Source organism: Comamonas composti DSM 21721, assembly GCF_000429845.1.
Classification (GTDB): domain Bacteria; phylum Pseudomonadota; class Gammaproteobacteria; order Burkholderiales; family Burkholderiaceae_C; genus Comamonas; species Comamonas composti.
Window position 1 is genome coordinate 57,672 of sequence record NZ_AUCQ01000014.1, and the last position, 110,560, is coordinate 168,231.

Sequence of the window (110,560 nt, forward strand, 5' to 3'; positions counted from 1 at the left end):
GCAACTGGCAGGGGATGCCGAGCAACTCGGCCTCGGCGAAGTTCAGAAACCAGTCCGGATATCCGCGTACGGAGCGGCCCTGGCTCACGCCTTCGGCTATGCCCCGGTACAGCATGAGGGTGGCCAGTGTCGCAATCAACGGCGGTACCGAAAAGCGCGTGATCAGCAATCCATTGAACAAGCCTGCGAGCATGCCGATGACGACAGCCAGCACGATGGCGACAGGCAGAGGCAGCTGTGCGCTCTGCCAGAGAACCCCCATGCAGACTGCTGCAAGACCGAAGATCGAGCCTACCGAGAGATCAATGCCTCCGGTCACGATCACAAAGGTCATGGCCAGAGCGATCAGGCTGACCTCGGTCATTAGACGGCCTTGATTGAGCAGATTGTCCAGTGTGAAGAAGTGCTCGGAGCGGGACGAGAGAATGGCCAGGGCTGCAAGCAGCAGCAAGGCGAGTACGCTCTCGTGGCGCAGCAGGCCGCCGAGGGTGCTCGTGGGCAGTTGCCTGTTGCTGTCGGCAGCGGTCATCGCTTGGGTGTTCATGCGAGCCTCCTGCGGCTGTAGATGTCGGCCAGTACTGTTGCGAGAATCATCAGGCCCTGTACGGCGCGTAGCCAGTAGGCGGACACATTAAGAAAGACCAGGGCCGAGGTAATGACGGCGAACAGTAGCGCGGCAAGCATGGGGCCCAGCACATTGCCGCGGCCGCCGAGTATGCTGATGCCACCAACGACGGCGGCGGCGATGATGGTGAGCTCCAGGTTGGCGGGCACGGTGGACTGTATGACCTGCAACTGTGTCGCGTACAGAACGGCCGCCACCCCGGCAAAGCCGCCGTGGATTGCGAAGGCCAGAACGACGGTCGGCTGTGTACGTATTCCCGTGATGCGTGCGGCATCTGCATTTGATCCGAGTGCGTAGAAGCGGCGTGCCAGCACGGAGCTATGCATCCACCAGGCGGTCAGCATGCTCAGGGCCAGCATGAGCCAGATGCTGGCGGGCAAACCCAGCAAGCGATGTTGAGCGATCAAAAAGGCGGGGGGGAGATTGGTGAGCCAGACGCCACTGGTCAAGCCGATCAGTCCCCCCTTGAGAATGGACATCACACCTAGCGTGGCCACGATGGATGGAATGCGCCCCCAGGCCACAAGAGCACCAACACAGGCGTTGAACAGCGCGCCCAGCAGTACGGGCGCGAGCCATGCAAGCCAGGCAGGAAATCCGTTGACGGCCAGGTAGCCCGAGACCATTGCGAGCACACCGATGAGCGCGCCGACCGAGACGTCGATGTGCCCGCTGATGATGACGACAGCCATGCCGATGGCTGCCACCGCAATGTAGGCATTGCTGGAGAAAAGACTGATGAGGTTGCGGCTCTCGGTAAAGCCGGGGTTGACCATGCTGACGCACAGCAGCAGAAAGGCGATTGCTGCAAGCAAAATCAGTTGCTGACGCCATGCCGCCAGGCACTTGCCCAGCAACGCGCTTGGCGGTGCTGCTGGGCTGCTGACTCTGGCTGGCGTGGCGTTGGCAAGACCTGTGACGCTGTTCATGCGGCCTCCGGCATACCAAGGTGGATCATGGCTTCGCCAACGAGCTCAGCCGTGGCTTGCTGGCGATCGAAGCTTGCCGTTATGCGCCCGGCGCTCATGACGAGGATGCGGTCACTCATGCCCAGCACTTCTGGCAAATCGCTGGAGATCAGAACAATGGCAAGCCCTTCTTGTGCCAGGCGCCTGATGTGTGCATAGATTTCGGCCTTGGCTCCCACGTCGATGCCGCGAGTGGGCTCGTCGAGGATGACGATGCCGGGTCGGGTCGCCAGCCACTTGGCAAGCACGAGCTTTTGCTGATTGCCGCCAGAGAGATGGCGTACCGGCTGTTCAAGGCCTCTGGTGCGGATGCCGAAACGCTCGATTGCCTGCTGCGCAGCCTTGGCTTCGGCCACTGTGCTCACAAAGCCTGCATTGGCAAATTGCTGCAGGCATGCGAGTGAAAAGTTCTCGCGAACACCTTGGGAGCGAATCAGGCCTTGCTGGCCGCGATCCTCGGGCACATAGGCGATGCCAAGATCTCGTGCCTGGGCCGGGGTGCGAATGCTCACCGGCTGGCCGTCGACGAGGAGCTGACCCGAGGTGGCTGGCGTAATGCCGAAAATCGTGAGAGCTAGCTCGGTGCGGCCTGCGCCTATCAGGCCTGCGATGCCGATGACCTCCCCCGCATGCAGCGTGAACGTTAGATCGCGTACCCTGTGGCCACAACAGAGGCCGCGCAGTTCGAGCCGCGGTACCTGCGGCAGGCGCGAGCTGTCGTGTGCCTGGGGATACAACTGCTCGACAGGGCGGCCAACCATCAGTGCAACCAGCTTGTTCGGCTGTACGCCTATGGCGGTCAGCGTTGCCACTTGACGGCCGTCACGCAGTACCGTGATGCGATCGGCCAGTGCATAGACCTCGGGCATGCGATGGCTGACGTAGATGATGGCGACGCCCCGGGCGCGCAGACGCTGGACCACGTCCAGCAGGCGCTGGGCATCGGCATCGGAGAGCGCAGCCGTAGGTTCGTCCATGATCAGGACGCGCGGCTCTTGAGCCAGCGCACGCGCGATCTCCACGCGTTGCCGGTTGGCCACCGAGAGTGCGCGTACCGGCACATCCACGTCGAGATCGCTGCACTGCAGATCCTCGAGCAGGCTGCGTGCCCGCTGGCGTATGAAAGGCCAGTCTATGGTGCCTAGAAAGCTGCGACGCAAAGGTGAGCCCATCGCAATGTTCTCTGCCACTGAAAGGTCGGGAAAAAGCAGCAGCTCCTGGTGCACGGTTGCAATGCCATTGCGCGCAGCATCGCCTGGCGAGCTGAAATGCACAGGCCGGCCCGACATCCACAACTCCCCGGCGTCGGGTTGGTGCACACCTGACATGATCTTGATCAGCGTGGACTTGCCCGCACCGTTCTCTCCCATGAGCGCATGCACCTCACCCGGGCGTACATCGAAGCACACGTCATCCAATGCGCTCACTCCCGAAAAGCGCTTGCTGATATGACGCAGTTCAAGCGTGCTTCTCATGCTTTTGCCACAAAAGTGATTTTATTCAGCTTGTGCTTGCTATTCGTTCCCATGGATTCCTCCGTTTGATTTTAAAAAATCAATAATGATTTTATTTAATCAAAAAATGACTGATCTAGGGCATCCACCTAGAGCAGAGCCGGAATGCATCAATCGTGAACGGTAATTCGCTGGTGGTCTGCCACAACACGCAGCTTCATGTGCCTGTTTCGCCGGAACTGCGGGAGCGCATGGACGCAAGCATTTCTCTGTGTTTTCAAGGCAGTGGAGAGACAGGATCTCTATTTCCGATATGAAGACACGCATGCAGCGCATGCATGTTTTGTGCTGGTGATCTAAAGCCGGAAGGCAGGTTTGAAGTTACGACTCTTACTAAAACTGCATCTCTGAAAGCTTTTGAATTGAATTCAACTTCAATTGAGGCTGACGGCTTTGAATCCTAAATTCGCACCATGTCTGGAGACGGAGTGTGAAAAATTCAATGGATAGCAAAATTGATAGCGTGAACCCTATGTCGGTGAAGCATTGCGTAAAGGATTTGCCATGAGCGTGGTGGCGGCGATGGCGTTGGATGGCGTCAAGGTTCTGGATCTTTCGCGCATTCTTGCCGGTCCCAGCGCTGCTCAACTGCTGGGTGATCTGGGAGCCGATGTGGTCAAGGTCGAAAAGCCCGGAGAGGGCGATGACACCCGTAAATGGGGGCCGCCCTATATACGCGATGCCGAAGGCCGGTCCACAAGCGAGAGCGCCTACTATCTTTGTGCCAACCGCAACAAGCGCTCCATTGCCATCGACATCAGCACCGAGAAGGGCCAGGCTCTGGTGCATCAGCTCATTGCCAAGGCCGATGTGCTTGTGGAGAACTACAAGCAGGGTGGTCTGGCGAAATATGGCTTGGCCTATGAACAGATCCGCGACAAATATCCAGGCTTGGTGTATTGCTCGGTCACGGGCTTTGGCCAGACCGGGCCTTATGCAAGCCGGCCCGGCTATGACTTTCTGATTCAGGGCATGGGCGGCATCATGAGTCTGACCGGCGAGCCTGAGGGCCAGCCCATGAAGGTCGGTGTGGGCATTGCCGATGTGATGACGGGCATGTACGCTGCCGTGGGCATCCTGGCAGCGCTCAGGCACAAAGCCGCTACGGGCCTGGGCCAGCAAATCGATATCTCACTGCTGGATACCCAGATTGCCTGGCTGGTCAATGCAGGCACCAATTACCTGGCCGATAGAAAGCTGCCGACCCGGCTCGGCAACGGACATCCGAACATCGTGCCTTATCAGGTGTTCTCCACGGCCGATGCGCCCATGATTTTGGCTGTCGGCAATGATGGGCAGTTCCGGCGCTTTTGCGAAGTCGCAGGCGAGGCCGCACTGGCGGACGATGCGCACTATGCAAGCAATGTGCTGCGTATAGAAAATCGCGTCGAGCTTTGCGCCCGGATCGGGACCTTGCTCCAGACCCGCCCGCGCGCCCAGTGGCTGCAGGTCCTGGAAGCGGCAGGCGTGCCCTGTGGTCCCGTGAACAACCTCGAAGACGTGTTTTCCGACCCGCATGTGAAGGCGCGCGGAGCTGAGTTGCGCATGGCCTGTGATTGGGCCGAAGGTGGCGAGCTGGGCCTGCTGGCCAACCCTTTGAGGATGTCGCTCACGCCGCCTAGCTATCGCCATGTGCCGCCGCGCATGGGGGAGCACCAAACCGAAGTCCTGAACGACTGGCTGGGCCAGGCCTGAGCCGGAACAGAGCCCGAACAATTCCAAGGAGATCCATCCATGTACCAACTGACTGCAGAACAACAGGCGCTCAAAGTGCGCGCCCGCGAGCTTGCGCAAGGCGAGTTCGCCGCAACGGCGGCCGAGACCGACAGAACCGAGGCCTATCCCTGGCACAACATCGCCAAGCTGCGCGATGCGGGGTTCATGGGCATGACCTTGCCCAAGAGCGCGGGTGGCCAGGGCCTGTCGTATCTGGACACGGTCATCGTCATCGAGGAAATGGCCAAGGCCTGTGCCACCATGGGGCGCATTACCGTCGAGGCCAACATGGGCGCGATTGGCGCCATCGCCAGGTATGGCTCGGCAGAGCAGCTCAAGCTGGCTGCAGGTCTGGTGCTGGCCGGGGACAAGCCCGCGATCTGCATCTCCGAGCCGAATGCGGGCAGCGCGGCCAGCGAGATGACGACGTTTGCGGTCAAAAAAGGTGATGACTACATTCTGAATGGCGAAAAGTACTGGATCACGGGCGGCGGCGTCTCGCGCCTGCACCTGATCTTTGCACGCGTGTTCGAGGACGGCGTGGAACAAGGCATTGGCGCCTTCATCTGCGTGCGCGAAGACAGCGGCACCGAAGGCCTGGTGGTGGGCCGCAGACTGTATGCCATGGGTGTGCGCGGTATTCCCGAAACCCACATGGAGTTCCGCGATCTCAAGGTCCACAAGTCCATGATGGTCGTGCCTCCCGGTGGTCTCAAGCGCGGATTCGCGGGGCTGATGACGGCTTATAACGCCCAGCGCGTGGGTGCGGGAACAGTGTCCCTGGGGATTGCCCAGGGCGCGTTCGAGGAAGGTCTTGCCTATCTCAAGGATCGTCGCCAGTTCGGCCGTCCCATTGCCGAATTCCAGGGCCTGCAGTGGATGCTGGCCGACATGTCCACCCAGCTTGAGGCCGCACGCCTGCTGCTGCACCATGCGGCGGCCAGCGGTGCCGAGTTTCCGGATATTGACAAGGCTGCACGTGCCAAGATTTTTGCGGCCGAGACCGCCAACAAGGTCACCAATGATGCGCTGCAGTTCTACGGCTCCTCGGGCTATGGCCGCCACAACCCCATGGAGCGTCATGTACGTGATGCGCGCATGTTCACGATTGCGGGAGGAACGGCCCAGATTCTGCGTACCCAGGTCGCAGCTTCGCTGCTGGGCATGAAGCTGCCGCAAACACGCGATGGCTACCAGAAGCTCGCTGAGAAACAGGGGTGATCCAGCGGTGTTCCTGGCATCTTGAAGTCTGGATTCTGTTTTGTGAGAGCATCCCGTCGAGTCTGTTGGGCCATCCCTGCCTGCGGAAGATGCTCTCTTTTGCTTGAATTCAATTTCAATTGATGCTGAGGCTCTGCGATCAAACAATGGACTCATAGAAAAAATTTGGCCTTTGTATGATTTTTCGGAGCCAGATTAAAAACATCTAAATGGAGACATCAATGAACAACAGCCCCGCATGCTTTGATCACTTCGTTCGTGAGTTCACGCGTGTTGTGGACGAGGCCACCGGTGACGAGGCGCAGGTCCTCGCCAAGGGCGGCGCTCTTTTGGCCGATCTCGTGAGCAAGGACGAATGGCTGCCTGAACAGTATGCCCAGCCCCATCCCCAGTATTACCAGCAATATCTGCTGCATGCGGATCCCGACAACCGCTTCTCTGTGGTCAGTTTCGTCTGGGGCCCCGGGCAGAAGACGCCTGTGCACAACCACACGGTCTGGGCCTTGATAGGCATGCTGCGCGGCGGTGAGCGCGCCGAGAACTTTGCCCTGGGCGAGCCTGGCCAGCCCATGCGTGCGTTGGGCGTGGACGTGCTCTCGCCGGGCATGGTGGAGAGCCTCTCGCCCACGACCGGCGACATCCACCGCGTCTCCAATCTGTATGAAGACCAGGTCTCGATCAGCATCCATGTCTATGGCGGCAACATAGGCCGCATTTCCAGGCATGTGTTCGATGCCCAGAGCAGTGCACTCAAGCCCTTCATCTCGGGCTACTCCAACGAGAGCGAGTTGTAGGAGCCGTCATGCCCGCAATACAAGACCTCTACGCCAGCGAATTTGCCCACTGCTACGGCTGTGGCGCCAGAAACAGTCAGGGCCATCAGCTCAAAAGCTATTTGAGGGGTGGTGAAACCGAGGCCGTCTTCACGCCGGATGCCAAATACAGCGGTGGCGTGCCTGACCATGTCTATGGCGGCATGGTGGCTTCGCTCATGGACTGCCATGGCACGGCCTCGGCCGCAGGCTTTGCGGCCAGCGAGCAAGGGCAGGCGCTGGAGCCTGGCATGGATTTGCCACGCTTTGTGACGGCCTCGCTGAAAGTCGATTTCAAGGCGCCCACGCCGCTGGGAACGCCGCTCACGGTCAAGGGACGGTTGCGCTCCATCTCAGGGCGCAAGGTCTGGGTGGACTTGAGCCTGCTGGCCGAAGACCAGATCTGCGCCACGGGGGAGATGTTGGCAATACAACTGAAGACCCCCTGAGCGGCTTTGTGGCCGGCTTCCCCCTGAAAGGGCCCTGAGTTGGGGTGCGCCGTTTTTTGGCGCTGGGCCCTGGTTTTACTCCCTCGCTCCTTTGGGGAAGAGGGCTGGGGTGAGGGGCTGCCCGGCATGGCACATGTCGTAGATTGATCACAAGGCGGCTGCCAAGTGGAGAGACAGGCTGCAGCTGCCAAAAAACAAAGGAGACGAAATGCCGCAAAACATGTGGCTGATGAGCGTGGAGCAAATTGCCGCGCAGATCGGCGATGGCTGCAGGCTGGCCATGCCCGTGGATTATGCAGGCGTGCCCATGGCCATGGTGGGGCCGCTGCTCAAGCGCGCGCCGCGGCGCCTGGCCCTGGTGGGTGTGCCCACGGCAGGGCTGTCGTTTGACATCCTCATAGGCGCGGGCTTGGTGCAAAGCGTGGAGACCAGCGCCGTGAGCCTGGGCGAGGCCGGCGGCGCTCCCTGCTTCATGCGGGCGATTGCAGAAGGCCGCATCCAGATGAAGGACAGCACCTGCCCTGCCATTCATGCAGGCCTCATGGCTGCGCAAAAAGGCTCGCCCTTCACCACGCTGCGCGGGCTCATAGGCACGGATGTGCTGTTGCATCGCAAGGACTGGCGGGTCATGCAAAACCCGTTTGCCGACGAGCCCGATCCCGTGGTCGCGATCCCAGCCCTGAATCCTGACATCTGCATTTTTCATGCGCCTGTGGCCGACAGGGAGGGCAATGTCTGGATTGGCAGGCGGCGCGAGCTCGCAGCCATGGCCTATGCGAGCCGCAAGACTTTTGTGACCGTGGAACGCATCGTGGAGCACAGGCTGCTCGACGATGAGCAGACCGCAGCCGGCGTGCTGCCAGCCTTGTATGTGGACGGTGTGGCCCGGGCCGAGAAAGGCGCCTGGCCTTATGGGCTCTGGGGCGAGTACGCGCCCGATACCGCCGAGCTGCTGCGTTATGCGCAGATGGCGCGCACCCCACAGGGCTTTGAACAATGGATAGCGCAGGTGTACCCATGAGTGCCGTTATTGCAGCCAGCGCACGTGAGCGCTTGATCGTCACTATCGCTTCCCTGCTGGACGGTGTTCGGCATGTGGCTGTAGGCGCCTCCTCGCCGATTCCTGCAGCTGCCGCCATGCTGCTGCGGGCGCAGAAAGAGCTGGCCCGGCAGCAGCCCGTCAAGCTGTCGATTCTGGGCTCGGTGCAGCACAATTTCTTCACCAACGGCTCGGCCGAGCTATTCGACTGTGCCGGACAAGGCCGCATCGATGCCTTTTTCCTCGGCGGCGGCCAGATCGATGGTCGGGGCAACATCAATCTCGTGGGTGTGGGCGACTATCCCCAGACCAAGGTGCGTTGGCCGGGCTCCTTCGGCTCTGCCTATCTGTACTTCACGGTACCGCGCGTGATTCTGTTCCGTGAAGAGCATTCGCGCCGCGTGTTGGTCGACAAGGTGGACTTCATCAGTGCCCCGGGTACCAGCGATCCCGGTGTCTATCGCAAGGGCGGCCCCCATGCCTTGCTCACGGGCCTGGGTCTGTTCATGTTCGATGCACAGCGTGCGCGCTTCCGTCTGGTTCATGTGCATCCGGGTCACAGCCTTGACGAGATCAGGGAGGCCACAGGCTTTGACTTCGATGTGGACCCCGCCTTGAGCGCCACGCCCGAGCCCGATGCCGCGACTTTGAGCCTGCTCAGAGGGCGTGTGCTCGATGAGCTCAAGGAAACCTATCCCGACTTTGCCTCGCAGTTAGCCAAGGAGCTTGAAACCCATGTCGAATAACAACAATACCGTTCCCGGGTCCCTGGCCGGAATCCGTGTCATTGATGCCAGTCGCGTGCTGGGAGGCCCGTTCTGCGGACAGATCCTCGCCGACCACGGTGCCGACGTGATCAAGATCGAGCCTCCCATGGGTGACGAGACGCGCGGCTGGGGCCCTCCCTTTGTCGGTGACGCAGCCAGCTACTTCATAGGCGTGAACCGTAACAAGCGCGATGTCTGTGTGGACATGACCCAGGCTGCAGGCCAGGAGCTCCTGCTGCGCATGCTGGAGGATGCCGATGTCTTCATCGAGAACTTCAAGATAGGCACGCTGGAGAAGTGGGGCCTGGGCGCCGAGGTACTGCGTGAGAGGTTCCCTCGCCTGGTGCATTGCCGCATCTCGGGCTTTGGTGCCGACGGCCCTTATGGCAGCCAGCCTGGCTATGACGCCGCCGTGCAGGCCATGAGCGGTCTCATGAGCGTGAATGGCGAAGAAGGCGGCAAGCCGCTTCGAATGGGTGTTCCCATCATTGACCTGGTCACGGGCATGAACGGCGTCATCGGCATTTTGCTGGCTTTGCAAGAGCGCAACAAAAGCGGCCTGGGCCAGTTCGTGGAGGCCACGCTTTATGACTCGGGCGTGTCCATGCTTCACCCTCAACTGCCCAACTTCTATCTGAGTGGCCAGGTGCCTCAGCGTTCGGGCAACAGGCATCCCAACATCTGTCCCTACGATGCTTTCGAGACGCGCACCACGGAGCTGTTCCTGGCAGTTGGCAACAATCGCCAGTTTGCGACCCTGTGCAAGGTCCTGGGCAGAGCAGAGATCGCCAGCGACCCGCGCTACACCACGAATGCGCTGCGCAACCAGCATCGCGACGAGCTGCGTGACACTCTGGTCGCGCTGCTGGCCGACAAGGATGGCTTGCAGCTCTCGCAGCAACTGGTGGCTGCGGGCGTGCCCTGCGGGCCGGTGCGCACCATAGACCAAGTGGTGGACGATCCGCACACCCATCATCGCGGCATGATCGTGGATCTGGATGGTTATCGGGGCACGGGCAGTCCGGTCAAGCTATCGCGCACGCCTGCAAGCTATCGCAGCAAACCGCCCGCTTTTGCCCAGCACACGGACGAGGTTCTGGCCGAGCTCGGCATAGATGCCGAGGCGTATGCCCATGTGCTGCCAAGAAAGCCGGTCCTTTAGAGCGTGTTCACGATCTCTACGCAGGCGCGTTGGAGCGCAATCGGGATGAGTTCGAGTCGTTGGCCCTTGCTTGCACCGGGGTGCAAGCAAGGGCCAACGCCAAGAAATCGCCCGATTTCGCTCCAACCCTTCGGGACAGTGCCTTTGCGGGCGGTCTACAGCGTTGTGAATCCTCGCAATAGCACGGCTATTGCTGCGGTGTCGCGCCTTGTATCCCATCCCGCAAAGACACTGGCACGGCACCGAGGAGATCGTGAACACGCTCTTAGAGCGTGTACCGGTGCCCTCAGGCCATGTTGGCCTGAGGTGGATGCATTTCATGGAGTGATTCCATGCTGATCAGATCATTGCGTTCGTTTCTCGCCCTGCATCGCTACGGCACCATCGTGGCTGCGGCCGAGAAGGTCCATCTGTCCCAGGCAGCGGTCAGCGTACAGCTCAAGAACATGGAGGACGAGCTAGGGCTGCCTCTGTTTCGCAGGACCAAGCGTTCGCTGGAATTCACGGCTGCGGGCAGCCAGATGGTGCCGCTGGCTGAAAAAATGGTTTCCCTCTACGAGGAGATGAAGGCCCTCAAGGGCGGCTGTCCCATAGGCGGAGTGCTGTCGCTGGGGGTCATCAACAGCGCGCTCAGCGGCGTGCTGCCCAGACTGCTCAAGGGCATGACGGAAAAGAATCCCTGCCTGGAGGTGAAGATCATTGCGGGCATCTCGGGTGATCTGCTGGCCCAGGTCGATCGTGGCACGCTGGACATGGCCATAGTCACCCAGCCGCCCAAGCGCTTTCCGACCAATCTGAGCGTGCATTATCTGTACAGCGAGCCATTTGCGCTGATCACGCCGGCAGGAGCTGGTTATGCGGATATAGGTGCGGCCCTCAAGTCATCCATGCCTTATATCGCCTTTGACCGCAGTACCTGGGCCGGCCAGCTCATAGACGAGTTCCTGCTCAGGCGTGGCGTACTCACCAAACCTTCGATGGAGCTCAACTCCCTGGATGCGATTGCAGCCCTGGTCAGGCAGGGGCTGGGTATCTCCATCGTGCCCTTGATTCATGGCGCAGCCTGGCACCAGGGGCCGGAGCTCAATATCGTGCGCCTGGCGAATTTCGAGAGGCCCGTGTCCCTGATCACCAAGACCTCGAATGAAAGAGATGTTCTGACTGCCCAGTTGCTGTCTTCGTTCGGAGAGGTGGACATGGCTCCTGCCGAGTTGCCCTCAGCGCTGTCTCCCTGAGATCGTCAACACGTTCCGAGGGGCGACAGCAGTCTTGCCGATGGGGCTGCGCGTGCGGCTCAACCGTGACGGCGGGCAGGCTCGCGCATGAGCACGAACTCTTCGGCCGATGTGGGGTGCAGGGCCATGGTGTTGTCGAAATCGCTCTTGGTTGCGCCCGCCGTGATGGCAATGGCCAGGCTTTGCATGATTTCTGGTGCATCGCCGCCGAGCATATGGATGCCCACCACGCGGTCGCTTCCGCGATCGACGATGAGCTTCATGAAGCTGCGCTCCTGGCTGCCCACAAAGGCCTTCTTCATAGGCCGGAACTGGCTGGTATAGACATCGACAGGGCCTTGTTCCATGGCCTGGGCTTCGGTCAGTCCGACACTGGCCATGGGCGGAGAGCAGAACACGGCGCTTGCAATATTGCGGTGTTCGATCTGCCTGGGCCTGGAGCCGAACTCGGTGTCCGCGAAGGCGCGGCCTTCTGCAATTGCCACCGGGGTCAGGTTGACGCGGTTGGTCACATCGCCAATCGCCCAGACCCCGGCCGCCTTGGTGCGGCTTTGAGCATCCACGGGAATGGCGCCTGCTGCATCCAGCTCTATATCCCGGCTCTCCAGCCCCAGTCCGCTCACATTGGGATGGCGGCCCGTGGCATTGAGGGCCGCCTTGGCTTGCAGGCTGGCGGCACCGCTTCTCTGCAGGGAAAAGCCCTGGCCGGTCTGCTGCAATTCCTGCATCTGTGATTCGGGCTCGAGCTTCACACCCTGGCGTTGCAGGGACTCGGCAGCCAGAAGGCGCAGGTCCTCATCAAAGCCGCGCAAGGGCAGCTTGCCCCGATAAGCCATAGTGACCTGGGAGCCCAGGCCCGCAAGAATGCTCGCAAATTCAACGGCGATATAGCCTGCGCCCAGCACCAGGATGGACTCGGGCAATTGATCGAGATCGAGTATTTCGTTCGAGGTCCAGGCCTTTTCTATGCCCGTAAAGGCTGTGCTTGTGGGTGCGCCGCCGCTGGCAATCAGAATGCGATCCGCTTCAAGGCCCTGCCCGTTGACTTCGACACGGCGTGGGCCTGCAAGACGTGCATGGCCCATGAGGACCTGGACGCCGGCGCTGGACAGCATTTGTGCATAGATCTGCTCCAGCCGCGCCAGCTCCTTGTTCTTGGCCTCGGTCCAGCGTCCCATCTCGAAGTGCGCTGCGCCGGTAGACCAGCCAAAGGATGCAGCCTCGTCCCAGATGCCGGAGAACTCGGAGGCATACATCATGAGCTTTTTGGGGATGCAGCCGCGCAGCACGCAGGTGCCGCCTATGCGGCTGGCTTCCACGAGCAGCACCTTGGCCCCATAGGATGCGGCGCGGCGCGCTGCTGCAATACCACCGGAGCCGGCGCCTATGACGATGAGATCGAATCGAGACTGCATGTTCTTTTGATGAAATTGAAAGATTTATATTCTATGGAAGCCTGAAAATCTCTGCTGATGCATGTCAATTCCTGCTGGTTTATGATTTTCAGGTTTGATATTTTGAAAAATCCGCCATTTATAAATGGCGGATTTTTTATTTACTGATTGCTGAAGTCGAGATTGGCTTTCTTGGCTGCGGAAACGTATTTGTTCAAATCCTCCACAATCTTCTGACTCATCTTTTCGGGGCTGCTGGGAGTGACCTCGATGTCAAAGCCCTCTATGCGGGATTTGACATCTGGCATGGCCAGAATCTTGTTCAAGGTGGCATTTGTCTTGTTGACGATCTCTGCAGGCGTGCCTGCAGGAAAAACCAGCCCATACCAGACCCCGACCTCGAAGTCACCGGGTACGCCGGCCTCGCCCAGATGCGGCACATCGGGGAAAGAGGGCGAACGCTTGCGTCCCGTGACCATGAGCGGGCGCAGCTTGCCCGAGGTGATGAAGGGCTTGGTGGCCGTGGTCGTGTCGATGATGTATTCGACCTCCTTGGACAGCATGGCATTGAGCGCGGGAGAGCTTCCCTTGTAAGGCACATGCACGCCCTGCAGGTTGGTGGCGGTCTTGATCATTTCGGCCGCGAAGTAGGTGCCGAAGCAGCAGGACGCATAGCTGAACTTGTTCTTGTTGTCCCGAGCTGCCGCTTCCAGCTCCTTGAAGCTCTTGTAGGGGGAGCTGTTGTCCACCGCCAGCACATAGGCGGATTGGCCGACCATGCCTATGGAGGCCAGGTCATTGATGGGGTCCATGGGAAAGTTCTTCTTGACCACTTTGTTCAAGGCAAAGCTGCTGGTCGTCAAACCCATGGTGTAGCCATCTTTTTCCGCGCGCGCGACGGTTTGCATGGCAATCACCATATCGCCCCCGGGCTTGTTTTGCACCACGACCGGCGTCTCCCACTGCTCGCCGAGCTTCTGACCTATCAGGCGTACAAGCAGGTCCGATGCTCCGCCGGGTGCAAACGGAACAATCATGGTGAGGGGCTTGCCTTTTTGTGGATAGTCCTGGGCCGTTGCAAGACCACCAGCGAACATCATGGAAATCGCGGTCAATGCCGTGAATACGCTTTTCATATTATGTCTCCGTTAATTTTTGATTAATTCTGTGAAATCTCGGAAAATCGATAATCAAGATTAAGTCAAGATTATTGAGTCCTGAGAGTGACAATATATGCGAGCCCCATGAATTTGTGATTAGCGATTGTCAATGCTCAATATCGGTTATTTTTGATCTCGGCAGGCTCCGCCGGGGCCGAGAGCAGGCTTGCGTTGAAGCTGCGGCAGGGCAACATGGCGAGACGGCTGCGAGTCAGGCGGCCCGCAGCTTTAGAACGTGTTTACGATCTCCTCGGTGCCGCGCCAGTGTCTGTGCGGGATGGGATGCAAGGCGCGACACCGCAGCAATAGCCGTGCTATTGCGAGGATTCTCAACGCTGTAGACCGCCCGCAAAGGCACTGTCCCGAAGGGTTGGAGCGAAATCGGGCTATTTTCTAGCGCTAAAGCTTGCTTGCACCCCGGTGCAAGCTGCGCCCCATCGCTTTGAACTCATCCCGATTGCGCTCCAACGCGGCAGCGTAGAGATCGTAAACACGTTCTTGGAGCCATCAGTTTCTGGTGGTGCTGTGCTTGCGCACGTCTTCCCAGAAAGCGCGTGCGACAGGCGAGAGCCTGGCCTGGTTCAGACAGGCCAGGCCTATGTAGCGCGAGGCCCCTGGATTGATGGGCTTGAACACCACGCCCGGATAGTGCTCAGGCAAGGCCAGCTTGGCAAGAATGGACACGCCACGGGATGCGGCCACGAGCTCGAGTATGGACATCAGCTGGAGCAGCTCGTAGGCCACTTTGGGTGCCATGCCGTTTTTTGCAAACAGCTTGAGCACCAGGGCCTGGGAGCCCGCACGCGTGAGGATGAAGGGCTGCTGCATCAGATCGGCAAGCTCGATCGTGTCCTGCGTGCTGAGCTCGTGGTCCTGCGGCAGCACGGCCACGAGCTCGTCCACGGCCAGGGTCAGTGTGTCGAACTCGTGGCTGGGCTTGGGCAGGGTCACCATGGCGAGCTCCACCCGGCGCTCTATGAGGTCACGCGTGGTCTCTTCGTCGGGCTTTTCGGTGACCATGACCTCGATGCCCGGGTAGCGCTGCTGAAAGCGCTGCAGCAGCGCAGGCAGGACTCTGACCGTGGCGCTGGCCCCGAAGGAGCCCAGGCGCAGCAGGCCGGTCTTGAGCTCGGCTCCGGCCTGGGCCGTGGCCTGAACGAGCTGCAGCGACTCGAAGACGTCGCGTATGTGTGGCAGAACCTGTTCGCCGGTATAGGTGAGCTTGATGCCTGTTCCATTGCGGTCCACGAGCTCGGCGCCCAGACCTTCCTCCAGTGCCCGCAGCGCATGGCTGGTGGCTGAGGGCGACATGCCGATCTTGGCACCGGCGCTGGCAATGCCTTCCGAGGAGACGAGGGACAGAAACAGCTCCAGCTGGCGCAAGGTGGGAAAATTCACGGGGGCAGGATGCTTCATTGTTGTTCTTGGGTGGGCGCCATCTTCGATCAGGACTTGCGCGGGCGATTTCTTCGGTGCTGTGCACTGCCCCAGGGGTTGGCTCCGGCCGGGGTGGTTCGTATCAGTTGGCCTCGGCGTGCCTTCCTATTTCCGGCCAGCGATGATGCAGATAAATCCATGAGGCCAAGCCGATGAGCATGAGGCTGATCGAGCCCAGGGCCAGCAGCAGGGCGGAGTGCATCACAAGGGGTGCGAGCACACCCGCCACAATGCCGTTGGCCGTGGAGCCCACGACGGCCTGCAGCGAGGAAGCCAGGCCGCGGCGCTCCGGGTGTATGTCCAGCACCAGCAGCGTGACCACGGGCACCATCATGGCCCAGCCGAAGGAGAACACACCAATGGGAATCATGGCCCAGCTGGCATGGGGAGGCCACAGCAGATTGGCTGCCAGATTCACCAGGGACACTGCCAGCATAATCACAAAACCGTGGCGTATCTGGCGCTTGGGGGGAATGCGTCCGGCCAGCCGCCCGCTGACCCAGGCGCCGGCCATGATGCCGGCGATGGAGATCATGAAGAACCAGAAGAACTGCGTGGGCTCAAGCTGCAAAAGCTCGCCCAGAAAGGCGGGGGCGCACAGAACATACAGGAACATGCCGTTGAATGGCACGCCGCTGGCCAGGGCCAGCAGCAGAAAGCGCGGATCGCTGCACAGGGTCCGATAGCCCTGCATCAAGGGCTTGATGCGAAACGGCTGGCGCATCTCCTGAGGTAGAGACTCGGGCAGGTAACGCCAGTTGATGCTCCACAGCAGAACACCGACCAGGGTCAGAAACCAGAACACCGCAGCCCAGCCCAGATGCACGAACAGCCAGCCGCCGACCATGGGTGCCAGTGCGGGGGCAATGCCGAAGAAAATGGTGATCTGGGCCATGACGCGCTGGGCCTGGGCCGGTGCAAACAGATCACGCACCACGGCGCGCGAAACCACGATGCCGGCGCCGGTGGAGAGGCCTTGCAGCGCACGGAAGAAAATCAGCTGTCCAATGCTCTCCGACAGTGCGCAACCTGCCGAGGCCAGTGTGAACATGGCCAGACCCGTGAGCACGACGGGGCGGCGCCCGAAGCTGTCGGCCAGCGCACCATGGAACAGGTTCATGAACGCGAAGCCGAACAAATAGGCGGAAAGGGTTTGCTGCATTTGCAGCGGCGTGGCGTCCAGTGCCAGGGCAATGCCGGAGAAGGCCGGAATATAGGTGTCTATGGAGAACGGCCCCAGCATGCCGAGGACGGCAAGCAGAACGGCCAGGGCCCAGAGAGGGCCTTGCCAGAGTGGATGCATAAGAGTGATGAACTTGAGTCGGCCCGCTGCTGACGGCACCCAAGCATGCCACAGTCTTCAGGGTTTGCCATGCCCGAGTGTGCAGGCCATGCCAGGCCTGGCTGTGCGGCAAGCAGGGCCTTGGCCTCTCCTGCGCAAGGGAATTCATGCTGGCTGCGGGCCTCGGATGGCGCAAGCGTCATGAGGGCTCTGTCATCCCTGTCTGTGTGCAGGCATGGGTCTTAGAACGTGTTTACGATCTCCTCGGTGCCGCGCCAGTGTCTTTGCGGGATGGGATACGAGGCGCGACACCGCAGCAATAGCCGTGCTATTGCGAGGATTCGCAACGCTGTAGACCGCCCGCAAAGGCACTGGCCCCAAGGGTTGGAGCGAAATCGGGCGATTTCTTCGCGCTGTGGCTTGCTTGCACCCCGGTGCAAACTGCGCCCCATCGCTTTGAACTCATCCCGATTGCGCTCCAACGCGGCAGCGTAGAGATCGTAAACACGTTCTTATAAGATATCCAGCGCCCCCACCGGTTTTGCTTTCAGGCATCCATCAGCTTTTGATGAAAGGTGTGGCGCATATGGTGCAGTTGCTTTCTCCTCATGGCAGGGCATCCACGCATGGGCTTGCCGTGTGCGACCGGATCGCCTACTGGGAGGCGCAGAACGCTTCGCGTCTGGTTGGTCTTAAATGCTCCACCCATGCCGAGCAGGGGCTGCTGGTGAGCAAGCTGCATTACGACCTGGGACTTGTGCAGCTGACCGAGATTCGCGGCAACCAGCATGTGATCGAGCGTCCCAGGGACATGCTCAAGACCCATCCCAAGGATTCGATCTTTGCCTGTCTGCTGTTGCAGGGCCGTGCATTTTTTCTTCAGGGCGAGGAGTGCATGGCGCTCAATGCGGGCGATGTCATCGTCTATTCCACGGACCGTTGCTATCTCTACGGCTTTGCGACGGACATGCATCAGGTGGTGGTCGAATGCGATGCCACGGACTTGCTTGGTGAGGCCTGCAGCCGGCGGCCTGCCACGGCCATCAGAGTCGACCGCTTCGAGGCCGGGTCGGTGCAGATGGCCGTGGAGCTCAAGTCGGCCGTGCTCGGCTTTTTGCAGCATCCGTCCGTGGACGAGGTGGATTCGGTATCGCTGCGCTGCCGCGCTGCCTTGCACATGCTGGTGGAAAAGCGTCCGCTCGAGGTCGAAGGCAACGAGGCCTGGCGCTGGCGCCTGCAACAGGCCGAGATCTATATTCGCGACAACCTTGACAGAAGCGACCTCGATGCGAGCGAGGTGGCGCAGGCCCTGGGTATCTCGGTCAGGCATCTGAACCGCATCTTTGCGCGCAATGAATCGAGTACGAGCGGCTGGATCTGGCGCCAGCGCGTGCTGCGCGCCGAGCAGGAAATGCAGCGCCATCTGGGACGCTCGCTGTCCCTGGGGGATTTGTCGCTGAGCCTGGGCTTTGCGAGTCAGTCGCACTTCTCACGGGTCTTCAGACGCCATTTCCATATGAGCCCCGGTGAGTACCGGCAAAAGCTGCTCTCGGGAAAGTCCGCATGAGATCGGGGCGGCAATGTCCGTTTTGGGGCAACACGGTGTCCGTTTCGGGCAAGGGAATGCGGCCCTGAATTCCTAGAATTCCTCCATTGCCGATGCATGGCGCAGCCGCCCGGATCCTTGTTCCACCGCAGGAGTTGCAATGATCGTCAAAGGTGCAGGTCAGGAGTTCTGGAGAGGCATTCCCGCCATCTCGCAGGTGTTCAAGCCGGACACCCAGCCCGAGTCCTATGTGCCGGATGCGGCCACACACGATATGCGCATGTACGCGCCATTTACCGAGACCGTGGCATCGCGGCCGCTCTGGATCTCGCCGCAGCGCAATATGTGGTGCGACATTCTTCTGGCTACCAGTGCCGGCCTGGTGAACCGCCACTACCACCCGCATGAAGTGTTCGCCTACACGATATCGGGCCAGTGGAGCTATCTCGAGCATGACTGGGTTGCGACCCGGGGGGACTTTGTCTATGAATCTCCAGGAGAAGGGCACACCCTGGTGGCCCATGAACACGAAGAGGCCATGCGCGTGCTGTTCATCGTCAAGGGCCCCCTGATCTGGCTGGACAGGAACGGCCATGCCGATGGCTATTTCGATGTGCACGACTACATCGCCATGTGTCGCACGCATTACGAAGCCGTGGGGCTTGGCGCCGCGTATGTGGATGGGCTGTTCCGGTAGCCGGTGCAGTCCTCGGTGCTTGAGAAACCGCAAGGAGGCAAGATGAGAAAGACCTATGTCAAGGCCTGCAGTCTGGCCGGGCTCATGGTGGCTGCGATGGCGATGGCGATGGCTGGTCCGGGCCAGGCACAGGAGCTGCCCAGCGAAATCCGCATAGGCTGGGCGATCTCCAAGACCGGGCCTTATGCAGGCGGTGCGAGCACGACGGTGACCCCGAACTACGAGATGTGGAAGGCGGAGCTGGAGAAGGCTGGCGGCATGGAGGTCGCGGGCAAGAAGATTCCGGTCAGGTTTTTCGAGTACGACGATCGCAGCAGTTCCGAAGAGGCCGTACGGGCCGTGGAGCGCCTGATCAACCACGACAAGGTGGATTTTGTGCTGCCGCCCTGGGGCACGGCCATGAATCTGGCCGTGGGGCCGATTCTCGACCGCCATGGCTATCCGCACCTGGCCACGACCATGATCTCGGACCGGATTCCCGAGTTGCGTGAGCGCTGGCCGAACATGTTTTTCTTCACCCTGACCTCCAGCGACTACGCGAGAGGTGTGGTGGCCCTGCTCGGCAAGATGCGCGCCGCAGGCCAGATCCAGGGCCGGGTGGCCGTGGTCAATGTGGCCGACCAGTTCGGCATAGAGCTGGGAAAGGCCGGGCGCGAGGCCTTGGACAAGGCCGGCTTCGAGCGGGTCTATGACCAGAGCTATCCCATGGGAACCCAGGAGTTCCAGCCGCTTCTCAGCGAGATCAAGCGCCGCCAGCCCGAGGTTCTGCTGGCCTTCAGCTACCCGCCCGATACCCTGGCGCTGAGCGACCAGTCGCGTGCCGTGGGCTTCAATCCCAAGGTGCTCTACACGGCCATAGGCACGGCGTTCCCGGTCTTCAGGGAGCGGCTGGGCGCAAATGCCCAGGGGGTGCTGGGTCTTGGCGGAGTCAGCGCCGAACTGCCCGTGACGCGAGCCTACCGGGAGCGCCATCTGCAGATGTTCCACAAGGAGGCCGACTACAACGGCAGTGCGGTGACCTATGCCACGCTGCAGGTGCTGCAGCAGGCGATTGCCCGCACCCGGTCGGTGGACAGAAAGACCGTCTCCGCCGATATCCGCAACGGAGTCTTTGATACCGTGGTCGGCCGGTTCAAGCTGCAAAACCGAGTGTGGAGCGAAGCCTCGCTCGTAGGCCAGTGGCAGGGCGGCGTCTTCCAGCCCGTGGCACCCGATCAGGCGATTGGCTTCAAACCCATACAGGCGCCCAAGCCGGCCTGGAAGCCGTGAGCAGCCCCCCCTGGGTCGCTTTGCGCTTTCCCCTCTCTCTGCGGAGGGGGCGATGCCGGAGCGCAAGTGGCGGCTCTTGGCTTGCATCCCTGGCCTGGCTTCCTCGGCCCGTCCGTTTTTTGAAGGATGACCCATGCCCTTGCTGGATGCGCTGCTCAACGGACTGACCCTGGGGGGCATGTATGCCCTGATCGCCATGGGCCTGAGCCTGCAGTACGGCGTGGCGCGCATCATGAATCTGGCCTATGGGCAGCTTCTGGTCGCATCGGCGTTTGCGGCCTTCTGGCTGTTTTCCAGTCATGGCCTCAGCCCCTTGCTGAGTCTGTGGCTGCTGCCGCCCCTGGGCTTTGCCTGCAACTGGCTGATCTACCGGCTCCTGTTCATGCCCCTGGTGCGTAGGGCCCGAAGCCGCAGTGCGCTGGAGGTGGACAGCATTCTGGCCAGCTTCGGCCTGTTGTTCGTGATCGAGGGTCTGGTGCTGGCGATCTTTGGCGGCAATTATTTCAACTATGCCTACCTGAGCCAGGTGCTTGTGGTACTGGGCACGCCGCTGGCCTTGAACCGCCTGCTGGCCCTGGGTTTTGCACTGCTGCTCGGCGGCTTGCTGTACGTGTTCCTGCATCGCAGTCGCCATGGCACGGCCTTGCGCGCAGTATCCGTCTCTCCGGCGTCGGCCCGGCTCGTGGCCATCGATGTGCATGCGGCCTCGGCCCTGGCGTTTGCGCTGGGTGGAGCCATGGTGTGCGCCAGCGGCGTGCTGGTTAGCATGTTTCTGACCTTTAACGTGGCCATGGGCGCGGTCTTTACCATGAAGGCCTTGATCGTGGTCATCATGGGCGGCGTGGGCAGCCTGGCTGGCTGCCTGGTCGCGGGGCTGGTGCTGGGGGTGGCCGAGAGTCTGGTGGCGACTTTCGTGGCCCCGGGACTGACCCTGGCTGCCAGCTTTGCGCTGTTCCTGGGCCTGCTGGTGCTGCGGCCCAGGGGCTTGTTCAGGGGAGCAGCTGCATGAGTCGGGGTCTGGCATGGGGCCTGGTCCTGGGCTTGCCTGCCCTGGGCGCTCTGGCAGCGCTGCCGCTGCTGCCTTGGGAGGACAGCGGCTATGCAGTGTCCATGGCCATCAATCTGCTCATGTATGTGGTGCTGGCCACGGCCTGGGCCATATTCTCGGGAACGGGCGGCTATGTGTCCCTGGCCACGGCGGCCTTCTTCGGCCTGGGCGCCTATGCGGTGGCCGTACTGGGCGGGCACCTGGCCTGGCCCTGGGTGCTGGCCTGTGCGGCCGGGGTCAGTGCCCTGGTGGCGGTCTTTGTGGGCCTTGCGACCTTGCGCCTGAGCGGTGTCTACTTCGTGATCTTCAGCTTTGGGCTGGCCGAGCTCATACGCCAGTTCGTGATCTGGTATGAGGCCAATGTTTCGGGCACCGTAGGGCGCTATGTGTTCCTCGACATCAGCCAGGCCCAGATTCTGTGGCAGCTGTGCGCGCTGACTCTGGCCCTGTTCTTTCTGGGCTGGCTGCTCGGGCGCTCCAGGCTGGGCCTGGCCATGCGCATGATTGGCGACGACGAACTGGTGGCGCGTCACTGCGGTGTGAACACGGCGCGCACCAAGCTGCTGGTGTTCGCTCTCAGCGCGGTCTTCATGGGGCTTGCAGGCGCGGTGATGGCGCCGCGCTGGACCTATATAGATCCCCAGATCGCCTTCAACCCCATGGTCTCGTTCCAGACCTTGATCATGGCCTTGCTCGGAGGCGCAGCGAAGCTGCATGGGCCGCTGCTGGGTGTGATTCCCATGGTCTTGCTGTTCGAGTATCTCTGGACCAGCTTTCCCAACTACTACAGCATTTTGCTGGGGCTGAGCTTTGTGCTCATCGTGTATCTGCTGCCCAGGGGGGTGCTGGGCCTGCTGGAAAAGTCAGCCAAGGGGGGAGGCGCATGAGTGCCTTGCTGTTGGTCGAGGCGCTGAGCTGCCGCTTCGGCGGCCTGGTGGCCGTGGATGGGCTGAGCCTGGAGCTGCATGGCGGCGAAATCCTGGGGCTGATAGGGCCCAATGGCTCGGGCAAGACCACGGTCATGAATCTGATCTCGGGCGCCTTGCGGCCGCACTCGGGCAGGGTCTGGCTGGGGGGGCGGAGCATTGGCGGTCTGCCGGCCCATGCGATTGCGCGCCTGGGAGTTGCGCGCACCTTTCAGCTGGTGCGTGTACTGGGCTCCATGAGCTGTCTGCAGAACGTGCAGGCCGCGCTGGCCTTCGGCGCCAGGCCGCTGTGGGGGCGCGAGGCTGAATCGAGCGCACACCGGTTGCTGGAGCGCGTGGGCCTGGGTGCTTTCAGCCAGGTGCGGGCTGGCGAGCTGACCTATATCGACCAAAAGAGGCTGGAGCTGGCCCGTGCCCTGGGCCTGGCGCCCAGGTTGTTGCTACTGGACGAGTGGCTGGCCGGGCTCAACCCCACGGAGTTGCAGCAGGGCATGGGCCTGCTGGCCTCGCTGCGCGATGAAGGCATGGCCATGCTCATGGTCGAGCATGTGATGCACGCGATACGCGGGCTGTGCAGTCGTGTGGTGGTCATGAGCGCCGGTGCCAGGATTGCCGAAGGTCTTCCCGAGCAGGTGCTGGCCCAGCCCGAGGTCGTGATCGCCTATCTGGGGCAGGAGCATGCTTGAGCTGAATGCTGTCGCCGTGCGCTACGGCCACCACCGGGCGCTTGAGGATGTGGGCCTGCAACTGGGCCAGGGCGAGCTGGTGGCCGTGCTGGGGGCCAATGGTGCGGGCAAGTCCAGCCTGCTCCAATGCATTGCGCGGCTCGTGGATCCCGAGCCTGGCTCCCGCCTGCGCTTCGATGGCTGCGATCTTTTGCGCCTGCAGCCGCATGAGGTGGTCGAGGCCGGCATTGCCCTGGTGCCCGAGGGGCGGGGCGTGTTCGGCGAGCTCAGCGTGCAGGAAAACCTCAGGCTGGGCGCCTATGCGAGGCGGGCCCGGGCCAGCCAGGCACAAAGCCTGGCCCGGGTGCTGGCCCTGTTTCCGCGCCTGGGCCAGCGCATGGCGCAGAGCGTGGCCACCATGAGCGGGGGTGAGCAGCAGATGGTGGCCCTGGGCCGGGCCCTGATGTCCTGCCCGCGCCTGCTGCTGCTGGATGAGCCTTCGCTGGGGCTGTCCCCCCTGATGAGCGGGGAGCTGTTCAAGGCCATCGTGCGCATCAAGGCCCTGGGCGTGGGCGTGCTCATGGTCGAGCAAAACGCGCGCAAAAGCCTGGCCATTGCCGAGCGCGCCTATCTGCTGGGCAACGGCCGTGTGCTGGGCAGCGGTGCAGCGCGCGAACTGGCGCTCGACCCTGCGGTCCAGGCTGCCTATCTGGGAGGAGGTGTATGAGCATGCTGCACCATCTGAAATGCGGGCCGCAGACCGTGGTCCGGGGCTGCCTGACGCCGCATGCCCGCCCTGTGCTGTGCATTCCCAGCGGTGACAGGGTCAGCGTGGACACCGTCAATGCTGCGGGCCTGCCCGAGCACGAGACTGAGCAATGGCTGCGCTCGCAGGGCATCGAATCCGAAGGCGCGGTGCTGGAGTTGCTGGCCATCTTGCGTGCCCATGAACCCGGGCCGGGCCCGCATGTGCTCACGGGGCCGGTGGCGGTCGAGGGCGCGATGCCCGGAGATGTCCTGTCCGTGGAGGTGCTGTCGGTCACGCCCAGGCCACCTTTCTTCGGGCTCAATTTCAGCCGACCGGGAGCCGGCAGCCTGCCCCAGTTGCTGAATGCACCCTGGCGCAAGCTCATGGCCATCGATGCCGCGCGGCTGAGCGCCTTCTTCAAGCCCGGTCTGGAGCTGGCGCTGGCCCCCTTCATGGGCATCATGGGCGTGGCACCGCGGGAAGCCGTTTCGTCGACGGCGCCCGGCCTGTTCGGCGGCAACCTGGATCTGCGCGACCTGCGGCCCGGCGCCAGGCTCTATCTGCCGGTGCAGGTGCCGGGTGCCTTGTTCTATACGGGTGATGGCCATGGGCTGCAAGGGCATGGCGAGGTCAACCTCACGGCGCTGGAATGCTCCATGAACTGCGAGCTGAGATTCGTGCTGCACAAAGGGCGCACCCTGGCCGGGCCGCTGGCCGAAACCGTGGACGACTATCTGGTGCTGGGCCTGGATGCGGATCTGGAGCGGGCCATGACCCAGGCGGTGGCCCGCAGCGTGGCCTTGCTGCAATGGGTTCTGGGAGGCCCGGCAGCCGAGGCCTATGCACTGTGCAGCCTGGTTGCGGACTACCAGGTCACGCAGTTCGTGAACGGGGTCAAGGGCGTGCACGCGCGCATCTCCAAGAGCCGGCTGCCCAGCCCCGGCAGGCGCAGGCAGTGGTATTGGGGCCTGCCCCCCATGGCGATATGAGGGGGGCAGGCATGCAGCAACTGAAAGACAAGGTGTGCATCATCACCGGCGGCGCCGGCAGCCTCGGCCTTGCAGGTGCGCGCAAGCTGCTGGCCCATGGTGGTCGCGTGCTGCTGGTGGACAGCGAGCCCGCACGGCTGGATGCGGCCATGAAGAGCCTGGATGCAGCGCACGGGCATCTGGCCGCGCACTGCGCGGATGTGGGGGACTCGGGCCAGAGCCGGGCCTATGTGCAGAGCGCCCTGAACCGCTGGGGCCGGCTTGACGTGCTCATCTGCTGCGCAGGCATCAGCGGAGCGGTTGCACCCATCACGGAGTACGACGAGGCCGTGTTCGAGCGCGTCATGCGCATCAATCTGCTGGGCTGTTTTCTGGCCTGCAAGCACGGCCTGCCGTTCATGAAGGAGGGAGGCAGCGTGATCCTGGTCTCGAGCGTGGTCGGCGTCACCGCCGATGCGGGCATTTGCGCCTATGCAAGCTCCAAGCACGGCCTCATGGGCCTGATGCGCGTGGCGGCCAAGGAGGCCGGAGCGCGCGGCATACGCGTCAATGCCCTGGCGCCCGGGCCGGTGGACAACGGCTTTCAGCTCGACATAGAGCAGCGCCTGAGCCTGGTCGTGGGGCGCGATGCGTCGCGCATGCTGGAGAGCTCGATCGCCCTGGGCCGCCATGGACGGGCCGAGGAAGTGGCCGAGCTCATGCTGTTCCTGGCCAGCGATGCAGGCAGCTTTTGCACGGGCGGCATTTACATGGCCGACGGGGGGATGAGCATATGAGGCAGAAAAGACAAAAGGCCAGTCGCAAGACTGGCCTTTTGATATGGATGGTGGGCCCTGAGTGACTCGAACACTCGACCAACGGATTAAGAGTCCGCTGCTCTACCAACTGAGCTAAGAGCCCCCGTTTTGATCCGGGGTGCGCCCGCACATGAATGCATGCGAGGCAGAAATTTCTGGTGGGCCCTGAGTGACTCGAACACTCGACCAACGGATTAAGAGTCCGCTGCTCTACCAACTGAGCTAAGAGCCCGCTTAAGCAAAATTAAGCAAGACCGCAATTATGCGTCAATTTTTTCCTCTTCAAGGAAAAATGCCCTTTTTTTGTCAGAAATTTTTCAGCACATGCGGTTGCGCCGGGCCAGCTCCATGAACAGGCCGCTGTGGTCGAGCTGCTCCAGCCCATGCTCCACGCCCTGGGCATAGAGCTGCTCGAACAGCGCCGTGATGGGCGCATCAAAGCCCAGCTCGCCGGCCGTGGCCAGTGCATTGCGCAGGTCCTTGAGCTGCACCGTCATGTTGGCGCGCGCCGCGAAGTCGCGCTCCAGCATGCGCTGGCCGTGAACCTGGAGGATGCGGCTTTCGGCAAAGCCGCCGCCAATCGCCTCGCGCACCCTGGCCGGGCGCGCTCGAAGTCAGCAGCCTCGCAGCCGGCCATGGGCAGGTCCATTTTTCCCGTGCCGAGCACGGCAATCTTCAGATGCGAGTTGGAGTCCATGGCTTGCCTTGAAAATAAAGAGAGCTGCCAGCGCTTGCTGCTCAACGATTTCAGGTACTTTTGTAGCTGAAACCTATTGATGGCAAGCGCTGGCAGCTCTTGTATTTGCTGAGGTGCCGATTACAGCAGCAGATGCTCGCCCGCGTTGTCGCCGCCCAGGATCACGTAGTTGACCTTGCGGATGTCCATGAGCTGGGTGCCGCCCGAGTAGCTGATCGAGCTCTGGATGTCCTGTTCCATCTCGATCAGGGTGTCGGCCAACTGGCCCTTGATGGGCTCGAGGATGCGCTTGCCCTCCACATGCTTGTACTCGCCCTTGTTGAAGTCCGAGGCCGAGCCGTAGTACTCCTTGAAGCGCTGGCCGTCCTCTTCCACGGTCTGGCCGGGCGACTCTTCATGGCCGGCGAACAGCGAGCCGATCATGACCATGGAGGCGCCGAAGCGAATGCTCTTGGCGATATCGCCATGGCTGCGAATGCCCCCGTCGGCAATGATGGGCTTGGTGGCCACGCGCGCGCACCACTTGAGCGCCGACAGCTGCCAGCCGCCCGTGCCAAAGCCGGTCTTGAGCTTGGTGATGCAGACCTTGCCAGGACCAATGCCCACCTTGGTCGCGTCCGCGCCCCAGCTCTCCAGGTCGATCACGGCTTCGGGCGTGCCCACATTGCCTGCAATCACGAACGCCTGGGGCAGCTTTTGCTTGAGGTAGGCCAGCATGTTCTTCACGCTGTCCGCATGGCCGTGGGCGATGTCGATGGTGATGTACTCGGGGCACAGGCCCTGGGCCACGAACTGGTCCACGGTCTCGTAGTCGGCCTGCTTCACGCCCAGGGAGATGGAGGCAAAGCAGCCCTTGGCCTGCATCTCGCGCACGAACTGGAGGTTGTCCAGATCGAAGCGGTGCATGACGTAGAAATAGCCGTTTTGCGCCAGCCAGGTGCAGATCTTCTCGTCCACCACGGTCTTCATGTTTGCGGGCACGGCCGGAATGCGAAAGCTGTGCTTGCCCAGTTGCACGCTGGCATTGCACTCCGAGCGGCTTTCCACGCGGCACTTGCGCGGCAGCAGCAAAATATTGTCGTAGTCGAAGATTTCCATTGAACTCCAAGCTCCTGAATGAGTGCGGCAGTCTCGCCCGCCGCAGGGATTGTCGAGAAAGGCGCTTGGCTTGGAGGCCGGTTTTGGGCCCAGTCAGAAAACAATGGGCAAAAAAAACCGGACCCCAAGAATCTTGGGCCCGGTGATTGATTCTACCCGGCAGCCTGGGGGCTGGTGACAATCTGGTACGTCATGGTGGGTATATGGAAAAACATGGAGCCGGGCTTGCCCCTGTCATCCGCCTCTCGTCGCAGCGTCACGAATTGGCGCCTGCGTAGAGATCGTGAACACGCTCTGAGCCGCCTGCCAGTCCTGCTCGAACCGCATCGGGCTCACGTATGCCTGCATTGACGGTGCAGCCGCTCCTGGTCCGGGTCTTCGCAAGGCCGGCCGTCGCTTTTCTCAAGATGTCATGCTCCATCTGCACTTGCATCCGCACCAGATCCGCTCACAGCCGGCTGATCGCCATCTGCCCAGCATTCACAAACTTGCTGTCAGCACCTGTGAGCCGGCCCTGACAGTCAGCGCTGATCCAGTTGAACAAGGCCTGCTCGATCACGCCCTGTGTCCTGGCCGCCGCGAAACGCTGTCCGTCGTGCGTCGACAGCCCTGCCTTTTCATTTTTCCTTGCGTGTATTGAAAAAACCAGCAAGGGATATGTCTTTCAGGGGCTAGGTCACTTTGCAGTTAGGTGAATTTTTTTTCGAGTATGTAGATAAAAATAACCCTGATGCAATAAATATTGCCCCGATAAAATCAGTCTTTATTAATGGATGATTCAAAAAGGCATAAGAAAGCAATGATCCGAAAAATGGATTTAGCAGATGATAGGAAGAAGCGTTTGTGGCGCCACTTTTACGAATTAAAAGAAGCCATAAACTCATCCCACCAATAGTGACGAAAAATATCAAATATGCAATGGAAATAATGGATTCCATAGATGGAATGACATTCTTCTGTCTAAGAACAATCGCAAAGGGCGCCAATGTTATAGCCCCTGCGATGGATTGCCAGAAATTAACTTGAAGAACGGGGAATTTCAATCCTTTCCCTCTGAAAATTACGGTGCCACATGAAAATGCAAGCATTCCGGCGGTTGCTAGAAAAATGCCGAATGAATTGGCTTGATTTGTGGTTGAAATACCTGTGATGATTATTACGCCAAATAATCCTAAAATGCAGCCAAGGAATTTTTTGATTGAAAATAATTCAATACCTGTCGAAGCAGAAAGAATTGATGTGAAAATGGGCGCGCAGCTGATAATGACTATGACGACTTGAGGCCTTACAAACTCTAGGGCGGAAAAGCTTAGGCCTAGATATAGTGCATTATTTAATAGGCCAATTAATATTCCATGATAGGCTGCTTCTTTTTTAAAAAATTTTATTTTTAAAAAAAGAAAAAATGGCAACATGACGAATGCGCTTAAAGAGAATCTTATAGTTAGTAAGGTAAATGGATCAAAGTCTTTTAGAGCAATGGATCCTGCTATAAATGCAGAGCTCCAAACAATACTGAAAACAACTATCAAAAGAATGGGATAGAGTTTTTTCATAATTATCCCTGAGTTTAAATAAAATATTTGATTGAATGATTTTTGGGTGTGTCAATATTTATTGCGCAGGAAAATTAGTTGTTAACTAATAAGTATTAAACCGTCTAATGATGGATAAGCCATCTTATGGAGTCTAAAACAAAGATTTTTTCTATTTGATTAGAATAGTATCTTTCTATTTATCAAAGATATTGTGGTTAACCCTGTCTCGGTTTGGTATTAACGTATCTTCTTTATTTCTGTATTGCTTCAGTCTTGCTGTATTAATTAATTTGCTTTCATTAATAGCTACATTTGAGAAAAATTTTTGCTGATTTTCAAGACCCGGATGATTATGTGAGCCCCTAAAAAATCACTGCGGGTGGCGTTGTTGAACTTCAGATGTGAGACCGCTCCCGAGAGAGGACGTCCGGATAGGCAAAGGCGTTGGCCTTGCACACCGCAATGCAGCTATCGCCGCATGTAGGCGACGGGTTGCAAGAAATGGAGTCGATTCACAGAGCCGGGCCGCTCGCAGACGGTAGCGGTGGCATGGCCAGGCCTGGAGCCCGGGGAGGGTCTGGCCTCACGCTGATTGGTGCAACAGCGCTGCAGTGCGGCTGAATTCACGCCATCTTTAAACGGGCGAATAGATGCTCCGGGGGCTTGGGTATTTCTACAATGCCGCTATGTTTCCGTTTGATCTGCTCGACGGCGCCGAAGGCTCTTCCGCGCCCACCCACAATTCCCCCCTGCTGGCCAACCTCAACGAGGAGCAACTGGCTGCCGTCACACTGCCGGCCGGCCATGCGCTGATTCTGGCCGGTGCCGGCTCGGGCAAGACGCGGGTGCTGACCACGCGCATTGCCTGGCTGCTGCAGACCGGCCAGGTCACGCCCGGCGGCATCATGGCCGTCACCTTCACCAACAAGGCCGCCAAGGAAATGGTGGCGCGGCTGACGGCCATGCTGCCGGTGAATGTGCGCGGCATGTGGATTGGCACCTTCCACGGCCTGTGCAACCGCCTGCTGCGCGCCCACCACGTGGCGGCCGGCCTGCCCGCTACCTTCCAGATTCTGGACACGCAAGACCAGCTCTCGGCCATCAAGCGCCTGTGCAAGCAATACCAAGTGGACGAGGAGCGCTTTCCGCCCAAGCAGCTGTCCTGGTTTATCGCCGGCTGCAAGGAAGAGGGCATGCGCCCCAAGGACGTGGTGGCGGCCGACCCCGACACCAAGAAAAAGGTGGAGCTGTACCAGCTGTACGAAGACCAATGCCAGCGCGAAGGCGTGGTGGACTTTGGCGAGCTGATGCTGCGCAGCTTCGAGTTGCTGCGGGACGACGCCCATTTGCGGGCCCATTACCAGCGCCGCTTTCGCTTTATTTTGGTGGACGAGTTTCAGGACACCAACAAGCTGCAATACGCCTGGCTCAAGCAGCTGGCGGGCGAGGTCGTGGCCGGCCACATGCAGTCCACCAGCAGCGTGCTGGCCGTGGGTGATGACGACCAGAGCATCTACGCCTTCCGCGGTGCGCGCGTGGGCAATATGACTGACTTTGTGCGCGAGTTCGATGTGCAGCACCAGATCAAGCTGGAGCAGAACTACCGCTCCTTCAGCAACATCCTGGACTGCGCCAACGAACTCATCAGCCGCAACAGCCAGCGCCTGGGCAAAAACCTGCGCACCAACCAGGGTGCGGGCGAGCCGGTGCGCGTCTACGAGGCGCCCACCGATCTGGACGAAGCCAGCTGGATGGTGGAGGAAATCCGCAATCTGGTGCGGCAAGACGATGTGCCGCGCCAGGAAATCGCCGTGCTCTACCGCAGCAACGCGCAAAGCCGGGTGATCGAGTCCAAGCTGTTCAACGCCGGCGTGCCCTACCGCGTGTATGGCGGCCTGCGCTTTTTCGAGCGGGCCGAAATCAAACACGCCCTGGCCTATCTGCGCCTGCTGGAGAACCCGCACGACGACACCAGCTTTTTGCGCGTGGTGAATTTCCCCGCGCGTGGCATTGGCGCGCGCAGTGCCGAGGTGCTGCAGGAAACCGCGCGCGCCGCGGGCTGCTCGCTCAGCGACGCCGTCACCGCCGTGGGCGGTGCTGCTGGAGCCAAGCTCCAGGGCTTTGTGGCCAAGATCGATGTGCTGCGCGAAGAAACCCAGGGCAAAAGCCTGCGCCAGACCATTGAGCGCATGCTGGAAGTCAGCGGCCTGATCGATCACTATCTGAACGAAAAAGAAGGCCAGGACCGCATAGAGAACTTGAAGGAGCTGGTGAACGCGGCCGAGAGTTTTGTGACCCAGGAAGGCTTTGGCAAGGATGCCGTGGCCCTGCCGATCGACGAAACCGGTGCGCCCTTGACGCAAAGCCCGGCCAGCCAGGGCCTGGACGCTTCGCGCCCGCTGCTGGATTTGCCCCTGGGCGGAACGAATACAGAAACCGGTGAAACCCTGTCGCCGCTGGCGGCCTTCCTGGTCCATGCCGCGCTGGAAGCCGGTGACAACCAGGCCCAGGCCGGCCAAGAGGCCGTGCAGCTGATGACGGTGCACGCCAGCAAGGGCCTGGAGTTTGACGTGGTCTTTATCGGCGGGCTGGAAGAAGGCCTGTTCCCGCATGAGAACGCCATGAGCGATCGCAGCGGTCTGGAGGAAGAACGCCGCCTGATGTATGTGGCCATCACCCGCGCGCGCAAGCGCCTGTACCTGAGCCATGCGCAAAGCCGCATGCTGCATGGGCAGACACGCTTCAACCTGCCCAGCCGCTTTCTGGACGAGCTGCCCGAGGCCTGCCTCAAATGGCTGACGGCCAAGGGCGGCTTTGGCAGTTTCGCTCCCAAGTCGGGAACTGCTCCCGCATGGGGGACGGGCGCTAGAGGCTCATTCGGTTCCAAGTCTGCCGAGGTGTTTGCCAACCCCCAGGTGCCGCCGCAAAAAGCCGTGCCCGGGCATGGCATCGTCAAAGGCATCACGGTGTTCCACGCCAAGTTTGGCGAGGGCAAGGTGCTGGCAGTGGAAGGCTCGGGCGACGATGCCCGTGCCCAGGTCAACTTCCCGCGCCACGGCACCAAGTGGCTGGCGCTGGCGATTGCCAAGCTGACCATTGTGGATTGAGGCCGTGTCCTTGAGAGCTGAGAGATGAACGGAAAAGCACTGGCCACGGCCGGTCTGGTTGTGGTCTGTGGGCGCAAGCTGCTGCTCGCCTATTCCAACAACAAGCAGGCCTGGTATCTGCCGGGCGGCAAGCTCGATGCGGGCGAGAGTGCCGAGCAGGCGCTGCGCCGCGAAGTCGCCGAGGAGCTGTGCCTGGAGCTGGCAGCCGAGCGCCTGCGCTACTGGTGCCATATCGCCTCGCCCGCCTATGGCGAGCAGCCACCGAGGCAGATGGAGCAGGATTGCTTTCTCTATACGCTGGCCACGCACGAAGAATTGCGGCCCAGCCGGGAGATAGGCGGTGTGCGCTTTTTCGATGCGGGCGACTATGCGCGCGAGCCGGCCCAGGTCAGCGGCGTGCTGCTGGTCATGCAAAGACTGGCTGCCGAAGGCCTGATGTAGGCAAGGCCTGCGGCAGGGGGTTGGAGTTATTCCGGCAAGTCCGGTGCGGGCGCCGCCGGGGCCTGTGCGCCGGCCTCGTTGGCCCCATCGTCTGCATCCGGCGGTGCAAAGCAGTCGCGAAAGCTGAAGACGACCGAGGTGAAGAACACCGTGGCCAGGCCCAGGGCCACGGTCACCATCACGCCGCTGGCCACGGCCGTGTTGGTCAATGGCACGAGCAGGCCCATGAGCAGGGTCAGGGCCAGGCCGGCCAGCAGGAAGGCGCCCATCCAGCCCAGGCCGAACACCGTAAACGCGCCGATATTGCGCACGCAGGCCACGAGGCTGAAGAAGCAGGCCTTGACGGGCGGCACCTGATGCCAGTGCACAAGACCGGGCGCGTGCCAGAACAGCAGCGAAAAACACAGGTACAAGCCCATGCTCAGCCACATGGCGGCCTGCAGGTCGGGCGAGGTGGCAAGGTCTTCGGTGAGCCGCAGATTGCCCATGTAGACATTCGCGAACTGGCCGCCGTCGACCAGGGCCGAGGCCAGCATGATGAGCACAATGCCCACGGTATACATGGCGCACAGCGTGAGCATGGACTGCATGCGCTCGCGCCCCGAGCGGAATGCGACCAGCAGCAGTGCCGGCGTCGGGCGGCGGCCATGGGCGGCCTCGGAGGCTGCGACCATCATGGCCAGCGACAGGGCGGGCGGCAGGCTCAGCGCCAGAATCAATCCGACCACGGGTATGGCGCCCAGCAGCGAGATCGCCATGACATAGAGAAAGAACAGGCTGGTCAGTGCCAGCGGCTGCCTGCGGAATGTGGCAAAGCCCAGCTTGACCCATTGCAGGCCGGTGCTGGCAGGAACGATGAGGAGTTTCATGGATGGCAAACACGATGCGCCCGCAAAGCGAGGCTTCTCACAAGCCGCTGCGCCGGGACGAGCAGGGCCCACTGTACCCGAGCAGGAGCGGCCGGGCGCAAACATGGCCTCATAAGCGACGGCTTTGCGCTCCTGATGCCCAGGTTTGCGCATTTACCCAACAGTCGGCGTGCTTGGGCACGCGCTTTCCAGTCCGGGGTGCGTTAGCAAGGCACGGCTTGCCGGTCGGCGAGGGCCACGGGGTGGGCCAGGCGCTGGCGCAGCACGCGCTCGAAGTGCGTGGGGTCGTGGGGCGTGAGCAGGGCGGCTTCGCGCGGCAGGTAGAAGTCCCACAGGCGCGAGATCCAGAAGCGCAGAGCGCCTGCGCGCAGCATGGCGTTGAACAGCTCGCGCTCGGCGCCCGTGAGCTCACGCACTGCCTGGTAGGCATCGATCATGGCCTGCGCGCAGGGCGCATCATGGGCACCGGTCGCATGGTCTATGCACCAGTCGTTGAGGCATACGGCCAGGTCGAACAGCCACGTGTCCACGCCTGCGAAATAGAAGTCGAAGAAGCCCGTGAGCTGCTCGCCCTCGAACATCACGTTGTCGCGGAACAGGTCGGCATGCACGGGCCCGCGCGGCAGCGCCGCATGGCTGCTGGAGGCCGCGACATGGTTCTGGTAGGCCAGTTCGGCGCGCAGCAGCTCGCGCGTGGCTTCGTCCAGATGCGGCAGCACCGTGGGCACGGTGGCATTCCACCAGGGCAGACCGCGTAGATTGGGCTGCTGGCGTGCATAGTCGCGCCCGGCCAGGTGCATGCGTGCCAGCATATCGCCCACGGCCGCGCAGTGCACGGGCGCGGGCTGCAGCTGGCTCTTGCCGGCCAGGCGGTTGACGATGGCTGCAGGCTTGCCGCAGACATGCAGCAGGATGTCGCCGCTGCGGGTCTCGGCCTGCGGGTCGGGCACGGGAATGCCGGCCTGGGCCAGGTGCTTCATCAAATGCAGGTAAAAGGGCAGTTGCTCGTCGCTCAGGCGCTCGAAGAGCGTAAGCACCCATTCACCCTGGTCGGTTGTCAGAAAGTAATTCGTGTTCTCTATGCCGCCCTGGATTCCGCGCAGCTCCTTGAGGGAGCCCAGGGACATGCGGCGCAGCAGTTCGCGCGCGTCTTTCTCGGAAACTTGGGTGAAAACAGCCATCTTGTTCTACCGGCCTTGCCGGATCTGCTCATCGCTCAAACATGTAAAAAGGGCAGCGCCAAAAGACACTGCCCGGAGGGCGGCTGCGGCGCCAGGGGCCGCAGGGCCGGGGAGGGGTCAGAACTTCTTGAGGTTCCAGACGCGCGTGCCATTGGTGCCGTCGCCATCGCCGCGGCTGCGCGAGGCGCGTGCGCCGTCGTTCGACTGCACCTCGTAGGACGGCATGTCGCCGACCTTGGGCTGGACCGTGATGTTGCGGGTCTGTCCGCCCACGCGCAGCTCGTCAACACTGCTGCCCTCATCCTCGACATGGATATGCTCCACGCGCTGGTTGGTGCGGTCGCGGCGCTCGCCCACGGCGGGCTTGGCCGCCGGGTCTGCGTTCGCGGGTGCGGCTTCGGCCGCAGGGGCCGGTGCCGGCGTTGCATTCTGGGCCAGCAAGCTGCCGGAGGCCAGGCCAAGGAGGATGAGAAGAGGGAGGGCGCGCATGACAGCGATTGTAGGGGGAGACGCCGCTGGTGTGCGATTGTTCCCCCGGCTCCTGCCGTGTCCCGCGCGCGTGCACAATCCGGGGCATGAGCAATTCCAAGACCCTGGTGCTGATCGACGGCTCCAGCTACCTCTACCGCGCCTACCATGCCATGCCCGATCTGCGCGCCGAGCCCGGCAATCCGGCGAGTGCGGCCACGGGCGCCATACGCGGCATGATCAATATGCTGGCCGCGCTGAAGAAAGAAGTGCCGGCCGACTATGTGGCCTGTGTCTTCGACACCAGCGGACCGACCTTTCGCGACCACCTGTACACCGAGTACAAGGCCAATCGCTCGCCCATGCCCGACGACTTGCGCAGCCAGATAGAGCCCATTCACGAGGTCGTGCGCCTGCTGGGCTGGCCCGTGGTCGCGGTCCAGGGCGTGGAGGCGGATGACGTCATCGCCACCCTGGCCCGGGTGGCAGCAGCCCAGGACGTGAACGTGGTCATCTCCAGCGGCGACAAGGATTTGTCCCAGCTCGTGGATGCGCACATCACGGTCATGGACACCATGAGCGGCAAGAGGCGCGATGTGGCCGGCGTCACGGCCGAGTTCGGCGTGCCGCCCGCGCTGATGATCGACTACCAGGCCCTGGTGGGCGATGCCGTGGACAACGTGCCCGGCGTGACCAAGGTCGGTCCCAAGACGGCGGCCAAGTGGCTGGACGAGCATGGCTCGCTGGACGGCCTGATTGCGGCCGCCGACTCCATCAAGGGCGTGGCCGGCCAGAACCTGCGCGATGCGATTGCCTCGGGCCAGTTGGCCCTGAGCCGCGAGCTCGTGACCATGAAGACCGATTGCGATCTGGACGAACATGTGGCCGGACTGCCCCGGCTCGACGGCCTGACCCCGGCCGAGCCCCAGGCCGAGGCGCTGCGCGAGTTCTACGAGCGCTATGGCTTCAAGGGCCTGGCGCGCGCGCTGGGCGGCGCCGTCGCCGAGCAGCCCGATGCGCTGGCGGCCGTGCAGGCCGGGCGCAAGAGCGTGGCCAAGCCGCGTGCCGATCAGGCCACGGGCGACATGTTTGCCGAGCAGGCACAGGAGTCGCATGCGGCCACGGACGAGGCCGAGGCGGCCCAGCAGCGCGCGCTGGAGTATGAGGTGGTGCTGACCTGGGAGGCTTTCGATGCCTGGCTGGCGAAGATCTCTGCAGCCGAGCTCACGGCCCTGGATACGGAAACCACCTCGCTGGATGAGATGCGTGCCGAGATCGTCGGCCTGTCGCTGAGCGTGGAGCCCGGCAAGGCCGCCTACATACCGCTGCGCCACGAAGGACCGGACGCGCCCGCGCAACTGCCTGTGGACGAGGTGCTGGCCAAGCTCAAGCCCTGGCTGGAAGATGCTTCCCGGAAAAAGCTGGGCCAGCATGTGAAGTACGACCGCCATGTGTTCGCCAACGCCGGCATAGCGGTCGCAGGCTATGCGCACGACACCATGCTGCAGTCCTATGTGCTGGAAGTGCACCGCCCCCACAGCCTGACCAGCCTGGCTCTGCGCCATGTGAACCGCACCGGCCTGAGCTACGAAGACCTGTGCGGCAAGGGCGCGCACCAGATACCGTTTGCCCAGGTGGCCGTGGACAAGGCTGCGGCCTATGCCTGCGAGGATGCGGATCAGACGCTGGACGTGCACCGCGTGCTCTGGCCCCAGTTGCAGGCCAACGACGGCCTGCGCGGCATCTATGCGCTGGAGATGGACACCAGCGAAGCCCTGTTCCGCATCGAGCGCAATGGCGTGCTCATCGACGGCCCCACGCTGGCCAGGCAGAGCAACGACCTGGGCCAGCGCATCGTGCAGCTCGAAAACGAGGCCTACGAGATCGCGGGCCAGCCCTTCAACCTTGCCAGCCCCAAGCAACTGGGCGAGATCTTCTTCGACAAGCTGGGCATGCCCGTGGTGAAGAAGACCGCCACCGGCGCGCGCAGCACCGACGAAGAGGTGCTGGAAAAACTGGCCGAGAACTATCCGCTGCCCGCCAAGCTGCTCGAGCACCGCAGCCTGTCCAAACTCAAGGGCACGTATACCGACAAGCTGGCCCAGCTTGCCCATCCGCGCACGGGGCGCGTGCACACCCACTATGCGCAGGCCGTGGCCGTCACGGGGCGGCTGTCGAGCAACGACCCGAACCTGCAGAACATTCCGATCCGCACGCCCGAGGGCCGGCGCGTGCGCGAGGCCTTCATCGCCGCGCCCGGCCATGTGATCGCCAGCGCCGACTATTCGCAGATCGAGCTGCGCATCATGGCCCACCTGTCGGGCGACGAGGCCTTGCTGCGCGCCTTCCACCAGGGGCTGGACGTGCACCGCGCCACCGCCGCCGAGGTCTTTGGCGTGGCGCTGGACCAGGTCAGCAGCGAGCAGCGCCGCTATGCCAAGGTCATCAACTTCGGTCTGATTTACGGCATGAGCAGCTTTGGTCTGGCCAAGAACCTGGGCATAGAGACCAAGGCCGCGGCCGCCTATATCGACAAGTACTTCCAGCGCTACCCGGGCGTGAAGCGCTACATGGACGAGACCGTGGAATTCGCCCATGAGCACGGCTATGTGCAGACCGTGTTCGGGCGGCGCCTCTACCTAGCCGATATCAACGGCGGCAGCGGCCCGCGCAAAAAGGCCGCCGAGCGCCAGGCCATCAACGCGCCCATGCAGGGCACGGCGGCCGACCTCATCAAAAAGGCCATGGTCGCGGTGCAGGCCGAGCTCGATGCGAACAAGCCCGGCATCCTGGTCATCATGCAGGTGCACGACGAGCTGGTGTTCGAGCTGCCCGCGTCCGAAGTGGACTGGCTGCGCGCCGAGATTCCGCGCCTCATGGCCGGCGTGGCCGAGCTCAAGGTGCCGCTGCTGGCCGAGGTGGGCGTGGGCGAGAACTGGGACAAGGCACATTGACCCCTGAGCAGCCTTGCCGCTTCCCGCGCTCTTGGGACGGGGGCGACATCTTCGCTGCGGGGCAGCCTATGAAGCGCGGCACATAGCATATTTGATAGCTGATAGCGCTTGTCTTGTTTGGATTTGAGATTGATTTCCCTATGAATACCGCTGGAGGCAAGCGCAAGGCGCTCACTTTTTCACTGAGCCCAGGTTGGCGCGACAGCGCGGCCGTGCGCATGGGGATCTCCATCTCGGTGGCCACGGGGCTTTACGGCATCTCCTATGGCGCGCTGGGCGTGGCGGCGGGCCTGTCCCTGGCCCAGACCCAGGTGCTGAGTCTGCTGATGTTCACGGGCGGATCGCAGTTCGCCTTCGTGGGCGTGATCGCGGGCGGCGGCTCCGGGCCTGCGGCCCTGGGTGCGGCCAGCTTGCTGGGCGTGCGCAATGCCATCTACGGCATGCAGATGAGCCATATGCTGGGCCCGCGTGGCTGGCGGCGCTGGCTGGCCGCGCACTGGACCATAGACGAATCGGCGGCCACGGCCTCGGCCCAGAGCGATGCCGGCGAGCGCAGGCTGGGCTTCTGGGTTGCGGGGGCCGGCGTATTCCTGCTCTGGAACCTGTTCACGCTGCTGGGCGCCCTGCTCGGTGATGCGCTGGGCGATACGCGGCGCTTCGGGCTCGACGGTGCGGCCGTCGCCGCCTTTCTGGGTCTGCTGTGGCCGCGCCTGAGCGCGCGTGAACCCCGGGCCCTGGCCCTGGTCTGCGGCCTGGTCACGGCCCTGGCCATACCCTGGGTTGCGCCGGGCGTGCCGATACTGCTGGCGGCGGCCGTGGGCGCAGCCTGGGGCTGGGTCAGCAGTGCGCGCCATGCGGCCCGTGCCCGGGCCTTGCAGGAGCCGCGCTCATGAATCTCTGGACCTGGATCGTGCTGGCCTGCGCGCTGGCCTTTGCGACCAAGCTGCTGGGCTACAGCCTGCCCGAGCGCTGGCTCAAAAATCCGCGCATGAACGGCGTGGCCGCCTGCCTCACGGTAGGCCTGCTGGCCTCGCTCACGGTCATGAACACCCTGGCCTCGGGCACGCAACTGGTCTGGGATGCGCGCCTGGGCTCGCTGGCCGTGGCCGCGCTCGCGCTGTGGCTGCGCCTGCCGTTTCTGGCCGTGGTCGTGCTCGGCGCGCTGGCGGCGGCCCTGCTGCGCTGGGCGGCCATGCTTTGAGGCGCATGGCCCTGGGCTAGACTGATCCTCGGACATTCAACAACGAGGAGACAAGCATGCGCAGCCATGAACAACAGGACTTGATGGCCTTGCTGCCGGGGCAGGTGAGCCCGGCCGGCCCTACGCGGCGCCTGGCGCTGCAAACCGCCATGGGCCTGGGCTATGCGGCGGCCGCCGCCCCCCTGATGGCCCAGACCGCGATTTCCACGCCTGCCGACGGGCTGGAGGTCGGCGAAGTCGGCTTCACCGTCGACGGCTTTCAGGTCCCGGCCTACCGCGCCGCGCCCGCAGGCAAAACCGGGCTGCCCGTGGTGCTGGTGATCTCGGAGATCTTCGGCGTGCACGAATACATTGCCGATACCTGCAGGCGGCTTGCGCGTGCCGGCTACATGGCGCTGGCGCCCGATCTGTTCGCGCGCCAGGGTGATCCCATGATGTATGGCGAACTGGCCAAGCTCATGAGCGAGCTGGTCTCCAAAGTGCCCGACGCCCAGGTCATGGCCGATCTCGACGGCGCCGTGCACTGGGCCGCAGCCAACGGCGGCGATGCGCAGCGTGTGGCCATTACCGGCTTTTGCTGGGGCGGGCGCATCACCTGGCTGTATGCCGCCCATGGGCCGGTCAAGGCCGGCGTGGCCTGGTATGGGCGGCTCGAGGGCGAGAAGAGCGCGCTGCAGCCCGCCCATCCGCTGGAGCGCGCGGCGGCGCTCAAGGCCCCGGTGCTCGGGCTGTATGGCGGCAAGGACACGGGCATTCCCCTGGAGTCAGTGGAGCGCATGCGCTCCGCGCTCGGCCAGGGCTCGCCTGCAGCCAGGGCGTCGGAGTTCGTGATCTATCCCGATGCGCCGCATGCCTTTCATGCCGATTACCGGCCCAGTTACCGCGAGCACGATGCGCGCAATGGCTGGGAGCGCATGCTGGCCTGGCTGCACCGCCACGGCCTGGGCTGAGAGCGTAAACACGTTCTGAGAGCGTGCTGGCCAGCGCCTCGGCACGGTAAACATCGCAAATACCTGCCGGGGGGGCTTGACAGCTTCTGTAGGCTTGTTCGAAAGCCCTGGTCGCGAGTTCGGCCGGGGCTTTGGTTTCTGCGAAAATTCGCAGGTTTCGCCTGTTGCAGGCATTCGAATAAGCAAGAATTTTTATGACGTTGGGCGCAATCATTTTGGCCACCCTGGCCGCCGGTATTGGCAGTGTGTGGGTGGCTGCCTTGTTGATGGGCTTGGGCAAGGGGCAGGGTGCGGGCATCATGCCCCAGCGTCTGCTCAGCCTGGCGGCCGGGGCCCTGCTGGCCACGGCCTTCATGCACTTGCTGCCCGAGGCCTTCGAGAGCCATGCCGACGCCCATGACCTGTTCATCGTCCTGCTCGTGGGGCTGGTGTTCTTCTTTTTGCTGTCCAAGGCCGAGCTCTGGCACCACGGCCATGAGCATGGCACGCCCCAGGTGCATCATGGGCACCACCACGCGCATGGACATGAACATGCGCATGACGGCGATCACTCCCACCACCATGGCAGCGGCTGGGCCGTGCTCACGGGCGATAGCGTGCACTGCTTTGGCGACGGCGTGCTGATCGCATCGGCCTTTCTGGCCGACATGCGTCTGGGCCTGATCGCGGCCATCTCCGTGCTGGCCCATGAGGTGCCGCACCACATGGGCGACATCGTGGTGCTGCGCCAGTCGAGCTCCAACCGCCGCACGGCGCTGATCAAGGTCTCCATGGCCGGTGCCGTGACCACGCTGGGCGGCGTGGTCGGCTACTTCCTCGTAGGCCAGCTCCATGAGCTGCTGCCGTATTTTCTGGTCGTGGCCTCCAGCAGCTTCATCTATGTGGCCCTCGCAGATCTGATTCCCCAGCTGCAAAGGCGCCTGAGCGCAGGCGAGACCGCGGCCCAGGTCGGCTGGCTGCTGCTGGGCATCACCATGGTGACCCTGGTGGGGCGGATGGCGCACCATGCGCATTGAAGGCCAGACATGGGCTCAGACCTTGCGCCTGGAATCCTTTCCCCATGGCGCAGGAGTCGCGCGCTGGCTTGCTTGACCTGAGCCGCAGGCCATCGGCAGTCTTTCACCATATGAAGGGCTTCGGCTTGGCGTTGCTCTCCAGCGTCTTGGTGATCACTGCATCGACAAGGTGCGCAAGGAGGTTGCCGATTGGCAGCATCGGCACCAGCGGGGTCGGTGCAAGGCGACGGTCGATTGGCAGTTCACTTGCGCCGAGACACGCCCCAGGCTCAAGCGTTCATCTCGGCAGGCTCTGGTGACGAGAGACTAGGCCTCTTGCATTGCGCTGCGCAAGGCTGCGCGCACCAGGGGCAACTGGCGGCGCGAGACCGTGAGCAGTTCGGGGATGCCGTGCAGGCTCAGGCCCCAGGCGTCGCCTTCCTCCCGGCCTTCCATGTTTTCCTGGCGCTCCAGGCTGCGCATGGCCGTGCGTGCGACCAGGGCATTGCGGTGCACGCGCAGCAACTGGTCGGCATGACGGGATTCGAGCTCGGCCAGGGCGCCGTCAAGCACATAGTTGCGGTTCAGCGTGCGAACGGTCACGTATTTCTGTTCAGCCTTGAGGTAGAGCACTTCCGTCAGCGGCAGACGCACCGTGGTGTGGCGTTCCTGGATCAGCAGGGTCGGGCCGCTGTCCAGCGCCGCCGCCGGCCGCAGGGCCAGGGCACGCAAGGCCTTGGCCAGGGCCTGCTGCAGCCGCTCGCGGCGCACGGGCTTGGTCAGGTAGTCGGCCGCATCGAGCTCGAAGGCCTGCAGCGCATGACTGGGATGGGCGGTGACGAAGACCACCACGGGCGGCAGGTTCAGCCGGCGCAGCGCATGGGCCAGGGCCAGGCCGTCGCGTCCGGGCATGTGGATGTCCAGCAGCACCAGGTCCACGGGGCGCGGGCCGGGGCTCTGCAGCAAGGCCATGGCCTGGTCGGCATTCTGGGCCTCGCAGACATGATGGGGCAGGCCGTCGGGGCCCGGCGGGCAGTCGGCCAGCAGGCTGCGCAAGCGCGTGCGGGCCAGGGCTTCGTCGTCAACGATGAGGATATGCATGGCGGCCTTGGGAAGGGGGCGGGAGTTGGCTGTCCGTGGGCAGAGGCAGGGCGATGCGCACCACGAAATGCGCGTGCTGCACCTTGGTGCTGAAGCTGGACTGCATGTCGTGCAGCAGGGACAGGCGTGCACGAACATTGGCCAGGGCAATGCCGTGGCCCTGATTGGGCGGGCTGTTCTTGTCGGGCAAGGTGTTCACGATGCGCACCACGGCCTGGGAGCCGCGCTTTTCCGTGCGCACCTGCAGCTTGCCGCCGCGCGCGCCGGGCTCCACGCCATGGCGCACGGCGTTTTCCACCAGGGGCTGCAGCAGCAGGGGCGGCAGCAGCGCATGGCCTACGTCGGGGTCCAGCTGCCACTGCACCTGCAGGCGCTCGCCAAAGCGTACCTGTTCTATGGCCAGGTAGCGCCTGGCCAGCTCGATCTCCTCGGCCAGCGTGGCCGTGCTGTGCGGTTCGGCCAGGGCGCCGCGAAACAGGTCGCACAGGTCTTCGAGAATGGCTTCGGCCTTGGCTGGCTCTTCGCGCACGAGTGCAATCGCGCTGTTGAGGGTGTTGAACAGAAAGTGCGGGCGTATGCGCGATTGCAGCTCGGACAACTGGGCCCGCGTGTCGGCAGGCGCGCGCCCGCGTGCGCGCAGCACCAGGGCCGTGACCAGCAAGGCCGCAAGCAGGGCCCCTGTGGAGGTCGTGGCCAGCCAGGGCGCGGGGCCGATCTCGGTGAGGCGCAGCAGGGCGCAGGCAAACAAGCCGGCCAGAGCGCCAAGCAGCACGCCGGCGGCGTACTGGCCGCTCAGGCTCATGCGTTGCAGCGCATGCTTGAGGCCGCAGGCCGCCATCAGCCAGGCCAGGGTGCCGGGCAGGCTGGCACTGGTCAGCCAGGCCGTGAGAAGCAGCCACTGGGGCGGTGACTCGGCGCCGAACATGGCAGCCGTGCTGACCACGGCCTGCACGAAGAGCACGGCACGCAGCACCACGCCGGCGTTGCAGGCGTCGAACACCAGGGGCGGCGTGCGGCTGTGTGAAGGCATGGGCATGGCGGGGATTATGGCCAGCACGAAGCCGGACGGCGATATGGCCAAAGAGCGGAAGTGTCGGCCTTGACGGGCATTGTCTGCAGCTTTCAGGCGGCGGCTGCCTGCAAAAGCCAGGCCCTGTGATCTGCATCAGAGTCAGGACGGCCGGGTGCGGCTTGCGGCGGCCCGAGTGCTTGCCGGAGCGGGCTGGATAAAATCCTGGCTTTCTGTCTTGAACCGGCGCTGTATCGCGCCCGCTGCTTTTCGACGAAAGTCGCTTCTACATGTCTGCCAATCAAACCACGTCTGCTTCGCACAACCAGCTCGAAACCAAGGCCGAGGCCTGGTCCGCCCTTTTCGAAGAACCCATGAGCGATCTGGTCAAGCGCTACACCTCCAGCGTGTTCTTCGACCAGCGCATGTGGAAGGCCGACATCACCGGCAGCCTGGCCCATGCCGAAATGCTGGCCGCTCAGGGCGTGATTGGCCAGGACGACTACGCAGCCATCCAGAAAGGCATGGCGCAGATCCAGTCGGAAATCGAAGCCGGCCAGTTCGAATGGAAGCTGGACCTGGAAGACGTGCACCTGAACATCGAGGCGCGCCTGACGGCCCTGGTGGGCGATGCCGGCAAGCGCCTGCACACCGGCCGCAGCCGCAACGACCAGGTGGCCACCGATGTGCGCCTGTGGTTGCGCGACGAGATCGACTTGATCGCCGGCCTGCTCAAGGAATTGCAGCTGTCCCTGGTGGACGTGGCGGGCAAGAATGTGGATGTGATCCTGCCCGGCTTCACCCATTTGCAAGTGGCCCAGCCGGTGAGCTTTGGCCACCACATGCTGGCCTATGTGGAAATGTTCAAGCGCGATGCCGAGCGCATGCTGGATGTGCGCCGCCGCGTCAACGTGCTGCCCCTGGGCTCGGCGGCCCTGGCCGGCACCACCTACCCGCTGGACCGCGAGCGCGTGGCCCGGACCCTGGGCATGGATGGCGTGTGTCAGAACAGCCTGGATGGCGTGAGCGACCGTGACTTCGCCATCGAATTCACCGCCGCCGCCAGCCTGTGCATGGTGCATGTCTCGCGCCTGTCCGAAGAGCTCATCATCTGGATGAGCCAGAACTTCGGCTTCATCAAGATTGCGGACCGCTTCACCACCGGCTCGTCCATCATGCCGCAGAAGAAGAACCCCGACGTGCCCGAGCTGGCCCGGGGCAAGACCGGCCGCGTCGTCGGCCATCTGATGGGCCTGATCACCTTGATGAAGGGCCAGCCCCTGGCCTATAACAAGGACAACCAGGAAGACAAGGAGCCGCTGTTCGATACCGTGGACACCTTGAAGGACACGCTGCGCATTTTTGCCGAGATGATTGGCGGCCAGGTGAACCCCGCCACCGGCGCCAAGGAAGGCGGCATCACCGTGAACGCCGAAGCCATGCGCGCTGCAGCCCTCAAGGGCTATGCCACGGCCACCGACCTGGCCGACTACCTGGTCAAGAAGGGCCTGCCCTTCCGCGACGCCCATGAAACCGTGGCCCATGCCGTGAAGCTGGCCACATTGAAGGGCGTGGACCTGACCGAGCTGCCCCTGGCCGAGCTGCAGGCCTTCAACCCGCATATCGAAGCCGATGTGTTCGAGGCTCTGAGCCTGGAGGGCTCGCTCAATGCCCGCAACACCCTGGGCGGCACGGCACCGGCCCAGGTGCGGGCACAGCTGGCAGCACATCTGAAGCGTCTGGCGGACTGAACATCGATGCTGGGCGCAGGCTGGATGTCAGCCTGTAGCAAATAAAAAGAGGAGCTGGTAGCGCTTGCCCCTTTTAGGTTTCAAACTAAAAACAGTCTGAAACCCAAGAGTGACAGGTGCTACCAGCTCCTTTTTTTAAAGCTGCTCCCAGGCCCTGGGCCTGGGAGCCTTGTGGCTCAGGGCGTGACGATGGGAAAGCGTGGGTTGAAGGTATCGAGGTTGCCGAGGATGGCGGCCAGCGCCTGGGGCTTGCCCTCCATCCTGGCCTCGCCGGCTTCCACGAGCTGGGTCAGTGGCACCCTGGCCAGCAGCATCTTGAAGAATGCCGCGCGCGTCAGCGACAGCGTGGCGTCCGGGCTCTGCAGCTTGCGGCCCCTGGTGTGGTTGAGCACGGCGTTCGACAGCTCCAGCGCATAGGTTTCGTGGGTGTCGGTGAAATGGATCTGCGTGCCCAGGTTCAGGCCGTCCACTTTTTCGTGGTTCAGGCGCACGGCCAGATAGTCGAAGACCATCTCCAGCGGCATGCTGCGCACCAGTTCCGAGCCCTGGGCATTGGGGGACGCGGGCTTGAGGCCTTGGCGCAGCTCCTGGGCGCCCATCAGATAGGCATTGCGCCACACGCCCGACTCCGCCTGGTAGCCCAGTTGCTCCAGTGTCGCGGCCTGCTGCAGGCGGGCCGCCTGCCTGTCCGGCTCGGCCATGACGGCATGGTTGCCCAGCACGGCGGCCCAGCGGTAGTCGCCGGCGTCGAAGGCGGCTTTGGCCTGGCGCAGCACGGCGTCCATACCGCCCATGGCCTTGACGTAGCGCTGCGAGGCCTCGGCCACGGGCAGAGGGTCGAGCGTGGCCGGGTTGCCGTCGTAATAGCCGAGGTAGAAGTTGTAGACGGCGCGCAGATTGTGGCTCAGGGTGCCGTAGTAGCCATGGGTGGAGAAGTCGTTCTTCAGCCCCTTGGGGAAATACGTGGCGTTGGCGATGTCGTCCATCTTGCGACCCTGGTTGAGCAGGCCCACGGCCTGGTCATGGATGAAGCGGTAGACGTCGCGCTGGTTGGCCAGATGGCGCTGTATGCGCTCGCCACCCCATACCGGCCAGTGGTGGCTGCGAAAGGCGACCTCGGCCTCGGGGAAGGCATCGATCATCTGGTTGATGTATTTGCTCCAGCCCAGCGCATCGCGCATCTGCGCGCCACGGATCGTGTAGATGTTGTGCATGTTCGCCGTGACCACCTCGGACAGGCACAGCGCCTTGAGGTCGGGAAAGTAGAAGGCGAACTCCGACGGTGCCTCCGAGCCGTTGGCCATCATGAACTGGATGCGCACGCCATCCACCACGCGCTCCTCGCCGGTCTTGCGCACGATGTCGGTGGGCTCGATCAGACCAATGCTGCCTGCGGAGACCGCCTTCCCCAGGCCCGAGCCCACGCCTGCGCGTGGGTCGTGGGCCAGGTCGGCGCCGAACTGGTAGCGCCCCCGGCGCGTCATGGCATTGCCTGCGAGCACATTCTCGGAGATGGCGTGCTCCATGAATCCATCGGGCGCAATGATGGGAATCTTGCCGGCCCGCACATCGGCCTCGTCGACCACACCGCGCACGCCGCCGAAATGGTCTACATGGCTGTGCGTGTAGATCACGGCCACCACGGGCCTGGGGCCGAGCTGCTGCTGCGCAAAGGCCAGCGTGGCCCGCGCGGTTTCGGCCGTGGTCAGCGGGTCGATCACGATCCAGCCGGTCTTGCCCTGGACCAGGGTCATGTTCGCAAGGTCATAGCCGCGCAGCTGCCAGATGCCCTCGCTCACCTTGAACAGTCCGGCCTGGTTGTTGAGCTGCTCCTGGCGCCAGAGGCTGGGGTTGACGCTGTCCGGCGCAGGGCCCTTGATGAACGCGTATCGCTCGCTGTTCCAGGCCACGTCGCCCTTGGCGTTGCGGATGATGGGCTCGGGCATGCGGGCCACCAGACCGCGCGCTGCATCCTCAAAGTCCTGGGGCTGGGCCAGATCGTAGGCGGCGGCCACGGCCCGGTTGGCCTGTGTGGTGATGGCGGTGGCGCTCTGCGGCTCCTGGGCCTGTGCCAGGGTGGCGCCCAGGGCGCCGAGTGCGATAGCGTAGCGAATCTTCATGTTTTGCTCTCCCGGTTGAGGAAATGGATGCGCAAGCTCGGCATCCAGGCATCGGGCTGACCGTCGCGAGCGTGGCGACCCTCGTGTCGACAATCTTCTGGGCAAGCATCATATGAAGCTTGTCGCGGGATTGCATGCTCAAGGGGCCGGATCTGGTCGCGCATTTGTCACCGCCGCCTGCGCGTGCCGGGCTGCGGCTTGCAGCTCCAGGCTCGTAATACACTGAGCGGCGCCAGCGCCGGTGCACGCATGTATGCATGCATGCAGCTCGAACGCCATGAGCAGCGGCCGGGCTGGAAATCACGACAACAGGGAGACATTCATGAGCCTATCTCGCCGCCAGTTGCTGGCCCATGCCCTGGCCGCATCGGCCGGAGCATCGATTGCGCCTCAGGCGATTGCACAGCCCTCTCAGCCGATACGGCTGCTCGTGGGCTTTCCGCCGGGCGGCGGCTCGGATGCGATTGCCCGCCTGCTGGCCGACAGGCTCAGGCATGAGCTGGGCACAAGCGTCGTCGTGGACAACCGTCCGGGCGCAGGCGGCCAGATCGCGGCGCAGGTGCTCAAGAGCGCTGCGCCCGACGGCCATACGCTGTTTCTCTCGCACGATCACACCATCTCCATCCTGCCCCAGGTGGTCAGAAAGCCGGGCTTCGATCCCGTGCATGATTTCGCGCCGGTCGCCGGCATCGCGACCTTCGTGAACGCACTGGCCGTCTCCAGCAGCACGCCGGCACGCAACCTGGCCGAATACGTGCAGTGGATAGGCGAGGAGGCGAAGCGGGGAACCGTGGGCATTCCGGCCCCGGCCTCCACACCCGAATTCCTGGTCAAGCTGCTGGGCCAGCATTACCAGTTGGACCTGGTCGCCGCCCCCTACAAGGGCAGCGCCCCCATGCTGGCCGACATGCTGGGCAACCAGATACCGGCAGGCATCGGCTCGGTGCAGGACTTCATGGAAAACCACCGGGCGGGCAAGCTGCGCGTCATCGGCGTGCTCGGAAGCCGGCGCCAGGCCGCCATGCCCGAGGTGCCGACGCTGGCCGAGCAGGGCGTGGGCGGCTTCGAAGACCTGCCCTACTACGGCATCTATGCGCCCAGGGCCACGCCCAAGGCCTTTGTGGAGCGCTTCTCCGCCGCCGTGGCCCAGGTGCTCAGGCAGCCCGATGTGCATGAGCAGCTCACGGCCCTGGGCCTGAGCGTGCTCTATATGACGCCGGCCCAGCTTGCCGAGCGCGAGCAGGCCTATACCCAGGTCTGGAAGCGCATCATCCAGACCAGCGGCTTTAAGCCTCAGTAGGCAAGCCCGGCTCCGCATGTTCTATGCCATTCCTCTGGAGGACAGGCCCAGCTGGCGCAATCCTCCATGGATGACGCTGCTGCTCATCCTCGTGAACGTGCTGCTGTTCTGGGGGCCGCAGCGCTCGGAGGAGCGCCAGCAGCAGCGCGCGGCCGACTTCTATGCGGCCAGCGTGCTGGCGCGCATCGAGATTCCGCGCTTCGTGCAGCAGCTTGCAGAAACCGGCTCGCCCTGGGCCGACAAGGCCAGGCTCATGCAAAAGCATGGCGCCACGGCCCAGCTGCTGCAGCTCATGGAGATGGACGCGGATTTTCAGGCTCGGCTCGGCAGCGGCCAGCTCGTGGACCGCAGCGACCCCGACCATGCCCAGTGGCAGCAGGCCCGCGCGCGCTATGAGGAATTGCGGCCCGAGCCCTTTACCAGGCGCTGGGCCCAGAGCTATGCCGAGGACGGGCCGCCGCGCCCCTGGACCTGGATCACGGCCGCCTTCTTGCATGCCAGCCCCGGTCACCTGCTGGGCAATATGCTGTTCCTGTTCATGTTCGGCTTCTCGCTGGAGCTGGCCCTGGGGCGGACCACCTACCTCGTGTTTTATCTGCTGGGCGCGCTGGGGGCCTCGGCCCTGGCGGCCTGGGCCTATGCGGGCCAGGGCAGCTACGGCCTCGGGGCCTCGGGCGCGGTCTCGGCCCTGATGGCCATGTACGCGGTCATGTACCGGCTGCGGCGCATACGTTTTTTCTACCAGTTGCTGTTCTATTTCAACTACGTGCGCGCACCGGCCCTGATTCTCTTGCCGGCCTGGATTGTGAGCGAGCTGCTGCAGCACCTGCTCAGCGGCCGGGGTGTGGCCTATATGGCCCACCTGGGCGGCCTGCTCACGGGCGCGGTGCTGATGGGCGCCTTTGTGCGCTGGGGGCAGCGCTGGGGCCTGGGGCGCCGCCCCGCGTCGCCTGCGGCCGGGGAGGTGCGGGCCGAGGCCAGGGCCAGGCGCTTCGAGCAGCACCTGCTCCAGGCACGGCGCCTGAGCCAGGCGCTGGACATGGAAAACGCCCTGAGCGAATGGCGGGCGGCAGCCCAGCTGCAGCCCGAGGACCGGGAGGCCTTGCGCGGCTGGTTCGGCGCTGCGAGGTTTGCTCCTGCAAGCGAGGATTTTCACCGCGCCGCGCGTCGCATCTTCCGGCTCAAGACCCAGGATGCCGACAGCTTGCTCTGGCAGCATGCCTGCTATGTGAGCTATCTGGAGCTCGCCCGGCCCGGCATCCGGATCGCACCCGAAGACATGGCGCGCCTGGTGCGCCGCTTCACGCGTGCACGCAAATTCGACGATGCCGAAAAGCTGGGCCGGGTCCTGGTGCAGACCGCACCCGATCTGCCCGAACTCGGCGAGACCCTGGGCATGCTGGTCAACGGCCTGCTGCAGCAAGGGCTTGAGGCCCGCGCCAGGGACTGGCTGCCGCAGCTAAAGATCCTGGCCCCCGCCCATCCGGCCTTGAAGCGGGGCTGAGAGCGCGAACACGCTCTGAGCCGGTGCGGCCTCAGCCATCGGGCTGCTCGCGCAGCAGCCAGCGCACTTCCTGGGTGGCTTCGCTGTCGGGGTAGCGCGCCTGCAGCGCGGCCAGAATGCTGCGCGCCATGTCCTTGCGGTCCAGCCCCTGGACCAGGGCGCGGGCCGCGAGCTCATAGGCCTGGGGAATGCTCGCATGGCCGCGAAAACGCTTGTCAAAGCTCTTGATCATGGCCAGGGTGGCCAGGGCATCGCCGTTACGCCACTCGGCACGCGCCAGGCAAAGAGTCTGCGCTGCATCGTCAAGCACAAAGCCCGCATCCTTGTCGCGGCAGGTCTTGAAGACCTTGAGCGCCTCCGAGGTCTGGCCCTGGCGCAGCAGCAGGGCGATGAAGCGCCGGCCGTGATCGAGCAGACTTGCGCTCTTGTCGGGCATGAGCAGCAACAGGCGGTGGTAGCGGCGCTGGGCCGCCAGCTCCTCGGGGCGGGTGCGCTGCTCTTCGTAGGCCAGGCTCAGGGCTGCGGCCATGTCGCCGCCCTGCATGCGCTGGGCGATCTCCTCGTCCAGCATCTGCTGTGCGGTCTGGGTGGCGGAGCGCGTATCGCTCCAGCCGGAGTCGCGCGAGCCCGCAGGCAGCAGATCTATGCCGAACGCCTCATGGTGCTGGTACATCACATAGCCGAGCAGGCTGGCCATGACCCAGCTGAAATAAATCATCGCGAAATTCATCAAGGGCAGCAGGATCAGCCCACTGAACATGGGCAGCAGCAGCGTCATCGCGATCTGCGAGCCACCGCTGAGCAGGAACAGAAACAGGCACAGCAGCAGATAGGGCTTGCCGATGATGCGCACGGTCTCCAGGATCTGGCCCGGGTGCATGGCCGAGAAGAAGCTGCCGCTCAGCACAAGGATGATGATGCTTGCGGGCAGCAAAAATGACAGCACGAACAGCGCCAGCTGCGCAAATCCCAGGCTGACCCGCGCGCAAAAGCCCACGATGACCACCTGCATGAAGAGAATCGCGAACAGCTTCCAGGGCAGGTTCACCCATTCATCCTCAAGCTGGTGCGGAAAATCAGCCGCCCGCAGCACACCGCGCGACCCCAGGGCCGTGACCTTGAAGCCATAGCGGCTGGCGGCCAGCAAGATGCCGATTTGCAGCAGCACGATGGCCAGGGGCGCGGGCAGAAAGAAGATCAGCTTGAACAGCAGGCTGCTCAGGGCCAGAAGCAAGGCATAGGCCAGCGGCTGGGGCTGAAAGGGAAAGGCGAAGAAGCTGTTGAGCTGGTGCCAGAAGGGTGGCAGGCCTGGTTGTCGGGACATGGTGAAGCGAGCGGGATCAGACCCTTGGCATGCAACGGGCAGGTGCGGTATCCATGGTTTTCATAGGCCCTCCTGTTTGTCTGGGCTGGGTGGAATCAAAAAATGAAACTTATTGTTACATGGCTTGATGAGCCCGGCTCCTGCCGGGCCCATGCATCAAAAGCGCCTGCCTGCGATGGATGCGCTCCTGTCTTACAGGGACACCTCAATATCCGGCCCGATTGGCTTGATTAACAAGGCAATCGGCTGACTGCCTGGGGGTGGGCAAAGGTATCATTCGGCGCACTGAATTTCAGCCGCAATAGGTGCAGCTCCCCTTGCCCAAGCTTGTCTTCGCAGGACTTTTTTGGGGTGTGAGCAGGGCTGGGTCTGAACGCAAAAATGGCGAGCCTGGCGCTTGCAAGAAGGGAAGTCGTCATGAATGAGCATGACAAACACATGCAGGCAGACCGGGGCCGCCGCACCCATCTGCTCTTGGCCCGTTGGGCGCTGGGCCTGGCACTGGGGTCGGTGGCGCTGGGCGTGCAGGCCTTGAGCGTGCGCCAGTTCAACCCCCAGGGCGAGGTGCAGAAGATCGAGCAGGTGCGCATACAGTTCGATGCGCCGGCGGTGCGCTTTGGCGACCCCAAGGCTGCGGCTCCCGTGACGCTGAGCTGCAGCGATGCCGCCGCCGCCAAGGGCACGGGCCGCTGGACCGGCGAGCGCGAATGGGTGTTCGACTTCGACAACATCCTGCCGCCGGGCATGCGCTGCACGGCCCAGCTGGTGCCTGGCTATCAATCGCCCTCGGGCGAAGCCATCAAGGGCGCTGCCAGCTATCAGTTTCAAAGCGGTGGCCCGCGCGTGGCGCGCGTGGAGCCCGGCGGCTACTCGTCCGTGGACGAGGAGCAGTATTTCGCGCTCAGGCTTACGGGGCCGGTGACTGCGGCCAGCCTGCAGCAAAACACCTGGTGCACGATGGAAGGCCTGGGCGAGCGCATTCCCGTGCGCCTGATCGAGGGCCAGGAGCGCGATGCGCTGCTCAAGCACCGTGGCTGGGACAAGGCCGCAAGCAAGAATCCCCAGCAATATGCGACTCTTGCCTGCAACCGCCGGCTCACGGCCGGCGTGGAGATGAAGCTGGTGTTCGGCGCCGGCGTGGCCACGCCCGGCGGAGTCGCGAATCGCCAGAACCAGGTCTTTGAATTCCGCGTGCGCGAGCCCTTCACGGCCGAGTTCAGCTGCCAGCGTGAAAACGCCCAGGCCGCCTGCCTGCCGATCCGCCCCATGCGCCTGACGTTCAGTGCTCCCGTGCCGCGCAAGCTGGCCGAGGGCATCCGCCTGAGTGGCGGGGCAGCCAAGATCGCTCCCGTGATCGAGGGCGAATACGACGAGAAGCTCAGCGAGGACTCCCTGGTCGACAGCCTGAGCTTTGCGGCCACCATGCAGGCCGATGCCAAGTACCGGATCGAGTTGCCGCCGCAGTTCCAGGATGCAGCTGGCCGCAGCCTGGCGAATGCCCAGATGTTCCCGCTGGACGTGGCCACGGGTGCCATGCCGCCGCTGGCCAAGTTTGCAGCCTCGCCTTTCGGCATCGTCGAGCGCTATGCCGAGGGCCCCGACGGCCCGGCCCTGCTGCCGGTGACGCTGCGCAACGTAGAGGCCGAGCTCTCGACCCAGGCCCTGGATGCAAGCCAGGTGCGCACGCGCCAGGCCGGCAGCGACGCCGACATCATCGCCTGGATGCACAAGGTCGAGGACTACAACTCTTTCGACATAGAGCGCAAGCGCGCAGCGCGCGAGGTTAAGGGCCAGCTGCCGCCCGTCATTGACAACATGAGCCGCGAATGGGTGCAGACGCGCATGCTGTCCCTGCTGGCCGGCCAGTCCGATGTCAAGACCCTGCAAATGCCCAAGCCCAGCAAGGGCGATCCGCGTCCGTTCGAGGTCGTGGGCATTCCCCTGAACCCCGGCTTTCATGTGGTCGAGATCGCCTCGCCCATGCTCGGCCAGTCGCTGCTGGACTCCAGCTATGGCGCCAAGCGCAGCATGTATGTGCGCACCACGGCCCTGGTCACCAATCTGGCCGTGCATTTCAAGCTGGGCCGCGAAAGCTCGGCCGCCTGGGTGACCACGCTGGACAAGGGCCAGCCCGTGGCGAATGCCCGGGTCCAGGTCTCGGACTGCAATGGCAAGGCCCTGGTTTCGGCCACCACGGATGCGAATGGCGTGGCGCGCATCGAAGGGCTGTCCCCCGACGAGCCCGCATGCCAGGGCGTCGGCTGGCGGCAGGCGGCCTACTTCGTGAGCGCGCGTGCCCAGGGCAAGGACGGCCAGCAGGAGCTGGCCTTCACCTGGAGCAACTGGTATCGCGGCATCGAGCCCTGGCGCTTCAATCTGCCCACGAACAGCAACCCCCAGCGCGACGAGATCGCCCACACCATCTTCGACCGCAAGCTGCTGCGCGCGGGCGAGACCGTGTCCATGAAACATGTGATGCGCACCCAGACCGGTGTGAACCAGGGCGGCTTTGCGCTGCCCGAGCTCAGGCCAGCGCAGCTCGTGATCACCCATGAGGGCAGCGGCCAGAAATACACCCAGCCCCTGAACTGGCGCAAGACCGCCAGCGGCGGCATGAGCGCCGAAAGCAGCTTTGATGTGCCCAAGGCCGCCAAGCTCGGCGCCTACAGCGTGGAGCTGCGCATGGCCGACGGCCGGCGCAGCTTCGATACCGGCAGCTTTCGCGTCGAGGAGTTCCGCCTGCCCGTGCTCGAAGGCCGGGTCGGCCCCGAAACCAAGCAGCCGTTGGTGGGCGTCTCCAGCCTGCCCGTGCAGGTGCAGGTGAACTATGTGTCCGGCGGCGCTGCAGCCAATCTGCCGGTCAGGGTTTCGGCCCTGGTGCGCAATGCCTGGGTGCAGCGCGCAGACTGGGATGACTACAGCTTCTCGGCCCCGCGTTCGGCCGGCGACAGCACGCACAGCGACGACGAGGAAGCCACGGCGGCCCAGGACAGCAAGGTCGTGGCCGACAAGCTGGGCGTGGTTCTCGATGGCAACGGTCTGGGCAAGCTCAGGATCGACAACCTGCCCAAGCTCAAGGAGCCGCGCGAGCTGCTGATCGAGGCAAGCTATGCCGACCCCAACGGCGAGATCCAGACCCTGAGCAGCACCCACATGCTGTGGCCCTCGTCCGTGATTGCAGGCGTGCGTGCCGAAAGCTGGATCAGCACCGCGCGCAAGCTGCAGTTCCAGGCCCTGGCCCTGGGCGTGGACGGCAAGCCCCTGGCCGGCGTGCCGGTCAAGGTGGAAGCTGTCTCGCGCATCACCACCACCAGTCGCAAGCGTCTGGTCGGCGGCTTTTACAGCTATGACAACCAGACTTCGCTCAAATCCATGGGCACGGTGTGCTCGGGCACCAGCGATGCCGCAGGCCTGGTGCAGTGCGAGGCCCAGCTGTCCCAGCCCGGCGAGGTCGAGCTCATCGTCAAGGCCACGGACAAGGAGGGCCGCGACTCCCTGGCTGCGACCAGCGTCTGGGTCACGCGCCAGGGCGAGCTGTGGTTCGGCGGCGAAGACCATGACCGCATGGACGTGCTGCCCGAAAAGCGCAACTACGAGCCCGGCGAGACCGCGCGCTTTCAGGTGCGCATGCCTTTTCGCTACGCCACCGCCCTGGTGTCCGTGGAACGCGAGGGCATAGTCTCCACCGAGGTCGTGCAGCTCAATGGTCAGAACCCCACGGTGGAGCTCAAGGTCCAGCCCGAATGGGGGCCCAATGTCTACGTGAGCGTGATGGCCTTGCGCGGAAGACTGCGCGAGGTGCCCTGGTACAGCTTCTTCACCTGGGGCTTCAAGGCGCCGCGTGAATGGTGGACCGCGTTCTGGCACGAGGGCAAGGAATACATCGCGCCCACGGCCCTGGTCGATCTGTCCAAGCCCGCCTACCGCCTGGGCGTGGCCGAGATCCGCGTGGGCACCAAGGGCCACCGCATCGATGTGAAACTTGCGGCCGACCAGGCCAGCTACCAGGTGCGCGGCAAGGCCAGGGTCACCGTCACGGCCACCTTGCCCGACGGCAAGCCCGCAGCCGGTGCTGAAGTCGCCTTCGTGGCCGTGGACAAGGCCTTGCTGGAGCTCATGCCCAACGACAGCTGGGATCTGGCCGGCGCCATGCTGCGCCGCCGTGACTGGGGCGTGAGCACCTCCACCGCACAAATGGAAGTCATAGGCCGGCGCCATTACGGGCGCAAGGCCGTGGCCGCTGGCGGCGGTGGCGGGCGCAGCCCGGCGCGCGAGCTGTTCGACACCTTGCTGCTGTGGAACCCGCAGGTGGTGCTCGATGCCCAGGGCAAGGCCCAGATCGAGGTGCCCCTCAACGACTCGCTGACCAGCTTCGAGCTCGTGGCCGTGGCCGACTATGGCGTGGCCATGTTCGGCACGGGCAGCACCAGCATACGCACGGCCCAGGATCTGCAGATCATCAGCGGCCTGCCGCCGCTGGTGCGCGAGGACGACCAGTTCCGCGCCATGATCACGCTGCGCAACACCTCGGCCAAGGCCATGAAGGTGCAGGTCACGCCGCGCGCCACCTTGCTGGAGCTCAAGCCCCAGACCGTGGACCTTCCCGCGGGCGAGGCGCGTGAGGTGAGCTGGGAGGTCACGGCTCCGGCCCAGCTGGGCCAGACCCGCGCCGAGGCCTTGCTCTGGGAGATCGCGGCGCATGACGTCTCGGCAGGTCAGGACGGTAGCAAGGGCGCGAGCGACAGCATCAAGCTCAGCCAACGCATTGTTGCGTCCGTGCCCCTGACGGTGCAGCAAGGCACGCTGATGCAGGTCGATGGCACGGTCGACCTGCCCGTGGCCCTACCCGGCGATGCCCTGCCGGGCCGCGGCGGGCTGCGCATGTCCATGGCGCCCAAGCTGGCCGATGGCCTGCCCGGCGTGCGCGACTGGTGGGCGCGCTACCCCTACAGCTGCCTGGAGCAGGTGACCAGCAAGGCCGTGGGCATGCACGACACGGCCTTGTGGGAAAGCATGATGGCCAAGCTGCCCAACTATCTGGACAGCGACGGCCTGGCGGCCTACTTCCCGCTGGGCGGCAACAACAACCAGGGCGGCGATACGCTGACGGCCCATTTGCTCAATCTCTCGGCTCTGGCCCAAGGCGTGGACAAGCGCTTCGTGCTGCCCGCAGAGCAGCGCCAGCAGATGGAGGACGGCTTGATCGCCTTCGTCGAAGGCCGCATCGAGCGCCGCTTCTGGAGCCCGCGCAAGGATCTGGACATGCGCAAGCTGGCCGCGATACAGGCGCTGGCGCTGACCGGGCGCGCGAATCCGCGCATGCTCGACAGCATCACCATCGCGCCCAACGACTGGCCCACGCATACGCTGATCGACTGGGTGGCCTTGCTCAAGCAGATGCGTGAGCTGCCTCAGCGTGACGAAAAGCTGGCCCAGGCCCAGCACATTCTGCGTGCGCGCCTGAGCTACCAGGGCACGCGCGTGGGCTTTAGCAATGAGGCCGACGACCAGTGGTGGTGGCTGATGCAGAGCCCGGATGTGAACCTGGCGCGCCTGATGCTCGTGGTCATGGACGATGCCGAGTGGAAGCAGGATCTGCCGCGCATGGCCAACGGCTTCATCTCGCGCCAGAACAAGGGCGCCTGGCGCACGACCACGGCCAACCTGTGGGGCACGCTGGCGCTGCAGAGGTTCTCGCAGGTCTTCGAGGCCACGCCCGTGACCGGTACCACCGGCGCTGCGTTGGGCAATGCCCGGGCTGCGGTGGACTGGAGCCAGGTCGCGCGCCAGCGGGCCAGCGATACCGAGGGTGCAGCCCATGAGGCATCGGCGTTTGGTGCCAGCGTGGCTGTGGGCCAGCTCAGGAACAACAGCATGTTCCTGCCCTGGAGCGCGCTGGGCCAGGAGCGCCAGGGCCAACTGTCCGTGACCCAGCAGGGCACGGGCAAGCCCTGGCTCACGCTGCAGTCCGTGGCAGCGGTGCAGCTCAAGGAGGCCTTCAACTCGGGCTACAGCATTACGCGCACGGTCAAGCCCGTGGAGCAGGCCGACAAGAGCCTGCCTGCGGGCCAGTACTCGCGCGGCGACGTGCTGCGCGTGACGCTGGAGATCCAGGCCAAGACCGACATGACCTGGGTGGCCGTGACCGACCCCGTGCCCACGGGCGCGACCATTCTGGGCGGCGGCCTGGGCCGCGACTCGGCCATGGCCTCGGGCGGCGAAAAGCGCGAGGGCGAAGGCTGGCTGGCTTTCGAGGAGCGCAGCTTCGAGTCCTACCGCGCCTACTACCAGTACCTGCCCAAGGGCAAGTCCAAGCTGGAGTACACGCTGCGCCTGAACAATGCAGGCGACTTTGCCCTGCCCCCGACCCGGGTCGAGGCCTTGTACGCGCCTGAGATGTTCGGCGAGGCGCCCAATGCGCGCGTCAAGGTGCAGATGCCGAAATAGGCCTGCACACCCTGCCTGGATGCTGACCTGGGCAGAAATTCAAAAAAGCCCCTGGAGCTTGCGGCACCAGGGGTTTTTTCATGCCCCCGCAAGCAACCGAATCGGTTCAGAAACCATGTGCTTGAAGACAGGCCATCAGCGGCCCTGCGTGGAGTCAGGCAATGCGCCAGCCCTTGGCCGTATGGCGTTGCTGTAGGAAGTGCGTGTACAGGCCGCTACGGGCCTTGAGCTCGGCATGCGTGCCCTGCTCGGCAGCCTTGCCGTGTTCGAGCACCACGATCTGGTCGGCCATGGCAATCGTGGACAGCTGGTGTGCAATCACGATCAGCGTGCGCTTGCCATGCAGCCGGGCCAGGGTCTCGGTGATCGCGGCCTGGTTTTCGGCGTCCAGCGCGGCCGTGGCCTCGTCCACGAGCAAGATGGGCGCGTCCTTGAGCAGTGCCCGGGCAATCGAGATGCGCTGGCGCTCGCCGCCCGACAGGCGTGCACCGCCTTCCCCCACGGGAGTTGCAAGACCCTGGGGCAGGCGCTCGATGATTTCGCCGACACCCGACAGACGTGCCGCCTCCATCACCTCCTCGTCGCTGGCGCCGGGCTTGCCCAGGCGGATGTTGTCGGCAATGCTGCCCTGGAACAGGTAGGTGTCCTGAAAGATCTGGCTGATCTGTGCGGACAGCTGCTGGCCCGACATGTCGCGCACGTCCACGCCGCCAATCATGACGCTGCCGCCGCTGACGTCGAAAAAGCGCGCGATCAGGCGCATCAAGCTGGTCTTGCCCGAGCCCGAGGAGCCGACCAGGGCCGTCATCGTGCCTGGGGCTGCGTGCAGGCTGACACCGCGCAGCACGTTGTCCTGGTCTTCGGCGTAGCGGAAGACGACTTCGCGCAGCGTCACCGATGCATCTTGCGGAGTACGGGACTGGGCGGGCTCGGGCAGCGGCGCGATGGCAAAGATGTCGCGCACTGCATCGAGCTGGCCGCGTGCACCGCGCAGTGCTTCGCCATAGCCTGCGACATCCAGCAGCGGATCGACGAAACGGTTCACGAGCATCAGCGACACGATCACCGCAATCACCTCCTGCTGCTGCAGGCCGGTCTGCGAAAGCGTGCCCAGCCACAGCCCGGCAGCAATCATCAGGGCTGCAAAAACCGCTTGCACCACCCATGCATTGAGCACGATGGAGAGCGCCGAGGCATACATGAGGAGCGAGCCGGAATCGCGCTGCTGCGCGATGGCGCGCTCCAGAAAGCCGGTGCTGGCACCGCCGCCATTGAAGGCGCGCAAGACCGACTGCGCCTGCGCGAACTCGACCATGCGCTGGCTGGTCAGGGCCGAGTGGTGCTGAAAGGCCTCATCCGCACTGCGGCCCAGGCGCGCGGCCAGCACGAAGATCGCGGCCAGAACGGGCAGGGCGGCGAGGGCAATCAGGCCCATCTGCAGATTCAGGCCCAACAGCGCGACCACCATGATGACCGGCGCCACCAGGCCGCCGATCACGGGCGTGAACAAATGGGCCGGCAGCTGGGCCACTTCCATCATGCCGTGCGAGATCAGGTGGCTCAGGCGTGCGGTGTTGTCGGGCGTGAACCAGCCCACGGGCAGCGTGGCCACATGGTCACCGATGCGGTGGCGGGCCGATTGCAGCAAGGCCACGCCCACGCCCATGCCGGCGCGTTCGACGCGCCGGCGCAAGGCCCAGCACAGCAGCACGCCCGCGACCAGCGCCACCAGCCATTGGGCCGCGAGGACGGTTTCGCCGCCGAGCAGATGGCTGACCACGGGGATCAGCGCGGTAATGGTGAGGCCGCTGAGCACTCCATAGATGGCGGCCATGCACAGATAGCGGCGGAACACGGGGGCCTGGTCGCCCAGCAGTTGCATCAAGGTTTTCAGCATGGCTGCTCCATTTCAGATCGGGTGTCGGCTTGGGAGCCGGAAAGGCCTGCCATGGCCCACAGGCGCGCGTAGCGGCCGTTCCTGGCAAGCAGCTCGCCGTGGCGGCCCTGCTCGCAGATGCTGCCGTTTTCCATCACGAGGATGTTGTCGGCATGCATGACGGTGTCCAGCCGGTGGGCGATGACCATCAGGGTGCGGCCCTGGGCAAAGCGCGAGAGCGCGTCCTGGATCGCGACTTCGTTGTCGGCATCGGCGGCGGCCGTGGCTTCGTCCAGCACCAGCACCGGGGGATCGAGCAGCACGGCGCGCGCAATGCTCACGCGCTGCTGCTCGCCGCCGGACAGCAGTGCGTCCTCGCCGATCACCGAGTCATAGCCTCGCGGCAGGGCCAGGATGCGCTCATGAATGCTCGCCGCGCGTGCGGCTTCCTCGATCTCCTGCTGGCTGGCGCCAGGGCGGCCGAGCGCGATGTTCTCGCGCACGCTGGCATGGATCAGGCGTACTTCCTGCAGCACAAAGCCGATGCGCCGGTACAGCTCGGTGCTGTCCATGTCGCGCAAGTCCACACCGCCCAGCGTGATGCGGCCTTGGCTGGGGTCGAAGAAGCGCAGCATCAGCCGCGCCAGCGTGGACTTGCCGGCGCCGGACGAGCCCACGACGGCAGTCACGGTGCCGGGCCTGAGCACAAAGTTCAGGCCCGAGAGCACCTGGTTCTGCGCGTTGTATGCATAGTCCACGTCCTGCACGCGGATCTCGGCGCCCTGGGGCGTGCGGTATTGCGCAGGCTGCTCCAGCACCGGAGTCTCCAGCAACGCCTGCACGCGCAGGGCCGCGCCTGTCGCATTGCGCAGACCATGGGTGATGAAGCCCATGAGCAGCATGGAGGCAGAGATGCCCGGCGCGACCAGCGCAAACGGCAGCACGTCCACCGGCGCCATCCAGCCCATGTGCACGAACCAGGTGCCGGCGACGAGCACCACGCCCAGCACGGCCACGGGGGCGACGATGGCATTCGCATTCGCCACGGAGCCGATCAGCGGCCGGGTAAAGCCCAGGAAGTCCTGGATGAACGCATCGATGGCCGCGCGATAACTGCCATGGGCCTTGCCGCTGGCGCCAAAGGCCTTGACCACGGGAATGCCGTTGATGAACTCCACCACGGCATTGCTGATGCGTGCCTGGCCTGCGACAAAGCTGTGCATGCTGGCTTCGCTGGCCTTCATGGCGCGGCCGAAGATCACGAAGAACAGCGCAAACGGCAGCATGCAGATCAGGGCCATGCGCCAGTCCATGGCAAACAGGTAGAGCACCGAGATCAGCATCGCGCCTATCGTGCGGCCCTTGGTGGTGTAGAAGTGCGCGGTCAGGTCGTGCAAGGTGTTGATGTCGTCCTGCATGGCCTGCTTGACCTCGCCCGAGGCGCGCGAGGTGAACCAGCCCAGCGGCACTTGCGCCAGGCGGCGCGTGGCCGCCACGCGCAGATGGTGGGTGATGAAGTTGTCGGCCTTGTGGGCCAGGATCTCGGCTGCCGAGAGCAGGGCCATGCCCGCAAAAAGGCTGACGATGCAGACGACGACCGTGGCCCATATCTGCGCCTGCGTAAGCGCCGCAGCCGAGGCAGCGCCGCCCCCGGCATCGTCCAGGGCCAGCCTCGCGATATGGGCGATTCCGGCCAGGGGAACCAGGGTCAGCATGGACCCCAGGGCTGCGAGGACGCCGGCAGTCTTGAGCCGGCCGCTGATGGGCGCCAGCAGCAGGGCAATCGGGTCTGCGGCCGGGGGCGATTTGGATGGCTGCTTCTGCGCAGCATCATTGGTACTCATAAAAACTCCTGGATGGCATGTTCAAAGGTGCGTGAATGCCTGCGCTACGCTCCATGAGAAAGCGTTTTGGGGGTGCTCCGACCGTTTTGCGGAACATGGTGACAAAGGCGCCGGGGCTTTCGTAGCCCAGCGCATCCGAGATGGACTGGATGGAGCGACCCTGGGCGAGCAGCGGCAAGGCCGTGACCACGTGCATCTGCCGGCGCCACTTGTGAACGCTGAGGCGGGTCTCGGCCAGGAACAGGCGCGACATGTTGCGTTCGCTCATGCCGATGCGCCGCGCCCATTCGTCCAGCGTGCTGCGCCCCGCTGGCTCTTGCAGCATGGCGTCGGCGAGCCTGCGCAGGCGTGCGTCGCGCGGCATGGGCAGGTGCAGGGGCTCGGTGGGCGCGGCGATCAGCTCGTCGAGCAGAACGTCGAGCAGGCGCTGTTCGGGACTGTCGGGCGCGTAGTTCTCGGGCAGGACCGCAATGCGCTCCAGCAAGGCGCGCAGAAAAGGGGAGACCGACAAAATGCTGCATGTGCACGGCAGTCCGGCTGGGGCATCGGTTTCGACAAAGGCCACGAAGCCGCTCGGATGGCCGCTGCTTCTGGCGCGGTGCACCATGCCGGCGGGAATCCACACCGCTCCCTGCGGCGGAACCACCCACAGCCCGGCCTGGGCTTCCAGCGTGATCAGGCCTGTGTCGGCAAACAGCAGTTGCGACTTGCGGTGGCTGTGAAACGGCAGCTCCCAGCTCTCGGTCACCGCACCCAGCCCGAGCACGGCCACGGGCTGGGCGATGCGGTCCGGGTAGGCCGGGTCGGGCAAGGCCGCGTGCAGCGTCATGGCTGCGGCAGGGCCTGGCCGCCCTGCATTCTGGGGATGGTGGAGAGGGGTGATTCTGTTGCGTCGATTTTCATGAAACGTCCCCCATGCGGCGAGCACAGGGTTTAAATGAGAATCGTTATCGTATTCATCGATGGCTGCGGCATCAATGGGCAATCCGGACAATTAATTGTGCAATCCGGCCATCAAGCCGTGAGGTGCGGCGCCTTGCAGGTTTTAGCTGCATAGAAAAGAGGAGCTGCCAGCGCTTGCCTAGAGGACATTTCAGATAGAAAACCTATTGAAATGCCCATCTATCAAGCGCTGGCAGCTCCTGTTTTGACCACCGCTCCTCCGAAGGGGAGGGCTTTGAGAGGCGATGCATTCTGATGCCGGTGTCCAGCCAGCCCCGGCCTCAGGGCTTTAGCTCGCGGGGCAGTCCAGCAAATGCTCGGCAGCCGCGCCGAGCTGTACCTGGTGGATGGACAGCTGCAGGCCTGGGGCGGAGCGGATGCCCAGCGGGACTTCCAGCCGCTTCAGATCGGCCCCTCTGCGAAAGCATTTCAGGGGGATGGCCACCGTCATCCATTGCTGCTGCGGCAGGCCTTGCAGCCAGGAGCCGATCTGCAGCTCACTACGCCCGCCTGCGCTTGCGGCATAGGCCACCACATGGCCCTGGCTGGGCAGTGCATCGATGCGCAAGGTGGCGGTCAGCAGCAGGTCGCCATTCGCCTGGCGGTCAAAGTCCCTGGGCTGCTTGGCACGTAGCTCCCAGGCGCCCGGCTGCTGGCCGCTCCAGGTGAGCCGGCGCGCATCCTCCTGCATCTTGTAGTCCAGTGCGCTCAGCGTCACGCTGCCGTCCGGGGTCCGGGCCGGCGCCAGACTGGCATCCACGGCCGCACCCTGGCTGTCGAGCAATCTGGACTGGATGCCTGTAAACGCCACGCCACGCTGGAAAAACACATCCTCCGGCTGTGCCGTTCCCGAAATGCCCGACTGTTCGGACAGAGGCGCCAAAGTGCATGCGCCCCTTGAGCACATCGGTGAGCAGGGGCTTGTAAGCATGCATCTTGAGGCCGTTGAAGCTGCTGTAGGAGGCCATGACCGACTGCGCCCCGGCTGCAATGCCGCTCACATAGCCGGCTGCATGGATGTCGCGCAAGGTGGCTTCGGAGCTGCGTGTATCGCCCTGGTCGCGGCCCTCGAAGGTGCCGCCGTCCCCCACAAAATGCTTGATCGAGGCCATGATCCGGTCATCACCGAGAAAGCCGGGCTCGCCGGCCTTGCCCTGCAGGCCTTCGACCATGGCGCGTGCATATTCGGCCACCAGCTCGGGCCGTTCCGCATAGCCTTCATAGCTGCGTCCCCAGCGCATGTCACGCGGTACGGTGACCGTGGGCGCAAACGCCCACTCCATGCCCGTGACGTGCGTCTCCAGGGCCGTGACCGAAGGGTTGGAGCGAAATCGGGCGATTTCTTCGCGCTGTGGCTTGCTTGCACCCCGGTGCAAGCTGCGCCCCATCGCTTTGAACTCATCCCGATTGCGCTCCAACGCGGCAGCGTAGAGATCGTAAACACGTTCTTACAGCTGATCACATTGATTTCAGATGCGCGGATTTCTCACCGCGGTCAGGGCTTGCCCGGCGCCTTGTGGCGGGGCTGCCTAGCGGGCCGGGCCCCAGTTCAGCGTCACGCACAGCCCGGGCTGGCTGTTGTGCGCCTGCATGCTGCCGCCGTGCAGCACCATGATGCGCAGCACGATGGACAGGCCCAGGCCCGTGCCGCTGCGCTCGCCGCCGGGCCGGGGCGTGGTGAAAAAGCGCTGGCCCAGCCGGCCCAGCAGGGCGGGCGGCACGCCCGGGCCCTGGTCGCGCACGCTGATGCGCGCGGGGCCGAGTTCGATCGCAACCGTGCTGCCCGTGGGGGAGAAGTCCAGCGCGTTCTGCAGCAGATTGCTGATCGCCAGCACGACCAGGCCGGCCTCCCACGGGCCCTGGCTGTCCTCGCCGTCGAGCTCCAGCCGTATGCCGCGCTGGTGTGCGGCACTCTCCAGCTGTTCCATGGCCTGCCTGGCGCAGGTGTGCAGGCTGCAGGTGCCTTCGGCCTGGAGCTGCTGGCGCTGCTCCAGACGGCTGAGCTGCAGCAGCTGATCGACGAGGTTTTGCAGCCTTTGGCACTGGTCCACGACCTGTTGCGCAAACAGCTGGCGGTCCGGCTCGGGAAGCTCATCTTGCAGCAGCTCGCCCGCGCCGCGTATCGCGGCCACCGGGCTTTTGAGCTCATGGGTCAGGGCGCGCACATAGCCTTCGATGTAGTCGCGGCCTTCGAGGCGGCGGCGCATGTTCTCCATGGCCAGCGCGAGCTCGCCGAGCTCGCCCGGCATGTCGGGCACCTTCGGGGGCGCAGCCGCCGCGCTGGGCGCGGCCTCTTCCTGCAGGGTCGGGGCCTGGACTTGCTGGGCGTAGCTGCGCAGGCGCCGCACATGCAGCACCAGCCACCAGGTCACGACAAAGCCCACGCCGGCCGAGAGCAGCAGAAACAGCAGTCCGCCGCGCAGCATCTTGCGCTCGGCGCCGTCCACGATTTTCTGCACCGAGCGCGCGGGCTTGGAGGTGGTGAGCACGCCGATGATGCGGCCGTCATCGACGATGGGCGCGGAGACGTACATCACGCTGCTGGACTCGTCGCCGGCGATCTCGCGCGTGGTGCGGGCGCCGTATTCGCCGCGCAGGGTCAGGCTCACATCGCGCCAGCGCGAATGGTCGGCACCGACTTCGCTGCCCGAGGAGTCGAACAGCACGCGGCCCTGGGCGTTGGCGACGGTGATGCGCAGGTCCAGGCTGGTCTTGCGCGTATCCCAGATCCAGACCTTGACGCTTTGCGTGGCATAGCTTTGCAGCTGGCGTGCGAAAAGACTGTGCTGCGGGTTCTGCTCCAGCGTGCCGCTGGCCAGCTCGGGTGCGGCCAGGGCGGCCAGCGCATACGCGGTTTCGACCAGGGTGTCTTCGGTGACCTTGCGCACGCTGGGCTTGATCTCGACCATGAAGACGCGCAGCACGAAGAAGGCCGCGAGGCCGTTGATCACGAAGAAGGCGAAGAACAGTCTGAGCCCGAGGCGCATGGCGAAGCGGGCTTTTACCGGGGCAGCCTGAGGCTGTAGCCCATGCCGCGATGGGTGGTGATGAGCTCCTGCTCGGGCGCCTGGGCCCTGAGCTTGGCGCGCAAGGTCTTGATGTGGGTGTCCACGGTGCGGTCCGTGCTGTCGCTGTCCAGGCCCCAGATGTGCTCCAGCAGGAACTCGCGGCTCAGGATGCGGCCGGGCCGCGCGAGCATGCAGGCCAGCAGTTGGTATTCGCGCCGCGTGAGGTCCAGGGCCCGGCCCTGCAGGTGGATGCGCTGGCCGGGCTCGTCGAGCGCGAACCAGGCAAGGCCCGGGGCCGTGGTCTCCTGCACGGCGGAGGCCTGCAGGCGCTGCACGCGACGCAGCAGGGCGCGCGTGCGCGCGACCAGCTCGCGCGGGCTGAAGGGCTTGGTGAGGTAGTCGTCGGCGCCCAGCTCCAGGCCCAGCACGCGGTCCATTTCCTCGCCCCGGGCGCTGAGCACCAGCAGCGGCGTCTGGGCGCCGGCTGCACGCAGCTCGCGGCACCAGTCCAGGCCGTTGCCGTCGGGCAGGCCGACGTCGAGCAGCAGCACATCGAAGCGCCGCGACTTCCACTGCGCGCGCGCATCGGCCAGCAGCAGGCAGTGGCTGGCCGCAATGCCGTCGCGCGCCAGCGCATAGCAGACGGTGCGGGCAATCGCGGGATCGTCTTCGACGAGCAGCACCTGGGGCGCATGGGGGCTGGTGACGGCGTGCATCAAGGCCTGGGGGTCAGAGATCTTGCTATTGAAAACAAAGCTGCTAGCGCTTGATACACATTGATTTCAACATGATTCATGTCTGAAATTCAGATGTAACAAGCGCTACCAGCTCACTTTTTAAGATGTTCTTGTGGGAGCTTGCGGCTCGTCCTGGGGCTGGGCCTGGGGTTTGGCGGCCTGGGCCGGGCCGTGGCTGTCCAGCGAGCGGTGGCGGCGCAGCGTCAGCCAGTTGGCCGAGAAGTGGCGCGTGAGCTCCTCGACGAGAAACACCGAGCGGTGCTGGCCGCCCGTGCAGCCTATGGCCACGGTGAGGTAGCTGCGGTGGTTGGCGGCCATCACGGGGAGCCAGTTTTCGAGAAACTGCTGGATGTCGGCGCGCATTCTGAGCGCCTCGGGCTGCTGGCGCAGAAAGTCGGCCACGGGCAGGTCCTGGCCTGTGAGCGGGCGCAGGTCGGGCTCGTAGTACGGATTGGGCAGCATGCGCACATCGAACACGAAGTCCGAATCCGAGGGCAGGCCGTGCTTGAAGCCGAAGGACTGAAAGACCAGGGTCATCTGGCCCACGGGCGCGGCGATCAGCTCCTTGATATAGCTTTGCAGCTGCGATGCGCGCAGGTTGCTGGTGTCTATGACATGGGATTTGTCGCGCAGCTCGCCGAGCAGCTCGCGCTCGCTTTCTATGTCCTGCACCAGGGCACCACGGCCTGTGGCGCGCGACTCCTGGGACAGGGGGTGGCGGCGCCGGGTTTCGGAGAAGCGGCGCACCAGCGTGCCCGTGGAGGCATCGAGAAAAATCAGGTGCGGTGCAATGCCTTGCTGGCGCAACTGCCTGATCTGGCCCGGCAGTTGGGGCAGGCCCGTGGCGCTGCGCGCATCCATGGCGATGGCCACCTTGTTGCTGTGATGGCGGTGCTCGAGTGCGACAAAGGAGGACAGCAGCTCGGGGGGCAGGTTGTCCACGCAGTAGTAGCCCGCATCCTCCAGCGCATGCAGGGCAACCGACTTGCCCGAGCCGGACATGCCGGTGATCAGAACAATTTCTAACGCCATGGACTCAATTCCCTCCTGTGTCAATCAGCTCGTTTGGCGGCTGTCCGGCCTGCGGCCTTGGCCTTGCGTGGTTTGCGGCTCTGGGCCTGGCTGGCCATGGCCAGCATTTCGCGTGCATGGGCGAGCGTGGTCGCCGACAGGCGCTCGCCGCCCAGCATGCGCGCGAGCTCGGCCTCGCGCTGGCCGGCATCCAGCACCTGTACCGTGCTCAGTGTGGCTTGCTTGGCGCGCTGCTTCGATACCAGGTAATGCGTATTCGCCCAGGCCGCGACCTGGGGCAGGTGGGTCACGGCCAGCACCTGGCGGTTGTGGCCCAGCTTGTGCATGAGCCGGCCCACGGTCTCGGCCACGGCCCCGCCCACGCCCGAATCGACCTCGTCAAAGATCAGGGTGCCGGCCTCGCCGAGCTCGCTGGTGGTGACGGCAATCGCCAGCGAGATGCGCGACAGCTCCCCGCCCGAGGCCACCTTGGCCATGGGCCTGGGGGTGACGCCCGGGTGGCCTGCGACCAGAAAGGCCACGCTGTCCGTGCCCGAGGCGCCGGGTGCATCGGCGCTGGAGAGTGCGGCTTCGAAGACGCCGCCTTCCATGCCCAGGCCTTGCATGGCCTGGGTGATGGCGCGCGACAGCCGGGGCGCGGCCTGGGCGCGCAGCTGCGATATCTGGCGTGCCTGGGTCAGATAGCGCTGCTGGGCCTTTTTCTCCGCAGCGTGCAGGCCGTCGATGTCCACGGCCGCATCGAGCTGGGTCAGCTCCTGGCGCCAGCCGGCCAGCAGGGCCGGCAGCTCCTCGGGCCTGCGCTTGTAGCGGCGTGCCAGCTGCATCCACAGGGACAGCCGCGCATCGAGCTGGGCCAGGCTGTCCGGGTCCAGATCCGCATGGCGCAGATAGGCCTGCAGCGAATGGCGCGCATCGGCCAGCTGGGCCTGGCAGGAGGCCAGCACATCGGCCATGTTCTGAAACTCGGGCTCCAGGTGTTCCTGACTTTGCAGCAGGTGCTGGGCCCGGCCCAGCGGCTGGCTGGCCCCGGCCTCGTCGTCCTCGATCAGCTGCAGCGCGGCCTGGGCCGCATCCATCAGCGTCTGGGCATGGGACAGGCGCGTGTGCTGGGCGTTGAGCTCGTCCCATTCGTGGTCCAGCGGGGCCAGCTTGTCGAGCTCGGCGATCTGCCATTGCAGACGGTCGCGCTCGCGCTGCAGGCTGTCCTGCGTGGATTGGGCATGCTCCAGCGCGCGTCTGGCCTGGCTCCACTGGCTCCACAGCGTCTGCAGCTCGCGGCAACTGATGCCGCCATAGGCATCGAGCAGCTCACGCGCGGCGTCGGGCCGGGTCAGGCTTTGCCATGCATGCTGGCCGTGAATGTCGATGAGCTGATCGCCGAGGGTGCGCAGCTGCGTGGCCGTGGCCGGCGCGCCGTTGATCCAGGCGCGGCTGCGTCCCTGGCTGTCTATGTTTCTGCGCAGCAGCAACGGCTCTTCGCGCTCGAAGCCGGCTTCCTCAAGCCAGGGCTGAAGATGGGCCGGGCAGTCGAACTCGGCGCAGATATCGGCCTGGGTGCAGCCTTCGCGCACCACGCCGGTGTCGGCACGCGCCCCGAGCACGAGCTGCAGGGCATCGATGAGAATCGACTTGCCGGCCCCGGTCTCGCCCGTGAGCACGGAAAAGCCCGCGTGCCAGCTCAGCTCCAGCGCCTGGACGATGACGAAGTCGCGCAGAACAATGCGCCTCAGACCCATGCTTATTCGCCCCCTTCGTTCCAGCCCAGCTTCTTGCGCAGGGTGGCGAAATAATTCCAGCCGCGCGGGTGCAGAAAGCGCACGCAATGGTTGGCTCGCGTGACCAGGATGCGGTCGCCATGCTGCAGCGAGGCCAGGGACTGCATGTCGAAGTTGGCGCTGACGTCGCGGCCGGCCACGACCTCGATCGCGACCTCGCTGGCGTCCGACAGGACGATGGGGCGGTTGGAGAGATTGTGCGGGGCGATGGGCGCCATGACCCAGGCCGGAATCGAAGGGTGCATCATGGGCCCGCCGGCCGACAGGGCGTAGGCCGTGGAGCCCGTGGGCGTGGCGATGATGAGGCCGTCGGCACGCTGGTTGGAGACAAAGCGCCCGCCGACCTCGATGCGCAGCTCCACCATGCCCGAGGTGCCGCCACGGTTGACCACCACGTCGTTCATGGCCACGGCCTCGAAGACACAGACCCCGTAGCGCATCACGCGCGCATGCATGAGCGGGCGCACATCCTCCTCATATTCGCCACGCAGCATGGGCGTGAGCGTGGCCTCGAAATCCTCAAGCGCAATATCGGTCACAAAACCCAGGCGGCCCTGGTTGATGCCTATCAAGGGTGTGCCGTACTGGGCCAGATGCCGGCTCACGCCCAGCATGGTGCCGTCTCCGCCCACGACCAGACTCAGATCGCAATGCCGTCCCAGGCCGTCCACATCCATGGTCGGATAGTCGGCAAGACCTGCGTGAATGGCCGACTGCGTGTCCAGCACCACCTCGCAGCCCTGGTGCGTGAGAAAGCCGGCAATGCGCTGCAGAACATCGCTGGTGGTGTTGGAAGGCCCGCTCGTGTTCGGAGCGTGGTACTTTCCTATCAAACCTACGTGGCGGAACGTGGACGTCATTTCAGTAACTTACACCATTAAAATCAATACATGCTTGACGACCGTGCCAAGTTATTGCTCAAAGCCCTGATCGAGCGTTATATCGCCGACGGTCAACCTGTGGGCTCGCGAACCCTGTCGCGCGCTTCGGGCCTCGAATTGTCGCCTGCCACGATACGCAATGTGATGGCCGACCTCGAAGATCTGGGCCTGATCATCAGCCCTCATACCTCCGCTGGCCGCATTCCCACGGCCAGAGGCTATCGCCTGTTCGTGGACACCATGCTCACCGTGGACCGTGCAGACTTTGCCGCGCCCGAAATCGCGCCCGAGCAGCCGCAGAAAGTCATCGCCAACGCAGCCTCTCTGCTCTCCAGCCTGTCGCAATTCGTAGGCGTGGTCATGGTTCCCCGACGCACTTCGGTGTTCAAGCATATCGAGTTTGTGCGACTGTCCGAGCGGCGCTTTCTGGTCATCATCGTCTCGCCCGAAGGTGACGTGCAAAACCGCGTGATCTTCACCGATGTGGACTACACGCCATCCCAGCTGGTCGAAGCCTCGAATTTTCTCAACAGCCACTATGCGGGGCTTGCCATGGAGGATGTGCGCGAGCGCATACGCGGCGAGGTCGACCGCCTGCGCGGCGAGGTTGCCCAGCTCATGCAGGCCGCGGTCAGCGTGGGCGCAGAGGCCATGACTGCCCAGGAGGATGTGGTGATCGCGGGCGAACGCAATCTGCTTGCGGTCAGCGACTTCTCCAGCGACATGGACAACCTGCGCCGGGCCTTTGAGCTGTTCGAGCAGAAAACCCAGATACTGCGCCTGCTGGACTTCTCCAACAAGGCCGAAGGTGTGCGCATCTACATTGGCGGTGAAAGCCAGGTCGTGCCCTTCGAGGAGCTGTCCGTGGTCAGTGCGCCCTACGAGCTCGACGGCAAGATCGTGGGCACGCTGGGCGTGATCGGCCCTACGCGCATGAACTACGACCGCATGATCCAGATCGTGGATATCACCTCCAAGCTGGTCAGCAACGCCTTGAGCTACAAGCGCTGAAGCTGCTGCTCTGTGGTCCCCAGACTTGCGCGTGCGGGCAAGGCATGCCGAAAACCACCCTATAATGCTTGGCTTACCCAGCCTGCTGGGTTGTTGGGGCGTTAGCTCAGTTGGTTAGAGCAGAGGACTCATAATCCTTTGGTCGTAGGTTCAAGTCCTACACGCCCTACCAAGTACACAAAGGAAAGCCTGCTATTTAAAAGATAGCGGACTTTCTTCTTTTCCGGGCCATGCATCCCCCATGCATCCAGCAGTACATGGTTTTGTACCTTTCTGGCACCTGCTCGCGTTGCCCGAGTGCGATTTTTTCTAGACTCATGCTGTTTTGTGCCGTCACGCACGTCTCAGGCGTCACGCTTTGGGGTGCTGGTGGTTGGTGTCGCCGCAAAACATCTCCATGGGCATGGCCCACATCATTGCCTGCAGGGGTTCACTGCCGCATCCTGGGCGATTCGGTTTTGGACACGGGTGTTTTGACAGAAAGCTGCATTGAGTCAAGCTCCAGCTCAGTGCGCTAGCGGCGAAGCCCGCCTGAGGACTGCATCAGGGACCATTGCTTGGGGGGCGTGCCTTTGGCATGACGAAAGACCTTGCTGAAGTGGCTCAGGCTGGAATAGCCGACCGCGTAGGCGGTCTCGGTCACGGAGTGGCCCTGGGTCAGCAGGTCGGCGGCTGCATCCATGCGAATGCGCATGAGCTGAGCATGGATGGGAAGGCCGAACAATGCCTGAAAGCCCGTTTGCAGCCGTTTCTCATTGAGGCCGACAGCCTGCGACAAGGCCTGCACGGTCCAGTCCTGCCCATAGCTGCTCTCCAGCAAGGCCTTGGCCTGGAGCAGGCGTTGCCGGTCTGCGGGAATGGCAAGCGGCCTGGCGTCATCGCTCAGCGACAGGCTGTCCAGCACCAGGGCCAGAGCCTCCTGTGCCTTGGCGCGCAGGTACAGCTGGCGCGCTGCAGGGGTCTGGACGCGGCAGGCCAGCACATCGCTGGCAAGCTGCATCAGGCCGGCCGATGCGGGCGTACATCCCATGAAGGTGTCCAGGCCGGGCAGGCTGTAGTCGTGCAGCAGCTTGCCGCGCAGCGGCATCAGCGCATGTCCGGTGAGGCGATGCAGGGCCTGGGGCGTGAGGCGTATGTCCAGCATCTTGAAGCCCGAGTGGCCGATGAAGCAGTCCCAGCCCGAAGCCGTGGTGGCGGTGGACATCACGGACACCATGCCGGGCCGGAAGTCCAGCGTGGCTCCACCGTCCAGGCCGGCGCGCATGCGGCCTTCGAGCATGACGGCAATGCAGAACATGGGCGGGCTTTTGGCATGGACTTCCCATTCGGAATGCGCGCGCCCCTGCATGCAGCCTATGGAAATGCCGTCGTCCCAGTCAATGCGCTCGAGCATGCTGGCCCATTCTGCTGGCACGTCGGATGCGGATTTGTAGAGGTCTTCGACCAAGTGTGTAGCAGCGCAGGTTGAAGAAGGGATGACTGGATCGTGCATGAATTTTCCTGAAAACGTCAGTTTTTCCCTGGAATCGTTAGCCTGCATGGGAGAAATTCTAAATGATATGAATTCTCATTTATGAATTGAATCAGACCGGCAAAAGGCGATTTATGGTGTTCAAACGACCGAGGTCGCGCGTGTTCGCAGCGGCACTGGCTTCATTGGCTGCATTGGCAGAGAGCAGCAGCGCATTGGCCCAGCAAGAGGATGTGGGGCAAGAACAGGCGGTTGCCGTGCTGCCGGCCGTGGTGATTTCGGGCAGCAAGCGCGGCCAGCGCCTGGACGGCCTCCATGGAGCGGCCAGCGTGGTGGAGCGCACGGAGCTGGAGGATGCGCAAGCCACCAGCACGCTGGATCTGGCACGGGTGTTCCCTGATCTCACGCTGTCCTATAGCGGCTCGCAGCTGTTTCCCAGCTTCACTCTGCGCGGCGTGACATCGGCCCAGGACTTCTACAACCCCGCTCTGACCGTGTATGTGGATGGCGTGCCGCAGTTGCCGGTCTCCGCGATCCAGTCCCTGGTGGATGTGGAGCGTGTGGAGCTGCTCAAAGGCCCGCAGGGCACGCTGTACGGCAAGAGCGCGCAAGGAGGCGTGCTGAACATCGTCACCCACCAGCCGGACAACACCAGCCAGGCCATGCTGCGCACGGGCATCTCCAGCCATGGCGGTTATCAGGCGCAGGCCAATCTGTCCGGCCCGCTGGTGCCGGATCTGCTCTATGGCTCGGTGTCGCTTGCGGGCAGCAAGCAGCCGGGAGAGCTGGACAGCCTGGTGCTCGGCGACGGCCTTGGTGGCGTGCGCGCGCAGGCCGGCAATGTCAAGCTGCGGCTGGCGCCTGCGGGAAGCCCCTGGGAGCTGGGACTGTCGGGCGGGCGCGATTGCGCCAGAGGCCAGCAGGATGTCTACGCGCCCTATGACGAGATCGGCCAGCGCACCGCCTATGCGCTCGATGGCGTGCCCGAGGCGTTTCGCAACACCCATCAGCGGCGTTGCGTGAATGCCTGGGCGGCCCGTGCCCAATACCAGTGGGATGACTGGCAGCTCAGCGCCATCGTCAGTGCCCAGCGTCTTGCGCTGGAGCGGGATTATCTTTTCGGCGCCCAGTATTCATGGCAGCCAGAGCGGTGGCGGCAAAACACCCAGGAGCTGCGCCTGGCCACCCGGCCCGCAGACTCCGAAGGTAGCCGCTCACGTGCATGGGATGGTGTGTTCGGTCTCTACAGCCACCAGTTGGACCAGTCGCGCCACTACAGCATCGACATGGTGCTGCCGGCCCGTGCGCCATTTCTCGACAGCCGTTCGCGCAACAAGAGCGATACGCTTGCGGCCTATGGCGACGTGACCTGGTATGTCACGCCCCGGCTCGACCTGTCTGCAGGGCTGCGTCTTTCGCGCGATACGGCATCCACGGACTTCGCGGGACATCTGATGGGTGCACCCGTCGCGGGCGACCGCTCCACGCATGAAAACACCTGGCTGGGCCGCCTGGGTGCGCTCTACCGGTTCTCCTCGTCGTGGCGCGGCTATGCCAACCTGGCCCAGGGATACAAGCCTGCGGGGTATGCACTGGCGCCGACCAGCATTGCCGATGCCCAGGGGTATGGGCGCGAGCGCGCCACCAGCTACGAGATGGGCGTGCGCTATGCATCCAGCCGCCTGCGCATGCATACCGCCGTCTATCGTGTCGATACGCAGGATGGCCAGCTCTACGGGGTTGGCAACATGGGCTACCAGACCTTGAAGAATGTCGGGGACATGCGCTCCACAGGGCTGGAATTCAGCGCCGGCTGGGATGTCTCGCGCGACTGGACGCTGGAGGCCACGGGGTTTATCAGCAATGCAAAGTTTCACAGCTATACCGATACGGGCTGCGCCGATTGCAACCGCAACCGCGTGCCTTTCGTGCCCGAGCACGGCCTGACGCTGTCTGCCAAGGGGAAGCTGCGCGTGGGCGATGTGCTGCTGCGCCCGCGCATTGCGGCGCGCTATATCGGCGCCCATTATTTCGATACGGCCAACACCTTGCGCCAGGGCGGCTACACCCTCATCGATGCAGGTATTGCGTGGTCGCCAAGCCAGAACGTGGAGCTCGCCTTCTACGCCCACAACCTCACGGGCAAGGACTACCGCAGCTATGGCTTTTCCTATGGCCCGGGCAACAACTATGCGCAGGTGGGCACGGGCCGCACGCTGGGCATGACGCTGACCTATGCCTATTGAGTCCGGCAAAGCCCAGGGCAGGCTGGGCCTGGGCGCGCTGCTGGCGGCGCTGGCCGGCATCTACGTGACGCAAACCCTGGTGACCACGATTGCCATGCAGTCGCTGCCCGCGCTGCTGCGCCAGGCCGGGGCATCGCTGCAACTGGTGGGCCTGTCCTCTTTGTTCATGCTGCCGTGGGCGTTGCGCTTTCTGTGGGCGCCCGCCGTGGAGCGCTGGCGCCTGCCAATGGACAGGGTGCAGCGGCGCTCGCGCACACTCATTCTGCGCGGGCAATGGCTGCTGGCGGCAGGCATGGTGGTCGTGGCCGGCGTGGCGGCCGCCGGGGGCCTGTCGCTGCAAGCCCATGGCGCAGGGCTTTTGGCGCTGTTCTTTCTGGCCGCCGTGCTGGCGGCCACGGTGGACATCGCTTGCGGCGGTTTCGCGGTCGACCAGCTGACCCAGGACCGGCGCGGCTGGGGCAATACCGCCAAGGTCGGAGGCTCCTATTTGGGCATGCTGCTGGGCGGCAGCGCGTTCTTGCTGCTTGCCGATCGCCATGGCTGGCCGCTGGCGCTGGGCGCCGGGGGCGCGGCCATCGTGCTGTTGAGCCTGCCGCTGCTGGCGGTCAGCGAGCCCCAGCGTTCGCAAGCTGCTCATGGGTTTGCCCGGCCCAGCCTGGGGCATGCCTTGCGCCGGCCGCAGGTGCGCCGTGGGCTGCTGCTGGCCTTTGCGCTGGGTGCAGGTGTGCGCACGGCGATTGGTATGGTCGGGCCGCTGCTGCTGGACAAGGGCGCCAGCATGGCCGAGCTGGCCTGGCTGTTTGGCGCCTTCAGCGTGGGAGCCGGCCTGGCCGGAACGGCATGTGGCGGCCTGCTGGTGCGCTGGGCTCAGGGCTGGCGGGCCGTGTGGATGGCCGTGGTGCTGGAGGCCGCCGTGCTGGCGTCCCTGGCCTGGGGCGCCATGCACCTGCCGCTGGCAGAGGTGACCGTTCTGGTAGGCCTGCTGTTCGCTAGCATGGCCTGCGGTTTCGTGGCCATTTATTCGGCGCTGATGGGCCTGGCATCACCCAGCCAGCCCGGAGTGGATTTCGCGCTGTTCCAGTGCGCCGATGCGCTCATGGCCATGCTGGGCGGCATGGCCGGCGGCTGGCTCGCACAGCATTCTGGCTATGGCGCGTGCTTTGCGCTGGCTGCGGCCCTGGCGGCAGGGGCTGCCGGCCTTGCCCTGCATGCAGGGCAAGGCCTGGGCGCGGCCGGCAGCATGAAGGCTGAGGTCGGCGAATCATGAAATTCATAGCTGTCAGCGCTTGCTGCATAAGGGCTTGAGGCAGTTTTTGTTTGAATTTTTGTTTCCCGTGCACAGCCCTTCCTGCATTACCGGCCTCGCCGGGGCTGCCCGTGGTCCAACGGTGGCCACGGGACTGAAAGAGAAAGCACTCCATGACATCGATATCGTCGACATCGGTACCGCCCCGCGTGGGCTTCATCGGGCTGCTGCGCGTGGCGCCCTGGCCGCTGGCCCTGGCCGTGGTTGCGGCCGTTGTCTCGGCGGCGCTCAGCATCGCGCCGTTCTGGTTCATCTACCGCATCACGGTGCAGCTGTTTTCCATGCCGCCGGGCGCGGCCATGGACATGGCTGCGATCTGGCCGCTGGCCTGGTGGGCGCTGGGCTTGCTGGCCCTGCGCTGGGCGCTGATGGCGGTCAGCCATGTGCTGGCGCACATCGGGGCTTTTTCCATTCAGCATCAGCTGCGCCTGGCCATGGCGCGGCACCTGGGCGAGGTGCCGCTGTCCTTTTTCGCGGGGCGGGGCTCGGGCAGCCTGCGCCGCACGCTCAGCGACGATGTGAGCAGTCTGGAAGGCTTTTATGCACACATGCTGCCTGATGCCGTGGCCGCTGCCGCCGTGCCGCTGGCGGCGCTGGCGCTGCTGTTCGTTGCGGATTGGCGGCTGGCCCTGGCCGCACTGGCGCCGCTTCCGCTGGCCGTGGCCGCGCAGTGGTGGCTGATGCGCCGCAGCGCCGAGAACATGCGGGACTGGAGTGCGCTGCAAAAGCGCATCGCCGACCAGGTGGGGGAATATGTGCGCGGCGTGCATGTGGTCAAGAGCTTCGGGTTGGATGCACGCTCGTTCGGCGAGCTGGCCACTGCCGTGGGAGGCGCGGTGGACTGGGTGCTGCGCTATGCCCGGGGCAGCGTGGCGGGCTGGGCGTTGTTCGTGGGCCTGCTTACGGCCAATCTGGTGGTGGTGGCGCCGCTGGGCGCATGGCTGCATATGCGCGGCAGCCTGGATGTGGCGACCTGGCTGCTGTTCCTGCTGGTGGCGCCGGCCGTGCTGGCACCGCTTTTGCGGCTGACCTTTGCTCTGGGCGAGCAGGTGCAGCGCACCGAGGCCCTGGCGCGCATCAACGAAGTGCTGGCCGCGCCGCCGCTGGCCCAATCCCGGATGGCGCAGATTCCCCAAGCTCCGCCGGACATTGCGTTTCGCGGCCTGCGCCATCGCTATGGCGACCGGCTGGCGCTTGATGGCGTGGACTTCACGGCCCGTGCGGGCCAGGTGACGGCCCTGGTCGGACCCAGCGGCTCGGGCAAGAGCACGCTGGTGCGGCTGGTGGCGCGGTTGTATGAGTTCGAGAGCGGCAGCCTGCGCGTGGGCGGGGTGGATGTGCGCGATTGGCCGCTGGATGCCTTGCTGGCGCGCGTGGGCATTGTGTTCCAGGAGGTGGTGCTGTTCCACGGCACGGTGCGCGACAACCTGCGCCTGGCGCGGCCCGATGCCAGCGATGTCGAGCTGCAAGCTGCGGCCCGCGCAGCCCAGGCGCATGGCTTCATCACGGCCTTGCCCCAGGGCTATGACACGCCCCTGGGTGAGCGCGGTGCGCGCCTTTCCGGGGGGGAGCGCCAGCGCCTGTCCATTGCGCGCGCCCTGCTCAAGAATGCGCCGATTCTGTTGCTCGACGAGGCCACGGCCAGCATCGATGCCGAGAACGAAGCCCTGATCCAGCAGGCGCTGGACACGCTGTGCCGCGGCCGCACCGTCATCGTGGTCGGCCACAGGCTGCGTACCACACGCCATGCCGACCACATCGTGGTGATGCAGGGCGGCCGCGTGGCCCGCCAGGGCACGCACGACGAGCTGCTGCGCGCTTGTGAAACCTATCGCCGCTTGTGGCATGACCATGAAGATGCCCGCCAATGGACGCTGGGTGAGCAGGGGGTGAGGCCATGATCGGCGAACTGGTACAGGCGGGCTTTCGCCTCTCGGGCCAGCGTGATCCACGCCTGGTGCGTGGCTTGGTCTGGTCGGTGGCCGAAGGGCTGCTGGCCGCCGCTCCCTATCCGCTGCTGTATGTGCTGCTGCACGCCGTCTTCGGCGGCTGGGCCACGCCGGGCATGGCGTTGGCAACCGGCCTGGGGCTGGCCGCCTGCGTGGCGCTGCGCATCGTGGCTGCGCGTGTGGGCATGCCGCTGGTGTTCGGCGGGGCCTACGCCATGATGGGGCAGGCGCGGCTGCGTGTGGCCGACCACCTGCGCCGCCTGCCCATGGGCTGGTTTGCAGGCCAGCGCAGCGGCGACCTGGGCGCGCGGCTGACGTCCGACCTGGAATTGGTCGAAAACCTGTGGTCGCACTTTCTCGGCGTGTTTGTCTCCGGCCTGGCCATGCCGGCCTTTCTGACACTGTTCCTGCTGTGGCTGGACTGGCGGCTGGCGCTGGTGATGCTGGCCGGCATCCCACTGGCACTGCTGGCCCTGGCCTGGACCCAGCGCGCGGCAGCGCGTCCCGGCGAGCGCCTGGTACAGGCCGGGGCGGCTGCGCAGTCGGCCTTGCTCGAGTATGTGCAGGGGATTGGCGTGATCCGGGGCTTTGGGCGCTTTGGCGAGGCCTTCAGGCGGCTGGAGGCCACGCTCGATGCGCAGCACGCCGCCATGCTGGCCGTCGAGCTCAAGCCCGCTCCCTGGCTTGTGGCCTATGGTCTGGTGCTGGAGGCAGGCTATGTGAGCCTGGTGCTGGCCGGGGGCTGGTGGCTGGCAGCGGGAACGCTGGCGCCCGAGGTGCTGGTGGCCTTTCTGGTGCTGGCCTTGCCCTTGTATCGCCAGCTGTTTGAAGTCGGGCTGTCCACCATGCTGCTGCGCTTTGCGCGCCGTGCGCTGGTGCGCATCGAGCAGATACTGGCCGAGCCCGCCTTGCCCGAGCCCGCGCATCCACGCCTGCCGCAAGCTCATGGCCTGGTGATCGAGAACCTGTGCTTCGCCCATGACGGCGTGCCCGTGCTCGATGGCGTGTGCTGCGAGATTCCGGCCTGCGGCCTTACGGCCGTGGTCGGCCCCAGCGGCGCAGGCAAGAGCACGCTGGTGCACTTGATGGCGCGGCTGTGGGAGGTGCAGGGCGGCAGCATCCGCCTCGGGGGCGTGGACTTGCGCGACATCGGCACGGACGCCCTGCACCGGCAGGTGGCCATGGTGTTCCAGGATGTGCTGCTGTTCTCCGGCACGGTGCTCGACAACCTGCGCATAGGCAGGCCCGACGCCAGCCGCGAGCAGGCCATCGATGCGGCCCGGCGCGCCCAGGCCCATGGCTTCATCACGGCGCTGCCCCAGGGCTATGACACCGTGCTCGACGAAGGCGGCAGCTCGCTGTCGGGCGGCGAGCGCCAGCGCATCTCGATTGCGCGCGCCCTGCTCAAGAACGCGCCGGTGCTGCTGCTGGACGAGGCCACGGCCAGCGTGGACCCGTCTGCCGAAGCCGAGATCCAGCAGGCCATCACGGCCCTGGCCAGGGGCCGTACCGTGGTGGCCATCGCCCATCGGCTTGCCAGCGTGCGCCATGCGGACCAGATTCTGGTGCTCGACCAGGGCCGGCTGGTCGAGCAGGGCCGGCACGCCGAGCTGCTGCGGCTGGGTGGGGTCTATGCGCGGCTGTGGGCAGCCCAGCAGCAGGCGCGCGACTGGCAGCTGGCGGCACCTGGACACAAAGGAGATTGAACATGGATGACTTGTCCCGCTGGCCCCTGGTGGTCGGCATTTACCGCGAGGCTGCCACGCTGCAGACCTACCAGGCCCAGTTGGATCGCTGGCAGGAATGGTTTGCGCGCGGCGAGGATTTCGCGCTGCTGCGCGTGTATGCCACACCCGAATCGCTGCTCCAGCCCGAGGGGGGCGCCGCCCTTGGCAAATTCTGGCTGCAGCAGCACCGTCCGCTGCTGCAGCGCCGGGTCATGGGCATGGCAACCGTCATCCTGCCACCCGAGGACCATGCGCGGCTCAAGAACATGCAGGTGGAAAAGGCATTTGGGGTGCCTGGCGGCGTGTTCGCGTCGGTGCCGCAGGCGCTTGCCTGGCTGGAAAAGAAAGTGTTTGAGCCCGCAGCAATAGCGCTGCCAGCGGGGAATATTCTGGTGTAGCGCGTGGGCCGGCTCTCAGCCCGGCGCATCCAGCGGTTCGCTGCATGCCGGGCATGCCGCCTGTGCGAGCAACTCCGTCTGGCCGGTGGAGTGGATGCGCACAATGTTCAGCGCTCCGGGCTGATCCACGAGCACACAGGTCTTGCCCGTGCGTTTGCAGTGATCCTCCACACGCCAGAAGGCTCCATGGCCCATGCAGCCGGTCTGGCAGATCACAAGATCGGCGCAGCGCAGGCTGTGCTCCAGGGCTGGCAGGTCCACGGACGGGGCGAGACCAGCCGCAGACGCAGCCTGCTCGGTCATGTCTCGCAGGAGCGCGCTGGCCTGGGATTCGCCCGCGTCGGCTCCGGCGCCTGATTGGTCTTCCCAGGCCCAGGCCAGGGCGCTGTCGCGCAGCATGACCTGGGCGCGCAGACGCATGACCTGCTGCTCAAGCCGCTCGATCTCCCGGGCCTGTGACAGAACCAGCTCCGTGCAGCGCCTTTGCAGGCGTGCATAGTGGCGCAGCAGCGCGCCATGCTCGGGCACCAGCGCATGGATGTCTTGCTCAAGATAGGTCATATGGCTTCCCTTGTCGTACATGGCCGCTGCTCTAGGTCCCCGGGGCTGAACGGCTGTCTGCCAGGGGCTGCTGCTGATTCGATCGCTATTTTAAATGAGAATTACTTTTATTTGATGATGGGTTGGATCCTGAAGGGGCATGTGCATCGAGGCTGGTGCTGCAAGGATTGCAGGCCTCTTGCCCGGGGCCCGGGCTGTTGTCGTTTTCGATGCCGCTGTAGATGTCCTCGCCGTCAGCGTCATCCTGCCCACCTTCCTCGTCGCTGCCCGTGGCCGCTTCGACGACCAGGCCCACGCCTTCACCGACGATCTTGACTGCGCCCACGGCCACATCGGCGGCCAGAATCACGGCCGAGGTAGCGACCCCGACCACGGCGCAGCCTGACAGAAAGGCCGGGAGCAAAAGCAAAACAGCCCCCAGGGCTGCATACCTTGGGAGCTGTGGATGGCGCATATGTGAGCCTTGGGTAGTGTGGGTCAGCCTATGCGCATGCCGGGCTGGGCACCGGGAAAGGGCTCCAGCACATAGATGCCGGGCACTGCTTTTTCGTCCGCGTGGCTGGCGGCCAGCACCATGCCTTCGGAGATGCCGAACTTCATCTTGCGCGGAGCCAGATTGGCCACCAGCACGGTGAGCTTGCCTTGCAGCTGTTCAGGGCTGTACATGCTGGCAATGCCGCTGAAGACATTGCGCATGCGGCCTTCGCCTGCGTCCAGCGTCAGCTGCAGCAGCTTGGTCGAGCCTTCGACGGGCTTGCATTCCACGATTTTTGCAATGCGCAAATCGATCTTGGCAAAGTCGTCGATGGTGATGGTGGGGGCAATCTCTTCGCCGCCGGGCTTCACCGCTTCGACCACGGGAGGTGCTGGAGGCTCGAACAGGGCGTCCAGCTGCTCCACCACCACGCGCTGCATCAGGTGCTCGTACTTGCCGATGGCGTGGCCTGCGTCCAGCAGGCGGCCGGTGTCGGCAAACTGCAGGGCCTCGACCTTGAGGAAAGCCTCCACCTGTTCGGCCAGAGCGGGCAGCATGGGCTTCAGGTAAATGGTCAGCAGGCGGAAGGCCTCGATGCAGGTAGAGCACACATCTTGCAGGCGCGCATCCATGCCTTCAAGCTTTGCCAGCTCCCAGGGCTTGTTGGCGTCCACATAGCTGTTGACCTTGTCGCACAAGGCCATGATGTCGCGGGCGGCGCGGGCCGTGTCGCGGGTTTCGTAGGCGGCGACGATGGCGCTGTGGGGCTCGCGCAGCGCGGCCAGCAGGGCCTGGCCGTCTTCGGAAACCTGGCCCAGCTTGCCGTCAAAGCGCTTGGCGATAAAGCCGGCGGCGCGGCTGGCGATGTTCACGTACTTGCCGATTAGGTCGGCGTTGACGCGCAGCATGAAGTCTTCGGCATTGAAGTCGATGTCTTCATTCTTGCCATTGAGCTTGGCGCCCAGGTAGTAGCGCAGCCACTCGGGGTTCATCTTGAGTGCCAGGTACTTGAGCGGGTCCAGGCCGGTGCCACGGCTCTTGCTCATCTTCTCGCCGTTGTTCACGGTCATGAAACCGTGCACGCAGATCTTGGTTGGCGTCTTGCGGCCGCTGAACTTCAGCATGGCGGGCCAGAACAGCGTGTGGAAGGTGATGATGTCCTTGCCGATGAAGTGGTACTGCTCCAGATCGGGGTTGGCCATATAGGCGTCATAGTCCTCGCCACGCTGGTTCAGCAGCTCTTTCAGCGAGGCCAGATAGCCCACGGGCGCATCCAGCCAGACATAGAAGTACTTGCCCGGTGCGTCGGGAATCTCGATGCCGAAGTAAGGCGCATCGCGCGAGATGTCCCAATCGTCCAGACCTTCGCTGGTCGAGCCATCGGGGTTGGTGCGCACGCCAAACCATTCCTTGATCTTGGCGGCTACTTCGGGTTGCACATGCTGGCCGTTCTGGGTCCACTCGGTCAGGAACTCCACGGCGCGTGGGTCGGAGAGCTTGAAGAAGAAATGCTCCGAGCTCTTGAGCACCGGCGTGGCGCCGGACAAGGCCGAGAAGGGATTGATCAAGTCGGTGGGCGCGTAGACCGAGCTGCAGACCTCGCAGTTGTCGCCGTACTGGTCCTTGGCGTGGCAGCGCGGGCATTCGCCCTTGATGAAGCGGTCGGGCAGGAACATGTTCTTTTCGGGGTCGAAGAACTGCTCGATGACGCGGGTTTCGATAAAGCCTGCGGCCTTGAGATCGCGGTAGATCTGCTGGGACAGCTTGTGGTTTTCCGGGCTGTCGGTGTTGCTCCAGTTATCGAAGGCGATGTGAAAGCCGTCGAGGTACTGCTTGCGGCCGGCGGCAATATCGGCCACGAACTGCTGGGGCGTTTTGCCGGCCTTTTCGGCGGCAATCATGATGGGCGCGCCGTGGGCGTCATCGGCGCCCACAAAGTTCACCGCATTGCCCTGCATTCGTTGCGCACGCACCCAGGTGTCGGCCTGGATGTATTCCATGATGTGGCCGATGTGGAAGTTGCCGTTGGCATACGGCAGGGCGGTGGTGACGAAGATCTTGCGTTGGGACATGTGGGAAAAATCGGGGGGCAAAAACGCGAAAGCGGTTCGCTCAAGGCAAGGCCGCTGGGAATCAGGGATTTTAGAGGCTGTTGTCCGCCGGGATCGGCAAGGCCTGGCAAGTCGCGGGGATCCTTCCAGAAGGCGGTGTCATGCTCCTTTTTTGGTAGCTTGTAGCGCTTGATGGATAAGCGCTACAGCCATGAAAAGCATGAGGCTCATGGCCGCTGCGTCCTTACCAGCCAAAAAAGCGGCAGATCTCGGCACTGCGTGCCAAGGTGTCCTGGCGCCCCAGGTCCATGAGGCGGCGCGTATAGCCGTGCTCGAACAGCAGGTAGCTGGCCAGGGCTGCGCTGCTGGCGCTGCCCCGCGTGGAAACGCCTGTGGCGCCCAGCAGGGTGCGTATCGGCAGGGGCAGCTCGTGCAGATGCTCAAGCGCGATTTCGTCCAGTGAGCGCGATGGCGTGAACACCAGCAGGTCCACGGGGTGGAGCTGGCTGCGTTCGCGCTCGGCCTCGGGGATCAGGGACAGCGTGTGGTTGATGCGCTGGGCGCGCTCTATGTCCACCGACAGCGCATCGAGAAAGATTGTGGACAGCGCATGGCCGGCCACCTGGGCCAGCGAAGGGTAGGGCGCATGCTGGCCCATGGGCAGGTGAGAGACCTCGTGCGAGCGGCCCACGCCCACGACCACGATGCGCCTGGCACCCAGGTGGATGGCGGGTGCCAGCGGCGCGGTCTGGCGCATGGCGCCATCGCCGAAATAGCCGAACTCGCCATGGATGGAGAGCTCCGTGGGCGGAAAAATAAAGGGGATGGAGGACGAGGCAATCAGATGCTCGTGGCGGATGCGGTCCTGCACGGCGCGGCGCTGGGAGCGCGACCAGGGGTGCAGATGCGGGCCGGTTTCGTAGAAGGTCAGATGCTCGCCCGTGGTGTAGCTGGATGCGGTCACGGCCAGGGCCGCCAGCTGGCCGCTGTGCAGCAGCTCGGGCAGGCGCTTCAGCGGCAGCGTTTCCTGCAGCAGCTTGTGCAGCGGCGTGTTGTCCAGCAAAGAGCGCGGCTGGGTGCGGCGCCAGCGCGTCAAGGCCCATCCCAGCGTCAGCAAGGTCAGCCAGCGCGCGCCGCTGCGCATCACGCCAAAGGAGTCGGCGCGATACACCTGGGCGGTCTCGAAGTTGCGCCAGACCCTGGACAGGCGCTGCACGGCGGTGTCGAAATGATCGGCCCCGCAGGCCAGGGCCGCAGCATTGATGGCACCGGCCGAGGTGCCCACGGCAATCGGAAACGGAGTCGGCTGGTGGCTGGCGCCTGCCTTTTTGCGCAGCCGTGACAAGGCCTGCAGCACGCCGACCTGGTAGGCCGCGCGCGCGCCGCCGCCGGACAGCACGATGGCCGTGGCATGGCCTGCGCTCTCGGGTGCGTGGTGCAAAGGGGCCGGCATGAAGGGCCTCAGCGTGCTTTGGACAGCAGCAGCGCGAGACTCCTGTCCTGCAGCACCACGATGGAATGCTGCTTTGCAAGCGCCGCCGCGTTCTCGCTCAGGCTGCCCTGAAGCAGCACATAGGCCGTGGTCGCTGCACCGGCCTCGTCGGCGGCTTGCTGCAGCGCGCGCAAAGGCTCGACGCCATGGCTGCCGGCCTTGTAGCGCCTGGCCAGAACCCAGGTGGTCTTGCCCGCGCGGCTCAGAATCCAGTCTGCGGCTGGATGGCCACAGGGCTGGACCTCGTAGCCCTCGGCACGCCAGGCCGCTTGCAGCCGCTGGCTGAAGTCGCGTGCGCTCAGGGCCGTAGCGACTTCGAGTAATTGCCTGGCCTGGGCCGGGCTGGGCTCTTTCCATTGGCGCTTGAGTGCCATGGCGCCGATCACGATGAAGGGCAGGCTGCCCATGGAGCCCACGAACTTGGCCTCCTGAGGCAGCAAGGCCATGCATAGCACGATGATCAGGGCGGCCACGGCAAGGCTGATCCACCAGCGTGAGCGCAGCAAGATCGCGAACAGGGAGTTCTCGGCCATCCGGAATTTCACAGGCGGGTCTTTCTTTTCAAAACAGGGTCGGGACTGCATTGTCACCCTGAAGCCAAGGGCTGGGCAGCTTGGATAGACTAGAAGACCTTATCCCAGCTATCCATGACGCTGCGCGCATCCAGGGCCTTGGAGCCGGCGTGCCCCGCGTGCGAGAGGGGCGGCGCAAGCCGTCTTGCAGCAACGGGCCGTCGCATCTTCAGGTGAAGGGCGCGAGGCGACTCAGAGGGAGCCCCATTTCAGGAGTTAGAAAAAAACCATGGCAGTCACAGAACAAGCGCTTTTGGCCGCGATTTCCAGCGTGCTCGACCCGCATACGGGCAAGGACTTCGTGAGCACGCGTGCGGTGCGCAATCTGCAGATCGCGGATGGCGACGTGGCGTTTGATGTGGAGATGGGCTATCCCGCGCAAAGCCTGGTGCCGGCGCTGCGCAGCCAGTTCGTGGCCGCGGCCAAGACCGTGGCCGGCGTGGGCAATGTCTCGGTCAATATCTCCACTAGGATCACCGCGCACTCGGTGCAGCGCGGCGTGCAACTGCTGCCTGGCGTGAAGAACATCATTGCCATTTCTTCGGGCAAGGGCGGCGTGGGCAAGAGCACGACCACGGCCAACCTGGCCCTGGCCCTGGCCGCCGAAGGCGCGCGCGTGGGCATTCTGGATGCCGACATCTACGGTCCCAGCCAGCCCATGATGATGGGTGTGTCGGGCAAGCCCGAGAGCCCGGACGGCAAGACCATGGAGCCCCTGGTCGGGCATGGCGTACAGGTCATGTCCATAGGCCTGCTGGTGGACAACGACCAGGCCATGATCTGGCGCGGCCCCATGGCTACGCAGGCACTGGAGCAGATGCTGCGCCAGACCAACTGGAAGGATCTCGACTATCTGCTGGTGGACATGCCTCCCGGCACGGGCGACATACAGCTGACCCTGGCCCAGCGCGTGCCCATGACGGGGGCCGTGGTCGTGACCACACCCCAGGACATTGCGCTGATCGACGCCAAGAAGGGCGTGAAGATGTTCGAGAAGGTGGGGGTGCCGATTCTGGGCCTGCTGGAGAACATGGCAGCCCATGTCTGCACCAACTGCGGCCATGTGGAGCACATCTTTGGCGCCGAAGGCGGCAAGAACATGGCGGCCGAATACGGCATCGACTACCTGGGGGCCTTGCCCTTGTCCCTGCAGATCCGCCTGCAGGCCGACAGCGGCAAGCCTACTGTGGTTGCCGAGCCCGACAGCGAGGCAGCCCAGGTCTACAAGAAGGTGGCGCGCGATCTGGCGGTGAAGGTCGCGCTCAAGGCCAAGGATTTTTCAAGCAAGTTCCCGACGATCACGGTGAGCCAGGGAACCTGAGGCTGCGCCGGCGCAGGTGTCTTGCTTAGGCAGAGTGCGGGCCGGCCGCGCTGCCTGCAGTCTGCGGCAGCCGTGCCAGATGCCTCAAGGGCGGCGATGCGGCGGCGGCGTGCCGGCGGGGCCGGTGCGGGGAGGCAGGTGGCGGAAGGTAAGTCGGCCCTTGTTCAGGTCATAGGGCGACATCTCTACCGTAACCCTGTCGCCGGCCAGAACGCGTATGCGGTGCTTGCGCATTTTTCCGCCGCTGTAGGCGATGAGCTGGTGATTGTTTTCCAGCGTCACGCGAAAGCGTGAATCCGGCAAAACTTCTTCGACTCGTCCTTGCATTTCTATCAATTCTTCTTTAGCCAAAGCATCTCCTTCCGTGCGTTAGTGAAGAATGCGGCCGCGCCTCTCGCTCAACTGATGAATCACCACCATGCCCGATCAGGGCATTGCTGGACGCGCGGCTCGCTGGAAAGCTGACAGCCAAGCCTTGCCCAGGCTGTCGAATGAAAACAGAAAGGCCCAGGCAAAGCCTGGGCAACGTAGGCCTGGCAAGGGGCCAGGGATCTTTAAAGGCTCGCCATGGAGAGAGTGACAGCCGCAGTCTTGATCGGTAGGCAGCAGGTGCCGATGATCAAGCTCACAAGAGACGGCCTTGGTGTCAGACAGGCGCTGCGTGGGCGAGCGGCAGGGCAGCGGGTGCGGGGAGTATAGGCGAGTTGCAATGCCCTTGGTTGCCGGTACTGATTGAAGTATCTGCTCGTGGGCTGGAGGCTGCGCGGGCGATGGCATCTTCCTGGTTTTGAGTCAAATCGGCCTGTAGTGCTCTCCAGACAAGCGCTGCAAGCTATCAATTAAGGAGTTTTGAGCGAACTGCCTATCTCTGCAGGGAGATCTTCGATCTTCTCGGTGCAGCGGTGCGGGAAGTGCAAACACGCTTCAAGAACGGCCTGGAGGAAAAGCTGGGCGCAGCCGCTGGCAATTGCCGCCTCGCAAGACAGGTGGCTTGTCTGCTGCCATAGTGCGGGCTCCCGGCCTGGGATGTCACAAACCCCTCCCGCAATGCGTTTGTCGGCTGGGCCTGTGCCTTGCCTGCCCCGGCGCCTGCACGCATGCGCCGGGTCTGGAGCGGCAATCGGGCCGCTGGTCCTGTCGGTCTTGCACCTGTCTCTATGCACATACAACAACAATTCGGTCCGCACTTGCGCTTGCTGGGCATGGTCCTGCTTTGGGGCGCATCCTGGCCTGCGGGCCGCGTGGTGGCCCAGAACATGCCGCCGCTGGCTGCGGCCAGCCTGCGGTTTCTGCTGGCTGCGATGGTGCTTCTGCCCTGGCTCTACCACCGAGGAGGCATGAGACTCTTGCGGCAGTGGAGCGCGGGGCGCTGGCTGGGCATGGCTGCAGCGGCGGCCTGCGGCGTGTTTGGCTATGCAGCCTTCTTCCTCATGGGGCTGCAGCATCTGCCGGCAGGCAAGGCGGCCCTGGTCATCAGCATCAACCCTGCCGTCACGCTGCTGCTGGCTGTGTGGCTGTTCAAGGAGCGCATCAATCTCACCATCGGCCTGGGCATGCTGCTGGCCGGCGTCGGTGCGGTGATCGTGATCTCCCACGGCAGGCCCATGGAGATTCTGAGCACGGGCCTGGGTCTGGGCGAGTTGCTGATCCTCGGGTGCGTGGCCTGCTGGGTGGCCTATACCCTGATCGGCCGTGCCATGCTGGCCGGCGTGGATTCCTTGTCGACCACGGCCGTGACCTCGACCCTTGGAGCGCTCATGCTGCTGCTTGCAAGCCTGCTTGTCGAAGGGCTGGCAGGTCTGGATGCGGCGCTGCACTCGGGGGCCGAGGCCTGGACGGCGCTGCTGTTTCTGGCCTTTGGTGCCACGGCCCTGGCCTATGCCTGGTATTTCGATGGCGTCAAGGCCCTGGGCGCGGGCGCTGCCTCCGGCTATATCACCCTGGTGCCCGTGGTGGGCGTCATGCTTTCGTCGGTTCTGCTGGGTGAGCGCATCGATGGCTCCATGCTGCTGGGCGGAGCCCTGGCCCTGGCCGGTACGGCCGTGATGAACTGGGGGCGTAGACCCGTGGCCCAGATGGGCGCAGCGGTCATGGGCAAATAAGGCCGGGCTGTGCCGGCGCTGGCGTTGATGGCCGCAGATGCCTGGTTTTAGAGCGTGTTCACGATCTCCTCGCGGCGCGCCAGTGTAGAGATCGTGAACGCGCTCATGACCCTGACTTTGGGGCCGCCAGGGCTTGCAACAGGCCTTGGCAGGCGTCCTCGACGAGGTCCAGCACCTGCTCGAAGCCTTGTTCGCCGCCGTAATAGGGGTCGGGCACTTCGCTGGCGCTGTGGCTCTTGCTGTAGTCGGTGAGGCGGCGCAGCCGCTCTCGTCGGCTGGCCGGGCAGAGCTCGCGGGCTGCGGCCTCATTGGCGGCGTCCATGACGAGCACCAGGTCGAAGTCCTCGAAGTCCTGGGCCAGCAAGCGCCGTGCGCGCTGCCCGCTCAGATCGTAGCCGCGCTTGCGGGCATGGGCCTGGCTGCGGGCGTCGGGAGCATGGCCCGTGTGATAGCCATGGGTGCCGGCCGAATCCACGTCAATTAGCGCAGAGAGACCCGCATCCGCCAGCATTTTTTCGAACACGCCATGAGCCGTGGGGCTGCGGCAAATGTTTCCCATGCAGACCATGAGCACGCGAAAAGGCCTGTCTTGCTGCATCACGGGGCGGCCTGACCCGTTGTCTTTTTTGTGGTTCATGGCCCTGATTTTTCACCGCAAAGAGCTTGCATGCACGAAAGCCCTGGTTCTAGACCTGCTGTGCTGCGCGCCTCTGGAGGTTGCCCTGGCCTTCGAATCGGTGGCGCGGCCCAGGAGACTGGGCTGCTGCAAGCATTGTTACAGAATGAAAAAACAACCATGCCTGGCCTGCCTCATTCCAAGTCCCACAGCTGGCGCAGGTCCAGCAGCAGCCGGCTATGGCTCTCCAACGCCTCGCTCTGGGCCTGGCGCTGAGCCAGCAAGGCCTGTGCTGCAATGCGCTGTATGGTCAGCAGCTCGGCCAGGCCTGACTCTCCTGCACGGTAGGCGCGCAGGCCGCGTTCCGTTGCGCTGCGCTGCAAGCGGGCGGCATGGGCTTGCGCCAGGGCTGCGGTGTGCCGGCCTTTGGCTTGTTGCCATAGCGTGTCGAATTCGGCGCCCAGGCGTTGCTCGACGGTCAGACGGCGCGACAGGGCGGCCTGGGCTTCGGCCGTGGCGGCCTGGGCCTGGGCCTGGCGGTAGGCCGAGCCCAGCGGCAGACTCAGGCTTAGCCCCAGGACGCGCTCGGCGCCGCCGCGTTCGCTGCCGGCGAACACACCGATCGTGGGATCGGGTCGGCGCTCCAGATCGGTGCGCCTGGCTTGGTGCAGGGCATAGGCTTCCTCGGCCTGGGCCAGCAGATAGGCGTGGCTGTGTTCGATGTAACGGGTACGCATCTGGGCAGAGAGTTCGTCGGGCAGGGAGGGCAGAGCCAGCGCCTTGTCACCCAGGGTGGGTTTGCCTATGGCGGGAAAGCGCGCCTGCAGCTCGGCAAGAGCGGATTGCTCCGCAGCCTGGGCCGTGGCCAGATCGGCTTGCGTGCGTGCTTTCTCGGCCTGGGCCAGCTCGGTATCCAGGCGCGATGCGTCGCCTGCGCGCAGACGGCCCTGGGTCAGGGTTGCCAGCTCGTCGGCAGCCCGGGCATTGTCCTGGGCTGCATCACGGGTCTGGCCTGCGCGCTGGGCGGCAAACCACAGGGCGAGCAACTGGCGCGCGGTTTCATGGCGTGCATCCCGGGCCGAGATTTCGCTCATGCGCACCGTGGCATCGGCCAGACCGGCATCGGCCTCGGCCTTGCCGCCCAGACGAACCGCGCGCTCCACGGCAATCTGCCCTTCGGCAAAGCGTTCGCGGCCGCCTTCGCGTATCCAGCGCCGCTGGCCTGTGGCACTGATCGTGGTCTCATGCATGCCGGCACGCAGCCCCTGGGCATGCGCCAGAGCGCTTTGCACCATGGCATCGGCCGCCTGCACCGCAGGGGCCTGGGCCAGCGCATCGTGCACCATCGCTTCGGTTGGCAGATGGCCGGGGTAAAAGGCTTGGGCCTGGGCGGCGCCAGCCAGCAGCAGGCCGGTGGCCCAGCAGATCAAACGAGGTGTCATGCGAATTCTCCAGAGGAGGCAGTCCTGGCACGGGCCAGGCCGAAACGTTCAAACAGCAGCGGCAGCAGCAGCAGGGTCAGGGCCGTGGAGCTGACCAGACCGCCAGCCACGACGATGGCCAGGGGGCGCTGTATTTCCGAGCCCGGACCGCTGGCCATGAGCAGGGGCAGCATGCCCAGGGCCGTGATGCAGGCGGTCATGAGCACGGGACGCAGCCGGTCGCGCACGCCCTGGCGCACGGCCCGGGCCGGGTCCAGCCCCTGGGCCAGCAAGGTGTTGAAGTGGGAGACCAGGACCACGCCATTGAGCACGGCAATGCCCAGCAGGGCGATAAAGCCTACCGAGGCTGGCACGGAAAGGTATTCGCCGGACACGCGCAAGGCCGCCATGCCGCCCACGAGGGCGAACGGGATGTTGGCGATGACGAGCAGGCCCTGTCTTGCCGAGCCAAAGGTCAGCAGCAGCAACACGAAAATCGCGCCCAGGGCCACGGGAATGACCAGGGCCAGGCGTGCTGCCGCGCGCTGCTGATTCTCGAACTGGCCGCCCCAGACGATGCGCAAGCCCTTGGGCAGACTGGTGTCGGCGGCGACAGCTGCCTGGGCATCGCGCACAAAGCCGGCCAGATCGCGCCCTTGCACATTGGCCTGGACCACGGCAAAGCGCGCACCATCCTCATGGTCTATGCGTACCGGGCCGTCCTGGCGCTCCATGCGGACCAGCGTGGACAAAGGCCAGGCCTTGCCGTCCGGCGCGGTCACCAGCAGGCCGGCAAGGCCTTCCGGGGAATGGCGCAGGCTCGTGCCGCCGCGCATGATGAGCGGGGTGCGGGCCACGCCTTCGGGGATGATGCCCAGGTGCTCGCCTTCGACCAGTGCGCGCAACTGGGCCTGCAGCGCATCGCCGCTCAGGCCCGACTGGCCCAGGGCCGAGCGGTCCAGCGCCATCTTCAGATACTGCACGCCGCTGTTGCTCGGAGCTATGACTTCGGCTGCACCTTCGATGCTGCGCAGGCGCGCGGCAATGCCTTGGGCGGCAGCATCCAGCTGGGCCAGGTCAGTGCCGAAAATCTTCACGGCCACGTCGCCGCGCGTGCCGGTGAGCATTTCCGAGACGCGCATCTCTATGGGCTGGGTAAAGCCGTAGACGAGGCCGGGAAAACCTTCCATCACGACGCGTATGGCATCGGCAATATCGCTCTTGCTGCCGCGCCATTCGTCTCTGGGCTTGAGCACCAGAAAGACGTCGCTTTCGTTGAGGCCCATGGGGTCCAGACCCAGGTCGTCCGAGCCCATGCGCGCGACGATGGAGCGGATCTCGGGTACCTGTTTGAGCAAGGCGTCCTGCACGCGCAAATCCATATCCAGGGAGGTTGCAAGCGAGATGGATGGCGCTTTCTGCAACTGGATGATGAGGTCGCCTTCGTCCAGCGCAGGCATGAAGGTCTTGCCCACGGTCAGGTAAAGCAGACCTGCAGCAGCCAGGGCCGTGCCCGCGAGGCCGAACACCGCAGGCCTGTGCGCAAGACTCCAGGCTTGCAGCCGCGCAAAGCCCGAAGCCAGTTGGCGCATGAGCCAGGGCGCATGCCCGCCATGTGCGCGCAGCATCAGAGAAGCCAGGGCCGGCACCACGGTAAAGGCAATGACCACCGAGGATGCTAGGGCCAGGACAATGGTCAGAGCCACGGGAGCGAACAGCTTGCCTTCCAGCCCTTCAAGCGTCAGCAGGGGCAGGAACACGATGGCGATGATGGAGACTCCGGCCAGCATGGGCGCAGACACGGTGGACACGGCTTCGCGTATCAGCGCGGGGCGACGCTCGCCGGCCTCCTGCTCGCCGGCATGGGCGAGGGCAGTCTCTATGTTTTCCACCACGACCACGGCAGCATCCACCAGCAGGCCCAGTGCAATCGCCAGCCCGCCGAGGCTCATGAGGTTGGCCGTGAGGCCCACATGGCGCATGAGCAGGAACGTGGCCAGCATGGACAGAGGCAAGGTGGCTGCAACCACCAGCGCCGCACGCACGCCGCCGAGAAACAGATAGAGCGTGACCACGACCAGCAGGCTGGCTTCGACCAGCGCCCGCACCACGGTGCTCGCTGCCCGTGAAACCAGTTCGCCACGGTTGTAGAACACATGCGTGCTCATGCCCTCGGGCAGTTGCGGCGCAAGCTCGTCGAGGCGCCCCTGTACGGCCTGGACCAGCTTGCGCGCGTCGGCTCCGCGCAGGCTCAGCACCAGGCCCTGCACGGCTTCGCCCTGAGCGTCGCGGCTGACTGCGCCGTTGCGCGTGGCTTCGCCCAGGCGTACGCTGGCCACGTCGCCCACGGTCACGGCATGCAGGCTGTCGCCGGCAGGGCGAACGACGATGGAGCGCAGGTCATCGAGGTCGCGCACTCCGCCTTCCACGCGCACCACCCAGTGCTCTTCCCCATGGTCGAGCCGGCCCGCGCCGTCGTTGCGGTTGTTGGTCTGCAGCGACTGGCGCAACTCGTCCAGTGAAATGGCGTGTGCGCGCAGCCGTCCGGGATCGGGAATGACCTCATAGCTGCGCACGGCACCGCCCAGGGTGTTGACGTCGGCCACACCGGGCACGGTGCGCAGGGCCGGGCGTATCACCCAGTCGAGTACGCGGCGGCGCTCGGCCAGCGAATATTCTTCTCCATCGACGGTGAACATGAACACCTCGCCCAGAGGCGTGGTGATCGGGGCCAGGCCGCCTTCGGCCGTGGGCGGCAGCTCGCGCATGATGCCCGACAGGCGCTCCGAGACCTGCTGGCGCGCCCAGTACACATCCGTGCCTTCGGCGAAGTCCACGGTCACATCGCTGATCCCGTATTTGGAGACCGATCGCACAATGCTCTTGTGCGGCAGCCCCAGCAGCTCTTGTTCCACGGGGGTGGTGATGCGCTGCTCCACCTCCTCGGGCGTCATGCCCGGCACCTTGAGAATCACCTTGACCTGGGTGGGCGAGATATCGGGAAAGGCATCGATGGGCAGGTTGAGATAGGCCCATGCGCCGGCTACGGCGAGGGCGAGCGCGGCCAGCAGCACCAGAAAGCGCTGGCGCAGGGAGAAATCTATGAGGCTTGCGAGCATGACTACTCTCCTGTGAGCATGCCCTTGAGCGCAGCAATGCCCGAGACCGCAATGCGCGCGTCGGCAGGCACAGGGCCGCGCAGGACAGCCCAGGCCTCGTCGCTGGCTTCAACAGCCATGGGGACAAAAGTGATGCCCTTGTCGGTGGCTGCGAACACGCCGGCCTGGCCTTGCCAGTGGGTGAGGGCTGAAGCCGGTACGCGCAGTCTGCCGGGCGCAGGTGGGGCTCCGTTCTTGAGCACCAGGGTGGCGCTGACGTCCTGGCCCACACGCAGGCTGCCGCGCTGATCCAGGGCTGCGCGTACGCGCATGCCCGCCGATCCATCGCCTATGGGGGCCAGGCCCACAATTCTTGCTGTCGCCGCGTGGGACGCAACCTCCACGGCATCGCCCAGCGATGGCAGGGGGATGTCGCGGCCGATCAGGAAATCAAGCTCCAGTGCATCGACATCGGCAATGCGCAGCAAAGGTGCCGATGCCTCGACGCGCGCACCGGCCTGAACCATGACCTCGGTGACCACACCGGCGCGGCTGGCCTGCAACTGGGCTTCGCTTCTGGTCAGACCTAGGCCGCTGGAGGCGAGCTCGTCGCGACGCGCCCGTGCCATGGCTCGGGCTTCCATGGCCCTGGCCTGGGTCGCCTGCCAGCGGCTGGCGGCGATGATGCCGTCTTCAAAAAGCGCCTTGTCGCGTGCCAGCGATTGCTGGGCCAGGCGGGACTGGGACTCGGCCTCGAACAGTGCGCGCCGGGCTTCGAGCAGTTGGGGGCTGGTGAAGCCGGCCAGGGCCTGGCCTGGGCTGACCTGCTGGCCCACGGCCACGAGAATGCGCGGCACAGCGCCTGCATAAGGGGCGGCCACCACGGACAGGGCGTCGGGGCGCAACACCACGCGCGCATGGCTTGTGGTCTCCAGGCGTGTGGCAGCAGTTGCCGGGGCAAGGCGTATGCCAAGGGTGCGTACCTGCTCGGGTGTCAGGGGCAGGGGGGTGGCATCGGCGGCCAGACTCAAGACTGGCAGTGCAAGCGCACCGGCCAAAAGATAGGGAAGGAAACGCATTTCCGGCTCCAGAAAAGACAAGAAACAGCCACGGACATGTGGCCCGGAGTCGTGCATGGGCCCGTGCTCGGCCATGCAGGCGAGCGCAGGCCGACACCGGCTGGCCAGAGGCAAGCCGGCAGCGGCAGTCAGTTCAGTGAGGGAGCCTGCTCGGGAAGCGCGGTATGGCCGCGCAGCAGGGCTCAGGCGGCCAGAGGGGGCGCCTGGGAGGGGGAGGGCTTGATGATGCGTCCGCGCCAGCGCGCACTCAGCGGCTCGGGCACCAGGCGCGGCAAGGGCTTGGGCGCGTTGCAGCGCACATGGGCGGCCTGCAGGCCGATGCTCAGCAGGATCAGGCCGACTGCCGCAAACAGGGGCAGGTCGATCAGCGGCTGCAATGAGGTCTGTACATCGACTTCAAAGGGCTCGGCGTGCTGCAGGGCCGGATGGTCATCGGCATGCAGATCGCGCAATGCCTCTAAATGAGAATCAGCGACACGTGAAGGATGGGGGTGCACATGCAGGCCGGCTTGATTCGGGGTTCCGAAATGGCCGTGCAGCAGCGGAGTCAGCAGTTGCGCCACCATGATCAGCAGCAGCACTGCGCTCCGCAGAAAAAGGCTGCGGTTTGCACACGACATGGGTTGATTCTAAATGTGTAAATTTTTATCCATGTGTCATATGCAGGGAAAGCCCCATATCGGTGCCAGGTCTTGAGAGCACATGAAAAAGGCCGGCCATTTGCGATGGCCGGCCTTGTGACCGTTGTGCGTTGGGGCTTGGACCGGAATCAGGCCGAGAAGCTGGAGCCGCAGCCGCAGGTTGTGGTGGCGTTAGGGTTCTTGATCACAAACTGGGCGCCTTGCAGATCTTCCTTGTAGTCGATCTCGGCGCCAACCAGGTACTGGTAGCTCATGGCATCGATCAGCAGGGACACGCCATTCTTGGTCATGGTGGTGTCGTCGTCGTTCACGATCTCGTCGAAGGTGAAGCCGTACTGGAAGCCCGAACAGCCGCCGCCCTGGACAAAGACGCGCAGCTTCAGGTCGGGGTTGCCCTCTTCGGCGATCAGGTCGGCCACCTTGGCAGCTGCACTGTCGGTGAAGAGGATGGGGGAGGGCATTTCTGTGGAGGTGGTTTCGGCAACGGCGCTCATGGGGATACTCCGGTGGATTCTCGAGTTGCCTGGGATGGTATCGCAAAGCGCTTCGCAGCGAAGGGGCGACGCTTGCTTGACGCCAGTGCCTGTATGGACATTTCCCGGGGTGTTTTCGGGGGCATTGCAGGACTGCGAAGGCCCTTGGAGCCATTGGGCCGGCTTGGGTTATCGTGGCGCCCATGCATGGATCTTCTGTTTTGAGCTTTGGCTGGCGCAGCCTGTGGCGTGACCTGCGTGCGGGTGAATTGCGCCTGTTGATGGTGGCCGTGGTGCTGGCCGTGGCGGCGCTGACGTCGGTGGGATTTTTTGCAGATCGCCTGCAGGCCGGTCTGGCGCGCGATGCGCTTCAACTGCTGGGCGGTGATGTGGTCGTGGTCAGCGACAACCCGCCAGCCCAGGTGTTTTTGGACAAGGCCCGGGCCTTGGGGCTGGAGGGCGTGAACACCGCGACTTTTCCCACCATGGGTCGGGCCGGAGAGGACAAGGGTGGAGCCAGCCGTCTGGTGGCGCTCAAGAGCGTGGAGCAAGGCTACCCGCTGCGCGGCCGCGTCAAGCTGAGCCTGGGTGCGGAAGGCAGGCCCTTCGATGCAAGAACCATTCCTGCGCGCGGACAGGTCTGGGTGGATGCGGCCTTGCTCGAAGCGCTGGGCCTGAGCCTGGGTGATGCGCTGCTGCTGGGCGATGCCTCTTTCACTGTGAGCCACGTCATCGAGAACGAGCCTGACCGGGGAGCCGGCTTTATGAGCTTTGCGCCGCGCGTAATGCTGAATGCAGCCGACCTGGCGGTCACAGGTCTGGTCCAGCCCGCAAGCCGGATCACCTATCGCCTGGCCGTGGCCGGCAGCAATCAGGGCGCGATTCAGGCCTACAAAGCCTGGGCCGAACAGCAGGTGGCGGCACCCGCTTCCCATGGGATGCGCGTGGAGACACTGGACAGTGGGCGCCCGGAAATGCGCCAGACCCTGGACAGGGCACAGAACTTTCTCAGCCTGGTTGCCTTGCTGGCAGCCTTGCTGTCAGCTGTGGCCGTAGCCCTGGCCGCGCGCGGCTTTGCGAATGGCCATCTCGACGCCGCTGCCATGCTGCGCGTGCTGGGCCAAAGCCAAAGGCGCATTGCCGGGGCCTATGTGCTGGAGTTCATTCTTGTGGGCCTTGCCGCAAGCGGCGTGGGCCTGATTCTCGGCTGGGGCGTGCACCATGGTTTTGTATGGCTGTTGGCCGGGCTGGTCGAGTCGGCGTTGCCTGGTGCGAGCTGGTGGCCGGTGGCGTTTGGCCTGGGCATGGGCATGACCTTGCTGCTGGCCTTTGGGCTGCCGCCCGTGTTGCAACTGGCCAAGGTGCCGCCATTGCGCGTCCTGCGCCGTGATCTGGGACAGTTGCAGCCCGCATCGGCGGTCGTGCTGGCCGTGGGCGTGGCAGGCTTTGCGGGTCTGTTGCTGGCTGCAAGCCGTGATCTCAAGCTGGGGCTGATTGCGGTAGGCGGCTTTGCGCTGGCCGTGCTGCTGTTTGCAGGCATGGCCTGGCTGGCGGTGAAGCTGCTGCGCCGCCTGGTGCACGAAAGCACGGCGCCGCGCTGGCTGGTGCTGGCCACGCGTCAGATCGCGGCGCGACCTGCCTATGCCGTGGTCCAGGTCAGCAGCCTGGCCGTGGGGCTGCTGGCCCTGGTGCTGCTCGTGCTGCTGCGCACCGACCTCGTGGACAGCTGGCGCCAGGCCACGCCGGCGGATGCGCCCAACCGCTTTGTGATCAACGTCATGCCCGAACAGGCCGGGGAGTTTCGCAAGACCCTGGAGGCCGCAGGTGTGAAGGATTACGACTGGTACCCCATGATCCGGGGCCGGCTCGTCGCCGTGAATGGCAAGTCGGTCAGCCCCGATGATTACAGCGAAGACCGGGCCAGGCGCCTGGTTGACCGCGAGTTCAACCTCTCCACTGCCACCGAGGCACCGGCCCACAACCAGGTCGTGGCCGGTCGCTGGACTCCCGGCGAGGCCGGTGCCGTGAGCATGGAGGACGGCATCGCCAAGACCCTGGGGCTACGGCTGGGCGATGTACTGCGCTTCGATGTGGGCGGTGTTCAGAGCGAAGCCCGCATCACCAGCCTGCGCAAGGTGGACTGGGGCTCGATGCGCGCCAACTTCTTCGTGCTCTATCCCGTGGAGCAACTCGAAGGTGTGGCCGTGACCTATCTGGCGGCCTACCGTGCGCCCGAGGCCGCTGGTTTTGACAACGCCCTGGTACGGGCCTTTCCCAACATCACGAATGTGGATCTGAGCAGCACGCTGGCTCAGGTGCAGGGCGTGCTTGACCAGGTGGTGCGTGCCGTGGAGTTTCTGTTCGGCTTCACGCTGGCCGCAGGCCTGGTGGTCTTGTTCGCGGCCGTCACGGCCACGCGGGAGGAGAGGGCGCGCGAATACGCGATCATGCGCGCCGTGGGAGCGAGCTCGCGCCTGCTGGCCCAGGTGCAACGCGCCGAGCTGGCCGGTGTAGGCCTGCTCGCAGGCTTTCTCGCAAGCCTCATGGCCACCGTGGTGGGCTGGGCGCTTGCGTTCTTTGTCTTTGACTTCAACTGGACAGCACCTCTATGGGTGCCGTTGGCCGGGGCTCTGGCAGGTGCCCTGCTGGCCTGGTTGGCGGGCTGGTGGGCGCTGCGCGAGCTGCTCGTGCGGCCCGTCATGGTCACGCTGCGCCAGGCCGTGGAGTGAAGCCCCTGGGCTGCTCAAATCCAAAGATTCTGCGCTCAATCGCTGCGCCCGAGAGGGGTGCCAGGCGTGCCGCTAAGAACGTGTTTACGATCTCCTCGGTGCCGCGCCAGTGCCTTTGCGGGATGGGATACGAGGCGCGACACCGCAGCAATAGCCGTGCTATTGCGAGGATTCGCAACGCTGTAGACCGCCCGCAAAGGCACTGTCCCCAAGGGTTGGAGCGAAATCGGGCGATTTCTTGGCGCTGGCTCTTGCTTGCACCCCGGTGCAAGCTGCAGCCCATCGACTCGAACTCATCCCGATTGCGCTCCAACGCGGCAGCGTAGAGATCGTAAACACGTTCTAAGGCATGAACGGGCAGACCATGGCCTTTGAACCATGGTCTGCGTCGGCTGCATGCAACAGTTACTGGCACCACCGGCTTTTTCCCAAAGTCCGAGCCTAGGAAAATCTGCTGGGGGCCGGCAGCCGTTTTCCGGCCCTGCGCATGTTCTTGCAGAAATCGGCTGTCAAAGATGAATCGATCGCAGAGATAACCACGGGAGGGACTATGGAGTTGGCACCACAGGTGGACGCAACAGACCCGGGCGATATCGGAGCGCAGCATGCGCAGTCCAGGCTCTCGCTCTGGAAATGGATGTTTGAAGGATTGCGTGCGAGCTTCATGCTGCGCCCGCGCGTGGGCGAAGCCGCACCCACGCCCTGGCAATTGCTGGTTTTGTATTTTGTTTGCCAGGCATTTGTATTGGCCTTGTTGCGAGCCGGGGTCAGCGCTCCGGTGAAATTCGTGCCCGTGGCCTGGCTGGCCATGCAATGGACCCTGCCCGTGGCACTGTGGTGCGGCTGGCAGCTCATGGGGGCAAAAGACCGGGGCAAGAGCCTGGCGGCCTGGTTTGTGCTGCTGTTGTGGGCTTGCTTGCTGCCCAATCTGGCCTATCTGTCGGTCTTTCTCGTGGGCTTTGTCTGGACGAAGTGGGGCCAGGCCCTGAGCGGGCATCCCGCCTACTATCTGCTGTGGACTCCGCTTCTGTGGAGCTGGCTGGCCGGGGTGATGGTGGGCCGAGCGTTCTTTGCGAGCCGCTGGCGCGTGATGGTCTATGGCCTGCTCAGCATCGCCATGTTTGTTGCCGCAGTGTTCGTCAACACCGGATATGTGTGGGCGCCCGACTATGAGGCGATCAGGGCCGCCAAGGCCGAGGCAGGCGAGGCTGAGGAGCCTGGCTTCGAGCTCACCCAGGAGGTCTTCGAAGCACAGCAGACGCTTTGGAATACCCAGGTGAATGCACTGTTGCCCGAGCGCGCGGACACGGTCGAGGTCTATGGCCTGGTGTTTGCACCCTATGCGGACGAGGATGTCTTTCTGCGCGAAAGCACCATGGTGCGCGAGCTGCTGGAGCAGCGCTTTGACGCTGGCGGCCGTGTGCTGCAACTGATCAACAATCCCAGGACCAGTGCCAGCCATGTCTGGGCGACCCCGCTCAATCTGCAGCGCGCGATCGAGGCTCTGGCCGGGCGCATGGACCGCGACAAGGATGTGCTTGTGGTCTATCTGACCTCGCATGGCGGCAGCAATCACTTGCTGGCGGCCTCGCATTGGCCCTTGACGCTGGAGCCCGTGAGCGCCCAGAGCCTGCGCCAGGCGCTGGATGCGGCTGGCGTGCGAAATCGCGTGATCGCCGTGTCGGCCTGTTATGCGGGCGGCTGGATAGCGCCGCTGGAAAATGAGGACACGCTGATTATGACGGCAGCCGATGCCGAGCACACCTCCTATGGCTGCGGCAGCAAGTCGGAGCTGACGTTCTTCGGCCGGGCCGTGTTCGCAGAGCAGTTGAGCAGCACGCATTCCTTTGCCAAGGCTTTCGAGGCGGCGGTTCCGCTGATCAAGGCGCGCGAGGAGGAGGCCGGCAAGCAAGACGGTTTCTCCAACCCGCAGATCAGTGTGGGCGCGCGCATGGCGCCGCTGCTCCAGGCTCTGGAGCAGCGGCTGGATGGGCTGGAGACGGCGCAATAGCCGCCAGGAGACTGCGGGGCGGGGTGCGACAGGCTTTGCCATATGCGCGAGAATTGCGGGTTTTCACTCCTGCCTCCGCGCCATGACCGAAGCCGCCGCCTCCCCCAGCACCCCTTTTGAATGGATTGGGGGCGAAGTGCGCGTGCAGGCGCTGGTCGATCGCTTCTACGATCTCATGGATCTGGAGCCTGCCTATGCCGAACTGCGTGCCAGCCATGGCAGCACGCTGGACGATGCACGGCAGAAGCTGTTCTGGTTTCTGTGCGGCTGGCTGGGCGGGCCCGATCACTACCAGAGCCGCTTCGGCCATCCGCGTCTGCGCATGCGGCACATGCCGTTTTCGATCGGCATTCTGGAGCGCGACCAGTGGGTGGCCTGCATGGACCAGGCCATGGGGGAGACCGGCGTACCCGATGACTTGCGCGCGCGGCTCAAGGCCAGCTTCATGCACACTGCGGACTGGATGCGCAACCGCTGACTTCAGGCCTGGGGCTTGGGCAGCTCGAACACCAGGCAGGTGGTCGTGGCATGGGCATACAGCGTGCCGTCGGGGCCTATCAGGCGTGCCTCGGCCGTGGCAAGCTGGCGTCCGCAATGCAAGACCTTGCCGATGGCGCGCACGCGCTCCACGCGCGGCGTCAAGGCCTTGACCAGGTTCACGCCGAGTTCGGCCGTGGTGTAGCCGCGGCCCGGCGGCAGGCAGGTCTGCACGGCGCAGCCCAGTGCCGAGTCCAGCAGCGTGGCAAACCAGCCGCCATGTATGGTTCCCATGGGGTTGAGGTGCGAAGGGCCGGGGCGGCCCTGAAAAACCGCCTCGCCCCGGTCAACGCTCAGCAGCATGAAGTCCAGCGTCTGGGCGATCGACGCATAGGGCAGCTCGCCGCGCAGCATGGCCTGCATGGCTTGCAGGCCGCTGAGCCCCATGACCTGCTCCGGTCGGGCCACGCCGGGGCCGGAGCCCGCATCCAGCTTGGTGCGTACGGCTTGTTCCTGCTCGATCCAGGTCCGCAGCTCGCTTGCATCCGAGGTGCTGGAGGTTTCTGTTGCCAGGTTTTTCTCGGTGGCAGGCGTGTTCATGAAGTGAGTCTCCTTGTCTTTGGGGCATGTGCCGCAGACATGCGTGCACATGCCGGGCTTCGTAATTTTCATTGTATCTACAATACTTGTATATGCAATAATTTGGCAGATGAAAAAAGACCAAGCCCAGTCCCGGCCTCAAGGCTGCAGCAACCATCTGGTACGCCAGCTGATGCGCGGTGTCGGCCAGGTCTATGACCTGCATCTGGCGGCCAGTGGGCTGCGCATCACGCAATACTCGCTGCTCAGCCATGTGCTTGGCGCCAGTCCTGTACGGCCGGTGGATCTGGCTCGCCTGATGCGTATGGATGCCTCCACGCTGACGCGCAATCTCCGGCCGTTGATCGAGGCGGGCTGGGTGCGCATGTCGCAGGGCGAGGACCAGCGCAGCCGGCTGGTCCATATCACGGAGGCGGGCCGGGCCAAACGGGAGGAGGCCAGGCTGTGCTGGAGAAGAGCGCAAAACGAAATCAACAGCCGCCTGGGCGTGGAGCGCGTGGCCGCTTTGCACGGGCTGATCGATGAATGTCTGGCTCTGCTCGATGCTTCGGCGGGCAGCACCTGAACCGGCGGGCCGGGCAGGGCCGGGGCGCTAGCGCTTGCCCGGCTGCAGCAGCACGACCAGGGCGCCGGCCCCGCCGTCCGCAGGTCTGGCCTGGACGAAGGCCAGCACTTCCTTTTTCTGCACCAGCCAGCGCTGGACTTTGGCCTTGAGCACGGGCACGCGGCCCGGCGAGCCCAGGCCCTTGCCGTGGACGATGCGCACGCAGCGCACGCCTGTGCGGTGGGACAGGCGTATGAACTGGCCCAGGGCCTCGCGCGCCTCGTCCGAGCGCAGGCCGTGCAGGTCCAGCTGGCGCTGGATGCTCCAGTGGCCGCCGCGCAGCTTGCGCGTTACGTCAAGCCCTATGCCGGAGCGGCGAAAGCTCAGCTGGTCGTCGGTGTCGAGCAGGGTGCTGACGTCGAACTCGTCGCTCATGGCCTCTTGCAGAACGCGCTGCTCGTCGATCTCCAGTTGCAGCGGCAGCGGGGAGGGAGGGGGTTCCTGAAAACTGATCTGGTTGCGCTCGCGCAGCGGCATGACTGGCCCTACGGTGAGGGCGAAGAGGTTGCGCTCGCGCTGAGCGTGGGCGCGTGCCTCGGCCTCCTGCCGGGCCAGTTCCTGCGCGCGTTCGCGTGCGGCCTTGAGCTGGCGCGAGATGGAGGCCAGATCCTGGAGGCTGTGCAGGGCGCGGCTCACAGCAAGCCCTCCTGGGCCATGGACAGGGCCGAGCCCGGGGCGACGATCACATGGTCGAGCACGGCCACGTCGATCAGTGCCAGGGCGGCTTTCAAGGCCCGGGTCAGGACCCGGTCGGCACCGCTGGCCGCGACCTGGCCGCTGGGGTGGTTGTGGGCCAGGATGACGGCTCCCGCATGGTGGTGCAAGGCTCTGAGGGCGACCTCGCGCGGGTAGACGCTGGTCTGGGTCAGCGTGCCGCGAAACATCTCCTCGAGCGCGATGAGGCGGTTCTGGCTGTCGAGAAACAGCACGGCAAACACCTCATGCGGCCTGGCCGCGAGGTGCAGCTGCACATAGCGCATGACCTCCTCCGGGGAGGACAGGGCCGGGCGCTGGCGTAACTGCTCGGTCATGGCGCGGCGTGCGAGTTCGAGTACGGCCAGCAGCTCCGCGCGCTTGGCCGGACCCAGGCCCTTGATGTGCTTGAGGTCGCCCTGGCTGGCCTGCAGCAGGCCAGACAGTCCGCCCTGGCCCGGCAGCTGCAGCAACTCCTGTGCGAGCTGCAGCACGCCTTTGCCGACCATGCCCGTGCGCAGCAGCACGGCCAGCAGCTCGGCATCGGACAGGGCGGCTGCGCCGCGCTGGGCGAGCTTTTCGCGCGGCTGGGCGTCGGGCGGCAGGTCTTTGATGGGCGGCATGGTGGTGGCGGGGTACGCCCTGAGGCGGTCAGGGCATGGCGGGTTTCCTACAATGCAGGGCAGTTTATCGGGACTTTCATGACTCAAAGCGCTTCTACCCACGCCATTGACGACCTGCCCAGAGTGCAGGCCGGCTCGTTTCTGACATTGCATTACCGTCTGGCCGGCCCTGCAGGGGATGTGATCAACACCTTTGCCGACAAGCCCGCCACGCTGTCCCTGGGGGCGGGTGAGCTGTCGCCCGCCATGGAGCAGCGCCTGATCGGCCTGGCCGAGGGGGTGCGCACCACGTTCGAGCTGCCTGCAGGAGAGGCCTTTGGCGAGCGCAACGAGGAGATGCTGCAGTGGGTGGCACGCAAGCTCATGAACGAGCTGGGCGACCCCGACGAGCAGTACGCTCCGGGCGACGTGGTGCAGTTTCCCACGCCGGACGGGCTGGACAGCTATGCGGGCTCGGTGGTGCAGGTGCGCGAGGACGGCGCGATCTTGTTCGACTTCAACCATCCGCTGGCAGGCCAGCCGGTGACGTTCGAAGTCCAGCTCATCGGGGTGCTGTGAGATGCCATACGCGCTGAGCTGCGGCGCAGCTTCCCCTGGGAAGGGGGCGGCACCTTCGGTGCATCTGGGTTCGAGGTGCGCCAGCTGCATGCGCTGCGCCCGGGAGTGTTGAGATGCTAGGAGCCAAGGAAGTCCTGCTGGCCGAGCCGCGCGGCTTTTGCGCGGGTGTGGACCGCGCCATCGAGATCGTGGAGCGGGCCCTGGCCAAGTTCGGCGCGCCCATCTACGTGCGCCACGAAATCGTGCACAACACCTTCGTGGTCAACGACCTCAAGGCCAAGGGCGCGATCTTCATCGAGGATCTGGCCGAAGTGCCGCCCGGCGCAACCCTGGTGTTCAGCGCGCATGGCGTCTCCAAGGCCGTACAGGCGGAGGCCAAGGCCCGCGGCTTTACGGTCTTCGATGCCACCTGTCCGCTGGTCACCAAGGTGCATGTGGAAGTTGCCAAGCTCGCCAAGGAAGGCTATGAGTTCCTCATGATCGGCCACAAGGGCCATCCCGAAGTCGAGGGCACCATGGGCCAGCTGTCCGAGGGCATACACCTGGTCGAGGACGAGGCCGACGTGGCGCGCGTGCAGCCACGCCAGACCGAGAAACTGGCCGTGGTCACGCAGACCACCCTGAGCGTGGACGATGCGGCCGGCATCACGGCCGCGATACGCGCGCGCTTTCCCCAGGTGCGCGAGCCCAAGCAGCAGGACATCTGCTATGCCACGCAGAACCGCCAGGATGCGGTCAAGGTGCTGGCGCCGCAGGTGGATTTGCTCATCGTCGTGGGCAGCCCCACCAGCTCCAACAGCAACCGCCTGCGCGAACTCGCCGCGCGTCTGGGCACGCCCGCCTATATGGTGGACAACGCCGGCGAGCTCGATGAGCAATGGTTCGAGGGCGTGGCGCGCGTAGGCCTCACGGCCGGCGCCTCGGCCCCCGAGGTGCTGGTGAATGAGGTCATTGCGCGCATCAGGCAGCTGGGCGCCGTGGCCGTGCGCAAGATGGACGGCATCGAGGAAACCGTGAAATTCCCTCTGCCCAAGGGGCTCAAGATCGATGCCGCCACGGGCCTGGAGATCGAGGTGCGCAAGCGCCCGGAAACCGGGGCCTGAGCGACGACAATTAACAAATAGTGAGCTGCCAGCGCTTGCTGTGTAAGGATTTAAGCATTGTTTGATGCTGAAGTCTTTGCACAGCAAGCGCTGGCAGCTCACTTTTTATTGGCTTCTCCTTGAGTCCACCAGCACGACGTCCAGAGGCAAGCCTGTTCTAGGTCCACAAGTCCAGCGGCGGATCGGTGGCCACGGCGCGCAGAATGTCCGTGCGGCTGATGAAGCCCAGCAGGCTGCCCAGCTCGTCGGTCACCGGCAGGCCGGGAAGGCCGGTATCCAGCAGCACGCGTGCCACACGGCGCAGCTCGGTGTCGGGGCTGACGGTGGGGATGGGCGAAATCATGACCTCGTGCACGGGCCGGCGTGCAAGCGCAATCGCCTGGGCGATGTGGCCGGGCTCGGGCAGCAGATCCAGCGGAGCCATGTCGGCGCGCAGCAGCAGGCCTATCACCAGACCCTGGCCGTCAAGCACCGGAGCCTGGGCCACGCCTTGTTCGGCCAGCTTGCGCCAGGCGTCATTGACGCCTGCATTCTGCTCGACGGTGATGATGGTGCTCGTCATGGCATGGGCCACCGTGTGCAGCAGCTGGCGCGGCTGCCTCGGGCCCCTGGCCGTGGACTGGTAGGCCTGGGCCACGCCCTTGCCATGTGCGGCCGATATCTGCGGCTGCGCAGGCGAGGCCGCCGCTGCAGGCCCATTCGGATGCTCGGCCTGCGCCAGTGCGGACGTGAAGCCGGGCGCATCGCCAGACGTGTCTGCCCCGGTCGCACGGGTGCGCAGAGCCTGGGGGCGTTGAATGCGGCGCACGCGGGCAACCTGGCTGAGGCGCTCAAGGCTGCCTCTGAACATTTGCCCACCTGGCCCAAAGACAAAGAACATGGCAGCTCCTGCTTCATGGATCGCGCCGGTTGCGCGCCATATGCAGGATTCTCGCCAGATCCGGCGCAAGCGGGCTGCTGAACGACCTTAAAACCTGCAAGCCCGAAGGAGCCAGGGGCAAAGAGTGGGACGCATTTGCGGGGCGGCAAGGCTCTTCCCCCTAAAATCAAGGGCTATGCTCGATATTCTTCTTCTTCGCAAAGACTTGGCCTCGGCGGTTGCCAAGCTAGAGACTCGCAAAAAGCCGCAGGCCTTTCTCGATGTGCAGGGATTCCAGTCCCTGGAGGCCGAACGCAAGGCCTTGCAGACGAGGACCGAGGAATTGCAGTCCCGGCGCAACCAGCTGTCCAAGCAGATAGGCATGCTCATGGGCAAGGGTGACAAGAACGCGGCCGAGGCCGCCAAGGCCGAAGTCGCCGAGCTCAAGGCCGAGCTCGATACGTCGGCCGCCCGGCTGGAGCAAATCCAGGCCGAGCTCCAGACGCTGCTGCTGGCCGTGCCCAACCTGCCCCATGAATCCGTGCCTGTGGGCAGCGATGAAGAAGGCAATGTGGAGGTGCGCCGCTGGGGCCAGCCACGAAGCTTTGATTTCGAAGTGCGCGATCACGTGGACCTGGGCCAGCCGCTGGGCCTGAGCTTTGACGACGGTGCCAAGCTCTCGGGCGCACGCTTTACCGTGATGAAAGGCCAGATCGCACGCCTGCACCGGGCCCTGGCCCAGTTCATGCTGGACATGCAGACCGGCGAGCATGGCTATACCGAATGCTATGTGCCCTATATCGTCAACAGCGACTCCCTCAGGGGTACGGGCCAACTGCCCAAGTTCGGCGGCGACCTGTTTGCGGCCCAGAAGGGGGGGCAGGACGCCGAGCCCGTGCCCGACCATTCCCAGCTCTACCTGATTCCCACGGCCGAAGTGCCTCTGACCAACCTGGTGCGCGACAGCCTGCTGGCCGAAAGCGAGCTACCCCTGAAGTTCACGGCCCACAGCCCCTGCTTTCGCTCGGAGGCCGGCAGCTATGGGCGCGATACGCGCGGCATGATTCGCCAGCACCAGTTCGACAAGGTCGAGATGGTGCAAATCGTGCATCCCGAAAAAAGCTATGCAGCCCTGGAGGAAATGACCGGCCATGCCGAAGCCGTGCTGCAGAAGCTGGGCCTGCCCTATCGCGTGGTCTGCCTGTGCACGGGCGACATGGGCTTTGGCGCGAGCAAGACCTATGACCTGGAAGTCTGGCTGCCCGCGCAAGACACCTTCCGCGAAATCAGCTCGGTCTCCAACTGCGAGGCCTTCCAGGCGCGTCGCCTGCAGGCCCGCTTCAAGAATGCCCAGGGCAAGAACGAGCTGGTCCACACCTTGAACGGCTCGGGCCTGGCCGTGGGCCGTACCCTGGTGGCCGTGTTGGAGAACTACCAGAATGCCGATGGCTCGATCACCGTGCCAGAAGCACTGCGCTCCTACATGGGCGGCCAGGAATCCTTGATGCTCTGATTCTTGTGCTAGAATGCTAGCTTCGCTGCGGAGAGGTGGCAGAGTGGTCGATTGTACCTGACTCGAAATCAGGCGTACGTGCAAGCGTACCGAGGGTTCGAATCCCTCCCTCTCCGCCAAGCGTTATTTAAAATCAATGGGTTGCGAGAGATTTTAATATTTGTCCCACAAAAAATACCACAAAAAGCTATTGCTTAAATAGCTTGCTGAAGTGGATTTTTGGGGTGAGAGTAAAATCTGGGGCCTACTGATATGGTTTTTCCTTTATTCGGAGAGATCATGAAAATTGCGGCTGTAGCTCAGCTGGATAGAGTACTTGGCTACGAACCAAGGGGTCGTGGGTTCGATTCCTGCCAGCCGCACCAAACGTCAAGCCACAGAGTAGAAATGCTCTGTGGCTTTTTCGTTTTCCCTCCAAGAAAAGCCCTTGAAAGTGCAGATGCCACCTGATGTGCTCAAAGGTACGCATTTGAGCCTAGTTGGAGCGCCGGTTTCGCGTGCTCAAGCAGCAGTTGTGCTGCCGGAGTCTCGAGAAGAACACGGCGCAGATCATTAGCTTGCTTGTCCTCTCTAGCCTGTGGATAACCTGGCACAGGTTGCTCGCGCCGGGAGTAGCTCGATGTGATGCTGGTGCCAGAGGTTCAGCAAGTGTGGCAAGTCAATATGCAAGTCTATGACGTTGGCAAGGTCTGGCGTTAACTCAAGAGCAACTGATGCGTCAGCAAAGTCTGCGTGGCGTGCAACTTGGGTAAAAGGGCCGGGAGGCCACGAGGAGGGCTTGAAGGCATAGCCCCATCGACGATCGAGCCATTGCGGATGATCTTGCGGCAAATGGTGCGAGCAGCGGGCAATGGATCGCTGGCTCCAGCCCCGCTGCAAAAGAGAAGCTATCGTGAGGCGATCTTCTGGCTGCAAGTGCGTATATCGGGAGGTCATCTGTGCAAATCACCTGGGGTTCAGGTGTTGCACTTCAAGCTTGAGAGCGCCCTTATGTGTCGTTAAGAATGCGGTGTGTGATGACCTAATATCACTGAAATTAGAAAAATAATTAGCTGAGATGCAATAAGCCACATAATGCAAGCAATCACAAACTCTAATATCCTCCAGGATTTCGGGTTGCCGAATAATGGTGTGAGAACACGTGCACCATATCCCAAGCAACAAAACCATAAAAGTGATGACGAAAGTGAGCCAGTCAAAAATAATAATTTTTCATTGAGCGGCATTGTGCCGGCTATGCCTCCAACAATGACTACCGTATCTAAATAAACATGAGGATTTATCAGTGTCACAGCCAATGTTGCTAAAATAATACTGCTTGTGTTTTTTTCTTGAGAAGTCTGTGTATTGATGTTTAAGGCTTCTGATGATCGGAATGATTGGTAAAAAGACCGTGCACCATAAAAAAATAAAAAGACTGCGCCAAATCCGGCTAATAGTATCGAAAATATCTTGCTTTGTTGAATTAAATCACCCAACCCAAATACGCCTATGGAAATAAGAATGAAATCACACAAAAAGCATATAGCCACTATGGCGGTAATATTATTTTTTAATATCCCGTGCTTTAATACGAAAGCATTTTGAGTTCCAATGGCTACGACCAGGGAACCAGATACCAGAAAGCCTTTTATCAATGCATTCATTCAATTTCAATCGTTTTCTTGAATGTGTTGAAGTAGAACTATTAAAAATGTCCAAGGTGTTTGTCAAGAGTTTTGGCGTGAGATGATTCTGGGCAGCTTCCATTTTGAGATGTGCAATAAATAAATACTGCAACAACTCTAAAAGGTCGATCTGTATTTTATTTTATCGACTTTAAGGGTTTCACGTAATTAGGGCGCTTTCTGGCGTCCATGCAAATCATTTGTCCTGATTTGGGGTAAATTATTATACAATCCTCCTCTAATGAAGATCCTATGGTTTCTGGTCGAGTGGTAACTACAAGCTCTCCATCGGAGCCTGGCGGATGAGTCGTTACATAGAGGAGTACCGTCGGGACCCAATCGAAATGGCATTCATATCGCATGATATTCCGTAATCGTCAATATCATATGCGGCTTGTAAATTTATAGCATAAGCAGGGTCGTTGGCGCAAAACAAGACTTCGTCATCGTAAAACTCTCTTATCATATTCAAGTCAAGGCCGCGATAAAATCATGCAACCATGGTAATTCATGCAGGATAGCCTGACCACTTACCGTTAAAATTGGGATTTCAATATTTGTATTGATTTATCGAGAGCTTTCATCTGCTAGATGAATAGTATGATAAATCGCTTTTCTTTTGGTTAAATCAATTATTTCTTTTTGCCAATATTTGGGTGGTTTCCCAGAAGCTGATCGTATATTCACTGGAATAAATTTCAAAATTATTTAATTGACTCATGTGTGTTTTTTAAAAGAAATTTAAAATCTATTTGCTATTTAAGTAAGCATGCTTGATATTATTTTATAATAACACTCAAGGCATTCTATTGAGTGTTATTTTCTGTATTTGATTGTTTTATTAGGTGTTGTATCTGATGGATATGAATATTATTGGCTCTATGCCATTTCCCGTGGAGCTTGACGCTAGCGCCCAGGCTGATGCAGGTGTAATAGCCATCCCTTCCTGCTGGTGCACATCCGTGCAATCAACGCCGAGGTGAAAGGCGAATATGGCTGGCCCCGCATGCACAAGGAATTATTGGCACGGGGCATTTGTGCGGGCAAAGAGCGAATACGCACGCTGATGCAGCGGCACGGCATCAAGGCCTTGGCCAAGGCCAAGCGCAAATTTGTGGTGACCACGGACAGCAAACATGGCTTGCCTGTGGCAGCTGATCTGGTGCAGCGGCGGTTTACGCCTGCAGCCCCGAACCAAGTGTGGTGCAGCGATATCACCTACATATACACCGCTGAGGGTTGGCTGTACCTGGCAGCGGTCCTCGACCTGTTCAGCCGTCAGGTGGTGGGCTCGAGCCTGCAGCCCCACATGCAAACCAGCCTGGTCAAAGGTGCGCTGCTGACCATGGCACGGTGGCGACGCAGACCTGCACCTGGATTGATCTTCCACAGTGATAGAGGCAGCCAGTATTGCAGTCATGAATTCCAGAGGGCTCTGCACAAGTGGGAGATGCGCTCATCCATGAGCCGCAAGGGCAACTGCTGGGATAACTCGCC

At 63.9% G+C, this 110,560-nt stretch carries 87 protein-coding genes, 5 tRNA genes and 3 pseudogenes (1 of these 95 running past the window's edge); 48 read left to right on the forward strand and 47 right to left on the reverse strand.

Features of this window, described 5'->3' with window-relative positions:
* The 3 genes in view from G486_RS0110060 to G486_RS0110070 are tightly spaced (each overlapping or abutting the next) and all read right to left on the reverse strand, a layout consistent with a single transcriptional unit that may run on beyond the window.
* Positions 1–544, reverse strand: partial view of an ABC transporter permease gene (locus G486_RS0110060; protein ID WP_211233774.1) — the 5' portion only. It extends 455 nt beyond the left edge of the window; the window shows 544 of its 999 coding nt (coding positions 1–544); its start codon is at positions 542–544; the stop codon falls past the left edge of the window.
* Positions 541–1,554, reverse strand: a complete 1,014-nt coding sequence (locus tag G486_RS0110065; protein ID WP_027015431.1) for an ABC transporter permease — start codon at positions 1,552–1,554, stop codon at positions 541–543. Before G486_RS0110065 ends, G486_RS0110060 begins: the two co-directional genes overlap by 4 nt.
* The gene (locus G486_RS0110070; RefSeq protein ID WP_027015432.1) at positions 1,551–3,068 is read right to left on the reverse strand and encodes a sugar ABC transporter ATP-binding protein; all 1,518 of its coding nucleotides are present in this window, start codon (positions 3,066–3,068) and stop codon (positions 1,551–1,553) included. Before G486_RS0110070 ends, G486_RS0110065 begins: the two co-directional genes overlap by 4 nt.
* Positions 3,069–3,611: 543 nt before the next feature.
* Here G486_RS0110070 and G486_RS0110075 point away from each other — a divergent pair.
* The 8 genes from G486_RS0110075 (at position 3,612) to G486_RS21985 (ending at position 11,508) form a co-directional block, all read left to right on the forward strand.
* Positions 3,612–4,802, forward strand: a complete 1,191-nt coding sequence (locus G486_RS0110075; RefSeq protein ID WP_027015433.1) for a CaiB/BaiF CoA transferase family protein — start codon at positions 3,612–3,614, stop codon at positions 4,800–4,802.
* 39 nt (positions 4,803–4,841) lie between these two features.
* On the forward strand, positions 4,842–6,044 hold the full coding sequence (acdA, locus tag G486_RS0110080; protein ID WP_027015434.1) for a 3-sulfinopropanoyl-CoA desulfinase: 1,203 nt from the start codon (positions 4,842–4,844) through the stop codon (positions 6,042–6,044).
* A 221-nt stretch (positions 6,045–6,265) separates the two neighbouring features.
* Positions 6,266–6,838, forward strand: coding sequence for a cysteine dioxygenase family protein (locus G486_RS0110085; protein ID WP_027015435.1), 573 nt, complete (start codon positions 6,266–6,268; stop codon positions 6,836–6,838).
* 8 nt (positions 6,839–6,846) lie between these two features.
* Entirely contained in the window at positions 6,847–7,305 is a 459-nt protein-coding gene (locus G486_RS0110090) for a PaaI family thioesterase (RefSeq protein WP_027015436.1), read from the forward strand.
* Positions 7,306–7,513: 208 nt separating this feature from the next.
* Entirely contained in the window at positions 7,514–8,326 is an 813-nt protein-coding gene (locus tag G486_RS0110095; RefSeq protein WP_027015437.1) for a CoA transferase subunit A, read from the forward strand.
* The gene (locus tag G486_RS0110100; protein ID WP_027015438.1) at positions 8,323–9,090 is read left to right on the forward strand and encodes a CoA-transferase; all 768 of its coding nucleotides are present in this window, start codon (positions 8,323–8,325) and stop codon (positions 9,088–9,090) included. The genes G486_RS0110095 and G486_RS0110100 overlap by 4 nt, the downstream gene beginning before the upstream one ends.
* Complete coding sequence (locus G486_RS0110105) at positions 9,080–10,273, forward strand: CaiB/BaiF CoA transferase family protein (RefSeq protein WP_027015439.1); 1,194 nt, start codon at positions 9,080–9,082, stop codon at positions 10,271–10,273. The genes G486_RS0110100 and G486_RS0110105 overlap by 11 nt, the downstream gene beginning before the upstream one ends.
* A gap of 332 nt (positions 10,274–10,605) precedes the next feature.
* Complete coding sequence (locus G486_RS21985; protein WP_051303386.1) at positions 10,606–11,508, forward strand: LysR family transcriptional regulator; 903 nt, start codon at positions 10,606–10,608, stop codon at positions 11,506–11,508.
* 59 nt (positions 11,509–11,567) lie between these two features.
* Here the strand turns inward: G486_RS21985 and gorA are convergent, their stop codons facing one another.
* The 4 genes from gorA to G486_RS0110130 all read right to left on the reverse strand — a co-directional run bounded on the left by gorA (position 11,568) and on the right by G486_RS0110130 (position 16,802).
* Complete coding sequence (gene gorA, locus G486_RS0110115; RefSeq protein ID WP_027015440.1) at positions 11,568–12,923, reverse strand: glutathione-disulfide reductase; 1,356 nt, start codon at positions 12,921–12,923, stop codon at positions 11,568–11,570.
* Between the two features lie 140 nt (positions 12,924–13,063).
* On the reverse strand, positions 13,064–14,038 hold the full coding sequence (locus tag G486_RS0110120; protein WP_027015441.1) for a Bug family tripartite tricarboxylate transporter substrate binding protein: 975 nt from the start codon (positions 14,036–14,038) through the stop codon (positions 13,064–13,066).
* Between the two features lie 531 nt (positions 14,039–14,569).
* Entirely contained in the window at positions 14,570–15,478 is a 909-nt protein-coding gene (locus G486_RS0110125; protein ID WP_027015442.1) for a LysR family transcriptional regulator, read from the reverse strand.
* Between the two features lie 103 nt (positions 15,479–15,581).
* On the reverse strand, positions 15,582–16,802 hold the full coding sequence (locus G486_RS0110130) for a multidrug effflux MFS transporter (protein ID WP_027015443.1): 1,221 nt from the start codon (positions 16,800–16,802) through the stop codon (positions 15,582–15,584).
* 565 nt (positions 16,803–17,367) lie between these two features.
* On the opposite strand from G486_RS0110130, the gene G486_RS0110135 reads away from it, so the two are divergent.
* The 9 genes from G486_RS0110135 (at position 17,368) to G486_RS0110175 (ending at position 25,445) form a co-directional block, all read left to right on the forward strand.
* Entirely contained in the window at positions 17,368–18,348 is a 981-nt protein-coding gene (locus tag G486_RS0110135; RefSeq protein WP_169728587.1) for a helix-turn-helix domain-containing protein, read from the forward strand.
* A gap of 139 nt (positions 18,349–18,487) precedes the next feature.
* Positions 18,488–19,024, forward strand: coding sequence for a 2,4'-dihydroxyacetophenone dioxygenase family protein (locus tag G486_RS0110140; RefSeq protein ID WP_156919982.1), 537 nt, complete (start codon positions 18,488–18,490; stop codon positions 19,022–19,024).
* A gap of 42 nt (positions 19,025–19,066) precedes the next feature.
* Positions 19,067–20,293 carry an amino acid ABC transporter substrate-binding protein gene (locus G486_RS0110145; protein ID WP_027015446.1) on the forward strand — a complete coding sequence of 409 codons (1,227 nt, stop codon included), beginning with the start codon at positions 19,067–19,069 and terminating at the stop codon, positions 20,291–20,293.
* Between the two features lie 133 nt (positions 20,294–20,426).
* A complete protein-coding gene (locus tag G486_RS0110150) occupies positions 20,427–21,302 on the forward strand; it encodes a branched-chain amino acid ABC transporter permease (protein WP_027015447.1) in 876 nt (291 codons plus the stop codon).
* Complete coding sequence (locus tag G486_RS0110155) at positions 21,299–22,228, forward strand: branched-chain amino acid ABC transporter permease (protein WP_034387226.1); 930 nt, start codon at positions 21,299–21,301, stop codon at positions 22,226–22,228. The genes G486_RS0110150 and G486_RS0110155 overlap by 4 nt, the downstream gene beginning before the upstream one ends.
* On the forward strand, positions 22,225–22,953 hold the full coding sequence (locus tag G486_RS0110160; protein WP_027015449.1) for an ABC transporter ATP-binding protein: 729 nt from the start codon (positions 22,225–22,227) through the stop codon (positions 22,951–22,953). The genes G486_RS0110155 and G486_RS0110160 overlap by 4 nt, the downstream gene beginning before the upstream one ends.
* A complete protein-coding gene (locus G486_RS0110165; protein WP_027015450.1) occupies positions 22,946–23,659 on the forward strand; it encodes an ABC transporter ATP-binding protein in 714 nt (237 codons plus the stop codon). Before G486_RS0110160 ends, G486_RS0110165 begins: the two co-directional genes overlap by 8 nt.
* A complete protein-coding gene (locus G486_RS21990; protein WP_051303388.1) occupies positions 23,656–24,669 on the forward strand; it encodes an acetamidase/formamidase family protein in 1,014 nt (337 codons plus the stop codon). Before G486_RS0110165 ends, G486_RS21990 begins: the two co-directional genes overlap by 4 nt.
* An 11-nt stretch (positions 24,670–24,680) precedes the next feature.
* Positions 24,681–25,445, forward strand: a complete 765-nt coding sequence (locus tag G486_RS0110175) for an SDR family NAD(P)-dependent oxidoreductase (RefSeq protein ID WP_027015451.1) — start codon at positions 24,681–24,683, stop codon at positions 25,443–25,445.
* 48 nt (positions 25,446–25,493) lie between these two features.
* On the opposite strand, the gene G486_RS0110180 is transcribed toward G486_RS0110175, so the two are convergent.
* The 5 genes and pseudogenes from G486_RS0110180 to G486_RS23495 all read right to left on the reverse strand — a co-directional run bounded on the left by G486_RS0110180 (position 25,494) and on the right by G486_RS23495 (position 28,817).
* Positions 25,494–25,569 (reverse strand) — tRNA-Lys (locus G486_RS0110180).
* Between the two features lie 53 nt (positions 25,570–25,622).
* Positions 25,623–25,698 (reverse strand) — tRNA-Lys (locus G486_RS0110185).
* Positions 25,699–25,783: 85 nt separating this feature from the next.
* Positions 25,784–26,065: pseudogene (locus tag G486_RS0110190) on the reverse strand (NAD-binding protein); the annotation flags it as partial.
* 218 nt (positions 26,066–26,283) lie between these two features.
* Complete coding sequence (locus G486_RS0110195; protein WP_027015453.1) at positions 26,284–27,261, reverse strand: GMP reductase; 978 nt, start codon at positions 27,259–27,261, stop codon at positions 26,284–26,286.
* 671 nt (positions 27,262–27,932) lie between these two features.
* Positions 27,933–28,817 carry a DMT family transporter gene (locus tag G486_RS23495; RefSeq protein WP_084455170.1) on the reverse strand — a complete coding sequence of 295 codons (885 nt, stop codon included), beginning with the start codon at positions 28,815–28,817 and terminating at the stop codon, positions 27,933–27,935.
* A gap of 668 nt (positions 28,818–29,485) precedes the next feature.
* Here G486_RS23495 and G486_RS0110205 point away from each other — a divergent pair.
* Positions 29,486–31,906: a UvrD-helicase domain-containing protein gene (locus G486_RS0110205; protein ID WP_027015454.1), complete on the forward strand. Its 2,421-nt coding sequence runs from the start codon at positions 29,486–29,488 to the stop codon at positions 31,904–31,906.
* Positions 31,907–31,930: 24 nt separating this feature from the next.
* The gene (locus G486_RS0110210; protein ID WP_027015455.1) at positions 31,931–32,347 is read left to right on the forward strand and encodes an NUDIX hydrolase; all 417 of its coding nucleotides are present in this window, start codon (positions 31,931–31,933) and stop codon (positions 32,345–32,347) included.
* Between the two features lie 26 nt (positions 32,348–32,373).
* On the opposite strand, the gene G486_RS0110215 is transcribed toward G486_RS0110210, so the two are convergent.
* From G486_RS0110215 to G486_RS0110225, 3 genes are all read right to left on the reverse strand, one after another.
* Positions 32,374–33,216 (reverse strand): BPSS1780 family membrane protein, encoded by an 843-nt coding sequence (locus G486_RS0110215; RefSeq protein ID WP_027015456.1) that lies wholly within the window; start codon positions 33,214–33,216, stop codon positions 32,374–32,376.
* A 203-nt stretch (positions 33,217–33,419) separates the two neighbouring features.
* Positions 33,420–34,397: a homoserine kinase gene (locus G486_RS0110220; RefSeq protein ID WP_027015457.1), complete on the reverse strand. Its 978-nt coding sequence runs from the start codon at positions 34,395–34,397 to the stop codon at positions 33,420–33,422.
* Between the two features lie 117 nt (positions 34,398–34,514).
* Positions 34,515–34,886 carry a hypothetical protein gene (locus tag G486_RS0110225; RefSeq protein ID WP_027015458.1) on the reverse strand — a complete coding sequence of 124 codons (372 nt, stop codon included), beginning with the start codon at positions 34,884–34,886 and terminating at the stop codon, positions 34,515–34,517.
* 86 nt (positions 34,887–34,972) lie between these two features.
* On the opposite strand from G486_RS0110225, the gene polA reads away from it, so the two are divergent.
* From polA to G486_RS0110250, 5 genes are all read left to right on the forward strand, one after another.
* Positions 34,973–37,819: a DNA polymerase I gene (gene polA, locus G486_RS0110230; protein ID WP_027015459.1), complete on the forward strand. Its 2,847-nt coding sequence runs from the start codon at positions 34,973–34,975 to the stop codon at positions 37,817–37,819.
* Between the two features lie 140 nt (positions 37,820–37,959).
* On the forward strand, positions 37,960–38,712 hold the full coding sequence (locus G486_RS22000) for an AzlC family ABC transporter permease (RefSeq protein ID WP_084455172.1): 753 nt from the start codon (positions 37,960–37,962) through the stop codon (positions 38,710–38,712).
* On the forward strand, positions 38,709–39,020 hold the full coding sequence (locus G486_RS0110240; RefSeq protein WP_027015460.1) for an AzlD domain-containing protein: 312 nt from the start codon (positions 38,709–38,711) through the stop codon (positions 39,018–39,020). The genes G486_RS22000 and G486_RS0110240 overlap by 4 nt, the downstream gene beginning before the upstream one ends.
* 56 nt (positions 39,021–39,076) lie before the next feature.
* Positions 39,077–39,970 (forward strand): dienelactone hydrolase family protein, encoded by an 894-nt coding sequence (locus G486_RS0110245; RefSeq protein WP_027015461.1) that lies wholly within the window; start codon positions 39,077–39,079, stop codon positions 39,968–39,970.
* A gap of 194 nt (positions 39,971–40,164) precedes the next feature.
* On the forward strand, positions 40,165–40,986 hold the full coding sequence (locus G486_RS0110250) for a ZIP family metal transporter (protein ID WP_027015462.1): 822 nt from the start codon (positions 40,165–40,167) through the stop codon (positions 40,984–40,986).
* Positions 40,987–41,292: 306 nt separating this feature from the next.
* Here the strand turns inward: G486_RS0110250 and G486_RS0110260 are convergent, their stop codons facing one another.
* Positions 41,293–42,066, reverse strand: a complete 774-nt coding sequence (locus tag G486_RS0110260) for a LytR/AlgR family response regulator transcription factor (RefSeq protein WP_027015463.1) — start codon at positions 42,064–42,066, stop codon at positions 41,293–41,295.
* Entirely contained in the window at positions 42,047–43,096 is a 1,050-nt protein-coding gene (locus G486_RS0110265) for a sensor histidine kinase (protein ID WP_245587285.1), read from the reverse strand. Before G486_RS0110265 ends, G486_RS0110260 begins: the two co-directional genes overlap by 20 nt.
* 269 nt (positions 43,097–43,365) lie before the next feature.
* Between G486_RS0110265 and argH the strand changes: the two genes are divergently transcribed.
* The gene (gene argH / locus G486_RS0110270; protein WP_027015465.1) at positions 43,366–44,826 is read left to right on the forward strand and encodes an argininosuccinate lyase; all 1,461 of its coding nucleotides are present in this window, start codon (positions 43,366–43,368) and stop codon (positions 44,824–44,826) included.
* Between the two features lie 176 nt (positions 44,827–45,002).
* Here the strand turns inward: argH and G486_RS0110275 are convergent, their stop codons facing one another.
* A complete protein-coding gene (locus G486_RS0110275) occupies positions 45,003–46,946 on the reverse strand; it encodes an alkyl/aryl-sulfatase (protein WP_027015466.1) in 1,944 nt (647 codons plus the stop codon).
* A gap of 322 nt (positions 46,947–47,268) precedes the next feature.
* Between G486_RS0110275 and G486_RS0110280 the strand changes: the two genes are divergently transcribed.
* Complete coding sequence (locus G486_RS0110280) at positions 47,269–48,246, forward strand: Bug family tripartite tricarboxylate transporter substrate binding protein (RefSeq protein ID WP_027015467.1); 978 nt, start codon at positions 47,269–47,271, stop codon at positions 48,244–48,246.
* Between the two features lie 16 nt (positions 48,247–48,262).
* The gene (locus G486_RS0110285; protein WP_027015468.1) at positions 48,263–49,750 is read left to right on the forward strand and encodes a rhomboid family intramembrane serine protease; all 1,488 of its coding nucleotides are present in this window, start codon (positions 48,263–48,265) and stop codon (positions 49,748–49,750) included.
* A 31-nt stretch (positions 49,751–49,781) separates the two neighbouring features.
* Here the strand turns inward: G486_RS0110285 and G486_RS0110290 are convergent, their stop codons facing one another.
* Positions 49,782–51,074, reverse strand: a complete 1,293-nt coding sequence (locus G486_RS0110290) for a tetratricopeptide repeat protein (RefSeq protein ID WP_027015469.1) — start codon at positions 51,072–51,074, stop codon at positions 49,782–49,784.
* 417 nt (positions 51,075–51,491) lie between these two features.
* On the opposite strand from G486_RS0110290, the gene G486_RS0110295 reads away from it, so the two are divergent.
* Complete coding sequence (locus G486_RS0110295) at positions 51,492–57,521, forward strand: alpha-2-macroglobulin family protein (RefSeq protein WP_211233776.1); 6,030 nt, start codon at positions 51,492–51,494, stop codon at positions 57,519–57,521.
* Positions 57,522–57,675: 154 nt separating this feature from the next.
* On the opposite strand, the gene G486_RS0110300 is transcribed toward G486_RS0110295, so the two are convergent.
* From G486_RS0110300 to G486_RS0110340, 10 genes are all read right to left on the reverse strand, one after another.
* Positions 57,676–59,418: an ABC transporter ATP-binding protein gene (locus tag G486_RS0110300; protein WP_027015471.1), complete on the reverse strand. Its 1,743-nt coding sequence runs from the start codon at positions 59,416–59,418 to the stop codon at positions 57,676–57,678.
* On the reverse strand, positions 59,412–61,241 hold the full coding sequence (locus tag G486_RS0110305) for an ABC transporter ATP-binding protein (RefSeq protein WP_027015472.1): 1,830 nt from the start codon (positions 61,239–61,241) through the stop codon (positions 59,412–59,414). The genes G486_RS0110300 and G486_RS0110305 overlap by 7 nt, the downstream gene beginning before the upstream one ends.
* Positions 61,228–62,070: an AraC family transcriptional regulator gene (locus tag G486_RS0110310; protein WP_027015473.1), complete on the reverse strand. Its 843-nt coding sequence runs from the start codon at positions 62,068–62,070 to the stop codon at positions 61,228–61,230. The genes G486_RS0110305 and G486_RS0110310 overlap by 14 nt, the downstream gene beginning before the upstream one ends.
* A 402-nt stretch (positions 62,071–62,472) precedes the next feature.
* Positions 62,473–62,901 carry a putative glycoside hydrolase gene (locus G486_RS0110315; protein WP_156919983.1) on the reverse strand — a complete coding sequence of 143 codons (429 nt, stop codon included), beginning with the start codon at positions 62,899–62,901 and terminating at the stop codon, positions 62,473–62,475.
* On the reverse strand, positions 62,789–63,571 hold the full coding sequence (locus tag G486_RS23500) for a glycoside hydrolase family 3 N-terminal domain-containing protein (protein WP_084455176.1): 783 nt from the start codon (positions 63,569–63,571) through the stop codon (positions 62,789–62,791). The genes G486_RS0110315 and G486_RS23500 overlap by 113 nt, the downstream gene beginning before the upstream one ends.
* A gap of 141 nt (positions 63,572–63,712) precedes the next feature.
* Positions 63,713–65,170, reverse strand: a complete 1,458-nt coding sequence (gene creC / locus G486_RS0110320) for a two-component system sensor histidine kinase CreC (RefSeq protein WP_027015475.1) — start codon at positions 65,168–65,170, stop codon at positions 63,713–63,715.
* Between the two features lie 14 nt (positions 65,171–65,184).
* Positions 65,185–65,907 carry a two-component system response regulator CreB gene (gene creB, locus G486_RS0110325; RefSeq protein WP_034387232.1) on the reverse strand — a complete coding sequence of 241 codons (723 nt, stop codon included), beginning with the start codon at positions 65,905–65,907 and terminating at the stop codon, positions 65,185–65,187.
* A 120-nt stretch (positions 65,908–66,027) separates the two neighbouring features.
* Positions 66,028–66,960: an RNase adapter RapZ gene (rapZ, locus tag G486_RS22005; RefSeq protein ID WP_084455178.1), complete on the reverse strand. Its 933-nt coding sequence runs from the start codon at positions 66,958–66,960 to the stop codon at positions 66,028–66,030.
* A gap of 20 nt (positions 66,961–66,980) precedes the next feature.
* A complete protein-coding gene (gene recN, locus G486_RS22010; protein ID WP_034387234.1) occupies positions 66,981–68,696 on the reverse strand; it encodes a DNA repair protein RecN in 1,716 nt (571 codons plus the stop codon).
* Positions 68,697–68,698: 2 nt separating this feature from the next.
* On the reverse strand, positions 68,699–69,595 hold the full coding sequence (locus G486_RS0110340) for an NAD kinase (protein WP_027015477.1): 897 nt from the start codon (positions 69,593–69,595) through the stop codon (positions 68,699–68,701).
* Between the two features lie 30 nt (positions 69,596–69,625).
* Between G486_RS0110340 and hrcA the strand changes: the two genes are divergently transcribed.
* Positions 69,626–70,627, forward strand: a complete 1,002-nt coding sequence (hrcA, locus tag G486_RS0110345; RefSeq protein WP_027015478.1) for a heat-inducible transcriptional repressor HrcA — start codon at positions 69,626–69,628, stop codon at positions 70,625–70,627.
* A 95-nt stretch (positions 70,628–70,722) separates the two neighbouring features.
* Positions 70,723–70,799 (forward strand) — tRNA-Ile (locus G486_RS0110350).
* Positions 70,800–71,141: 342 nt separating this feature from the next.
* Here G486_RS0110350 and G486_RS22015 read toward each other — a convergent pair.
* Positions 71,142–72,119: a helix-turn-helix transcriptional regulator gene (locus G486_RS22015; protein WP_169728588.1), complete on the reverse strand. Its 978-nt coding sequence runs from the start codon at positions 72,117–72,119 to the stop codon at positions 71,142–71,144.
* 113 nt (positions 72,120–72,232) lie between these two features.
* On the opposite strand from G486_RS22015, the gene G486_RS0110360 reads away from it, so the two are divergent.
* The 5 genes from G486_RS0110360 (at position 72,233) to G486_RS22025 (ending at position 79,724) form a co-directional block, all read left to right on the forward strand.
* The gene (locus G486_RS0110360) at positions 72,233–74,344 is read left to right on the forward strand and encodes a TonB-dependent receptor (protein ID WP_027015479.1); all 2,112 of its coding nucleotides are present in this window, start codon (positions 72,233–72,235) and stop codon (positions 74,342–74,344) included.
* Complete coding sequence (locus G486_RS22020; protein ID WP_051303392.1) at positions 74,334–75,611, forward strand: MFS transporter; 1,278 nt, start codon at positions 74,334–74,336, stop codon at positions 75,609–75,611. The genes G486_RS0110360 and G486_RS22020 overlap by 11 nt, the downstream gene beginning before the upstream one ends.
* 152 nt (positions 75,612–75,763) lie before the next feature.
* The gene (locus G486_RS0110370) at positions 75,764–77,551 is read left to right on the forward strand and encodes an ABC transporter ATP-binding protein (protein ID WP_027015480.1); all 1,788 of its coding nucleotides are present in this window, start codon (positions 75,764–75,766) and stop codon (positions 77,549–77,551) included.
* Positions 77,548–79,305 (forward strand): ABC transporter ATP-binding protein, encoded by a 1,758-nt coding sequence (locus tag G486_RS0110375; RefSeq protein WP_027015481.1) that lies wholly within the window; start codon positions 77,548–77,550, stop codon positions 79,303–79,305. Before G486_RS0110370 ends, G486_RS0110375 begins: the two co-directional genes overlap by 4 nt.
* 2 nt (positions 79,306–79,307) lie before the next feature.
* The gene (locus G486_RS22025) at positions 79,308–79,724 is read left to right on the forward strand and encodes a hypothetical protein (RefSeq protein WP_051303394.1); all 417 of its coding nucleotides are present in this window, start codon (positions 79,308–79,310) and stop codon (positions 79,722–79,724) included.
* Positions 79,725–79,739: 15 nt separating this feature from the next.
* On the opposite strand, the gene G486_RS22030 is transcribed toward G486_RS22025, so the two are convergent.
* The 5 genes from G486_RS22030 to G486_RS0110405 all read right to left on the reverse strand — a co-directional run bounded on the left by G486_RS22030 (position 79,740) and on the right by G486_RS0110405 (position 84,836).
* On the reverse strand, positions 79,740–80,285 hold the full coding sequence (locus tag G486_RS22030; RefSeq protein WP_084455190.1) for a DUF2325 domain-containing protein: 546 nt from the start codon (positions 80,283–80,285) through the stop codon (positions 79,740–79,742).
* An 85-nt stretch (positions 80,286–80,370) separates the two neighbouring features.
* Positions 80,371–80,739 (reverse strand): hypothetical protein, encoded by a 369-nt coding sequence (locus G486_RS23970; protein ID WP_156919984.1) that lies wholly within the window; start codon positions 80,737–80,739, stop codon positions 80,371–80,373.
* Positions 80,740–80,762: 23 nt separating this feature from the next.
* Positions 80,763–82,832, reverse strand: a complete 2,070-nt coding sequence (metG, locus tag G486_RS0110395) for a methionine--tRNA ligase (RefSeq protein WP_027015483.1) — start codon at positions 82,830–82,832, stop codon at positions 80,763–80,765.
* A gap of 223 nt (positions 82,833–83,055) precedes the next feature.
* Positions 83,056–84,264 (reverse strand): patatin-like phospholipase family protein, encoded by a 1,209-nt coding sequence (locus G486_RS0110400; protein ID WP_051303396.1) that lies wholly within the window; start codon positions 84,262–84,264, stop codon positions 83,056–83,058.
* A gap of 8 nt (positions 84,265–84,272) precedes the next feature.
* Positions 84,273–84,836 (reverse strand): restriction endonuclease, encoded by a 564-nt coding sequence (locus G486_RS0110405; protein ID WP_027015485.1) that lies wholly within the window; start codon positions 84,834–84,836, stop codon positions 84,273–84,275.
* Positions 84,837–85,104: 268 nt separating this feature from the next.
* Here G486_RS0110405 and apbC point away from each other — a divergent pair, with 268 nt between their 5' ends.
* Positions 85,105–86,196 carry an iron-sulfur cluster carrier protein ApbC gene (apbC, locus tag G486_RS0110410; protein ID WP_027015486.1) on the forward strand — a complete coding sequence of 364 codons (1,092 nt, stop codon included), beginning with the start codon at positions 85,105–85,107 and terminating at the stop codon, positions 86,194–86,196.
* An 84-nt stretch (positions 86,197–86,280) separates the two neighbouring features.
* On the opposite strand, the gene infA is transcribed toward apbC, so the two are convergent.
* Complete coding sequence (gene infA / locus G486_RS0110415; RefSeq protein ID WP_027015487.1) at positions 86,281–86,547, reverse strand: translation initiation factor IF-1; 267 nt, start codon at positions 86,545–86,547, stop codon at positions 86,281–86,283.
* 806 nt (positions 86,548–87,353) lie between these two features.
* Between infA and G486_RS0110420 the strand changes: the two genes are divergently transcribed.
* The gene (locus tag G486_RS0110420; protein WP_027015488.1) at positions 87,354–88,298 is read left to right on the forward strand and encodes a DMT family transporter; all 945 of its coding nucleotides are present in this window, start codon (positions 87,354–87,356) and stop codon (positions 88,296–88,298) included.
* A 103-nt stretch (positions 88,299–88,401) separates the two neighbouring features.
* On the opposite strand, the gene G486_RS0110425 is transcribed toward G486_RS0110420, so the two are convergent.
* From G486_RS0110425 to erpA, 6 genes are all read right to left on the reverse strand, one after another.
* Positions 88,402–88,896 (reverse strand): low molecular weight protein-tyrosine-phosphatase, encoded by a 495-nt coding sequence (locus G486_RS0110425; protein WP_027015489.1) that lies wholly within the window; start codon positions 88,894–88,896, stop codon positions 88,402–88,404.
* A 212-nt stretch (positions 88,897–89,108) separates the two neighbouring features.
* Entirely contained in the window at positions 89,109–90,356 is a 1,248-nt protein-coding gene (locus G486_RS0110430) for a TolC family protein (protein ID WP_027015490.1), read from the reverse strand.
* Entirely contained in the window at positions 90,353–93,454 is a 3,102-nt protein-coding gene (locus G486_RS0110435; protein WP_027015491.1) for an efflux RND transporter permease subunit, read from the reverse strand. The genes G486_RS0110430 and G486_RS0110435 overlap by 4 nt, the downstream gene beginning before the upstream one ends.
* A gap of 2 nt (positions 93,455–93,456) precedes the next feature.
* Entirely contained in the window at positions 93,457–94,512 is a 1,056-nt protein-coding gene (locus G486_RS0110440; protein ID WP_027015492.1) for an efflux RND transporter periplasmic adaptor subunit, read from the reverse strand.
* A 182-nt stretch (positions 94,513–94,694) separates the two neighbouring features.
* On the reverse strand, positions 94,695–95,132 hold the full coding sequence (locus tag G486_RS0110445) for a hypothetical protein (RefSeq protein WP_027015493.1): 438 nt from the start codon (positions 95,130–95,132) through the stop codon (positions 94,695–94,697).
* Between the two features lie 149 nt (positions 95,133–95,281).
* Complete coding sequence (gene erpA / locus G486_RS0110450) at positions 95,282–95,647, reverse strand: iron-sulfur cluster insertion protein ErpA (RefSeq protein ID WP_027015494.1); 366 nt, start codon at positions 95,645–95,647, stop codon at positions 95,282–95,284.
* 182 nt (positions 95,648–95,829) lie between these two features.
* Here erpA and G486_RS0110455 point away from each other — a divergent pair, with 182 nt between their 5' ends.
* From G486_RS0110455 to G486_RS0110465, 3 genes are all read left to right on the forward strand, one after another.
* A complete protein-coding gene (locus G486_RS0110455; RefSeq protein WP_027015495.1) occupies positions 95,830–98,355 on the forward strand; it encodes an ABC transporter permease in 2,526 nt (841 codons plus the stop codon).
* 550 nt (positions 98,356–98,905) lie between these two features.
* A complete protein-coding gene (locus G486_RS22035; RefSeq protein WP_084455182.1) occupies positions 98,906–100,366 on the forward strand; it encodes a C13 family peptidase in 1,461 nt (486 codons plus the stop codon).
* Between the two features lie 82 nt (positions 100,367–100,448).
* Positions 100,449–100,844, forward strand: a complete 396-nt coding sequence (locus G486_RS0110465; RefSeq protein WP_027015496.1) for a group II truncated hemoglobin — start codon at positions 100,449–100,451, stop codon at positions 100,842–100,844.
* Between the two features lie 2 nt (positions 100,845–100,846).
* Here the strand turns inward: G486_RS0110465 and G486_RS0110470 are convergent, their stop codons facing one another.
* On the reverse strand, positions 100,847–101,443 hold the full coding sequence (locus G486_RS0110470) for a PaaI family thioesterase (protein ID WP_051303397.1): 597 nt from the start codon (positions 101,441–101,443) through the stop codon (positions 100,847–100,849).
* 109 nt (positions 101,444–101,552) lie between these two features.
* Here G486_RS0110470 and G486_RS0110475 point away from each other — a divergent pair, with 109 nt between their 5' ends.
* A complete protein-coding gene (locus G486_RS0110475; protein ID WP_027015498.1) occupies positions 101,553–102,008 on the forward strand; it encodes a MarR family winged helix-turn-helix transcriptional regulator in 456 nt (151 codons plus the stop codon).
* Between the two features lie 27 nt (positions 102,009–102,035).
* On the opposite strand, the gene G486_RS0110480 is transcribed toward G486_RS0110475, so the two are convergent.
* Complete coding sequence (locus tag G486_RS0110480; RefSeq protein ID WP_027015499.1) at positions 102,036–102,683, reverse strand: Smr/MutS family protein; 648 nt, start codon at positions 102,681–102,683, stop codon at positions 102,036–102,038.
* Positions 102,680–103,363 carry a RadC family protein gene (radC, locus tag G486_RS0110485; RefSeq protein WP_027015500.1) on the reverse strand — a complete coding sequence of 228 codons (684 nt, stop codon included), beginning with the start codon at positions 103,361–103,363 and terminating at the stop codon, positions 102,680–102,682. Before radC ends, G486_RS0110480 begins: the two co-directional genes overlap by 4 nt.
* A gap of 78 nt (positions 103,364–103,441) precedes the next feature.
* On the opposite strand from radC, the gene G486_RS0110490 reads away from it, so the two are divergent.
* Together G486_RS0110490 and ispH are read left to right on the forward strand one after the other, a co-directional pair.
* Entirely contained in the window at positions 103,442–103,921 is a 480-nt protein-coding gene (locus G486_RS0110490) for an FKBP-type peptidyl-prolyl cis-trans isomerase (RefSeq protein WP_027015501.1), read from the forward strand.
* A gap of 113 nt (positions 103,922–104,034) precedes the next feature.
* On the forward strand, positions 104,035–105,024 hold the full coding sequence (gene ispH, locus G486_RS0110495) for a 4-hydroxy-3-methylbut-2-enyl diphosphate reductase (RefSeq protein WP_027015502.1): 990 nt from the start codon (positions 104,035–104,037) through the stop codon (positions 105,022–105,024).
* 157 nt (positions 105,025–105,181) lie between these two features.
* Here the strand turns inward: ispH and G486_RS0110500 are convergent, their stop codons facing one another.
* Positions 105,182–105,904, reverse strand: a complete 723-nt coding sequence (locus G486_RS0110500; RefSeq protein WP_027015503.1) for a CBS domain-containing protein — start codon at positions 105,902–105,904, stop codon at positions 105,182–105,184.
* A 175-nt stretch (positions 105,905–106,079) separates the two neighbouring features.
* Here G486_RS0110500 and serS point away from each other — a divergent pair, with 175 nt between their 5' ends.
* The 4 genes and pseudogenes from serS to G486_RS24780 all read left to right on the forward strand — a co-directional run.
* On the forward strand, positions 106,080–107,396 hold the full coding sequence (serS, locus tag G486_RS0110505) for a serine--tRNA ligase (protein WP_027015504.1): 1,317 nt from the start codon (positions 106,080–106,082) through the stop codon (positions 107,394–107,396).
* A gap of 29 nt (positions 107,397–107,425) precedes the next feature.
* Positions 107,426–107,515, forward strand: a tRNA-Ser gene (locus tag G486_RS0110510).
* Positions 107,516–107,684: 169 nt separating this feature from the next.
* Positions 107,685–107,761: transfer RNA gene (locus G486_RS0110515), tRNA-Arg, on the forward strand.
* A 114-nt stretch (positions 107,762–107,875) separates the two neighbouring features.
* Positions 107,876–108,073: pseudogene (locus G486_RS24780) on the forward strand (hypothetical protein); the annotation flags it as partial.
* A gap of 321 nt (positions 108,074–108,394) precedes the next feature.
* Here the strand turns inward: G486_RS24780 and G486_RS23515 are convergent.
* Positions 108,395–109,042, reverse strand: coding sequence for a LysE/ArgO family amino acid transporter (locus G486_RS23515; RefSeq protein ID WP_084455186.1), 648 nt, complete (start codon positions 109,040–109,042; stop codon positions 108,395–108,397).
* Between the two features lie 967 nt (positions 109,043–110,009).
* On the opposite strand from G486_RS23515, the pseudogene G486_RS22040 reads away from it, so the two are divergent.
* Positions 110,010–110,560 (forward strand): annotated as a pseudogene (locus G486_RS22040) (IS3 family transposase); the annotation flags it as partial.

Excerpts from the sequence above, each read along its gene's own strand:
- G486_RS0110065 (WP_027015431.1), bottom strand. The coding sequence starts at position 1,554 with ATGAACAGCGTCACAGGTCTTGCCAACGCCACGCCAGCCAGAGTCAGC.
- G486_RS0110070 (WP_027015432.1), bottom strand. The coding sequence starts at position 3,068 with ATGAGAAGCACGCTTGAACTGCGTCATATCAGCAAGCGCTTTTCGGGA.
- G486_RS0110075 (WP_027015433.1), top strand. The coding sequence starts at position 3,612 with ATGAGCGTGGTGGCGGCGATGGCGTTGGATGGCGTCAAGGTTCTGGAT.
- acdA (WP_027015434.1), top strand. The coding sequence starts at position 4,842 with ATGTACCAACTGACTGCAGAACAACAGGCGCTCAAAGTGCGCGCCCGC.
- G486_RS0110085 (WP_027015435.1), top strand. The coding sequence starts at position 6,266 with ATGAACAACAGCCCCGCATGCTTTGATCACTTCGTTCGTGAGTTCACG.
- G486_RS0110090 (WP_027015436.1), top strand. The coding sequence starts at position 6,847 with ATGCCCGCAATACAAGACCTCTACGCCAGCGAATTTGCCCACTGCTAC.
- G486_RS0110095 (WP_027015437.1), top strand. The coding sequence starts at position 7,514 with ATGCCGCAAAACATGTGGCTGATGAGCGTGGAGCAAATTGCCGCGCAG.
- G486_RS0110100 (WP_027015438.1), top strand. The coding sequence starts at position 8,323 with ATGAGTGCCGTTATTGCAGCCAGCGCACGTGAGCGCTTGATCGTCACT.
- G486_RS0110105 (WP_027015439.1), top strand. The coding sequence starts at position 9,080 with ATGTCGAATAACAACAATACCGTTCCCGGGTCCCTGGCCGGAATCCGT.
- G486_RS21985 (WP_051303386.1), top strand. The coding sequence starts at position 10,606 with ATGCTGATCAGATCATTGCGTTCGTTTCTCGCCCTGCATCGCTACGGC.
- gorA (WP_027015440.1), bottom strand. The coding sequence starts at position 12,923 with ATGCAGTCTCGATTCGATCTCATCGTCATAGGCGCCGGCTCCGGTGGT.
- G486_RS0110120 (WP_027015441.1), bottom strand. The coding sequence starts at position 14,038 with ATGAAAAGCGTATTCACGGCATTGACCGCGATTTCCATGATGTTCGCT.
- G486_RS0110125 (WP_027015442.1), bottom strand. The coding sequence starts at position 15,478 with ATGAAGCATCCTGCCCCCGTGAATTTTCCCACCTTGCGCCAGCTGGAG.
- G486_RS0110130 (WP_027015443.1), bottom strand. The coding sequence starts at position 16,802 with ATGCATCCACTCTGGCAAGGCCCTCTCTGGGCCCTGGCCGTTCTGCTT.
- G486_RS0110135 (WP_169728587.1), top strand. The coding sequence starts at position 17,368 with ATGGTGCAGTTGCTTTCTCCTCATGGCAGGGCATCCACGCATGGGCTT.
- G486_RS0110140 (WP_156919982.1), top strand. The coding sequence starts at position 18,488 with ATGATCGTCAAAGGTGCAGGTCAGGAGTTCTGGAGAGGCATTCCCGCC.
- G486_RS0110145 (WP_027015446.1), top strand. The coding sequence starts at position 19,067 with ATGAGAAAGACCTATGTCAAGGCCTGCAGTCTGGCCGGGCTCATGGTG.
- G486_RS0110150 (WP_027015447.1), top strand. The coding sequence starts at position 20,427 with ATGCCCTTGCTGGATGCGCTGCTCAACGGACTGACCCTGGGGGGCATG.
- G486_RS0110155 (WP_034387226.1), top strand. The coding sequence starts at position 21,299 with ATGAGTCGGGGTCTGGCATGGGGCCTGGTCCTGGGCTTGCCTGCCCTG.
- G486_RS0110160 (WP_027015449.1), top strand. The coding sequence starts at position 22,225 with ATGAGTGCCTTGCTGTTGGTCGAGGCGCTGAGCTGCCGCTTCGGCGGC.
- G486_RS0110165 (WP_027015450.1), top strand. The coding sequence starts at position 22,946 with ATGCTTGAGCTGAATGCTGTCGCCGTGCGCTACGGCCACCACCGGGCG.
- G486_RS21990 (WP_051303388.1), top strand. The coding sequence starts at position 23,656 with ATGAGCATGCTGCACCATCTGAAATGCGGGCCGCAGACCGTGGTCCGG.
- G486_RS0110175 (WP_027015451.1), top strand. The coding sequence starts at position 24,681 with ATGCAGCAACTGAAAGACAAGGTGTGCATCATCACCGGCGGCGCCGGC.
- G486_RS0110195 (WP_027015453.1), bottom strand. The coding sequence starts at position 27,261 with ATGGAAATCTTCGACTACGACAATATTTTGCTGCTGCCGCGCAAGTGC.
- G486_RS23495 (WP_084455170.1), bottom strand. The coding sequence starts at position 28,817 with ATGAAAAAACTCTATCCCATTCTTTTGATAGTTGTTTTCAGTATTGTT.
- G486_RS0110205 (WP_027015454.1), top strand. The coding sequence starts at position 29,486 with ATGTTTCCGTTTGATCTGCTCGACGGCGCCGAAGGCTCTTCCGCGCCC.
- G486_RS0110210 (WP_027015455.1), top strand. The coding sequence starts at position 31,931 with ATGAACGGAAAAGCACTGGCCACGGCCGGTCTGGTTGTGGTCTGTGGG.
- G486_RS0110215 (WP_027015456.1), bottom strand. The coding sequence starts at position 33,216 with ATGAAACTCCTCATCGTTCCTGCCAGCACCGGCCTGCAATGGGTCAAG.
- G486_RS0110220 (WP_027015457.1), bottom strand. The coding sequence starts at position 34,397 with ATGGCTGTTTTCACCCAAGTTTCCGAGAAAGACGCGCGCGAACTGCTG.
- G486_RS0110225 (WP_027015458.1), bottom strand. The coding sequence starts at position 34,886 with ATGCGCGCCCTCCCTCTTCTCATCCTCCTTGGCCTGGCCTCCGGCAGC.
- polA (WP_027015459.1), top strand. The coding sequence starts at position 34,973 with ATGAGCAATTCCAAGACCCTGGTGCTGATCGACGGCTCCAGCTACCTC.
- G486_RS22000 (WP_084455172.1), top strand. The coding sequence starts at position 37,960 with ATGAATACCGCTGGAGGCAAGCGCAAGGCGCTCACTTTTTCACTGAGC.
- G486_RS0110240 (WP_027015460.1), top strand. The coding sequence starts at position 38,709 with ATGAATCTCTGGACCTGGATCGTGCTGGCCTGCGCGCTGGCCTTTGCG.
- G486_RS0110245 (WP_027015461.1), top strand. The coding sequence starts at position 39,077 with ATGCGCAGCCATGAACAACAGGACTTGATGGCCTTGCTGCCGGGGCAG.
- G486_RS0110250 (WP_027015462.1), top strand. The coding sequence starts at position 40,165 with ATGACGTTGGGCGCAATCATTTTGGCCACCCTGGCCGCCGGTATTGGC.
- G486_RS0110260 (WP_027015463.1), bottom strand. The coding sequence starts at position 42,066 with ATGCATATCCTCATCGTTGACGACGAAGCCCTGGCCCGCACGCGCTTG.
- G486_RS0110265 (WP_245587285.1), bottom strand. The coding sequence starts at position 43,096 with ATGCCTTCACACAGCCGCACGCCGCCCCTGGTGTTCGACGCCTGCAAC.
- argH (WP_027015465.1), top strand. The coding sequence starts at position 43,366 with ATGTCTGCCAATCAAACCACGTCTGCTTCGCACAACCAGCTCGAAACC.
- G486_RS0110275 (WP_027015466.1), bottom strand. The coding sequence starts at position 46,946 with ATGAAGATTCGCTACGCTATCGCACTCGGCGCCCTGGGCGCCACCCTG.
- G486_RS0110280 (WP_027015467.1), top strand. The coding sequence starts at position 47,269 with ATGAGCCTATCTCGCCGCCAGTTGCTGGCCCATGCCCTGGCCGCATCG.
- G486_RS0110285 (WP_027015468.1), top strand. The coding sequence starts at position 48,263 with ATGTTCTATGCCATTCCTCTGGAGGACAGGCCCAGCTGGCGCAATCCT.
- G486_RS0110290 (WP_027015469.1), bottom strand. The coding sequence starts at position 51,074 with ATGTCCCGACAACCAGGCCTGCCACCCTTCTGGCACCAGCTCAACAGC.
- G486_RS0110295 (WP_211233776.1), top strand. The coding sequence starts at position 51,492 with ATGAATGAGCATGACAAACACATGCAGGCAGACCGGGGCCGCCGCACC.
- G486_RS0110300 (WP_027015471.1), bottom strand. The coding sequence starts at position 59,418 with ATGCTGAAAACCTTGATGCAACTGCTGGGCGACCAGGCCCCCGTGTTC.
- G486_RS0110305 (WP_027015472.1), bottom strand. The coding sequence starts at position 61,241 with ATGAGTACCAATGATGCTGCGCAGAAGCAGCCATCCAAATCGCCCCCG.
- G486_RS0110310 (WP_027015473.1), bottom strand. The coding sequence starts at position 62,070 with ATGACGCTGCACGCGGCCTTGCCCGACCCGGCCTACCCGGACCGCATC.
- G486_RS23500 (WP_084455176.1), bottom strand. The coding sequence starts at position 63,571 with ATGGGGCGCAGCTTGCACCGGGGTGCAAGCAAGCCACAGCGCGAAGAA.
- creC (WP_027015475.1), bottom strand. The coding sequence starts at position 65,170 with ATGCGCCTCGGGCTCAGACTGTTCTTCGCCTTCTTCGTGATCAACGGC.
- creB (WP_034387232.1), bottom strand. The coding sequence starts at position 65,907 with ATGCACGCCGTCACCAGCCCCCATGCGCCCCAGGTGCTGCTCGTCGAA.
- rapZ (WP_084455178.1), bottom strand. The coding sequence starts at position 66,960 with ATGGCGTTAGAAATTGTTCTGATCACCGGCATGTCCGGCTCGGGCAAG.
- recN (WP_034387234.1), bottom strand. The coding sequence starts at position 68,696 with ATGGGTCTGAGGCGCATTGTTCTGCGCGACTTCGTCATCGTCCAGGCG.
- G486_RS0110340 (WP_027015477.1), bottom strand. The coding sequence starts at position 69,595 with ATGACGTCCACGTTCCGCCACGTAGGTTTGATAGGAAAGTACCACGCT.
- hrcA (WP_027015478.1), top strand. The coding sequence starts at position 69,626 with ATGCTTGACGACCGTGCCAAGTTATTGCTCAAAGCCCTGATCGAGCGT.
- G486_RS22015 (WP_169728588.1), bottom strand. The coding sequence starts at position 72,119 with ATGCACGATCCAGTCATCCCTTCTTCAACCTGCGCTGCTACACACTTG.
- G486_RS0110360 (WP_027015479.1), top strand. The coding sequence starts at position 72,233 with ATGGTGTTCAAACGACCGAGGTCGCGCGTGTTCGCAGCGGCACTGGCT.
- G486_RS22020 (WP_051303392.1), top strand. The coding sequence starts at position 74,334 with ATGCCTATTGAGTCCGGCAAAGCCCAGGGCAGGCTGGGCCTGGGCGCG.
- G486_RS0110370 (WP_027015480.1), top strand. The coding sequence starts at position 75,764 with ATGACATCGATATCGTCGACATCGGTACCGCCCCGCGTGGGCTTCATC.
- G486_RS0110375 (WP_027015481.1), top strand. The coding sequence starts at position 77,548 with ATGATCGGCGAACTGGTACAGGCGGGCTTTCGCCTCTCGGGCCAGCGT.
- G486_RS22025 (WP_051303394.1), top strand. The coding sequence starts at position 79,308 with ATGGATGACTTGTCCCGCTGGCCCCTGGTGGTCGGCATTTACCGCGAG.
- G486_RS22030 (WP_084455190.1), bottom strand. The coding sequence starts at position 80,285 with ATGACCTATCTTGAGCAAGACATCCATGCGCTGGTGCCCGAGCATGGC.
- G486_RS23970 (WP_156919984.1), bottom strand. The coding sequence starts at position 80,739 with ATGCGCCATCCACAGCTCCCAAGGTATGCAGCCCTGGGGGCTGTTTTG.
- metG (WP_027015483.1), bottom strand. The coding sequence starts at position 82,832 with ATGTCCCAACGCAAGATCTTCGTCACCACCGCCCTGCCGTATGCCAAC.
- G486_RS0110400 (WP_051303396.1), bottom strand. The coding sequence starts at position 84,264 with ATGCCGGCCCCTTTGCACCACGCACCCGAGAGCGCAGGCCATGCCACG.
- G486_RS0110405 (WP_027015485.1), bottom strand. The coding sequence starts at position 84,836 with ATGGCCGAGAACTCCCTGTTCGCGATCTTGCTGCGCTCACGCTGGTGG.
- apbC (WP_027015486.1), top strand. The coding sequence starts at position 85,105 with ATGGCAGTCACAGAACAAGCGCTTTTGGCCGCGATTTCCAGCGTGCTC.
- G486_RS0110420 (WP_027015488.1), top strand. The coding sequence starts at position 87,354 with ATGCACATACAACAACAATTCGGTCCGCACTTGCGCTTGCTGGGCATG.
- G486_RS0110425 (WP_027015489.1), bottom strand. The coding sequence starts at position 88,896 with ATGCAGCAAGACAGGCCTTTTCGCGTGCTCATGGTCTGCATGGGAAAC.
- G486_RS0110430 (WP_027015490.1), bottom strand. The coding sequence starts at position 90,356 with ATGACACCTCGTTTGATCTGCTGGGCCACCGGCCTGCTGCTGGCTGGC.
- G486_RS0110435 (WP_027015491.1), bottom strand. The coding sequence starts at position 93,454 with ATGCTCGCAAGCCTCATAGATTTCTCCCTGCGCCAGCGCTTTCTGGTG.
- G486_RS0110440 (WP_027015492.1), bottom strand. The coding sequence starts at position 94,512 with ATGCGTTTCCTTCCCTATCTTTTGGCCGGTGCGCTTGCACTGCCAGTC.
- G486_RS0110445 (WP_027015493.1), bottom strand. The coding sequence starts at position 95,132 with ATGTCGTGTGCAAACCGCAGCCTTTTTCTGCGGAGCGCAGTGCTGCTG.
- erpA (WP_027015494.1), bottom strand. The coding sequence starts at position 95,647 with ATGAGCGCCGTTGCCGAAACCACCTCCACAGAAATGCCCTCCCCCATC.
- G486_RS0110455 (WP_027015495.1), top strand. The coding sequence starts at position 95,830 with ATGCATGGATCTTCTGTTTTGAGCTTTGGCTGGCGCAGCCTGTGGCGT.
- G486_RS22035 (WP_084455182.1), top strand. The coding sequence starts at position 98,906 with ATGGAGTTGGCACCACAGGTGGACGCAACAGACCCGGGCGATATCGGA.
- G486_RS0110465 (WP_027015496.1), top strand. The coding sequence starts at position 100,449 with ATGACCGAAGCCGCCGCCTCCCCCAGCACCCCTTTTGAATGGATTGGG.
- G486_RS0110470 (WP_051303397.1), bottom strand. The coding sequence starts at position 101,443 with ATGAACACGCCTGCCACCGAGAAAAACCTGGCAACAGAAACCTCCAGC.
- G486_RS0110475 (WP_027015498.1), top strand. The coding sequence starts at position 101,553 with ATGAAAAAAGACCAAGCCCAGTCCCGGCCTCAAGGCTGCAGCAACCAT.
- radC (WP_027015500.1), bottom strand. The coding sequence starts at position 103,363 with ATGCCGCCCATCAAAGACCTGCCGCCCGACGCCCAGCCGCGCGAAAAG.
- G486_RS0110490 (WP_027015501.1), top strand. The coding sequence starts at position 103,442 with ATGACTCAAAGCGCTTCTACCCACGCCATTGACGACCTGCCCAGAGTG.
- ispH (WP_027015502.1), top strand. The coding sequence starts at position 104,035 with ATGCTAGGAGCCAAGGAAGTCCTGCTGGCCGAGCCGCGCGGCTTTTGC.
- G486_RS0110500 (WP_027015503.1), bottom strand. The coding sequence starts at position 105,904 with ATGTTCTTTGTCTTTGGGCCAGGTGGGCAAATGTTCAGAGGCAGCCTT.
- serS (WP_027015504.1), top strand. The coding sequence starts at position 106,080 with ATGCTCGATATTCTTCTTCTTCGCAAAGACTTGGCCTCGGCGGTTGCC.
- G486_RS23515 (WP_084455186.1), bottom strand. The coding sequence starts at position 109,042 with ATGAATGCATTGATAAAAGGCTTTCTGGTATCTGGTTCCCTGGTCGTA.